Here is a 115,343-nt window from a genome sequence, read left to right as displayed (position 1 = left end):
CTTTCCCTGACTGCTCTTTCGTCATTCGTCTTTCGTCATTCGTCTTTCGACTTACTTCTTACACTCCTGCTGCACCATCAACGCGCGGTCCTTACCCCATTGTGGCGCATACGGCGTCGCGGGCTTGAACTTCTCGAACAATCCGATCGAACGGTCGACTTCGGCGCACATCGGCTTGATGTCGCCGCCAAAAAACTTCGCGCCGCCCATTTCATATTCGGCACGGCCAAACACCGCACGCGGATTCTCGGGTGCAATCTTGAGCGCCTGGTCGTACAATTCCATGACTTTGGCCGAGAGCTTCATACCGTTGGTCATTGGGTCGAAGGCCACCCAACCTGTATAAATCAAGGCCTGCATGACCAGGATTTCGTCGTTTTCGGGGTTCTTGACCATTTCGAGGTCGAGCGCCGCCTGCGCCTTGTTCAAAAGCGCGCTCACTTTTTCCTTGTCCTGCGATTGGAACGATTCGGTGGTGTTGACCAGCGCCACGTAATAATTCGGGAGCCAGTTGTCTTTCTCGGCCGACGCGATGCGCTCGAACAAGGCCGATGCTTCGGCGCTGTTGCCCTGTCCCCACAGCTCAAAAGCCTTGGACATACCTTTTTCGTAGGCGGTTTGCGACCATCCGATAAAACCGGTCAAGAGCGCCAATGCAAATAGTATCTTTTTCATGGTGTTCGTATTTTGATTAATAATTGAGTTTGATGTTGACCTTGGCGTTCTTGGCTACCGCAAATTTGGCGTCTTCGTACTTGGGCGGTCCCATAAAACCTTTGGCGTCGTTGGACGTTCCGTAGCCCTCGGTCGGGATGTGGAACGTATTCTTATCCATTTTGCCGTTGTTGTTTTCGTCGTGGTATACCGATACCGCATAAGTCCCTTTGGGCAAATCCTTGAACGTCACCGACGCTGTCCCGTTCTTGATGTCGACCACCGCGTTCTTGAAAACTTTCCTGAGAAAATCGTCCTCGTTGTTGTACAATCCTACTTTGACGTTGCCCGCGTCGGTGCGAAACCCGGTCATCTTGACTTCGAGGCTGATGGTTTGCGCCTGCATCCACCCGCCGATTAAAAATACTAAAACTAAAATGGCTTTTTTCATAATGTATTGATTTTGATGATGCTGATTGTTGGATCAAAAGTAACTTCGATTGTTCACATTAAAAACCGAAAGCTACCGAATTGTCGAATTTGACGGATGAACTGAACGCATTGCTTGTTGCTATTCCTATTACAGGTTGTCCAACTGGTTGCTCTTTTTGTCCTGGCTGATGGTCCAAAAGAACCCGACAAAAAAGAACCGGTCTGCCGTGGGCGTAATCTCGCGACGCTGGTACACCCCATTGGCGTCTGGGTTGCGCGTGTATTCATACCCAAACACGTTTTGCGTACCCAGTACATTCGACACCGAAAAATACAAGATTTTTTGTTGACTGAGCAAATACGCCCAGCTCAAACTCAAACTGTTGTACCCCTTGGTCTTGCCTGCCATGAACCGCACATCGTTGGGGTTCTCGTATGGACGGCCCGTCATGAACGTATTGGTCACGCCAAGCTGCGAGCGCCACTCCTCGATCCAATACTTGCCCACCACCGACAAATTGTGGTCGGCCACAAAGTTGGGCGTCACCGCATACGGATAATTGCGGTAATTGCGCTCGGTATCGATGTACGAATAAGACACCCAGTATTCAAGGTTCTTGAACGTACGGCCGTCGCGCCAAAACACGTCCAATCCTGCGGCGTAACCCGACCCCGAATTGTCGTACACCGTGCGGAACAAAGGCGCCGCTACAGAATCGAACTTGACCAGGTTGTCGTATTTTTTGTAATACGTCTCGGCACGAAACGTTTGACGGTCCCTCGCATACTGGAAATTGAGGATGTAATGCGACGCGCGTTCGCTTTCGAAATCGTGAAAATACTTAAGATAGTCTTGCTTGGGCGCTTGCGTGAATTCGCCGTAGGCCAAAGAAAACTGGCTGAACTTGGCCACTTTGTAGGCCACCGATGCCCTTGGCGCAACCACGGTCTCGTTCAGCAAATTGTTGTTCGAAACGCGCGCGCCCAATTTGGCGGCAAATTTCTTCGAGAAAAAAATATCGGCTTCGGTATAGGCCGCCGCAATGTTGGCATTGTAGCCGCTTTGCCCCGATTGGCCGATGACCGGCAGGTAATCCTCGACAAAATCGGTCACGAAATAATCGGCGCCGAACGACAACTTGAACCGGTCCGAAAAACTTTTGCGCAACTTGAATTTGAGCTGGGCCGCGTGTTCTACGTTCTCGATGTCGTTCAAATTGTAGCCGATCTTGTTTTGTCCGTAGCCATACCCCAACCCCGTGGTGAGTTGCCAGCCCACGCCAAAATTGCCTTTATAGGACGTGTTCAGGTAAAAATTGTTGTTGATGAGTTCTACGCGGTCCTTGACAAACGGACGGTTGACGTTCTCCTGGTTCATGTCGAAACGCGACGCGTCGAAGGCTGCATACATCTTAAACATGCCGTTGTTGAACCCGTAACGGTACACGGCTTCGCCCGAAAGGCCTTGGTACGGACGGTTCCAGTCTAGGTTTTGCGGGATCGCTTTCTGGTACGGCGCCAAATCGATATAAGCCGTGTTGATGCTCAGCGCGCTCTTGGCCCATTTTTGCGTATGTCCGAGTCCGAGCCCGACGGTCATCAGCGAAATGTCGGTCTTGTTCTGATCGGGTTCGTCTTGGGTATTCAAAAGCAGGACGCTCGACAGCGCTTCGCCGTATTCGGCCGAATAGCCGCCTGTAGAGAACGAAATCCCGCTGAACAAAAACGGCGAGAACCTACCCCGTGTCGGCAAATTGTTGGTGGTAGACCCGTACGGTTGCGCCACGCGGATGCCGTCTACAAAAGTCTGGGTTTCATCGGCTTCGCCCCCACGCACAAACAATCGACCGCTTTCGCCCACGGTTTGCGTTCCGGGCAGGGTTTGCAGCGCCGCAACAATATCGCCCGCAGAACCCGCCGTGGTCACAATGTCGAGCGGCTTGAGCACCGAAACCCGCGCCTTGTCGCCTGCCTCGAAAGTCCCTGCGGTCACAATCACGGCATCGAGCGCGTTGACGCTTTCGCGCATTTTGACGGTTTGCCCTTGGTAATTGGCCACGTCGATCAGGATTTTTTGTGTTTCAAACGTGAGCACGCTAATCACGAGCATTTGGTTGCCCGAGGTGTCGGTCGAAAAACTAAAAGTGCCTTGGTCGTCGCTCGATCCGCCGTCGTACGTGCCTTCGATAAAGACGTTGGCACCCGGAACGGGCTTTCCTTTGGGATCGACAATTTTCCCCGAGATCGTATGTTGCCCAAAAGCGGTGACCGAAAATAAAAACAACAGTGCGGTAAGTAGTTTCATGACGATGGTTTTGATACCGCAAAAGTGCGACGGCACACAAAGCTATGAAACTAATCGTAACCGAATTGTCGATTTTTTGGGATGGATTGTATTTTTTTATCGGCAGCAGAAACTGCAAAAGTTTGCCTATTTTTGGGCTACATCCAACCTACCATGAACCGCTTCGACCGCATCACCGCCATCTTGATCCAGCTCCAATCGAAAAAAATCGTTAAGGCGCAAGACCTCGCCGACCGTTTCGAGATCAGCCTGCGCACGGTATACCGCGACATCCGTTCGCTTGAAGAAGCGGGCGTTCCGTTGTATGGCGAGGCGGGCGTGGGCTATTCGCTCGTAGACGGCTACCGGTTGCCACCCATCATGTTTACCCGAGAAGAGGCGATGACGTTCGTGACGGCCGAGAAATTCATGGCGCAATTTACCGATGCCGCCACGCGGTCGAGCTACCAATCGGCCATGTACAAGATGAAAGCCGTGTTGCGCGGCGACGAGAAGGACCTGGTCGAAAACATCGAAGACCGCATCTTGGTCCGCAAAAGATTTCAGCCACAACAATCGGCGCCCGAAAACGCGCTCGATTGCATCCTGCAATGTATCGCCGAACAGCGCGCGGCGCGGCTGCACTATGAAACCTTCGACGCCCAGCAACGCACCGAGCGCACGATAGAACCCATCGGCATCTTTCACGAAAACCAATTTTGGTATGTGGTCGCGTGGTGTCATTTGCGGGGCGATTACCGTCAATTCCGCACCGATCGAATGACGCAGATTTGCGCCACCGATACGCCGTTCCACAAAAAGCATCCTGACTTTAAGGAATACCTCGAACAATCCGAGAAAAACCATGCGGTGGAAACCGTCGTGATCCGCGTCCCGAAAAAAATCGTGGCCTATATGCAAGGCCAAAGGCATTACTTTGGGTTTGCGGCCGAAACCGATTTGGGTACGCATGTCGAAATGACGTTCCACACCCTTTACATGGAGGGTTTTGCGCGTTGGCTGCTGATGTTCGCCGACCATGCCGAAATTGTACAGCCCACGCACCTAAAGACCCAACTACGCGACTTGGTGGCACAAATCAGCCAGAACCTGTAGATTTTTCCAGCGGATCAAAAGTTGTTGACACACGGTTGTCAGTAGGTGGCTGTTTTTTTGTCGTAAAACACCGTCATGTATCTATCCATCCCAAAAAACATTGAAACCCGACGCGATCGGCAGGTTTCGCTAGACCACATCCACATTTTCAAGACCAACATCGGCCAGGCAGATTTGGCCCTGGTCAAAAAACTGTTCAACCCGTACCGAACGATCCTCTCGTGGAGTGTCGATACCGAAGATTGCGATTTGGTGCTGCGCGTGGTATCGGTGGCCTACTCCGAATCGCAGGTCAGGGCGTTGGTATTGCAAAACGGTTTCGAGTGCGAGGTCCTTTCATAAAAAAACCTCCGTTTGGAGGTTGTTACACGAAAATGGTTTCGAGCCCAATGTGTTCGGTGTTCTTTTTTTGCCAGAGGTAGGACAAGAACATCTTGCTGTTGCGCAACGTCTCGACCGCTTTTCTGGTGATCAGCTCTTTGTGTTTGAGGTAGTTTCGGCCTTCGGCTTCGTTCAAACACAGGTTGATGTCTACGATGGTGGCAAATTCGGTTGAGTCGTCTTTTTCGCCCGAATGGTCGTCGAGCTCGGTAAAAAACTCATTTACCTGTGTGAGTTGGGCGTTGCCTGCGAGAAAATTGCTCGTGATTTGCTCCGAAAGGAGTTTTTGCGCCTGGGCCGAATCGGGGTCCATTTTTCCAATGCCGATGTTGCCCGGCAGGACGAATTGTGCGGTGAACGTTCTCATTGTTGGTCTTGGTTTAGTATCCCAAATGTAACGAACGTTGCAGCGTGCCGATTATGGTTTAACAGAACTTTGTTATATTATTTCAATTTTTACTATCAGTTATTCAATGTTTTACATCAAAACCAGCGTTTCTTCTTAAAAAACACGACCATGCCCACCACCAGGAAAAACATCACGGCCAGCACCGTAAAATAACCGTACGGGTGGCGCAATTCGGGCATGTAGTCGAAGTTCATTCCATACACCCCCACGATAAAAGTCAGCGGCATGAAAATAACCGACACCCCGGTGAGCACCTTCATGATTTCGTTCATACGGCGGCTTTGCGACGCAAAATAAAAATTGGCGGCGCTGTCGAGCGAATTCATATCATACTCGATTTGTTCGAGCAACTCGAGGCTTTTTTGGTTGAGCCTTGCAAAAAATGCGTAATTGCTTTTGTCGATCCCGTTGAATTCGTCTTCTTCGCGTATGCTCTTGAGCAAATACAGCGCATCGTGCAGGGGCTGGATCGATCGTTTGAGCACGCCGAACCGCGAACGGATCCGTTGGATTTCCTCGTGGATTTCGCGACGGTCGCTCACTTTGGCAGCGGCCATGACATCATCTATGCGGTCTTCGTAAAATTCGATCGTGATGTAAAAATTCTCCATGACCGATTCGAGCAGCAAATACAGCAAATAGTCGTTTTTCTTTTTGCGTACGATGCCCGCGTGGGTTTTGATGCGCTCGCGGATGTGGATAAAAAAGTCGCTCTTCTTTTCCTGGAACGACACGAGCAATTTGTCCTTGAGTACAAAACTCAGCTGTTCGACGCGTTCTTCCTGCCCATCGGCCGAAGGCAACACCGATTTGATGCTAAAGAACAACACATTGTCGAGTTCCTCCAATTTGGGGCGTTTGACCACATTCAGGATGTCGCTGATGATAAACGGTTCCAGGTCGAGCATCTCCCCGAGCGCTCGGATCCGGGCCGTGTCGTGCAGCCCGTGCACGTTGAGCCATTTGACGTCTTTGTGTTGGGCAGGATCGTCGCACTCGGCCTTGATCTTCTCGATCGAAACGTGTTGGTATTCCTCATAGCCCGAATCGTCGTACACAAACAACTGCATGTCGACGGGTTCGGTTTTATGGTGGCCGGTATACTCGTAATAATTGGGCTGGATGTTGCGCGATTTCTTGTATTTGATGCGTTCCACGGCAATAATTTGTCCTAAAGATAGGAGTTTTTGAAATGCCTTGCTACTTTTACAAAAAAATCCGATGCAGACGCTTTTTACGAACATCAAGGAATTGTTACAGGTACGCGAAACCCCGACCGACAAGGTTTCGGGTGCACAAATGGCGACACTTCCGACCATCAAAAATGCCTTTTTACTGATCGAAAACGATACGATCAAAGCGTTCGGCCCCATGACCGATTGCCCTAAAATTGACGGACAAACCATCGATGCTGCGGGTAAAATTGTCCTGCCTACTTGGTGCGACAGCCATACGCACATTGTTTATGCGGGCAACCGCGAACAGGAATTCGTAGACCGCATCAACGGATTGAGCTACGAAGAAATCGCCAACCGCGGCGGCGGCATACTCAATTCGGCGCAAAAACTGCACGATGCGACCGAAGAAGAGATCTACGAGCAATCCAAAAAAAGATTGGAAGAAGTCATGCGTTTGGGAACGGGCGCGGTCGAGATCAAATCGGGTTACGGGCTGTCGGTAGAAGACGAAATTAAGATGCTACGTGTGATCGGTCGGCTCAAGGCCGATTATCCGATTGCCATCAAGGCGACCTTTTTGGGCGCGCACGCTTTTCCGGCACACTACAAACAAAACCAGGACGGCTACATCGATTTGATCGTTAACGAGATGATTCCTGCCATCGCGCGCGAACAACTGGCCGAATACATCGATGTGTTTTGCGAAACCGGCTATTTTTCGGTCGCGCAAACCGAGCGCATCCTCGAAGCGGGACACAAACATGGCTTGGTCGCAAAGATCCACGTCAACCAATTCACCGCCATTGGCGGTGTTGCGGCCGGCGTCAAACACGGTGCGCTTTCGGTAGACCACCTCGAAATTATGACCCCGCAAGACATCGACATCCTTAAAAATACCACAACCATGCCCGTGGCGCTGCCGTCTTGCTCCTACTTTTTGAGCATCCCGTACACGCCGGCCCGCGAAATGATCGCCGCAGGTTTACCGCTTGCGCTGGCCACCGACTTCAACCCGGGGTCTACGCCATCGGGCAACATGAATTTTGTAGTGGCCACGGCCTGCATCAAGATGAAGATGACACCCGAAGAAGCGATCAACGCCGCCACGATCAACGGGGCTTACGCCATGGGACTTTCGAAAACGCACGGCAGCATTACCGCGGGCAAGAAAGCCAACTTCATCGTCACCCAACCCATCACTTCATTTTACCAACTGCCGTACGCATTTGGCAGCAACCTGATCGAACAGGTGTGGCTGGACGGCAAAAAATGGGCATAAAAAAACTCCCATGTTACAACGGCATGGGAGTTCAGTTTTATAAATTTTGTTGATTACTTCAAGGTGAAGCTGGCTTTTGAAACGAGCTCTGCCTTGTCGAATACATTGACGAAATACGTTCCTTTTTCGAAGTTTTCGCCCGGTAAATCTTGCGTTACCTGTACCGGCTTGTTTTCGTAGTTGATGGTGGTCAAGAAACTGTACGTAAGCGATTTGTCGCCGAAAGCTTCGGTCTTTTTCTCGCCCAATACATTGTTCTTGCTGTCGATCACCTGTACATAATAGGTTCGTTCACCTGGCTTGGCCACCGCGTTTTCGTTGATCACGAAGCTGATTTTCAACACATCGGCACGTCTGGCGCGCTCGGTCTCGACTTGCTTGCCTGAACTTCTGAGTTTGTAGGCCGCCGTTTGCAGGTTGGTGATGTTAAGCTTAGAGGCTTTCTCTACCGTTCTCGACAACTCTTCGTTTTGGCCTACCAATACTTCGTTGTATTTCTGGGCCTCGCCGAGTACCATCACGGTGCTGTCGCGTTGCGTGGTAAGTACCTGGTTGTCTTTCTTGAGTTGGTCGTTTTCGGCCACGAGCGCCTTCATTTTAGACTCCAACGCAAAATACTGTGAGCGGTATTTTCTGAGTGAAGCCGCATCGCCTTTCGACTTTTCGAGCTCCTTCATGAGGTTGACGACTTTCTCTCTTTCGGCAATCAATTCGTCCGACATCGATGTATTTTCGGCAATGGCAGCGTCGTAGGTAGCCTTGAGTTCCTCGAGGTCTTTCATGACCGATGCCTTGTCTGTTTTGGTGGTGGTTAGTTCTGTTTGAAGCGCTTTCGCGTCTGAGGTCATTTTAAAGATGTAAACCAAACTTCCGACGAGTAGGACCGCCAAGATGGCGATGATTGCTTTAAGATTTGAATTATTTTTTTGATTTTCCATAAACAAATAATTAAGTTTTAACGAATTAGAAAGTTTTTATTTTACAACTTAACAAAGTTATGTTAATTCTAATTTACAACAAATCTGTTAACGAAATTTTGTGCAAAAAATTATATTTTTGATTTCCTAAACGATACGTATGGATAAGCTTGTCCCGTTTTCAATTACCGATTTGGCCAAGGTCACCAACCACCGCAGCGGCGAAATCAAGTTTGGCGAAAAAATGCAGACGGTGCCCAAAGGCATCGACATTGCTGGCTTTTTGCGGGAATCTACGGCGCGTTACGTACTGCTCGGTATACCCGAAGACATTGGCGTACGTGCCAATTTTGGGCGTCCGGGCGCGGCGTCGGCGTGGGACAGCGCCATTCGCAGCATCGCCAACATCCAGCACAACCGTTTTTGCAAAGGCAGCCAGTTGCTCGTTTTGGGAACCATAGACGTGGCCGCCGAAATGAAAATGGCGCAAAAACTCGACTTTCACAACATCGACCACCGCAAACAATTCAACCACCTGGTCGAGAGCATCGACAAAGAAGTCGCGCACATCGTTTCGATCATTGTCCGCGCGGGAAAAGTCCCGATCGTGATTGGCGGCGGGCACAACAACGCCTACGGCAACATCAAGGGCACGGCGCTCGCGCACGGCAAGGCCATCAACGCGGTCAATTTCGACGCCCATTCCGATTTTCGCATCCTCGAAGGACGCCACAGCGGCAATGGATTTTCGTATGCCTACGACCAGGGCTTCCTCAAAAAGTATTTCATTTTTGGGTTGCACGAGAACTATACCTCAAAAAATGTACTCGACATCATCAAGAAAATAGACGACCGCGTGCGCTACAATACGTATGACGAAATCGCGATCAGACGCGAGAAATACTTTACCACCGAAATGGAAGGCGCGCTGCATTTCATCAAATCAGACCGCTACGGCATCGAGATCGACCTCGACGCCATCCCCAACATCGCGAGCAGCGCCATGACGCTCAGCGGGTTCTCGATCGAGGAACTTCGGCAGTTTGTCAGTTTTTTTGGCAAGAACGAGAACGCCGCCTACCTGCACATTTGCGAAGGCGCGCCCGATTTGGGCGAAGACAAGAACAACCACCTCATCGGCAAGCTCATTGGCTACCTGGTCACCGATTTCATCAAAGCCCATTCGACGCAGTCATGAAAAAAATCATCGCCATCCTGCTCGCCCTTTTAACGTTTGCCGCGCACGCCCAAAACGCGCAATCGCTGGCTGGCCAATGGAGAATCCACCAGGTGGTCAGCATAGACGGCCTATCGAAAGCCAAACTCAAAGACGCCAAGCAAGCGCTCGAAAGCAATGTCATCCTGACGTTCAACCCAGACGGCACCTTTAAATCTACCGCCGATCCCAAACGCACCGTCACGAACTGGACCTACAAGAAAAAGACAAAAACCATTCTGCTTACCGGCAAAAGCCAAAGACTCAAGATCAAGGTCCTCAAGTTCAAGCAAACCAGCATGCGGGTCAAAATGCAGCTTTCTAAATCTATTTTGGGGGAGTTTGTTTTGGTAAAGGAGTGATTTTTTGGGAGCTGTTTCCCGCTGTACGTTGCAATCTTTTTGCGCTTTGTAAGCGCAAAAAGGATTTCCACTGCCATCGGGGCTAGGGGTTGACTACGTTGCTCGGACTATCTTCAAAACCGCACGTTTTGGAATTCTAAGGTGTTTTCGCTACCGCGGGTCTACTTTTGGCTCGCCGCAAAAGTAGCAAAACGGCGTAGGCGCAGACCTTTCGGCGACCAGCCATGTTCTCGATGGCTAAATTAAAAGAACTCGGGTTAGAAAAAATACCTGAAGTCCACTGGACTTCCTCCTCTTAATATCAAATGGCTCAGACAGCTTTTAATTTTGCACCATCTTCGAACGGCCGGTGCCCGCCTGCAAGGTCGATGCGCCAGCCTCACGAAGAAAGTTTGTCGTAAGTATAAAATACGTCCCTCGCTTTGTGCGTTCGTCCAACGCGCAGGGAAATATGTCGTGGCCGGAAGATTTTTCCCCGCGGAGGACGTCCCACGACGAACGTCGTAAGCGAAACGATTCATTCAACTTTAAACGAAGCTCCTCGTACGGATTTTTGGCGCCGCGGGCAAGCCAAAAATAAAATAGACACTTTCCTTGAGCGCCAGCGGCCATCAAATAACAGGCGTAAAAAACAAGATTTGAAATTAAAAGGAGGAAGCCCACTGGGCTTCAGGTAGATTATTAAACCCAAAACTGCGTAGAGCCGAGTCGCTGCGATCAGCAAGCGACGAGCGGTTAGCGGTTTGGAACGAGAACCGACGTAGTTTTTGAGCCTGGGATTTGTAGGCCTTGTCCCGACGCTTCGGGATTGTTTCTTTTGCGTCAAGGCAAAAGAAAGCCTGCGGCAGCATAGCCCCGATTGAAACGAAAATCCTTTTTGCGGCGCAACGCAGTGGAGCCGCAAAAAGATTGCAGTGGAAAGCGGGAAACAGCTCCAAAAATAAAACACTATCTTTGCCCCCAAATTGCCCTAAAGCAATTCCCATCCTATGTTATTCGAAGATTTATCGCTTTCCAAAAGCATCCAAAAAGCCGTCGAAGAAGAAGGCTATACCCACCCCACCCCTATCCAGCAGCAGGCCATTCCGTTCGTTTTGGACGGCCGAGATTTGGTAGGGTGCGCGCAAACCGGTACCGGTAAGACCGCCGCGTTTGCCATTCCAATCATCCATAATTTGCACCGCATTGTGGGTTCATCGAACAAAACCAAGAAAATCCGTACGCTTGTGGTGACGCCTACGCGCGAGCTCGCGATCCAGATTGGTGAGAGTTTTGACACCTATGGCAAGTATACAAACTTGCGTCAGATTACTATTTTTGGCGGGGTTTCGCAGGTGCCGCAGGTCGATCAGTTGCGCCGCGGCGTCGATATTTTGATTGCCACGCCGGGCCGTTTGCTCGATTTGCACAAACAAGGTTTTATCGATCTCGACCATTTGCACACGCTGGTTTTGGACGAAGCCGACCAGATGCTCGACATGGGCTTTGTAAACGACGTCAAGAAAATCGTCAAACTCACGCCCGACAACCGTCAGACGTTGTTGTTCTCGGCAACCATGCCGATTGCGATTCGTGAATTGGCCGAAATGTTCCTTAAAAATCCAGCGTCGGTGACGGTAACACCGGTTTCGTCGACGGCCGAGAAAGTCGAGCAACGCATCTACTTTGTCGAAAAAGGCGAAAAGAGAAATTTGCTTTATCATTTGATCCGGAACGAAAAACTCTCGGACGTGTTGGTGTTTTCAAGAACAAAACATGGCGCCGACAACATCGTGCGCGCCTTGCGCAAAAAAGGCGTTCCGGCCGAGGCCATCCACGGCGACAAATCGCAAAACGCCCGTCAGCGTGTGCTCGATGCGTTCAAGGCCAAGGAAGTCGGCGTGCTCGTGGCCACCGATATCGCGGCGCGTGGCATCGACATCGAACAATTGCCGTATGTGATCAACTTTGATTTGCCGAACGTACCCGAAACCTATGTGCACCGCATTGGGCGCACCGGACGCGCGCAACAAAGCGGTATCGCGATCTCTTTTTGCGGCAAGGACGAACATCCGTATTGGAAAGACATTTTGAAACTGATCAAAGTGGATGTTTCGGTGATTGAAGACCATCCGTATCCGTGGCACGAAGGCAGCCCGAGTGAAATCGTTGTTCCGGCCGCGCCCGAAAAAAACTCGAACCGCAGCGGCGGACACCACAAAAACAAATCAAGAAAGTCGCAAGGCTCGAAGAACAATAAGAAGCGTTGGTATTAAAAAGACCGCTACGCTGCCAGAATCAAGACCGTTTCACTGCAAGAGCCAAGACCGCGAAAGAACTTAAATTTTCGACGTCTTGGCTCTTGATTCTTGACTCTTGATTCTTGACTCTTGACTCCAAAACCTCACCCGTTGGCGTTTCGTCTTTTAATAATCTGGCTGTTGATGATCTGAAACAATTTAACGGGCTCGAACGGCTTGATGATGATGTCGTTCATCCCGGCCGACATGGCTTCTTCGGTGATTTCGCCTTTGTCGAACGCCGTGAGCGCCACGATGGGCGCCGTTACGCCTTGGGCGCGCATGCGTCGGGTGGTTTCGAATCCGTTGATGACGGGCATGTTGATGTCCATCAGGATGATATCGTACTGGTTGCGCTCGGTCAGGGCGATGGCCGACAAACCGTCTTCGACGATGTCGCACTTGAAATTGTTCTTCTCGATGATTTTTTTGGTGACCATTTGGTTGATCTTGTTGTCCTCGACCACCAGCACGCGCAGGATTTGGCTCGACGTCAAATCGACCTCGATGTTGTTGATGATTTCGCGCGTCTTGATCGCATCGGATTCGAAAACGATCGTAAACGTAAAGGTGGTGCCTTGGCCCAATTCGCTTTTCAGGTAAATTTCGCTCTGGAACAATTCGATCAACCGCTTGACGATCGATAGCCCGAGTCCTGTGCCCTGGTAATCGTCGTCTTTTCGGCCAATCTGCACAAATTTGTCGTAAATCTTGGCCTGGTCTTCGGGTGCAATCCCCACGCCGTTGTCGATCACCTTGAATTCGATGTGGTGCTTTTTGCCGTCGACCTTGACTTGTTTGGCCGCGATGGTCACCTCGCCTTTTTTGGTAAACTTGAGCGCGTTGCTCGTGAGGTTCATCAAAATTTGCGAAAAGCGCAGTTTGTCGCCGATCAAAAATTCAGGAATGGCGGGATCTACGTCGATATGCACCTTGTTCTCGTTCTTGTTGGCGATGAATTCGAGCGAATTCGTGATCACCTGGATCTCATCGGCTACATTAAAGGTAAGCGTTTCCAATACGATGCGCTTTTCCTCGATCTTGTTGATCTGCAAAATATCGTTGACCAGCGACAGCAGGTAACGCGCCGAAAACTTGAGCGAATTCAGGTGCGGGCTGTCGGCCAGTTCCTTGTGTTCGTCGAGGATCATGTTGGTGATGCCCACCACGCCGTACAGTGGCGTACGCAACTCGTGGCTGATGGTCGAGACGAATTGGGTCTTGAGCAACGAGGCTTCTTCGGCTTTTTGGTTGGCGACGATGAGTTCTTCGTTGGCCAGCGTGAGATCGGCATTGGCCTTTTTGCGAAAAATATTGCTCTTGTACAACGTATAAAGCAACAGCAGCAGCACGATGAGGATCACAAAAAACAGCACGGCGATGATTTGCGACTTCTTGAGGTTGAGCGCCTGCATTTCCTTTTCGGATTCGACCTTGCCTATTTCGCGTTTGTATTCGTCGAGCTCGAGGTTGATGCCCGCCATGTCGGCCTTTTTGAGCTTTTGCAGATCGTAGAGCTGGTCGCTGATTTTTTTGAACAACGCCAGATGCTCGTAAGCCTCTTTGTAACGACCGTTCTTGAGCAGGTATTTGGAATACTCTTCGTGCGAATACGACAAATCGAATTTTTCTTTCCCTTCGGTGCCCAGTTTGATCGCCGTCAAGAAATACTGTTCGGCCTTGCGGTCGTTCAAATGGCTGTAGTGCATGCCGTTGAGCATGTTGAGCGCCACAATGGTCGTCTCGTCGCCAAACTTTTGGTGGTAGCGGTTGATGTACGCCAAATAAGGGGCGCCTTTGTCGAATTGCCCGATGTCGAAATAACCCCAGCAAATGTTGAGTTTGGTGAACACCAATTGTGTCGTATCGGCGGTCTTTTCGCTGTATTCGATCGACTTTTTGTAGTAGGCGATGCCTTTTTCGTACTCTTTCTTCTCGAAAAAATACATGTTGCCGAGGTTGTTGTTGAGCCAGTTCTTGAGCGTGTCGTTCTGGGTTTTGTTGGCGTGCTCGAGTCCTTTGTTGTAAAAAAAGATCGCTTTGTCGGGCTCGGACAATTCATCGAAATTGCCTGCAATCGTGTTGTAGTTGGTCGCGATGAGATAATCGTCGCCTATTTCGACCGCGTACCGCAAAGCCAAACGCGACGCGTCCAGCGATTTCTCAAACTGCGCATGGGTCAGGTAGGCAGACGCTTGATCGGAAAGCTTGGTGATTTCTTTCTTTGAAGGCGTTGCCGTTTGCGAAAACCCTTGAAAAGCCAGAAAAACCATGCAAAACCACAAGCCTAGGATTCGGGGATAGGGCATGCTGCATATAAATATCTGGCCAAATATACAGTTATTAGTCAAAAAAAATCCCGCCAACCGACGGGATTTTTGTTAAAGATTAATTTCGAATGAGTTTTCGGTATTTGATGCGTTTTGGCGTCACGTCGGTACCCAGGCGTTTCTTGCGGTTTTCCTCGTAATCAGAGAAACCGCCTTCAAAGAAATACACATCGGAGTTGCCCTCGAACGCCAAAATGTGCGTACAAATACGGTCGAGGAACCAACGGTCGTGCGAAATGACCACCGCGCATCCTGCGAAGTTTTCGAGCCCTTCCTCGAGCGCACGCAGCGTGTTGATGTCGAGGTCGTTCGTAGGCTCGTCGAGCAACAGCACGTTGCCTTCTTCCTTGAGCGTCATGGCCAGGTGCAATCTATTTCTCTCACCGCCCGACAGCATCGATACTTTTTTGTTTTGGTCCGATCCGCCAAAGTTAAAACGGCTCAGGTAGGCGCGTGAGTTGACCTGACGGCCGCCCATCATGATGAGTTCCTGTCCGTCGCAAAAGTTTTCCCAAATCGATTTCTCTGGGTCGATGTTGGCATGCGATTGGTCTACGTAGGCAATCTTGACGGTATCACCCGTGACAAACGTACCCGCATCGGGTTGTTCCTCGCCCATGATCATCCTGAAAATGGTGGTCTTACCCGCACCGTTTGGCCCGATGATGCCCACGATTCCCGCCTGCGGCAACGTAAAATTGAGGTTGTCGTACAGCAATTTTTCGCCGTAGCCCTTGGCCACATTTTTGGCCTCGATGACATTGGTTCCCAAACGCGGACCGTTCGGGATGTAGAGCTCGAGTTTTTCGTCGAGTTGTTTTTGGTCTTCGTTGAGCAATTTATCGTAGTTCTGCAAACGCGCCTTTTGCTTGGTTTGACGACCTTTGGCGCCTTGACGCACCCATTCGAGCTCGCGCTCCAACGTCTTGCGGCGTTTTGAGGCAACCTTCTCCTCCTGCTCCATGCGCTTGGACTTTTGGTCGAGCCAAGACGAATAATTGCCTTTCCACGGAATGCCTTCGCCACGGTCGAGTTCCAGGATCCAACCTGCGACATTGTCGAGGAAGTAACGGTCGTGCGTCACGGCGATGACCGTTCCGGCGTACTGCGCCAAGTGCTGTTCGAGCCAGAGAACGCTCTCGGCATCGAGGTGGTTGGTAGGTTCGTCCAAAAGCAAGACATCGGGTTGTTGCAACAACAGACGGCAAAGCGCCACACGACGGCGCTCCCCGCCCGACAAAACCTTGATCGGCGTATCGGCTTCGGGTGTGCGCAACGCATCCATCGCGATTTCGAGCTTGGTGTCGATTTCCCAGGCGCCTGCCGCATCGATCTTGTCTTGCAGTTCGGCCTGGCGGTCCATAAGTTTTTGCATCTTATCGGCGTCTTCGTACACTTCGGGAAGCCCGAACATGTCGTTGATCTTGTTGAACTCATCGAGCAAAGTCATGGTCTCGGCCACGCCTTCGCGTACGATTTCGATGACGGTCTTGTTCTCGTCGAGTTGCGGCTCCTGCTCGAGGTAGCCAACGGTGTAGCCCGGCGCGAACACCACATCGCCTTGGTAATTCTTGTCGACACCCGCGATGATGCGCAAGAGCGAGGATTTACCCGATCCGTTGAGACCAAGGATACCTATTTTGGCGCCGTAAAAGAAACTCAAATAAATGTCCTTTAGGACTTGTTTGTTGCTGGATGAATACGTCTTGTTGACGCGCGACATCGAGAATATGACTTTTTTATCGTCTGACATGGAAAATTGAATTATGTTATTGTTTTTGTTCTTATGTCCAAGCCCTTGCCTTTCATCTAGGCCACCCTGGTGGCGTTGCCTTTTAGTGCGCCTGCGAACTTGAACTTTTTTTGTCTTGAAAGTAATGATTTATGGTATATGCAAAGAGAAAAATCAACAACGGTCGAACCGGAAACATGTAGCGTTGTTCTGAATGAAAAATGAAAACGTAGAGCAAACTCCATCCCCAAAGAAAAAGTGATGGGAAAAATAATCTATACTTTCTGTTCTTCGCCAAAAGATACATGCCGATCAGCGCAAAAAGAATCAAGACATAATTGATAAGATTGATATACCCGTGTACGCCATACTTGATCAAATTGCTCTTGTTTGATTTCATCAAGGGAGAAATGATGAAGCTCTGCGATTGGAAAAATTTCAAGAAATACTGGCGCAGCGTGAGGCCCGGGTTTTGGATGATGTCGTCCTTGACCCAATTCAAATAATATTGGGTTTTGTCGAAGTTGTTTTGGTCGCAAATGGAGTCCAGTTCGGCCCTTTTCTTGAGGTTGTTCAAGTAGTCGGACGAGGCAAATTGGTCTTGTCCGTGCTGCGGTAGCCAATTAAACGGTTCGTCCCGCAATTCGAATCGGGACCACAGGATTTGATTTCTAAAAACGATGCTCTTGAAGTTTTCATCGACCCGACTCACCTTGCCTTCAAAGAAACCCAACAAAAACAAGGGAATCACAACAAGCGCAATAACAGCAATTTTACGATTCCAATCAAACTTTAAAACCAGGAAATACAGCAAAAAGACAATCAGAAAAGGAAGCAGGTTGGGCCGCGTTCCCACCAGCATCAACAGCGCAAAGGACAGCGCGACAAAATGCCGCCGCGAACCCGACTTTTCATTGATCCTCACCCACGAATAGACAAAAAGCGTGATGGCAAAAAAAGCGGCAGTTTCGGCCAAAATTCCCATCGCATAATATACATGGATTGGAAACAGGCATAAAATGATCAGCGCACAGGCCTTCACTTTATTCGAAAAACCCAACAAGTCAAGTGTTTTGAACAAATAAAAAATGCCGGCACAAACTACGATCGAATTGAACGCAATCCCAAACAAATAAAATACCGCGTCGCTGTGAAAGGCATAAGCCAAACTGTACGGCGTAAGATAGTAAAACAGCGTAAACATGCCTTTGTCTACGCGAATGTTTCCTTGAAATCCGTTCAGGATGTATTCGACCAGTTGGATGGTTCCTTCGTGGTACTCGCCGTCACCAAAAGGCTTGGGTTTGAACGGCAGCAAGAAATGGAATACGATACAAATCAACGCCGTAATGGCCACCGGGTACTTTGCGACAAAGTCGATTATTCTCTTCATTTGATGAATTTATCTTTGATGATGTAAAGCGGCCGTTTCCGGGTTTCATCGTACGTCCTCCAAACGTATTCCCCAATAATGCCCAGCATGAGCATTATCAATCCGCCAATGATCAAGATAGTGATCATGATGGGTGCCCAGCCAGTAAATGGTGTGTTGTGTATGAATCTGTTGTAAGCGATAACAAGGGCATACAGAAACCCGAAAACGGAAAAACAGATCCCCAGCAAAGACATCAATCTGATGGGAATGTAGGAGGTGTTCAACAAGCCATCGATAAAGTATTTTAGTTTTTTAGACAATGTCCATTGCGATCTTCCGATGGTTCTTTTTAGCCTGGTGTAGGGAATAAAGGCCGTGTTGAATCCGAGCCACAAAATATCGCCTTGAAAAAAACGGTTTCTCTCGTCGATTTGATTCAAAACATCGAGCGCCTTCCTATCGATAAGCATGAAATCGAAACCGCCTTTGGGCATTTTAGGATTCACGTACTTCATCAATTTATAAAAAATGACAGATGCCGTATTGGCCACAAAACCATCTTCCCTGTCAATGCGGTGCCCGATTACAATTTCGTTGCCCTCCTTCCACTTGGCGATCATGTCGGCGATGAGTTCTACAGGCTCCTGCAAATCGGCCGACATGATGGTCACCGCATCGGCATTTGCTTCCTTGAGACCCGCGACTACAGCGGCAACTTGGCCAAAATTTCTGGAAAACGAAATTATCTTTACCGCCGAATCCCGGTCTTGCAACGCGATCAACTCTTGAAGTGAATTGTCGTCCGATCCATCGTTTACAAAAACGAATTCATATTGCAGTTGCAATTGGTGTATGAGTGATAACAGTTTTTCATAGGTCGGATGTATCGAACCTTCATTCCTAAAAACCGGTATCACAAAAGATAGTTTCATTGTTACTCTAAATTATCGATCAAGATTCTACTTTTTTGGGCGGGCGTCCACAGCGATCTGCCGACCCAATTGCCCCGAGTTCAAAAGCCTCTATTCCAAAATAAAACTTCCCATCGGAGAGAAGTCGCCATTTATAGTCAAATTGTGCAAAACGATTATACCCGTCCTTTGAGCGAATTGAACACCCAAGCATTGGCCAAAAAACCAACACCCACGGCGCCAAAGCCCCAGCCCGCTACGTCGTCGTAACGGAACGCACCCAAACCAATGAGCACCAATCCCATGATCACCATGATCAGGGTGGCCCAGCCGAGCACGGTATTTTTATTCATCATTCCCATATGGTGGTATTTGTAAATTCAAGGGAGACAAATATCGGTAAAAAATCGACGCCACAAAAAAAATCCCGCACTAGGGAGTACGGGACTTTTCAAATATATAAGTCTGTTTTGTTTAGAGGTTGGCGTAGCTGAACGTCGCGAAGTTTTGTTCGTTGTCGTCGCTGTCGATCACATAACCCTCGGCGTCGAAGGTGTTGTTCATGATCATCGGCCCATTGTGCGCACCCGCAAAATGCTTGAACGGACGGAATCCGCCGAAAGCGCAAGAGTACAAAGCTTGCTTTTTACATGCGATGGCCAGCTGCACGGTCACGCGGTTGGCGTTGAAAAGCGGGCCTTTTTGCATGTCGTCGTAATAGTAGATCTTGCCGTCGATGAAGTTGCCTTGGTTACCGAACGATTGCACTTCTTTCAAATCGGCATCGCCGTTGAGGAAATACGTGACCTTGGCCAATGATTCGGCCGTGTCGCGCACTTCGTAGGCTTTTTGAACCGGATCATAGGTGATCACCTTGGCCACACCGTTGACGGTTACCCCGGCGATCATGTTCCCTGAATAGGTAAAATCGACGTCGAACGCCTGGTCTTCCATTTCACCCGAAACGTTGCTGATACGGCCGTTTTCGTAAGACAACAAATAATAGCCGTTATCAGAAATGGCGCTGTCGAGCGTATGATCGGGATTGTAAGTAAGCGCAAAAGTCTGGTTGGTGAAGTTGACCTCTTGGGCCAATTTGGCGGTTTCGACCCGTTTGACGTTGTCGGCAGGCGCCGGTCTGTCTGGATCGGTCGAACAAGACACGAAAAAAGGCAAGATTGCCAAAGCGGTTAAGGTAATATTTTTCATTTGGGGTGAATTTTAATTACACGACAAAGTAAAAGCGGTTTGCGGCAACCAACCTACAAAAGTCGTTCAACGGCCAGAAAACTCTTTGAACGGCATTTTTTGACGAACGTAAGCGTCATTTTTTGTCAAATTCTGTAGGCCGATGCGCAACCACTTGCCTATGTCTGAAAACATTATACATTTGTGACGGACGCGCCGTTTGTAGACGTATCGGATTTGTCAAACGGGCTGTACTATGTAGAGCTACGATCGGGCGACCGCAAACAGACCGCCAAATTCATCAAGAAATAAAGCCCAGGGGAATCGAAAGGTTTCCCTTTTTTATTGGAATATTTTGACGAGCATCTCCTTGAGCAGGTCGCCGTCGGGAATGTTGTTGGCGCCCACACCTTTGCTCTTGAGGTCGATGTCACGCAGCGCGGCCACAATTTGGCTGACTTTTTTCATCGGATAATTCTTGAGCGCCACGTCGTAGTCTTTCAAAAAATAAGGATTCACCTTGAGCACGGCCGCGACATTTTTGGGGTTTTTGTCCTTGAGCCCGTGGTACTGCAGCACGCCCACAAAAAAACTGAACACAAGCCCGTTGGTCATCACCAGCGGATTGTCTTTGGGGTTGTCGGCAAAATACTGCGCGATTTGGTAAGACTTGAGTTGGTTGCGTTCGGCAAGTGCGCGTCGCAATTCGAACACATTGTAGTCTTTGCTGAAACCGATGTTCTCCTCGATGTGCTTGGCCGTGATGGTCGTGCCTTTGGGCAAGATGATTTGCAATTTCTCGAGTTCGTTGTTGATCTTGCTCAAATCGGTGCCCAGGAATTCGACAAGCATGGCGTTGGCCTTGGGTTCGATACCATAGCCCTTGCCCTGCAACACACGCGAGATCCATTGTCCGACCTGGTTGTCGTACAATTTCTTGCTTTCGTACACCAGTCCGTTTTTTTCGAATTGCTTGGTGACTTTTTTGCGTTTGTCGAGTGTTTTGTATTTGTAGCACAACACGAGCACGGTGGTTGGCGTCGGATTTTCGGCATACGATTCGAACTTTTCTATCGTACGCGACAAATCCTGCGCTTCCTTGACGATTACCACCTGGCGCTCGGCCATCATGGGGTAGCGTTTGCAGGTCGAAACTACATCTTCTACCGACACGTCGCGCCCGTACAAAACGGTTTGGTTGAATCCTTTTTCGTCTTCGGACAGTACATTTTCTTCGATGTAATCGGATAGCTTGTCGATGTAATACGGCTCCTCGCCCATCAAAAAGTAAATGGGTTTGATGCGTTCGGCCTTGATGTCGTTGACTATTTTGAGGATGTCGTCCATGGAATTGCTTGCGGTTTTCAAAAGTAGTTCTTAATGGGCAAAACGGCAAGTGTTTTTGAATGAAGATGACGTGTTCGACTGGGTAGTCAAATGATGAATGTCGATTGACGAAAGTCGAATAACGAATGAAGCCCGTCCCAACAACAAAGGGCCAGTAAAAACCGGCCCCTTGCTCACTAACCAAGTAACCAATCAATCATGAAAATCATGCATGCATGAAAATGTAACGATTGTACGTGATTAAGTATGGAATAAAATTACGCCGACAGGCGGTGTTTTTTATTACACAATTCCGTCGATTATTTCTAAAAATCCTACTTTTTACCGCGGCGTAAAATCTTGCAAGAAATCTTCAGAATCCTGTAAGGTTTACGCCGCACAATAACCCGACCTTTACCGTAACAAATCGAAACATCATGAACATCAAAAGAATCTTTGGCACGACGCTCACCGTACTCGGCATCATCGGGCTGATTTATACGGCCTATGTGTTTTCTAATACGGGCGGCGCCACACGCGATATCAAATCGATTGTTATCTTTGGCGTACTTGGCTTCACCTTTTTTCTTTCGGGCATCAACTTGGTCGAAAATACCAAGGATGAGGCCTAACACCAATCCATTATGACAAAACACCTCTTGTTGTGGGCCGTATTGTTTTTGCTTGGATGTAAGAAAAACGATGCGCAACTGTCGACCGACCGCGAAGACCGTATTGCGCTCGACAGCACCCATGTCGAAACTTTTCTGGCGGGCCATCCCGAGTTCAAAAACTACAAAAGCGATTTTACCGAACTGTACCGCAAACACGGCTACCATTATATCTGGTACGACCAAAACGGACGCATCGATTTTGCCGAAGCGCTCTACAACCGCGTCAACCAGATCGGTGCCGATGGCGTGCTGACCAAGATCCCGTACAAGGCCGAAATCGAAGCCGTATTCGCCGAGGACGGCAAAGCCAAACCGCAAGACGAATTGCTCCTGAGCGCCATGTACTTTTTTTATGCGCAAAAGGTGGTCGCGGGTGTCGATGCCCAAAAGAGCAAATCGACGGGTTGGTTCCTGCCGCGCGACAAAATCGACTACGTATCCTACCTGGACACGTTGCTGCTCGAACCCGCCAAGATCGAGGAAGACGACACCGAAAACATCGCGCAGTACTACCATCTTCGCAAAGCACTGCAACGCTACCGCGACATTCGCGACCAAGGCGGATGGGGCGCAATCGCTTTTCCCGATTCGAAGAAAGTACTGCAACCCGGCGACAACGACCCGGCCGTGGCCCAAGCACGCAAACGATTGGCCGCCACGGGCGAAATCGCTACCGACAACGGCAGCACCACCTACGATGCCGAACTCGAGACCGCCATCGCGGCGTATCGGAAACGCAACAACATTTTGGGTGCACACCTCACGCCCATGCTCGCCAATCATTTGAATGTACCCGTCGAGAAACGCATCAAGACGCTTGTCGTGAACATGGAACGTTGCCGTTGGTTGTCGCCCGATATCGCCCAATCGAAAGAACTGATTGCCGTGAACATTCCCGCGTTCCAATTGCATTATTTCAAGAATGGCAAACCTGTCTTGCAATCGAATGTCGTCGTGGGTAAAGAAGCCAACAAAACGGTCATCTTTAGCGGGCAAATCAGCTATCTGGTGTTCAGCCCTTATTGGAACATCCCGAACAGCATCCTAAAAAAAGAAATCAAACCTGCCATGGCCAAAGACCCGAATTATCTGGCCAAACACCACATGGAATGGCACGGCAACAATTTGCGACAAAAACCCGGCGACCACAATTCGCTGGGGCTGGTCAAGTTCATGTTCCCGAATTCGAACAACATCTATCTGCACGATTCGCCTGCGAAAAATGTTTTTGGGATGGACGATCGCGCCCGAAGCCACGGATGCGTGCGCGTCGAGAAAGCGCGTGAACTCGCGATCAAAATCCTCGAAGACGACCGCAATTGGAATCCGCAAAAAATCGACAAGGCCATGCACAGCGGCCGAGAACGACAGTACACGCTCGACAGAAAGATACCCGTTTACCTCGCCTACTTTACCGCATGGGCCAACCAAGACGGCGTGGCGGCGTTTTTTGACGACGTCTACGAACGTGACGACCGTCTGGCGCAATTGCTCTACAAATAATCTTTTTTATACGGCCGCGCAATGAAACTTGGGCAAAGTTCGCCGTAAAATTGAAAAAACGACACCTTGCGGTTCCTGCGGTTTTTTGTTTCTTTGCACCATGCAGCGACTCAATTTTAACGCCTATCCGCTTCGGTTCAAACAAACGGGCGAAAAGATTTCGGTTTTCGATGAAATCCGCAAGAAGTTCATCGTCCTGACACCCGAAGAATGGGTGCGCCAACACGTCGTGCATTTTTTGCTGACCGAGAAAAAAACACCCAAGTCGCTGCTCAATGTAGAAAAACTATTGCTCGTCAACGGACTGGCCAAACGGTACGATGTGGTGGTGTACAACCCCGACGGATCGATCCAAATATTGGTGGAATGTAAGGCGCCGCACGTCAAGATTTCGCAATCGGTTTTCGACCAGATCGCGCGGTACAACCTGTCGATGCAGTCGCAGTTCCTGATGGTCACCAACGGGCTCGACCACTACTTTTGCCGCATGGACTACGAAAACCAGCAATACGTCTTTCTGCCCGCACTACCCGATTACGAACCTACAACCGTTCGCTCGTGAAAATCGCCGTTGTCATCCTCAATTGGAACGGCGCGGGTTTGTTGCGCCGATTCTTGCCGTCGGTGGTGGCCCATTCGCCGCAGGCCGCTATCTATGTGGCCGACAATGCGTCGACCGACGATTCGATTGCGGTATTGGAAGCCGAATTCCCGTCGGTACGCATCATCAAAAACGACAAAAACTACGGGTTCGCAGGCGGCTACAACGAGGCGCTCAAGAAAGTCGACGCCCAGGTGTTTGCGCTCGTCAACTCAGACATCGAGGTCACCGAAAACTGGCTCGCTCCGATTGTTTCGGCCTTTGAAAACGACTCTGCATTGGCCATCGTGCAACCCAAAATACTGGACTACAAAAACAAGGACTACTTTGAATATGCGGGCGCGGCAGGCGGCTTTATCGACAAGTATGGCTATCCGTTTTGCCGTGGGCGTTTGTTCGATACGCTCGAGAAAGACCACGCACAGTACAACGACGACGTAGCTATTTTTTGGGCGTCGGGCGCATGCATGTTCATCCGAAGCGACGTGTACCGCAAACTGGGCGGCTTTGACGGCGACTTTTTTGCGCACCAGGAAGAAATCGATTTGTGCTGGCGCGCGTTCAACTTAAACCACAAAGCGCGTTACATCGCACAATCTGTGGTGTACCACGTTGGCGGCGCGACGTTGCAGCAAGGCAGCCCGCGCAAAACATTTTTGAACTTTCGCAACTCGCTGTTGATGCTGCTCAAGAATTTGCCGTTTTCCAGACTGCTGCCTATAATTTTTGCGCGTTTGTGTCTGGACGGCGTGGCGGGCATCCAGTTTGCGTGGCAAGGAAAAATCACGCATACGATGGCGATCGTCAACGCACATTTTTCGTTTTACGGCGCGCTTTCGAAAACCTACCGCAAACGCGGCGACCGCCAAGTGGGCGAATATTATAAGGTAAACGGCATTGTGTATAACTATTTCGTCAAAAAACGCCGTAAGTTTACCGAGTTGTTTTAACAATAGTTTATGCCATCGGGCATTTTGTCAAGACAGATAAATGTTAAATTTGTACAACCGAAAAAATTCAATTATGAGAAAAGTAATCTTAGCCTTATCGGTTGTTGCGGCACTTGCGACAACATCGTGTGGAACCAAAAAGAAGCTGGCCGCGTGCGAAGCCAAGAACAAGGAAATCCAGGATTTGCTTAACACGGCAACCGTCAAACTCAATACTTGTTTGTCCGAAAAAGAAGCGCTCAACAGCCAAATCGATTACCTCAAAAAGAACAACAACGATTTGATCAACAACATGGGCAACATGACCACGCTCACCACGCAGGGCGCGCAAAACATCGAAAAAGCCCTCGAATCGATGAAGGAAAAAGACCTGAAGATCAGCCGCCTGCAAGACGCCCTGACCAAGAAAGACAGTGTCACGCTTGCGCTCGTCACGAGCCTCAAGAAAGAAGTCGGCATCTCAGACCCCGATATCCAGGTCAACGTAGAAAAAGGCGTCGTGTTCATCTCGATTGCCGATAAATTGCTCTTCAAAAGCGGCAGCTACCTCGTGAGCGACCGCGCCAAAGAAGTGCTCGGCAAAGTGGCCAAGGTGGTCAACAGCAAACCTACATTTGAATGTATGGTCGAAGGCCACACCGACAACGTCCCTTACAAATCAAACGGCATCTTGCTCGACAACTGGGATTTGTCTGTAAAACGCGCGACTTCGATTGTTCGCGTGCTCACCGAACTGGGCGTACAGCCTAAGCAACTGATTGCGGCCGGCCGTGGCGAGTTCATCCCGTTGGTAGACAACCTTACCTCGGACAACCGCCAAACCAACCGTCGTACGCGTATTGTGGTGATGCCAAAAATCGACGAGTTTTATGAAATGATCGAAAAGGAAATGAAAACCCTTTCGCAGAAATAATTATTTGTCGAAGGTCTAAAGTCGAAAGTCGAAGGACAAGAAGGCACTGAAAAAAAAGAAATCCTGGTTTGCGCCGGGATTTTTTGTTTAACAGGTTGATGTTTTAGTCGATGATCGAAGGATCGCCTTTGCCTTCCCTGACCAAAACCGGTTCGCTTCCCGACAAGTCGATGATGGTCGATGCCTCGTTGTCGCCATAACCGCCGTCGATGACCACGTCTACGAGGTTTTGCCATTTCTCGAAAATCAGTTCGGGATCGGTGGAATATTCCAGTACCTCATCGTCGTCGTGGATGGACGTCGAAACGATCGGGTTGCCCAATTTCTCGACCAACGCACGCGCGATGTTGTTGTCGGGCACACGGATCCCCACCGTTGTTTTCTTCTTGAACTCCTTGGGCAGGTTGTTGTTGCCCGGCAAAATAAACGTGTAAGGCCCGGGCAGCGAACGCTTGAGCAGCTTGAACGTGGCCGTGTCGATTTGCTTGACGTAGTCGGACAGGTTGCTCAAATCGTAGCACACAAACGAAAAATTCGCCTTCTCTAACTTGACCCCCTTGAGCTTGGCGATTTTCTCAAGCGCGCGCGAGTTGGTGATGTCGCAACCCAAACCATAAACGGTATCGGTCGGGTAAATCACGAGCCCACCGTCGCGCAACACCTTGACGACTTTGTCGATCGCGGCTTCGTTGGGTTTGTCGTTGTATATTTTGATGAATTGGGCCATACTTGAAATTATAAATGTTGAACTATAAGTGTTAAATGAAGTTACTCAAAATTAACTGGGAACATTTGTATAATTCAGATTTTTTTTTGGGAGCATATTCCTGTTTTCCGCTGCAATCGGAGCTAGGATTGGTCAATTAATTGAAATAATCAATAATCAATAATCAATAATCAATAATCAATAATCAATAATCAATAATCAATAATCAATAATCAATAATCAATAATCAATAATCAATAATCAATCACCCTATCACATCCAACTTTGCGAACCGCAACAACAACTTCTTGATCCCGCCCACCTCAAACCTGATCTCGGCTTTCTTATCGGCACCTGCGCCCTCGAGGTTGATGATCTCGCCCTTACCGAAACGTTCGTGCATGACCACGCTGCCCACGGTGAGTTTGTCGTCGAACAAATTGGAATTGCCGCCGGACGATCCGTTCGATGCGACGGGCTTGAGCTTTCGGATGTTGGCCGTTGGTTTGGGTTCGTTGTCGGTAAGCCACTTGGGCGGTGTACCCGCGGTGGGTTTGACCGTGCGCAGTTTCGATTTGTCGACATCGCCAAAAATATCGGCATCGATCATCGGCTTGTAGCGGTAATTCGATTCCTCGGCGGTCAAGTATTCCAAAAACTGCCCGTCGATCTCGTTGATGAACCGCGACGGATCGCTGTCGGTGAGCTTGCCCCAGCGGTAACGCGATTGCGCATAGGTCAGGTAAGCCTGGTGCTCGGCACGTGTCAAGGCAACATAAAACAAACGGCGTTCTTCTTCGAGTTCGCTGCGCGTGTTCATGCTCATCGCGCTCGGGAACAGGTCTTCCTCCATCCCGACGACAAAAACGTACGGAAATTCGAGCCCTTTGGCCAGGTGGATCGTCATGAGTGCCACGCGGTCGTCGTCGCCGGTGTCTTTGTCGAGATCGGTCGCCAGGGCCACGTCTTCGAGGAATTCGGCCAATGCACCGCGCGCGCCGTCGACTTCTTTTTGGCCTTCGGTAAAATCCTTGATACCGTTCAGGAGTTCTTCGATGTTCTCGATGCGCTGGATGCCCTCGGGCGTAGCGTCTTTCTTGAGTTCCTGCACCAATCCGGTTTTTTTGGCCACGTGATCGGTGATGTAAAACGCGTCGTGCTGTTTCTCGATGATCTGGAAACTCTTGATCATGTTGACAAAATCGGTCAGTTTGTTCCGGGTGCCCGCATTGAGCTTGAGGTCGATCTTGTCGATGTTTTCCATGACCTCGAACATCGAGCGTTTGTAATGGTTGGCCGCGATGGTGATTTTTTCTACGGTTGTATCGCCGATACCGCGCGCGGGATAATTGATCACGCGAACAAGCGCTTCTTCATCCTTGGGATTGATGACCAGCCGCAGGTAGCAAAGCACATCTTTGATTTCCTTGCGCTGGTAGAACGACAGGCCGCCGTAAATGCGGTACGGGATGTCGCGTTTGCGCAGCGCATCCTCCATGGCGCGCGACTGCGCATTGGTGCGGTACAAGATCGCGAACTGGCCGTTGTTCATTTGCCTGTTCATCTTTTGCTCCCAAATCTCGCCAGCCACAAAACGGCCTTCCTCGGCATCGGTGATGCTGCGGTGCACCTTGATCTTCGGGCCGTCGTCGTTGGCCGTCCAAACCACTTTGTCGAGCTTGGTCTTGTTCTTGTCGATGATGGTGTTGGCCGCCTCGACAATGTTGCGCGTCGAACGGTAATTTTGCTCCAGACGATAGGTCTTGACGCCGTCGTAGTCCTTTTGGAAATTGAGGATGTTGTTGATGTTGGCCCCGCGAAACGCGTAGATACTCTGCGCGTCGTCGCCCACCACGCAAATGTTCTGGAAGCGATCCGACAATGCGCGCACGATAAGGTACTGCGAATGGTTCGTGTCCTGGTACTCGTCCACCAAAATATAGCGGAAACGGTTCTGGTATTTGGACAACACATCGGGAAAACGCGCGAGCAATTCATTGGTCTTGAGCAACAAATCGTCGAAATCCATCGCACCGGCCTTGAAGCACCGGTCTACATAGTGTTGGTAAATTTCGCCCAGCCGCGGTTTTTTGGACATCGCATCGGCTTCGACCAATTCGGGGTTGTTGAAATAGGCCTTGACCGTGATCAAACTGTTTTTGTAGGATGAGATCCTGCCGTACACCTGCTTGGGTTTGTAGACGTCCTTGTCGAGCTGCATTTCCTTGATGATGGCCGAGATGAGCCGAACCGAATCCTGCGTATCGTAAATTGTAAAATTCGACGGATAGCCCAGCTTGTCGGCCTCGGCGCGCAATATCCGCGCGAACACCGAGTGGAACGTACCCATCCATAAATGCTTGGCTTCGGCCGATCCGACGATGCCTGCGATACGGTTCTTCATCTCGCGCGCGGCCTTGTTGGTAAAGGTCAGCGCGAGGATGTTGAACGCATCGACACCCTGGCTCATCAAATAAGCGATACGGATCGTGAGTACGCGGGTCTTGCCCGAACCCGCGCCCGCGATGATGATCATGGGGCCGTCTTTGTGGAGTACGGGTTCGCGTTGGGCCTCATTGAGCTGGTCAATGTATTTTTGCATGGTCAAATCAAAAGGCCAAAAATAAGGATTTTGAAGGGAATTCGACTACGGATTTTGTGTTAATCCCGAACTATTTACGAACAAAAATGCCGCTTTTCAAGTGCATAAATTTAGTTCGGTTTTAACAAAAAGTACAGATTTTCTGTAGCCAAGTTTCACCGGAATTTGTTAGGGGTAAACCTCACGCCCCCTCCCCTCACGGAGAAAAAATACAAAATTTTTCAATACCTGACCTGTAGAAAATCTGCAACTGAAAAAATGCGCCACTGTGGCAAAAAACAGTTTCGGATTTAACAAAATACACAGATTTTCTGTAGCCCAGTTTCACCGGAATTTGTTAGGGGTAAACCTCACGCCCCCTCCCCTCACGGAGAAAAAATACAAAAAATTTCAATGCCTAACCTGCAGAAAATCTGTAGTTGATGAAACACGCTGCCGTGACAAAAAATAGTTTCAGATTTAACAAAATACACAGATTTTCTGTAGCCCAGTTTCATCCGGATTTGTTAGGGGTAAACCTCACGCCCCCTTCCCTCACGGAGAAAAAATACAAAAAATTTCAATACCCAACCTGCAAAAAATCTGTACATTTTATTGCCAAATTTGTTTATCAAAAACAAGCCAACCGCTCACACAATCGACCGTACCAATCCACCCTCCACCCGAATCGCCGCACCATTGGTCGCCGACGCCAACGGACTCACATAGTACGCCACCGTATTGGCAATTTCCTCCACCGACGCAAACCGCTGGATCAACGACCCCGGACGCATCTTACTAAAGAAATCGGCCTCAACCTCTGCCACAGATTTGCTATCGGCCGCAGCCAAATCCTCCAAAAATTGCCCCACGCCACGCGACTTGGTCGGGCCGGGCAAAATTGAATTGACCGTGACATTCGTTCCTTTGGTCAGTTGGGCGAGTCCGCTCGAAACGGCCAGTTGCGCACTTTTGGTCATTCCGTAATGGATCATTTCATCCGGAATCATGATCCCCGATTCGCTCGAGATGAAAATGATGCGGCCCCAATTCCTGGCCACCATTTTCGGAAAGAAATGCCGCGACAAACGCACGCCGCTCATGACGTTGATGTCAAAAAACCGGAACCAGTCCTCATCGGGGATTTCGGCGAATGGTTTGGGCTCGAAAATGCCGGTATTGTTCACCAGAATGTCGATGTCTGGCAATTGCGCGATCAGTTTGCTGATGTCTTCGACGCTCGAAAAATCGGCGACGATGCCTGAAACATTTGGGTTTCCCGTTTCAGATTGGAGTTGTTTTACGGCCTGGTCGACACTTTGTTGCGTACGGCCGTTGATGATCACGGTGGCGCCTTCTGCGGCCAATCGTTTGGCGGTGGCGAGCCCGATTCCGGCGGTAGAGCCAGAGATGAAGGCGGTTTTATTGTTGAGTTGTAAATCCATGATTTATTATTTATTGTTATTATTTATTTTTTATTGGTCAATAATTGAAGGATTTCTTCGCCGACGCTTTTGGCCGATTGCGGGTTTTGCCCGGTGACCACGCGCTGGTCGGCCACCACGTGGTTTTGCCACAATCCCGACTTTTCGAATTTCGCACCGCGTTCGATCATTTTCGATTCGAGCAGGAACGGAACCACTTTCGTGAGCCCGACGGCTTCCTCCTCTTCATTGGTAAAGGTGTTGATTTTCTTGCCGTCGACGAGGTATTTGCCGTTCGATAATTTGATGTTGACCAATCCCGCCGGGCCGTGGCAAACCGCGCCGACGATGCCATTGGCCTCATAGATTTTCGCAGCGATTTGCGCCAATTCTACATTGTCGGCAAAATCCCACATCGCACCGTGTCCGCCTGCGTAATAAATGACGGCATAATCGTTTGGATTGACCTCGGATGGTTTCATCGTGTGCTCGACTTTGTGGCGGTATTGGGCGTCGTTCCAGAATTTGCGGTTGGTCGCATCGTCAAGGTTGAAACCGTCGACGGGTGCCTTGCCACCTCTCGGGCTCACAAAGTCGATTTCGTAACCCGCGTCGTGCAAAACTTCCCACGGATGCGACACTTCGCCCAGATAATAACCCGTCGGTTCGCCCGTGCTTCCTTTTTGGTCGTGGCTCGTGACCACGAATAACACTTTCTTCATTTTGGTTGATTTTTGAATTGGCGCCTGCGCTTGACTATTGAAAATGGTGGCGGCGATGACCATCAATGTAACGATTCTCTTCATCGGATTTGTTGCTGATTGTTGGATACAAAGTTCCGATGAAACGCACCGCTACACCAATGATGTAAGTCAAGAATTTGGTGTGATGTAGGTCACACTTTTAGGAAAGTCGGCTCAAGGTTTCGCGCGAAACGCCCAAGTAGGCAGCGATTAACGTTTTGGGAACGCGTTGGAACAGCATCGGATACTGGGCGAGCAATTGTTCGTAGCGCTCCTTGGCGTTGTTGTTCAACAGCGACAGTACGCGGCGTTGCATCGCGATGTACCCGCCGTTGGATTTGCGTCGGAAGAAATGTTCGATCTTGTGCAATTCCGAGCACAATTTGTCGCGGTTCTGCAACGACAAACACAACACCTCGACATCTTCGATGCAGTCGATGGCGAGCGTCGCATTCGTTTGGTTAAAATACGCCTGGTAATCGCAAATCCACCAATCTTCCATAGCGAATTGCAGGATGTGCTCCTTGCCCTCGGCGTCGGTGTGGTAGAGTTTGAGCAATCCGCTGAGGACGAAGAAATCGTTGCGGACGGGATCGTCCACTTGCAGCAAGAATTGGTGCTTCTTGTATTTCCTCGGCGTAAAATGCGACAGGATGTAGTCGAATTCGGCGTCGGAAAGCGGCGTGATTTGTTCGATGTGTTGGCGAAGTTTGTGGCCCATGGCACAAAGTTATACGAATTGTCCGAGTGACATACAACAAACTTCGTGATTAAGACTCTTAAAGTACAATTGTTCTTTTCCCAAAATCTCCCCATTTCTTCGAAGTATGCCGATATAGGCTAAAATATGCTCCTATAATTTCTATACTATTTCCACAGGTGTGACATAATGATATTTTATGTGAAAATGTCACAACTTTTTGTGTGACATAATAGCATTTATTGTCAAAATGTCACAGCTTTTTGTGTGACAAAAAAATATTTTATACCAAAATATCACTGAGCCATACAAACTTTTTGAAATTGAAATCACACAAAAGGCTTTGAAAATCAACCGCCAACACCCAGATAATTCGTGCAACCGCAGTTTCAAGACATCGCGGGGTTTCGGCAGTTGGAAGTTATGGTATCTTCGGCAGACAGCACCCGGCCCACTTTGATCGGCAATGCGTGAAGTGGCCTAACGTTAACGATTACTTTCCGATGAAAACATCATAACCGAATCGGATTAAAGTACCGACGACGACCAACAAAAAGAACACGCGGATGAATTTGTTCCCGCGGCTGATGGCCAATTTTGCGCCGATGAAACCGCCAAGCGCATTGCAAAACGCCATCGGGATCGCCACCGCCCACAGGATTTTTCCCTTGAGCGCAAACAGGCAAATCGACCCGAAATTGGTCGCCAGGTTGACCATCTTCGCATTGGCCGACGCGTGCAAAAAATCGAATCCGAGCAACGCAATGAACCCGACAACCAAAAAACTACCCGTGCCCGGCCCGATAAATCCGTCGTAGAAGCCGACGACCATACTGAGCATGACGGCGTATAAAAGTTGCTGGAAATTTGAATGTGATTTGTCGGTGTGTTGACCGAAATTCTTCTTGGCGAACGTGTAAATGGCGAGCAAGGACAGCACGACAAGCAAAATCGGTTTCATGAAATCGTTGGGCATGTGCGTGAGCGCAATCGATCCGACGTAGGCCGACGGCACCGCGAGCACCATCATCGTCACGAGCAATTTCCAATCGAGCTTCACGTTCTTCAAGTACTGCCTGGCCGCAAACGATGTCCCGCTAAAAGCCGGAATCTTGAGTGTCCCGATAATGTTGGCCACGGGCACATTGGGCAGCACGACCAGCGCGACCGGCGTTTGGATGAGTCCGCCGCCACCCACGATCGCATCGACCAAACCAGCGAAGAACGAGGCGATGCACAACAGCACGATGACATAGGTTTCCAAGCGAAAAGTTTTGCCAAAGATAGCCAATTAAATTCGCGTTAAATTGGTTTTTTGTAGCCGTAATATTTTACTTTTGCTAGCGTTACCAACTAAAAACAAACCATGACCGACAAAATCCTTGAACTGTTGTTTTATTGCATTCCCGCCGCAATCACGGGCGCTGTGGCGTATTATTTTTTCCAGATGCATTTTGCCAACGAGCGCAACACGCGCAAATTCGTGTTGATGCGCGAAAACCAGAAAGCCGCATTGCCGTTGCGTTTGCAGGCCTACGAGCGCATGGCTTTGCTCATGGAACGCATCGATCCGGCCAAGGCGCTGATCCGCATCCAGCCGATTTCTGAAGACAAGGCCGATTACGCGAATTTTGTGGTTGCACAAATCGAACAGGAATACGAACACAACCTCACGCAACAAATTTACCTTTCAGACGAATGTTGGGGCATCATCACGACGGCCAAGAACGCCACCATCCAGCTGTTGCGCAAAACGGCCAACGACGCTTCGGTCAAGGACGCGAACCATTTGCGCGAAACCATTTTGGGCGAGATGTTCGACAAGGCCACGCCGAGCAGTACGGCATTGGCGTTTATTAAGAATGAGGTGAAGGAGTTTTTATAAACAAAAAACCCTCCCGGTATCAGGGAAGGTTTTTCTCACAGCAATTTATTCCCAATTTTATTAATTAAACCCAATTTAATTACAACTATGGGGCGCTACGGATGCCGTAGTTAATAGAATAACAATCGCCGCGCGAAAAACCCTACTTCTAAAACAGTTTTATTTGTTTTCGCTCATCAGTTCGCTTTTGTTTTGCGCATATTCGTAGCCTTCGTGCCACCATTGTTTCATTTTTTCCTTGTTGAAGATCAAGGCGTTGGTGGTTAATGACGTGGGGGTGTAGTACAAATTGAGCTTGACGTTTTTGTTCTTGGCCGCAAGCTTGCCTATGGTGATGTCGTGCTTTTCGACCTGGTCGAGCAACGTACCGAACAAATCCACCATCAGCGAAAATGGGTTCTTGCCGATGACCTTTGGCGTACGGTTGGTTTCCATCTCGAGCACCACGACGTCTATTTCGGTCGCGCCGCGCTGGATGGCCTCGCGTATAGGCACGAGGTTCGAGAATCCGCCGTCGCCGTACAGACTGCCGTTGCGTTCCACCAAACTCATAAACGGTACATAGTTGCACGAAATCCAGATCCAGTCGCAAAATTCCTCGTATTCGAAATCGCGTATGCATTTGTACTCGACCTCGTTGCGCGAAATGTTGGTCACCGTCACGACAATGTTGCATTGCGACGATTTGAGCGCGGCAAACTCCTCTTTCGTAAAACTTTCCCTGATGTAACGCCGCAGCTGCTTGCTCTCGCCAAAGGTTCGTTTCTTCTTGAAAAACTGACGCAACACGTTCATGTGGTTGATGGTCACGATCTCGACACCGTTGCGTACCTTGACCACAAACGGGTTGACGTTAAAGATCTTGTGTTCATCTACGCTGGTGTAGATGTCGTAAATCTTGTTGACCTTGCCCAGCGCAAGGTGCGGGATGAGCAAACTGCCCGTAGACGTACCCAACAGCAAATCGTATTGGTATTGGTGCTGTTCGATCAAATATTGCGCGACACCGCCCGCAAAGGCGCCCTTACTGCCGCCGCCAGAAATCACGAGTGCTCTCATAGTTATTCTTCAAGCAACCGTTGGAGTTGCGTTTTTTCGCGGATCGGAAGCTTTGCGCGGATCTTGATAAACACGTCGCGGTGCTTTTTCTCCTTGAGCAAGATACGGATATTGTCTTTACAAAATTTGACGAACTGCCAACGGTGGTTGCCCAGACCATACGCCAAACTACGTAACACGTCCTCGGTCTTGAGGTCAAGGCTGATGAGTTTCTCGAGCGCATTTTGTTGCATACCCGAATCGTAATTGGTACCCGTGTAGGCGAGCAACTCACGGTACATCGAGAATTTCTCGGCTTTGTCCTCGGTGGTCGCATAGGCCAACGAAAGGTGCAGCAACCGCAGGTTCTTGTCCTGGAACCCGACCCAATTTTTGGACAATTCCAAGTAGCGTTTGCGCTCGTCGGGAAAAATGCGCCACAGGTTGAACAGCGCTATCTCCTGGGTTTCGTATGATTTGTCGTTTAGTAACGTTTCGTATTCTGCCCGAAAACCCTCTGGAATGGTCTCGACCGTAGATGCCACCGCTTGCCGAACGCGCCAGTCACCGGTTTTGAGCGCGGCCGAGAGCATCGGTTGCTTGACCTCAAACGGCTGTTCGAGCAGCTGGTACAACAGCAATTCCTTGATGGGGTAATGCACACGGCCGCGGATCAGCTTGAGCATCTCGTCGCGGTCTTTTTCGGGCGACAGCTTGTGGTCGCGCAACTGCACATATTGTTTGGCGAGCGCGCTTTCATCGACGAGCATCGCCTCGGCTTCGGCCAGCGGGAAACCCGGTGCTTCCAGCCAGGTTTTCTTGAACGCGTCGGTATCGAATTTGGCCACGGCGGTCACTTCGGCCAGGAAATCGTCGGTGGTCACATTCTTAAAAGCATACTTCTCGAGGTAATTCTTGACCGCCTTGTTGAACTTCTCGCGCCCTATTCTATGCCGGATGGCATGCAACGCCCAAGCCCCTTTTTGGTAAAAAGTAAGCGAACTGGCCTTGGGGTTCCACAACGGCACCGAATCGGTTTTGGCCGCGGCCTTGAGTTGTTGCGCGGTCTTGAGCAGTTGCCAGTAAAAATCATCGTCGCCGAGCACCTTGCGTTCGGCCAGCAACGCATAATAAGTCGCAAAACCTTCCTGCAGCCAATGGTCCTTGCCCGATGTGGCGGTCACCAAATCGCCAAACCACTGGTGCGCGAGTTCATGCGCGTTCACGTTCAGGTAATTGCGGTCGTTGTAAGCGATGCTGTCGACCACCAGATCGCGCGAAAAAATCGTGGCCGAGGTGTTTTCCATGCCCGCATACAAAAAATCGCGCACCGGTACTTGTCGGTACACTTCCCACGGATACGGATACCCGATCTCTTCTTCGAGAAAATCGAAAACTTCTTTGCTGTAACGGTACGTGGGTTCGTAGCGGCGCTTGTCCTCGTCTTCATAATAAAAATACAACGGAATCCCCGATGTCGAATGGGTCATCTTTTTTTCGTAATGCCCTATGGCGATGGCTACCAGGTAACTGCTCATCGGGTCCTTCATACGGTACTGCCACACAAAATTATCGCCCGACGGATTGCGCGAAACGAGCTGCCCGTTGGCCACGACCTCAAAGCTCTTCTGGAACGTGATGTCGAGGTTGAACACGGCTTTTTCGTTCACGTCGTCAAAACTCGGCAACCAATGGCTGGTGTATTTGCCTTGGCCCTGCGTCCAGATTTGGCCTGAGAGTTCTTCGGGATTGAGCACATCGGCGGTGAAATCCCAGTTGACGAAATACATGGTTTGGGTCGGGAAAGCTTCGTAGTGGAACGTTAGCGTGTTCTCGCCTTTTTTGAAACCGTCGTACAACAACAGCTGTTTTTGGTTGTTCTTGAATTTGACGTCGCGCCCGTTGATCCTGACCTGCGTGAATTCCATTTTTTGCGCGTCGATGCGGATGGTATCGATTTTTTTGTCGATGACGTCAAAGGTGTAACTCCCGGTCCCGGCCACGTTGCGTTTGACGGGATTGATTTCGATGGCGGCAAAGATGGTCTTGAAGTCTACACGTGGTTTTTGGGCCAAAAGCGCGGTCGGAAGCAACAAAAAAAGCAAGGCGAATCTCATGTGGTATGTTTAGGTATTGGTAAAGTTAGTGGATTTGGGGCGAATTGCGAAACACGTTTAAGGGAAGTTTGGGAAGATTGGGGGTGGGGATTTGTGGATTTTCTGTAGTGGGGTTGGGTTGGGATTGGGTAAATTTGTGCTGGGTGGGCGTAGCTATTGCCGATCAAATTGTTTGCGATAGATTTTCTGTTTCTTGATTTTTCAAATAACCTTTATCTTCGCAAATGTCGATTAACGAGAAGACCAACAAATTTTGAACAACCTGCTCGACACACCCATCGAATACCTCAAAAACGTCGGCCCGAACCGCGGGGCGTTGTTGCGCAAGGAACTCGGGATCCATACCTATGGCGACCTGGTCAATCTTTACCCCAACCGCTACATCGACCGTACGCGGTATTACAAGGTCAACGAATTGCGCGACAACCCCGCCGAGGTGCAACTCATCGGCAAAATCATCCACCTCAAGACCGTCGAGGCCAAACGCGGCAAACGGCTTGTGGCCACGTTCACCGACGAGACCGGCACCATGGAACTCGTTTGGTTCCAGGGTCACAAATGGGTCCGCGAAAGCCTGCAATTGGGTGTGCCCGTCGTGGTGTTCGGCAAGGCGTCGTCGTTCAATGGCATGTTCAACATGCCGCATCCCGAAATCGAATTGCTCAAGGACCACGAACAAAACCTGCGGTCGGCGCTACAACCCGTCTACCCGTCTACCGAAACACTCACCAGCAAAGGCATCTCCAATCGCGTGGTCAACAAAATGATGCAGCAATTGTTTCTCGAAACGCAGGCGATGTTTGCCGAAACATTCCCCGCATGGCTGATGGACGAACTCAAGCTCATCCCCAAAAACGCCGCGCTGTTTAACATCCATTTCCCAAAAAGTGCCGATTTGCTGGCCAAGGCGCAATTCAGGCTCAAATTCGAGGAACTGTTTTTTATCCAGTTGCAGCTCATCACCAAAAACCTCATCCGGAAACACAAAATCAAAGGGCATCCGTTTACGAAAGTAGGCGACCATTTCAACAACTTCTTCAACCACCGTCTGCCGTTTGCGCTCACCGATGCGCAAAAACGCGTGGTCAAGGAAATCCGCAACGACATGGGCAGCCCCGCACAAATGAACCGTCTGTTGCAGGGCGATGTGGGTTCGGGCAAGACCATCGTCGCGCTCATGAGCATGCTGATCGCGCTCGACAACGGTTTCCAAAGCTGCCTGATGGCGCCCACCGAAATCCTCGCCAACCAGCATTTCAATGGGCTTTCTGAATTGGCCGAAGGACTGGGCATCAACATCAAGATTTTGACCGGGTCTACCAAGACCGCCGAGCGTAAAATCATCCACGAAGAACTCGAAAACGGCACGCTGCACATTTTGATCGGGACGCATGCGCTGCTCGAAGACAAGGTGCAATTCCACAACCTCGGACTCGCGGTGATTGATGAGCAACACCGATTCGGTGTCGAACAACGGTCTAAACTCTGGAAAAAGAACGACATCCCGCCGCACGTTTTGGTCATGACGGCCACGCCCATCCCGCGTACGCTTGCGATGAGTTTGTACGGCGATTTGGATATTTCGGTGATCGACGAGCTGCCGCCAGGGCGCAAACCCATCCAAACCGTACACCGTTTCGACAACAACCGACTAAAGGTCTGGAAGTTCCTCAAGGACGAAATCGCCAAAGGCCGACAGGTCTATATTGTGTACCCGCTCATCGAAGAATCGTCCAAGATGGATTTCAAGGATTTGATGGACGGCTACGAAAGCATTTCACGCGATTTTCCGCTGCCGCAGTATTCGGTATCGATCGTACACGGCAAGATGAAACCCGCCGAAAAAGAAGCCGAGATGCAGCGTTTCGCCCAAGGAAAGACCAACATCATGGTGGCCACCACCGTCATCGAAGTGGGCGTCAATGTCCCCAACGCATCGGTGATGATCATTGAATCGGCGGAACGTTTCGGGCTTTCACAATTGCACCAGCTGCGCGGACGCGTGGGTCGTGGCGCCGAACAAAGCTATTGCATTTTGATGACGGGCCACAAACTATCATCAGACACCAAAACGCGGCTCGAAACCATGGTACGCACCAACGACGGTTTCGAAATCGCCGAAGTCGACCTTAAGTTGCGCGGGCCCGGCGATTTGATGGGCACGCAACAAAGCGGTGTGTTGAACCTTCAAATTGCCGACATCGTACGGGACAAAGATATTTTGCAGCTCGCCAGACAGTATGCGCTTAAAATTCTCAAGGACGATGCGCCCATGCAAAAACCCGAGCACGCCGTACTGCGGTCGACGTTTATCGCGTTGTCGAAAAAGAAAAACTTGTGGAACTACATCAGTTAAAATAGTTGTCTATACAAGTGTTAAATAAATTTTAACTCCCCAACCATTTCGCGCCAGAACAATTAGCTTTGCCTGTACCCAATTTTAGTGGCGGCGGCCACCCTAACAGCATATGAAAGTCAAACACATTGTCTATGCGATCCTGATCGTCGGCGTCGGCGCACTCATCGCCTATCGGATTACCGAAAACAAAACCGAAAAAAATGCCGCGGCCGACAAGGGTGGCAAAAAACCGACCGCCGTTTCGGGCATGGTGCTGCAACCACAGGTATTCGCCGACAATTTGTCGTTGTCGGGCTCGCTCGAAGCCAACGAACAAATAGAAATCCGCAGCGAAGTATCGGGTGTGGTCGAGAGCATCAATTTTGCCGAAGGCGCCACGGTTTCGAAAGGACAAGTGCTTTTCAAGGTAAACGACATCGAACTGCGCGCGCAACTGGCCAAGGCAAAAACGGCGCAGTCATTGGCTTCAGAAAACGAACGACGCGCCAAATTGTTGTTGCAAAAAGAAGCGATCAGCCAGGAGGAATACGACATCGCCAGCGCCGACTTCCAATCGGCCAAAGCCGAAAGCCAGCTCATCGGGGCGCAATTGGCCAAGACCACGGTACGCGCACCGTTTTCGGGTAAAATCGGTTTGCGCTACATCTCGAAAGGAACCTATGTGACGCCCACGACGCCCATCGCCAACCTGGTCAACACCGCGCAACTCAAAATCACGTTCTCGATCCCCGAAAAATACGCGCCGCTCATGAAAACGGGCAGCCAGCTTTCGTTTACGACTTCGGAATCCAAAGACAAATACTTCGCAAAAGTATACGCCATCGAACCCGGCGTAGAAGTGGCCACGCGTACGCTCAAGATGCGCGCCATTGCCGAAAACCCCAACGGCAAACTGTTGCCGGGTACTTTCGCCAACGTATCGTTACCGCTCGACAAGATCAACGATGCCCTACTCGTCCCTACCGAAGCGCTCATCCCGATACAAGGCGGCAAGAAGATATTCGTAGCCCTCGACGGAAAGGCCAAAGAAGTCATCGTCGAAACAGGCGCACGTACCGACAAAAGCGTCCGGATCACCTCGGGGCTCAAAGCCGGCGACACCGTACTCACCTCGGGCGTGATGTCGCTCAAGGAAGGCAGCCCGGTTCAAGTTAAAATCGTGCAGCCATGAGTTTGTCGACGCTCAGCATCAAAAGGCCGGTACTCACGATCGTGATGAACCTGGCCATCATCCTGTTTGGCATCATCGGCTATACCTATTTGGGCGTGCGTGAATTCCCATCGATCGATCCCGCGCAAATTTCGGTCAGGACGAGCTATTCTGGCGCGAACGCCGACATCATCGAATCGCAAATTACCGAGCCGCTAGAGAAGGCCATCAACTCTATCGACGGCATCCGCAACATCACCTCGTCGAGCAACCAGGGATCGAGCAACATCACCGTCGAATTCAACCTCGACAAAAACCTCGAGGAAGCCGCCAACGACGTGCGCGACAAGGTTTCTCAGGCCGTGCGCTCGTTGCCGCAGGACATCGATGCGCCGCCTGTTGTTTCTAAATCTGATGCCGATTCGGAACCCATCATCACGATGACGGTACAGTCCGATACCAAGAACGTGCTCGAACTTTCGGACTATGCCGACAATGTGATCGCGCAACGCCTGCAAACAATCCCGGGCGTGTCGAGCGTACAAATCTGGGGGCAACGCAAATACGCGATGCGTTTGTGGATCGACCCCGTGCGGATGACGTCTTATGGCGTGACGGTGGCCGATGTGCGCAACGCGCTCGATGCGCAAAACGTCGAGCTGCCGTCGGGTAAACTTACGGGCGCGAACACCGAGCTTACGGTCAAGACCGTCGGCAACCTGTCGACCGAAGAAGAGTTCAACAACATCATCATCATGGCCGACGGCGAGAAAATCATCCGTCTGAGCGACATCGGCAAGGCCGCGCTCGAAGCCGAAAACCTCGAGACCAAGCTTTCCGATTCGGGCCAACCGATGGTGGGCATGGCGATCATTCCGCAGCCGGGCACGAATTACCTCGACATCGCCGAAGCATTTTACAAACAATACGACCAGCTCAAAAAAGACCTGCCCGAAGGTTTCAAGCTCAACATCGCCATCGACAACACCACGTTTGTCAAGAAAGCGGTGGTCGAGGTCGCCGAAACCTTACTGATATCGATCATTCTGGTCATCTTGATTATCTATCTGTTTTTCAGGGATTGGGCCATTGCGTTCCGTCCGTTGATCGACATCCCGGTTTCGCTTATCGCGACGTTTTTTATCATGTGGCTGTTCGGGTTTTCGATCAATGTACTCACGCTGCTCGCGATCGTATTGGCCACCGGACTGGTCGTAGACGACGGGATCGTGGTCACCGAAAACATCTTCAAGAAAGTCGAAGAGGGCATGACACCTATCGAGGCTGCAATCAAAGGCTCGAACGAGATTTTCTTTGCCGTGATCTCGATCTCGATTACGCTCGCCGCGGTGTTCTTGCCCGTGATTTTCCTCGAAGGTTTTGTGGGCAGGCTGTTCCGCGAATTTGGGGTCGTGATTGGTGCGGCCGTGCTTGTGTCGGCGTTCGTATCGCTTACCTTGACGCCTATGCTCAATGCCTATTTGATGAAAGGCGGCGTCCAGAAAAAATCGAAGTTCTACGAAATGACAGAGCCTTATTTCGAAAAAATGAACCAGGGCTATGCCGAATCGTTGGGTAAATTCATGAAACGCAAGTGGCTGAGTTTCCCTATCTTAGCAATTTGCATCGGTTTGATCGTTTTGTTTTATACGACGCTTCAAAAAGAAACCGCACCGTACGACGACCGCAGTTTCGTGAGCATGAACATCACGGCGCCCGAAGGGGCTTCGTACGACTACATGGACCGCTTCATGAACGAAATCACTGATTTGATCAACGACTCGATTCCCGAAAAGAAAGTGAGCTTGATCATCACGTCGCCGGGCTGGGGCGCCTCTTCGGTGAACGCGGGAAGGGCGCGCATCGCACTGGTGCAACCCGACCAGCGCGATCGTTCGCAAAAAGAAATCGCCGAAAAACTGACACAACTCACGCGCAAGTATTCCGAGGCCAAAACCAACGTGTCCGAAAGCCCGACCATTGCCGTGAACCGTCGCGGTGGGTTGCCGATCCAGTATGTGATCCAGGCGCAGAATTTCAAAAAACTCGAGGAGAAAATCCCACAATTCATGGAGGCGGTGGCGCAAGACCCTACGTTTTCGACCACCGATGTAAACCTCAAATTCAACAAGCCCGAGATTTACGTGACCATCGACCGTGAAAAGGCGCAAAGTTTGGGCGTATCGGTGCTGGACGTCGCGCAAACGCTGCAACTCTCGCTCGCCGGACAACGTTTTGGGTATTACATGATGAACGGCAAGCAATACCAGGTCATGGGCCAGTTCGACAAAAAAGACCGCGACGCGCCCATGGATTTGACATCGATGTTTGTCAAGAACGACAAGGGCGAACTGATCCAATTAGACAATGTGGTGACCACCGAAGAAATGAGCAGCCCGCCGCAGTTGTACCACAACAACCGGTACATGTCGGCGACGGTTTCGGCAGGACTCGCGCCGGGCAAAAGTATGGGCGAAGGCATCGAAGCCATGGACGCGATCAAGGAAAAAGTGCTAGACGATACATTTACCACCGACCTGCAGGGCGAATCGCGCGATTTTGTCGAGAGCTCGTCGAACACGGCTTTTGCGTTCGGACTCGCGCTGTTGCTGATTTACCTGATCCTGGCCGCACAGTTCGAGAGTTTCGTCGACCCGTTGATCATCATCCTGACGGTGCCTATGGCCGTGGCGGGCGCGTTGTTTTCGCTGTGGCTGTTCGACCAAACGTGGAACATTTTTAGCCAGATCGGTACGGTGATGCTCATAGGGCTTGTCACCAAGAACGGCATCCTGATTGTCGAATTCGCGAACCAGTTGCGCGAACAGGGCAAGGAAAAATTCGAAGCCATCATGGAAGCGTCCGAATCGCGTTTGCGTCCTATTTTGATGACGAGTTTGGCCATCGCACTGGGCGCATTGCCGATTGCATTGTCGCTGGGCGCAGCCTCTACGAGCCGCATCGGGATGGGGGTCGTGATTGTGGGCGGCACCTTGTTTTCTTTAATTTTGACGTTGTTCGTCATTCCGGCGATTTACCTGATGTGGTCGCGCGAAAAGAAGCATCGTCCTGAATTCGACCGCATCGAAGAACTAGAAAAAGCGTAACATGAAATTCAAAATATTCGTATCGGTCCTTGCCCTGGGCTTTTCCTTTTTGGCCGATGCGCAGGAAATCCTGACGATAGAAGACGCGGTCAAAATCGCGCTCGAAAACAACTACGACATCCGTATCTCGGCCAACGAACTCAAGGTCGACCAAACCAATGCAACCATCGGCAACGCGGGGATGCTTCCGCAACTCGCGGCAAATGTCGTCGACAACAACGGCATCCAATACAGCTCGCAAACACGCAACGACGGCACCGTCAACCGATTGGACAACGCGCGCAACAACTCGTTGAGCTATGGCGTGGGGCTGAACTGGACCATTTTTGACGGCTTTGGCATGTTTGCGCGTTACAACCAACTCAAGGAAATCGAAAAGTTGGGCGAAACCGAATACCGCCTGATGGTGCAAACCCGTGTGGGCGACGTGATGACGGCCTACTATGACCTGGTACAGCAACAACAGCAGCTCAAGGCGCTCGACACCACGCTCATCATCTCGCGCGAACGCGTCGAACTCGCGCAAAACCGCTTTACGATCGGTAAGGCGTCGAAGCTCGAAGTGCTCAATGCGCAGGTCGATTTGAACACCGACGAGACGAATCTCGTACGCCAGAAAGAATTGTACGCCAACACCAAGACACGGCTCAACGAGCTGCTCGCGCGCGACACCGCGCTCAATTTCACGGTCAGCGAATCGGTGGCGGTAGACGACAAACTGCAGTTGGGCGAACTCACCGCACTCGCCGAAAAGCAAAACCCCGAACTGCAGGCGCAGCTCATCAACAAGCGCATCGCCGAACTCAGTCTCAAGAACACGCGTGCAACGCGGTACCCGACCATAGGCGTGAGCACGGGGTACAACATTGTCGAGTCGGAGTCGAGTTTGGGTTTTACGTCGCAAGCCTATTCGCGCGGCTGGACGTATGGTTTTAATGCCACGATCAACCTGTTCGACGGGCTCAACCAAAACCGATTGGAAAAAGTCGCCAAATTGCAGGTCGAAAACCAGGATTATCTGATCGCGCAACAAAACCTGACGCTCAAATCGCAACTCACGACGGCCTATCAAACGTACCTGACCAACATCGAACTCACCAAACTCGAAGGCAAGAACGAGGAAATCGCCGAACAAAATTTGCAGATTACACTCGATAAATTCCGTATCGGCACCATCACCACGCTCGAATTCAGGGCCGCGCAACTCAACTACATCAACGCCAAGGTGCGCAACAGCAATGCGCAGTTCCAGGCCAAATTATCGGAAGTCGCGTTAAAACAATTGGCCGGTAATTTGAGTTTTTGATTATTTTTGGTCCATTGAAAAGAATTTGAAACGCTAAACCTCAAACTTTTAATGGTCTCGTACAATCCCAAAGACTGGTTCACCTTTATCTTCCGGTTTCACAAAGCCGATACGTTCCGGCTGTTGATGCCGATCATGTTGGCCATTGGCGCGTACTCGGCAATCATCGGGTGGCTCGAGGTCGAACACTGGCAACTGACCGAAAGCAGTTACATCAAGAACATCACGCTCATGCACAACATGCTGGGTTTTGTGATTTCGTTGCTCTTGGTTTTCAGGACCAACACGGCGTATGACCGCTGGTGGGAAGGCCGAAAAATGTGGGGCGCGCTGGTGAACAACAGCCGTAATTTTGCGATCAAACTTTCGGTGATGCTGACCGACGAACACGACCGCGCATTTTTTAGACGGATGATCCCGGGTTATGCATCGATCCTGCACAAGCACCTCAACAACAGCGAAACCGGCCAGCAATTGTTTGACGATACCGAGCTCGAAATCAACAAAAACCGCCACCAACCCAACCATGTCGCGCAAATGATGGTGCAAAAGATCCACGATTTGTACATGTCGAAAAAAATAACGGGCGACCAGTTGATTGTGCTCAACGCCGAGATCCAATCGTTTACCGACATCTGCGGTGCGTGCGAACGCATCAAGAACACGCCCATTCCCTACTCTTACAGCGCGTTCATCAAAAAATTTATTTTCTTTTATGTGATGACTTTGCCGTTGGGTTACTCGTTCAGTCTTGGTTATTTTGTGGCACCCGTGGTGGTGTTTATCTTCTATGTTTTGGCGAGTTTGGAGCTGATTGCCGAGGAAATCGAGGATCCGTTCGGCGACGACGAAAACGACTTACCTACCGAAAAAATCGCTTCGAACATCAAGAAGCACGTCGAAGAAATCCTGTAATTCTAACATCGTGGGCAAACTGACGTATGCTTTTGCAGGGCCTTTGTGGCGACATGGATCGGGATGGCAATTCATCTCGGTTCCGGCCCAAATGTCGGCCGAAATCAGAAGGTTGTTGCAAAACGAAGAAGAAGGCTGGGGACGGCTCAAGGCGGTTGCCCAAATTGGCGACACCAGTTGGAAAACTGCCATTTGGTTCGACACCAAACAGCAGACATACCTACTTCCGGTCAAGAAAGAAATCCGCGAAAAAAACAAAATCGAAAACGGGCAAACCGTAAGCGTTTCTCTGTTCCTGTAAAATGTTGGTATTTTTGATTTTGGGTGTTAAAAATTACCTTTCACGAAATCGTATTCGCTTGGTTTTGCTTATATTTAAGGCTTATAACCCGACCACATGTTTCCGCAAAAAGCACTCCTCACACCGCCACGGCTTTCGAACGAAAAATCGCTCAAGACGCTCGTCGAGAACCGCACCGTCTATAGCCTGAACCATTGCGAACTCAACTTGTTCGAGACCTACCAGGCTTCGGAATTGGTGCCGCTCAAATTCAACGACCTGGTCGTGACAAGCATGCTGCGCGGCAAGAAAGTGATGCATTTGTTCGACGATCCTGAGTTCGACTATTTGCCGGGCGAGACGGTCGTGATCCCGTCGAATGTAGAGATGAAAATCGATTTTCCCGAGGCCACGACCCACAATCCTACGCAATGTCTTGCGCTGGCCATCGACCAAAAGAAAATTGCCGATACGTTGCATTTTCTCAACGAACGGTACCCCAAGGAGGGCAACTTTTGGCACCTCGATTACCAGAATTATTTTTTCTACAACAACGTCGATTTGGCCGCGACGATCAACAAACTGATCAAGGAATGTATGAGCAGCGCGCTCACCAAGGACGCGCTGGCCGATTTGACGCTACAGGAATTGCTGATCCGGATCATCCAAACCCAAACGGTGAAGTCGATAGACCAGGACGCGCCCGACCAAAACAACGCCATCGCGCAAGTGGTCGAGTACATCCGCAAAAACCTTCGCGAGAACATCAGCCTCAAGGGTTTGAGCGACAAGGCGTGCATGAGCACCACTTCGTTCTATCGCTTTTTTAAACGCGAACTGGGCATGAGTCCTATCGAATTTGTGCTCAGCGAAAAAATCAAGTGCGCCAAAAAATTGCTCAAGGATCCTAGCCTGCAAATCAACGAAGTGTGCTTCTTATCGGGATTCGAAGATTGCAATTACTTCATCCGGTTGTTCAAGAAGTACGAAGGCATTACCCCAAAGCAGTACCAGTTGCTGCACATCAATTGATTTTTTTGGGCGCCACGGGCAGGCTGTACGCTAAACCCGAGCGAAGCGAACTGACCGAACACCAATTAAAAATATTAAATTGGTGAGGTAATCTTTTGCGCAATCGGTCTAATCTTCGACGAATCTCAAAGGTTGTAAATCTGCAGCTTCTTCGGGCGTAAACAACCGCGATTGCGTCAAAAACCGTTTACCCATCGGTATCTCGAGCGAAAAACTCGACCCGCGGCCATCCATCACATCGATGGTTAAATGGGTGTGTTTCCAGTATTCGAACTGGTCTTTGCTCATCCAAAATTCACAATCTTCGATTGCGCCGAGACATACGTCGCTTTGGCCGAGTCTGAAATCGCCTTTTTCAAAGCACATGGGTTGCGAACCGTCGCAACAGCCACCGCTTTGGTGGAACATCAAATCGCCGAATTTAGACTTGAGCGTTGCGATCAACGCCGCGGCTTTTGGCGTTACGGAAACCCTTGGGAACATAGCGGTAAATTTAGGTGGAACTTTTGTGGTATTTTTACAGGAAATCTTTAGCTGCGGTATTTTTGTTTTTTGTAGGGACGTCCATAGTCCCCCTCCCCCGCCCATACTGACAATTTACAAAATCAAACCGACACTTTTCGGCAGAAAATCTTTAACAAAGTTATCTTTCTTTTTCGTAGGGAACGCCTATAGTCCCCCTCCCCCGCCCATACTGACAATTTACAAAATAAAATCGACGTCCGGCTACAGGAAATATACGACGAACTTGTCTTTCTTTTTCGTAAGGAACCCTTTTGGTCTGATAAAAACGGTATAAACTCCGCGAAGCAAAAAACAAAACCCGACAGTTTCCCGCCGGGTTCCAACAATTTAAATATTAAAAGAATCCCAGTTTGTTCTTGTCATACGAAATCAGCATATTTTTCGTCTGACGGTAATGGTCGAGCATCATCTTGTGGTTCTCACGCCCGAAGCCCGATTTTTTGTATCCGCCAAACGGTGCGTGTGCCGGATAGGCGTGGTAATTGTTGACCCAGACACGTCCTGCCTTGATCGCGCGCGGCACTTGGTACAGCTCGTGTGCGTCGCGCGTCCAGACACCTGCGCCCAGCCCGTACATCGTATCGTTGGCAATCGCGATGGCTTCGTCTACGGTCTTGAAAGTTGTCACGCAGGTCACCGGTCCGAAAATTTCTTCCTGAAAAATGCGCATTTTGTTGTGTCCCTTAAAAATCGTCGGTTGGATGTAGTAGCCGCCCGAAAGCTCTCCGTCTAAGGCGTTGACCGCGCCACCGGTCAAAACTTCGGCACCTTCTTCGCGCCCGATCTTGAGGTACGATTGGATTTTCTCGTACTGGTCGTTCGAGGCCTGTGCCCCCATCATCACGCTGCCGTCAAGCGGATGCCCGGTCTTGATGGCCTTGGTCCTTGCGATCACACGCTCCATGAATTTGTCGTAAATGTCTTCCTGCACCAAGATCCGCGATGGGCACGTACATACTTCGCCCTGGTTCAGCGCAAACAGCACCGCCCCTTCAATCGCCTTGTCAAAAAACGCATCGTCTGCATCGGCCACCGACGAGAAGAAAATGTTCGGCGATTTGCCGCCCAATTCCATGGTTACCGGAATCAAATTCTCGGACGCATATTGCATGATGAGTCGGCCCGTGGTCGTTTCGCCTGTAAACGAAACCTTGGCGATACGATCCGACTGCGCGAGCGGTTTGCCCGCTTCAGGACCGAATCCGGTTACGATGTTGAGCACCCCGGGCGGAACGATGTCCTGCAACAATTCCATCAAAACCATGATGGACGTCGGGGTTTGTTCGGCGGGCTTGACCACGCAACAATTCCCTGCCGCGAGCGCCGGCGCAATTTTCCAGGTGGCCATCAGCAAAGGAAAGTTCCACGGAATGATTTGTCCTACCACGCCAATGGGTTCGTACATGCAAATCGAAACCGTGTTTTCATCGTGTTCCGAGATCGACCCTTCCTCGGCGCGGATCACGCCTGCAAAATAGCGAAAGTGGTCAATCACCAACGGCAAGTCGGCGGCGCGTGTTTCGCGGATGGCTTTACCGTTGTCGATGGCTTCTACAACGGCCAGGTATTCGAGGTTGGCTTCGATGGTATCGGCAATTTTGTTGAGGATGCCGCTTCTATAGGCCGCCGAACTTTTCCCCCAGCTCTTGAACGCTTCATGCGCGGCATCGAGCGCGGCGTCAATATCGGCCTTGTACGAACGCGCGGCCTGCGTAAAGACCTTGCCATCGATGGGCGAAATGTTGTCGAAATATTCCCCCGAAGACGGGGCGACGAATTTTCCGCCGATAAAGTTGTCGTATTTGGCCTTGAATGATGGCCTTTGTGCTATGCTCATAATTTTAGATTTTTGGTTTTCTCAAATGTAGACCGACCAAAAACAAAACGATAGCACATTTTGTGCAGTTTATAGCACGATGTTTTCAACCCCGTAATTTTAACGCCAATTTATTACGGGATGCTAAAAAAAAGTGAACGAAATATTAAAAATACTCAACGATCGCCATCGGGTGCTTTCGCTTGCCCGTCCGATGTAGATTCGGTATTGGCTTGCGATCCGGCATGCACGAAATTCGAAACGGTCAAAGAAAAATCGGCTTTGGAGCTGTCGTGGAACGCCTTGTCGCCCGTGTCGTATTGTTGCCCGGGAATGTCTTCGGCGGTCTTGTGCGTCATGGCATGCGGGTTTTCGGCAAACGATTCGTTGCCCGGCACCATGTCTATCTTGTTGGGCTGGTTGCCATCGCCCGGGACTTTGTACCCATCGGTGTTTTTGTTGCGCTGGCCTTTGTAGTTAGGATAGTCCATAATCTTGAATTTAAAGATTAAAAATTTGAAAGATTGCAAGATGATTGCCCATAAAATTAAAGATTTAAGCGCGTCGTCGGCTTACAACATTCGCATGCGATTTTACAGCTTAAAAACACCCAAAAAGCCGCTAATTTATATTGAGTCGTTTCGGTACAATTGCTATCTTTGCGACCGTTAAAAAAAATTGGAATGAAAATCTCGTACAACTGGCTCAAACAATTCATCAAAATCGACTGGAAATCCGAAGACACGGCGGCATTGCTGACCGATTTGGGTCTTGAGGTCGAAGTAGTCGACGCCTACCAATCGGTCAAAGGCGGACTTGAAGGAATTGTCGTGGGCCATGTGCTCACGTGCGCGTCACACCCCAACGCCGATCGTTTGAAAGTCACGACCGTAGATGTGGGCGAAGGCACGCCGTTGCAAATCGTTTGCGGCGCGTCGAATGTGGCCGTAGGACAAAAAGTTCCGGTGGCAACCATTGGCGCTGTCTTGTACGACGCCGACGGCAACGCTTTTACGATCAAAAAAGGCAAGATCCGCGATGTGGAAAGCCACGGTATGATTTGCGCCGAAGACGAAATCGGGCTCGGCACCAGCCATGACGGGATCATGGTCTTGAAAAACGACCTTAAACCGGGCACGTCCGTCGCCAAGGTTTTCAAAATAGAAAACGACGAAATATTCGAGATCGGGCTCACGCCCAACCGCGCCGATGCGATGAGCCATTTGGGCGTTGCGCGTGACTTGCGCGCCGGCATGCTGCAAAAAGGCACGCAGGTCGAGCTGATCACACCATCGGTAAGCACGTTCCGCGTAGACAAACGCGTCCTCAAGATCGACGTGGATGTCAAAGACAACAAGCTCGCGCCACGTTATTGCGGCGTTACCATTTCGGGCATTACGGTCAAGCCGTCGCCCGAATGGTTGCAAAACAGGCTCAAATCGATCGGATTGAACCCAAAGAACAACGTGGTGGACGTGACCAACTATGTGTTGCACGAACTCGGTCAGCCGTTGCACGCCTTCGACGCGGCCAAAATCACCGGAAAAGTTCAGGTCAAGACCTTGCCTGCGGGCACTAAATTCACGACGCTCGACGACATCGAACGCAGCCTGCACGAAGAAGATTTGATGATTTGCGACGACAAAGGCCCGATGTGTATCGCGGGCGTATTCGGCGGCAAGAACTCGGGCGTAACCGAAACCACGAATACCATTTTCCTTGAAAGCGCCTACTTCAATCCGGTAAGCATCCGCAAAACCGCCAAGCGCCATGGGCTTTCGACCGATGCGTCGTTCCGTTTCGAGCGCGGCATCGACCCGACCATCACGGAGTATGCGCTCAAGCGGGCGGCCTTGTTGATCCAGGAAGTCGCGGGCGGCGAAATCACATCGGATGTCATCGACGTATATCCGAAGAAACTCGAAGATTTTCCGGTGTTCCTCAACTTTGCAAAAGCCGCGAAACTGATCGGCCAGGAATTGCCCAAGGAAACCATCAAGAAAATCCTGGCGTCGCTCGACATCAAGGTCAACAGCGTGACCGATGCGGGGCTCGGGCTTACGATTCCGGCGTACCGTGTCGATGTGCAGCGCGAAATAGACGTGATCGAGGAAATCCTGCGCGTATACGGCTACAACAACATCAACTTCACCAAAAAGATCAACGCGACGGTGTTCAATGCGCCGCGCACCGAAGACTATAAATTGCAAAACATCGTGGCCGGCCAGCTCAATGCGGTAGGGTTCCACGAGATGATGGCCAACTCGCTGACAACCCCTGATTATGTGGACTTGAGCGATCAATTGTTGGCCAATCAGAACGTGGCGATGCTCAATCCGTTGTCGAGCGAACTTTCGGTGATGCGCCAATCGCTTTTGTTTTCGGGGCTCGAGGCCGTGTCCTACAACATCAACCGTAAAAACGCCGATTTGAAACTGTTCGAGTTCGGGAAAACCTACCACAAATTGCCTGGCGGCAACGACGAGCGCAAACATTTGACGTTGTTTGTCTCGGGCAACCGCGCGACGCAAAACTGGACCAACACCCCCAAAGCATCGGACTTCTTTTTGTTCAAGGGTTATGTCAATTTGATCTTGTCGCGTCTGGGCATCGAAAAGACGCAAACCCAGCCGCTGGTTTCTGACGTGTTTGCCGAAGGCCTGGCGATTGCAGTAGGCCCGACCGTTTTGGTTGAATTCGGGACGGTCAAAAAAGCGGTGCTCAAGCATTTCGACATCAAGCAGGAAGTTTTATTCGCCGATTTCAATTGGGACCAGGTGCTGAAAATCGTCTCGAACAAAATCAAATTTACCGACATCCCGAAATACCCCGAAGTGCGCCGTGACCTTGCGTTGCTCGTAGACCAGGCCGTTTCGTTCGAATCGATCTACAAGATTGCACGCCAATCCGAAAAATCGCTGCTCAAGGACATCAGCCTGTTCGACGTATACGAAGGCAACAACTTGCCCGAAGGCAAAAAATCGTATGCGGTGGGCTTCGTGATCCAGGACCACACCAAAACCTTGACCGACGAACAGGTCGAGAAAGTGATGGGCAAGCTGCAGCAGAACTTCGAGAAAGAACTGGGCGCGGTGCTTCGGTAAACAATTGTTTATTAATTATTTATATTACTTATTCCCTGTCTGTGCGACGGGGATTTTTTTTTGAACATTCTGTTAAAACGAGCGGGGCGTTTTTAAAAAATGACTAGCTTTAGGTTCCTTAACGACCAAAAACGGCGATGGGTTCTGACGGCGGATCGTTCAGGGCAAATCGCTTTAACTTCTCAATACAACTAAAAACAACACGTATGAAAACCAATTTTTTTGCAATTGTCGCCTTGTTGCTTTTCGCAGGGGCGGCGTCGGCGCAATCGATGGACAAATGGCCCGCGCTCAAAGACCTGCACACCGTAATGTCGCAAACCTTCCATCCGGCCGAGGAAGGCAACCTAGAGCCGATCAAGACCCGGTCGGAAGAATTGATGCACAAGTCGGCCGCGTTGCTCAAATCGGACGTTCCCGCCGACTTCAGGACCAATGCGATCCTCAATTCGGCCGAAAAACTGCAACTCAAGACCAAGGCCATCCACAAACTGGTGACCAGCAAGGCCTCGGACGCCGAAATCACCAAGGCGCTCAGCCAGGCACACGACATCTTCCATGAAATCGTCGGGCTGTGCACCGGAGAAAAACATTGACCGAAAGCCCAACCATCGGTTGTTTTTTTTGATGACGTATCGGGGTTAACTAAATCATAAAATTGGCGATAGCGGCTGGGGTTCGCGAATCGTTTGCGTATTTTTGCAGCCGAATTCCAATCCAATTTGATGGCTTACCGGAAACAGATTGTGGGTAAATTGGCCGTCGCGTCGCTGCTGATCGGCTATTTGTCGGCGTTGCTGGCGCTCGCGCTCAAACACCTGACCGAACACTACGAAGACATCTTGTTCGCGCTCACCGAGACCAACCGATTCTATTTGTTGCTGTTCCCGGTCTTGGGATTATCGACCATTTATTTTCTCAGGACTTACCTGTTCAAGGGAAAAGCCAACAAGGGCATCCGCGAGATTTATGACAGCATCCGAACGGGCAGGAACATGCCTGCCTACAAAGTCCCGTCGCATTTTGTAAACGGATTCTTGACCGTTATTTTTGGCGGCTCTACGGGCATCGAGGTATCGACGGTGGTGGCCTCGGCGGCCATAGGTTCGGTCGCACAACAAAAACAAAGCATTTTTCGGCTTTACAAAACCGAGCTGATTTCAGCAGGTGTGGCCGCAGGTGTCGCGGCGCTGTTCAACAGTCCGGCGGCCGGATTGCTTTTTGCGCTTGAAGTGATCGCCAAGAAGCCTTCAAAATTGTTCTTTCTGACGACGCTCTTGGCCGTAGCGGTGGCTTTCGGCATGACGTGGTTGTTGCAGGAAACACCTTTGTTTGCGCTCGACATTTCAATATGGCATTGGCATGCGGTACCATGGTTTTTGGTGCTGGGTGTGCTGGCCGCGCTGCACTCGGTTTATTTGACCAAAAGCGTGTTGTTTTTGAAATCGACCTTCGCGAAAATCCCAACGCAAACCCTGCGCGTTTTGCTTGGCGCCGGTTTGCTGAGTGCTGCTCTGTTATTGTTGCCGCAGCTGTACGGCGACGGATACCATGCGGTCACTGCCCTGCTGTTCCCCGAGAAACCGATTGCGTGGACACCAACGTTGGCGCTGGCTACCGTTGCGGTGATTGTACTGAAACCTTTGCTGACGTCGGTAACTTTGGCCGCAGGTGGCGATGGTGGCGTGTTTGCGCCCAGCTTGTTCCTTGGCGCATTCCTCGGATTTGGACTGGCCACGGTGCTCAATACATTTTTGGACGCCCATGTAATTCCGTTGAACTTTATGGTCATAGGCATGGCCGCCGTGCTTAGCGCGAGCATCCACGCGCCTTTTACGGCCTTGTTCTTGGTGTGCGGATTGACCAACGACTACACGCTGTTTTTTCCTATCTTGACGATTTGTTTGGTTTCGAAATTCGTCGCCAAGTGGATTTTTCCTTTTACCGTATACAGCATCCCGCAAACCATTAGATAATGCCAGTCGAAAAAATCAAACGCAGCTACCGCAAAACCCGCTACATCCTTTACCGGGAGACGTTGGTCGATTTTACCGAGAATTTTTGGGCGTTCGTGGGTTCATTTGTCGGCATCGGGATCATTGCCTATTTGCAGTCGCGTCAATTGCCACATTCGGATGTGGTATTTTTGATCGGGTCGTTTGGCGCGTCGAGCGTGCTCGTATATGGTGTGATCCAGAGTCCGCTCGCGCAACCGCGCAACTTGATCGGCGGCCACTTGGTGTCGGCCCTGGCGGGCGTTACCGTGTTGCAACTGGTTCCCGATGTGGTTTGGCTTACCGCACCGCTGGCCGTTTCGTCGTCCATCGTGCTGATGCAAATCACCAAGACGTTGCATCCGCCGGGTGGCGCGACGGCGTTGATTGCGGTGACCGGATCGGCCGAAATCAAAAACTTGGGCTATTGGTATGTGTTTTCGCCGGTGCTTACAGGCTGTTTGATTTTGCTGGCCGTAGCCCTAGTGTTCAACAACCTGACAACCAAACGCCATTATCCGAACCACAAAAAATACCACAAGATCCGGAACCGTATCCATGGCTATTTTAAATCGGGAACTCCTGTGGATTGAAACAAGTTCGCAAAGTCGAATCCATCCGCAAACCTTTCATGGCTGAAGATTTAACAAAATGTACAGTATTTCTGTATCGAAATCCCGTGGCGATTTCTTAGAGGGAAACCTTCATGCCCCCTCCCCTTCACGGCTACCAAAATACGGTTTTGGCCGATACCCCCAGTGCAGAAAAACTGCCTTTTTGCGGGCCCAGAAGCAGAATTCGGCCGATGACAAAAATTACCGTCGTGAAAAGCAATATTGTTGATTTCTTTTTGCGCGCAAAACCGATATTAATTTTACCTTTGCAATCCACAAAATAATACGGTCATGATTTACAAATTCAGGGTGATTCTCGACACCGAAGACGATGTTTTTAGGGACATCGCCATCCAGGAAGACGATTCTTTGGAGGATTTTCACAACACCATCGTCAACGCGTTCGGTTTTGACGGTAGCGAACTTGCATCGTTCTATACCTGCGACGACAAATGGAACCAGGACGAAGAGATTTCGTTGTTTGATACGGGCGACAATCCGGGCGAGCAAAAAATCATGGCCGACTACCAACTATCGGAACTGCTCGATCAGGACAACACCAAGATCATCTATGTGTACGATTTCATGAACATGTGGACGTTTTTGGTCGAACTGGCCGCGATCGAAGAACCCGAAGCCGGACAAAGCTATCCCGATTTGCTCTTCAGCCACGGACAAATGCCAGCGCATGCGGGCGATAAATCGTTTGAATCGGAGGAAATGCGCGACGACATTTACGGTGAATTCGAAGACGACCTTGATGAAGACGACCTTGACATGTTTGACGAAGGCGGAGAGAATTTCGAGGATTACGGGTTTGAGGAGAACTGGAACTGATTTATTGATTATTTTTTATTGTCATTATTTATTGGCTTGGGCCGACCACCTACTATATGATTAATTTATACAACACCCACATCGAAACGCTCTCCATCCACCGCGTGGGGAACAAAAGCCGCAACGAAGCCATTTTCCTTTCGGGGCAACCGTTCAGCATGAACGACGAGATTGCGCCGCTGATCAAGGAGTTTTTCCTCAAACCGTTCCGCGAAAAAGAAGAGAACTACTACCAGTTTGCGCACGAAGTCGATTTGGAATACAACGAAATGTACAACCTGGCGACCGAGATTTTCACGAATCCTTCGAACAGCCATGAGGTGTCGAAAAAAATCACCAAGCACCTGTTCGAGCAGTCGAACCATCCGCACATCAAGAACGGCGAGGTGTATGTGGCCTATCTGACCAACCTTAACATCGACAACCAGGTGGTCGACGCGGTAGGTATTTTCAAAAGCGAACTTCAATCCGACTTTTTGCAGTTTGAAGAACGCGGCACGACACTCGAGATGATCCTGCAGCACGGCATCAACCTCAACAAACTGGACAAGGGCTGTTTGATTTTCAACCACAAAAAAGAAGAAGGTTATAAAATTTTGACCGTAGACAGCAACCGGTACGATGCAAGATACTGGCTCGAGCATTTCTTGTCGGTCGATGCGTTTGAGGACGAGAATTTCATCACCAAAAAATACCTCAAATTCTGCCAAGGATTCGCGAAAGACGTGGTGTTGCCCGCCGAAGACAAAAAAGAAGAAGTGATGTTCATGAACCGTTCGGTGAATTATTTTGCCAAGAACGACCAGTTCGAGGAGACGAATTTCCTCAACGAAGTGCTGGACAACCCCGACCTGATTCCCGAGTTCAAGAACTACAAAGTCGACAAGGGACAAAAATACAGCATCGAAGACGTGACCACATTCCCGATTGCGAATGCCGCGGTGACCGATGCGCGCAAATCGATCCGCAATGTGATCAACCTTGATACGAACATCCAGATCAAGATGGATTTCATCAACCCCGAAAGCGCCGAGAAATTTGTCGAGAAAGGCTGGGACGAGGAAAAGCAGATGTATTACTACCTGGTCTACTTCAACAAGGAGCAGAAATCATAACCCATTAAGCACCAAAGAAAAGCTTCTCAATCGAGAGGCTTTTTTTGTATGTATAAACTTATTTTTTTGACTAAAAAGTGTATTTCATCGACTATTTTGGTTGTACAGCGATAAAATTACATACGTTTGTTACCGAGGCCATAGGCCCAACTGAACGCAGTTAAATCCAAATCACATGAAATCAGTCATCTACAAAGAAAACTCGTTGCGCGGCCGATTGTTATGTTCACTTTTTGGACACAAGTTCGTGACCACCAAAACCATCACCGAGCATTTTAAGGAATTCGAATGTACCTGTTGCCACATGCAGGTCACCAACGACCTTCACGGACACAAAATTTCGTTGACGCAGGAACACCGCGAGATCAACGAGGCGCTCGTAAGCCTTTACCAGCGCAGGCATTCGCACGTTTGACTTTTTTTGAAAATTGCCGTAACAATTCCTTACCTTGTTCGTTTAAAACCGAAATCAAAACGAACGGGATTTGGAAACCATACTTTCTATCAGCAACCTCAACAAGCGATTCGGCCCGTTGCACGCGGTCAAGAATGTATCGCTTGAGATCAAAAAAGGCAATGTTTACGGGCTTTTGGGACCCAATGGCAGCGGCAAATCGACTACGTTGGGCATCATCCTGAACGTGGTCAACAAGACCTCGGGCGATTATGCGTGGTTCGGCGGCAAACTCGAAACGCACGAAGCCCTTAAGAAAGTGGGCGCCATCATCGAACGGCCGAACTTTTACCCTTACATGACGGCCGAGGAAAACCTCAGGCTGGTGTGCAAAATCAAAGGAACCCCTTATTCAAAAGTAACCGAAAAACTAGAACTCGTAGGGCTTTACGACCGCCGGAACAGCAAATTCCGCACCTTTTCGCTCGGGATGAAACAGCGGCTCGCGATCGCTTCGGCGCTGCTCAACGACCCCGAAATCCTGATCCTTGACGAACCCACGAACGGGCTTGACCCGCAAGGCATCCACCAAATACGCGACATCATCAAACAAATCGCCGCGCAGGGCACGACCATCTTGCTGGCCTCGCACCTGCTCGACGAGGTCGAAAAAGTATGTTCGCACGTGATGGTTTTGCGCAAGGGCGAGGTGTTGTACAGCGGCGCGGTAGACGGGATGTCGTCTAAACAAGGTTTCTTTGAACTGCAATCGGACGATTTGCAACGATTGGTCACGGTATTGCAACAGCACCGTTCGGTAGAGAAAACCCAGCTCGAAAACGGCAAAGTACTCGTTTATCTCAAGGCACCGCTCGAAGCCCACGAACTCAACCGCTGGCTGTTCGAGCAACAAATTGTGCTTTCGCATTTGAATTTCAGACGCAACAGCCTCGAAGAGCAATTCCTTGAAATCACCAAAACGCTCGCCTGATGAAAAGACTACTCGCCATTGAATTGCAAAAAGCCTGGAAAAATAAAGCCAGCCGCGTGCTCACGATCAGTTACTTTGTACTGTTGTCGTTTTTGGCGCTGATTGCGTCGATCAAATTCGACGTCCTTGGCATCCAGATCCGCATCGCCGACCAAGGCATCTTCAACTTTCCGTACATCTGGCATTTCAACACCTGGCTCGCCGATTGGGCCAAGCTGTTTCTGGCGATTGTTGTCGTGTCGATGGTCTCGAACGAATACAGCTACGGGACGCTCAAGCAAAACCTCATCGACGGGCTCAGCAAGAAAGAATTTTTGCAATCTAAATTCCTTACCGTCATTGTCTTCTCGCTCGTTTCGACGGTTTTTGTGTTCGCGCTTTCGTTGGTGTTGGGGCTTTGTTTTTCGTCGTACAACGAGCCGGGCATCATTTTCTCGGACCTCGATTATCTTATCGCCTATTTTGTCAAACATGTGTGTTTTTTCTCGTTTTGCATTTTTCTGGCGATCCTGGTCAAACGGTCGGCTTTTGCGCTCGGTTTTTTGTTCATCTGGTGGGTTTTCGAAGGGATGCTGCAACATTTGATTTTACCCAAAATCATCGGCAGCACTGAAGTTTCGGCGCGTATCGTCGACTTTTTTCCACTCGAATCGATGGCCAATTTGATCAAGGAACCCATCACGAAATTCCAGGCGTACAAGGCCATCGAAAACCAGGTCAACGCGGGTGCCGCCCCAAAAGATTACAGCGTGCACTGGTACGAAATTTCTGTCGTTGTCATTTGGACGGTTTTTTTCTTCATCACATCGTTTAAATTATTACAGAAAAGGGATTTATAGTATCTTCGCCGATGCTATGAATACACTCAGGACCACCCTTTTCTCACTCGTATTAACCTGCGTTTCGTTGGGCGCCAAAGCCCAATACATCCAGGTTGATGACACCTACACCGCCGCGCAGCTCGTTTCTACCTTGCTCAGTGGCGACCCATGTTCCAATGCGGCCAACATGACCGTCAGCGGCGATACATTCAGCGCCGGACAACAAAGTTTTGGGTACTTCAGCGCCGGCACGAGCAGCTTTCCGTTTGCCAACGGTATTGTGCTTGCCACCTCGCGCGCCACAAGGACCGAAGGCCCAAACAACAACCTCATCGACGAAGGATCGAATTCGTGGGGCGGCGACACCGATTTGGAACAGGCGCTTGGCATCAACAATACGGTCAATGCTACGGTTCTCGAGTTTGATTTCATTCCGTATTCAAGCCACATCAGTTTCGACTACATTTTTTCGTCCGAAGAATACCATGGCACCGCAACGTGTACCTATTCTGACGGGTTTGCGTTTTTGCTCAAGGAAGCAGGCAGCCCGGGACCTTACCAAAATTTGGCGTTGATCCCCAATACGACTACTCCGGTGCTGGTGACGTCGGTACACCCTGAAATCCCTGGTTCTGGTGGATGTCCGGCGCAGAATGAACTGTATTTCGACGCGTTCAACGGCACCAACCACCCGACCAATTTCAATGGACAAACCGTGCCGATGACCGCACAGGCGACCGTCGTTCCCGGCAACAGCTACCACATCAAAATTGTCATCGCCGATCATGAAAACATCCGTTACGATTCGGCGATATTCCTTTCGGGCGGCAGTTTTCAAGCCGATGTCGACCTGGGTCCGGACCTCTTGCTTGCCACAGACAATGCGGTTTGTGCAGGCGGTACTTTTACTTTGACCGCCAATGAGCCTGGAACAAACACCTACAAATGGTTCCGTAACAATGTACAGGTGCCGGGTGCGTTCAGTTCGGTTTTTGTCGGGAATACGCCGGGCGATTACCGTGTCGAAATTACCATGGGTTCAACAAGTTGCGTTATCACAGGTGAAGTGACCGTCGAATACGCGCCGCTACCCACACCCGCGCCTGCCACGTTGGTACAATGCGACGAAGACGACAACGGCAACACGTTTTTCAACCTGGAGCGCGCAATCGATTTGCTGACCGGCGGCGACCCTGATCTGGTTAACGTTACTTTTTATGAAACCAACGGCGATGCGCAATTGGGCGTCAATTGGATCACCAACGCGACCAACTACCTCAGCATCCCCAAAACCATTTATGCGCGCGTGGTGAGCATCTACGGCTGTGTTGGCGTGACAACCGTAACGCTTCAAATAAGCGGGCATTCGGTGTACAACTATCCGTTGCTCGAAACGTGCGACCATGATCCCGATCCCGTACAGGACGGCTTTTATCATTTCACGCTCAGCGATGCCGACCCGCAGGTGCTCGACGGTTTGCCGCCGGGATTGGTGGTCGAATATTACGAAACCGTCCAGGACGCGTTGCTGCATCCCGAAAATGTGTTGCCCAATGTATACTACAATACGGTCCAGAACGACCAGACCATTTTTGCCAAAATCATCAACGGCCCCGATTGCCATGACATCATCGCGGTCGAACTCGTGGTCAACACGCTCGCACCACCCGATTTTGAAGATGCACACATTTCTATTTGCGCGGGCGAATCGGTCAAGCTCGATGTGAACGACATCTATGAATCCTACACCTGGAGCAATGGCGGGACCACCGCATCGACAACAGTAACCGAAGCGGGCATCTACACGATCACGGTCATGGAAAACGATTGTACGGCCACCAAGACGTTCATCGTCACGGTTCCCGACGCGCCCCTGATTACCAACGTCGAGATCGAGGACATGACCCCTGGCGACAACACGGTTTTGATCCAGTATACGGGTACGGGCAATTACGAATTTTCGCTCGACGGCGTACATTTTCAAGACAGCCCTTATTTTTCGGGTGTCGCGGCGGGAGAATACACCGTCGTGGTGCGCGATAAATTCGGATGTGGCGCGACGAGCAAGAAAATCAGCGTGTTCAATTTCCCTCGGTTTTTTACGCCCAATGGCGACGGTATCAACGATTTTTGGACCGTGTCGAGCTTGAGAACGCAACCCAACACCACCGTCAGCATCTTCGACCGGTATGGTAAATTGATCACGCGTTTTAACGGCGATGCCAGAGGCTGGGACGGCAAATTCCACTCAAAAGACTTGCCTTCAAGCGATTACTGGTTTGTCATCACGCTCGAAAACGGTCGGAACGTCAAAGGACATTTTTCGCTCGTGCGGTAGTTATTGTGATTTATTCCCTACTTTTAACCGATGAAAAGACTTACCCTGTTGTGTTTCTTGCTCGTTTTTGTCACTGGTTCGGCGCAATTCAGCAAGACACACTATATCCCTCCGGTATCAGGGTCGGACAATCCCGCTTCGAGGGCGCAAGAGCAATTCTTGTACATCTCGACACCCAACGTCAATCCGGTCAATTTCAAGATCATTCAGTTGGGCGGCACCACCATTTTGGGAACGGTATCCAAAAGCACGCCTTATGTCCACAACATCGGTTCGGGCACAGGAACACAGTTACACACCAGCAGAACCCAGGTCAGCAGCATCCGATCGGACAAAGGGTATATTGTCGAAGCCGAAGACATGGTCTATGTATCGGTCAGGCTGATTGCAGGAAACGGCAACCATGCCGGCGGTTTGGTATCGAAAGGATTGGCCGCTTTGGGTACGACGTTCCGCATCGGCAGTTTGAACAACATCGATGTCGATTTCGCTTCGTATGGTACCAACCACTATACCTTTGTATCGGTTTTGGCGACCGAGAACAACACCCTTGTTCAGTTTGAGAACATCGGCCCCGGCGTAGAGCTCATCAACAACGCGGCCGCCGGAAGCACGCCTTCCTGGGTCACGCTCAATGCGGGCGAAAGTTTTGTGATGGCTGTAGAAGGACCGCTCGATGCCAACCGCGACGGGCTCATCGGATCGATGGTCGTTTCAGACAAACCGATTGCCGTCAATTGCGGATCGTTTGCCGGGAGCAACGCCAACACCAACCTCGATTTGGGTTTCGATCAAATCGTATCGGTCGAACGAACGGGCACCGAATACATTTTCATCAAAAGTACTGGGCAACCGGTCACCGAACGCATCCTGCTTGTGGCGCATGAGGACAACACCGAGGTGTTTCTCAACGGGATTCCCTCGCCCATGTATATGCTCAACGCAGGCGAGTACATCCAGCTCGACGGCGTCGACTACAATGCCAACGGCAACCTGTACATCCAAACTTCGAAAAAGGTATTTGCCTACCAATCGGTTGGCGACAATTCCAGACCCGATTTTGCCAACCAGAAAATGTTCTTCGTTCCGCCGCTCAATTGCGAAACCCCGCATGTGATCGACAACATCCCGCTGATCGACAAAATCGGCACGCGAACATTCATCGGCCGGGTCACGCTCGTGACCGAGGTGGGCGCAACACTTACCTTTAACATCAACGGCATCGATTACTCGTTGCTTGCGCTCAATTTCCTGCCCGGTGTGTTTGTGGATGGACCAACCAGCGTGGTAGGCAACCCCGATTACGAAACCTACACCATCACAGGGCTTACGGGCAATGTGGGTGTCTATTCTACAGGGCAGTTGTATTTGGCTTCGTACGGATCGGACGATGCGGCCACGTTTGGCGGATTCTATTCAGGTTTTGCCTACAAGCCCGAAATCTCGTTTGTTCCGGTAGACCTTACCCAACAAAGCTGCATCCCGAATGTGTCGCTTTCGGTCAATACGCTGACGGCCTTTGACGTATTCCAGTGGTATTTTAACGGCGCCGAGATTCCAGGCGCTACTGCCGGGAACTACAACCCCACGCAACCCGGTTATTACTACGTCAAGGCCACGATAGCCGCGTGTGGGACTACGCTCATTTCGGACGAAATACCCATCAGTTCGTGTCCGACCGACATTGATGGCGATGGCGTAAACGACAACATAGACCGCGACAACGACAACGATGGCATCGCCAACTGCACCGAATCGCATGGCGACGTATGGGTTGATCTGAGCCCAGCGAGCACACCCATTGCCGTGGGAACCTATAACAATTCGCACACGCAAACCGTGACTTTTGCAGGCTTGGACCAAACCAACCACGCGTTTGCAGGAAGTGATTCGGAATTGGGTAAATTCTCTTCTACCGTAACGGCGGGCAAGGGTAACTCGGTCACCACACAGATCAATTTTTCGCAACCGGTATCACTGGCGCTCGAGTATGTCATGACCGGAACGCCTGGCTTTGAACTGAGCTCAGATTCCGAATTCGTCCTCAAAACCACACCCGATAAAACCATCACGGTGGTCAATCCGGGCGACCAACTGCTCATCGACACCAATTATGACGGCATTTACGAGAGCGGCATCACCAAGTATTCGTCGTTCGAGATCCGCTTTAGATTGAACCAATCGCTTTTGCCGTTTGGCATCGGCAATTTTGGTTTCCATGTATACCGCACGACCGCGCTCACCTATGTCCACAAGAACCTTTCCGATTTGGTACCGGTAAACGCTACCTTTGCACTTAAGGCCAAATGCGTTCCCAAGGACAGCGACGGCGACACGACGCCCGACCAACTCGACGGCGATAGCGACAACGATGGTATTCTCGACAATGTAGAGGCGCAAGGAACCACTTTCATAACACCCACCACTACCGACGCCAACCAGGACGGTTTGGCCGATGTGTATGGCGGCGGCTTGACCCCTATCGATACCGACGGCGACGGCGTTTTCGACTATCTCGACCTCGACAGCGACAACGACGGTATTTATGATTTGATAGAATCCGGTAGCGGTGCTCCCGACACCAATGGTTCGGGTACCGTGGACGGATCGCACAGCAACAACGGGATTCCCGACAACATAGAAACATTCCCCGACTCGGGCATTTTGACCTATTCGATCGTGGATACCGATGGCGACAACCGCAACGACTACATTGAACAAGACAGCGATGCCGACGGTTGCTTCGACGTCACCGAGGCCGGATTCCAAGACCCTGACGCCGACGGTATTCTGGGCGTCGGTACGCCGCTGGTGAACAGCCGCGGATTGGTGACCGGTGTGGGCAATTATTTACCGCCGATCAACAACAACTACATCGTATCGGCACCGTTGTCGATTGCCACGCAACCGCTTTCGACGGCAACTTGTGATACAGGCGATGCTACGATGGCTGTGGTTCCGAATCCAGATCCGGTGGACAGTTACCAATGGCAAACCCTGCAAGGCGGTATTTGGGTCAATCTCATTGATAATACCACATATTCGGGCGCCACTTCGGCCACGCTCCAAATCAACGACGCAACCGCAGCCATGGAAGCGTCGCGGTACCGCGTTCGTCTGGACCGCATCGGGAACGGCTGCGGATTGTTTAGCGACGAAGCCGTGCTCACGGTAAACCCACTGCCGGTAATCAACTCGCCCATTGACCTGGTACAGTGTGACGAAGACGGCGTATCCAATGCCATCACCGATGTCAACTTGCGTCAACAGGAGTCGTTCATCTCGGCCGACGCCGCGAACTTGACTTTTCGCTATTACACCAGCGAAACAGGTGCTTCGAACGCCAACGCCTTGGAACAAATAACTTCGCCGACGGCCTACAACACAAGCGATACCTCGGTATGGGTGCGCGTCGAAACGGTTCACGGATGCTATCGCGTGGCGCGCCTGAACATCCGCGTCACGGCCACCAACATTACGGGATTGAACAGAATCTTCCGTACATGCGACGATTTTCTGGACACCAACGGCAACGACACCGCCAATAACAACGACCGCGACGGGATTGCTTCGTTCGATTTTAGTTCGGTGACCGCAGACATTCTTGCGCTGTTGCCTTCATCTTCGGGATACAGCATCAAATACTACCGGAACGGCGCCGATGCCGCGGCCGAAACCGACCCGTCGGGCAATTCGCTTGAAATCAACAATTTAACAAATTACCGCAACATCGGATACCCCGATACCCAGCAAATCTGGGTACGTATCGAAAGCGACATCGACAATGCGTGTTTTGGATTGGGCCCGTACATCACCTTGGTCGTAGAACCGCTTCCGGATATTCGTTTGACCGACGAGCGCATGATTTGCTTGAACCTCAACGAAGAATTCATCACACTCGACTCGGGCCTGCCACAGGAAGCCGATCTTACGACGTTCACCTACCTGTGGACGTTTGCGGGCAATCCGGTACCGGGCGGAACTACACCTACCCTCGCGGTCAACGCCCCGGGCATTTACACGGTCAAGGTAACGAGTTTGTTTGGTTGTCACCGTACGCAAACCATCACGGTTACCTCCTCGGATTTGGCGCAGGTCGATGACATCGAGGTGGTCGATCTGGCCGATATCAATTCGATTTCGATTTATGTAAGCGGCACGGGCGATTATGTCTTTGCACTGGACCATGCTGATACTTTCCAGGTCTCACCATTTTTCAACGACGTTTTGCCGGGCATCCATGACGTGTACATCAAGGACCTCAAGGGTTGTGGCATTGTGGGGCCGATCCAAGTAAACGTGTTGGGCATCCCGAAATATTTCACGCCCAACGGCGACGGCTACAACGATACCTGGAACTTGCGCGGCGCCGATGCCTCCCGCGAACGCAATGCGATCATTCACATTTTTGACCGTTACGGGAAATTGATCAAGCAAATCAGCCCTATCGGCGACGGATGGGACGGTACTTACAACCAAAAACCGATGGCATCCGACGATTACTGGTACACGATTGAACTCGAAAACGGACGTGTGGCCAAAGGACATTTCTCCCTAAAACGATAACACCAACATGGGCCATTTCTCTGGCGCGGTCGCGCTTGTGCTTTTTTTGTTGTTCGCGCCATTTGCACGCGCGCAAAACGATTGTACCGACGCGATTGTCGTATGCGGGAATACCGGGTTCCAGGGACTTACCGTTTCGGGAATCGGAAACCAGGAAATCGACTTCCTCAACACCTGCGGCAGCCAGGAAAACAACAGCATTTGGCTCAAATTACCCGTGGCCACAACGGGTACGCTCGCTTTTACGCTTACGCCTGGCACCATGGATCTCGAGGAGGATTTTGACTTTTTCATCTTCGGCCCCAACGTCACGTGCGACGATTTGGGCATGGCGATCCGTTGCTCTACGACCAATCCGCTTATGGCGGGCCAGTTCGACAACCTGACGGGCATGAACAGCGCCGAAACCGATACGTCTGAAGGTCCGGGCGAGTTGGGCAACAGTTTCGTACAGGCGCTGGACGTGGTGGCCGGCGAGACCTATTTTATAGTCGTCGACCGCCCGATCGGCAATGCCAATTTCTCGATCCAATGGGATGGTTCGGCTACTTTCGAGATGCAACCCAACATCGCTGCCCCGCCAAACAATTTACAAACTTGCGTGCCTAGCGGGAATACGGGCGTATTCAATTTGAACGAGAACTTTAATGTGATTGTTGGCGGACAACCCAATGTGCATCTCACCTACCACACCAACGCCAACGACGCGATCACGGGTTCGAACCAAATCTTCGCTCCGACGATTTTTAACAACACCAACAATCCGCAAACCATCTACGCGCGGTTGACCAACACCACAAGCGGTTGTTTTTCGTTGACCGATTTTACACTCACCGTAACCAACGGCGCAGCGCTTTCGGCCGATAGTTTTTCGCTGTGCGACGACGCGGCCGATGGCGACGGCACCAACGCCCAAACGGTATTCGACTTGGACGTGGTTACACAAACCTTGCTGTCGGGACAAAATACGGCCGGGCTCAATGTGGCGTATTTCGGTTCGGCATTGGCGGCCCAAAGCAATACGGGCGCCTTGGGGACGACGTTCTACAATACCATCCCGAACCAACAAGACATTTACGTTCGTATAAGCAACACCACGGGCTGTGTATTGGTAGAACCGGTACACCTGCGCGTTTGGCCGCGTCCGGCGGTAGTACATACCACGCTCGCGCACTGCGACACCGGCTTGGTGCCCGACGGCCTCACGCAATTTGACCTAAGCCAAGCCATTGGCGCTTTGACAGGTGGAAACAGCAATCTCGAAGTCGCGTTTTTCGAAGCCGGAAGTACTACCCCTATAACCGCGTCGTTGTACGATAATTTAAGTAACCCACAGACGTTGCAGGCGCGTATCCGAAATTCGGCGACGGGCTGCCAGAGCTGGGGTTCGGTGACGCTTGTTGGAAACATCGTTCCGCCGCCGACCATTTCGATCGCGCCCGAATGTGACGTCCTTGGTGTCGAAAACGGCTTGGCGACGTTCGATTTGACCACGACCAATATTGTATTGACGGCTACGCAGTCGGTGGCTTTTTACGCAACGGAACAAGATGCGTTGCTCGCCCAAAATCCGATCGGTAATCCTTCGATGCATCAAAACATAGTGCCCTACAACGATGTGGTGTATGTACGTATCGACGACAGCGGCCAATGCGCATCGATCAGTACGCTCGCGCTCAAGGTCAATCGGTTGCCGGATGTCGAACGACTGGCGTCGGGCGGCTACGTATGCAACGACAACCCCGATTTGACCGTCACGCTCGACGCGGGCATTTTGTCGGGAACACCATCGGACTACACCTACCGTTGGTTCAGGAATGGCCAGGATTTGGGCCAAACCAGCTACACGATAACGGTGAACCAGGCGGGCGACTATACGGTCGAAGTGACGCGATTGGGGTGTACGGTGACGCGAACCGTTACGGTTTTGGAATCGGCGCCTGCCTACATCGAATCGGTAATCATAGACGATTTGGATACCGATTATCCTATGGTGACAGTAAATATATCGACGGTGAGCCTGGGCGATTATGTATTCGCGCTCGATACCCCGCAAGGGCCATTTCAAAGTTCACCGGTATTCGCCAACGTCGATCCGGGCATCCATGACTTGTACATCAAAGACTTGCTCGCTTGCGGCGTCCTTGGACCCATTCAGGTCAATGTGTTGGGCGTACCGCACTATTTTACGCCCAATGGCGACGGTTTTAACGACACCTGGAACATCAAGGGCGTCGATGGGAACCATTATTCGAAAACAATCATCCGGATTTTTGACCGCAACGGCAAATTGATCAAACACATCAGTCCTTTGAGCGCCGGATGGGACGGCAACTACCAAGGCCAGCCGTTGCCCGCCGACGACTATTGGTACATCATGGAACTCGAGGATGCCCGTACGGCCAAAGGCCATTTCAGCTTGAAACGATGAAAAAAGCAATCCTATTCCTTTGTTTTTCTATGGCGATGCAGGCGCAGGACATCAAAGTGGTGTCGGGCCGTTTGGAAAGACATCCCGAATTCAAATCGCAGTATGTGGCGGCGCGCGACGTGGCAGTTTGGCTGCCCGACGGCTATTCGCAAAAAGAAACCTATGACGTGTTGTACATGCACGACGGCCAGGCGTTGTTTGACGCCAACACCAACTGGAACAAACAGGAATGGCGTGTAGACGACGTGGCGGGCCAACTGATCGCCGGCAAAAAAACGCGCCCGTTTATCGTGGTGGCCATCTGGAACAGCGGCGCAACACGGCACAGCGACTACTTTCCGCAAAAACCGTTCGAATCGTTGACGCAAAAACAAAAGGACTCGCTGTATGCGTTGGGTGGCGCCCAACCGCTTTTTGCCGCGAAGGTCGGCTCGGACAATTATTTGAAATTCATCGTCAAGGAGCTGATGCCGTTTGTCGAACACACCTACTCGGTCAAGAAAGGCAAGGAACACACTTTTGTGGCGGGTTCGAGCATGGGCGGGCTGATTTCGATGTATGCGTTGTGCGAGTACCCCGATGTGTTTGGTGGCGCGGCCTGTTTGTCGACGCATTGGATCGGGACGTTCGAGACCAAAGACAACCCGATCCCGAAGGCGTTCCAAAACTACCTCAAACGCAATTTGCCGTCGCCGATGACGCACAAGATTTACTTTGACTATGGCGACCAAACGCTCGACGCGGTCTATGAACCCTACCAAAAAGAAGTCGATTTGATTTTGATGGCTAAAGGGTATGATGCGCGCAATTGGACCACCCAAAAATTCCCCGGCGCGGAACATGCCGAACATTCGTGGGCCGAAAGACTCGACATCCCGCTTATGTTTCTGCTCGGACGATAGTTTGCGTTAGGGATTGAAGCGGAAATCCTTTTTGCGTCGCAGCGAAGCGAAGACGCGAAAAGATTGCAGCGGAAAGCCCGGCCGCGAAAAAAATTTCAACAAACCGATGACGTCGATCGCGGCAACGCCCATAAAAAAAGCCACTCTCGCGGAATGGCTTTCTTTATTGTGATAATTTTATTAGTCTTTCGAAAAACGCTTGCGGTCGTTTTCATTGAGGTAAATCTTGCGCAAACGCAACGATTTTGGCGTCACCTCGACATACTCGTCTTTTTGGATGTATTCGAGCGCTTCCTCGAGCGAGAACTTGATGGCCGGCGTGATGCGCGTCTTGTCGTCGGCACCCGCAGAACGGAAGTTCGTGAGCTGCTTGGTTTTGGTGATGTTGATGACCATATCGTCTGAACGCGAGTTTTCGCCCACAACCTGGCCTTCGTATACATCTTCGTTCGGATCGACAAAGAATTTACCGCGGTCCTGCAATTTGTTGATCGAGTAAGGAATCGCCTTGCCGTTTTCCATCGAGATCAATGAACCATTGATACGGCCCGCGATTTCGCCTTTGTACGGTTCGTAGCCGATGAAACGGTGCGCCATGATGGCCTCGCCTGCCGTAGCGGTCAGGAGCATGTTTCTCAGGCCGATGATGCCGCGCGACGGGATGTTGAATTTGATGATCATGCGGTCGCCCTTGGTTTCCATCGACAGCATCTCGCCTTTGCGGACGGTGACGAATTCGACGGCACGACCCGACAAATGTTCTGGCAAGTCGATGGTGAGTTCTTCGATCGGTTCGCATTTTTGCCCGTCGATTTCCTTGATGATGACCTGCGGCTGCCCGATTTGGAGTTCGTAGCCTTCGCGACGCATGGTTTCGATCAAGACCGACAAGTGCAAAACGCCGCGTCCGAAAACCATGAACTTATCGGCAGAATCGGTGTCGGCCACGCGCAGTGCGAGGTTTTTTTCGAGTTCTTTGGCCAAACGGTCCTTGATGTGGCGCGAGGTGACGAATTTGCCCTCTTTTCCGAAAAACGGTGAATCGTTGATGGTAAAGAGCATGCTCATCGTAGGTTCGTCGATGGCGATGGTTTGCAACGCTTCGGGGTTTTCGAAATCGGCTACGGTATCGCCAATCTCGAATCCTTCGATCCCGACGATGGCGCAGATATCGCCTGCGATGACTTGCTCTACTTTCTTACGGCCAAGCCCTTCGAAAGTGTGCAATTCCTTGATTCTGGATTTGATGATTTTGCCGTCTCTTTTGACGAGTGAAATCGGCATGTTTTCTTTCAGGACGCCACGTTCCAAACGACCGATCGCGATACGCCCCGTAAACGACGAAAAGTCGAGCGAGGTGATGAGCATTTGCGGCGTACCTTCGGACACTTTGGGTGCCGGTACGTGCTGCACGACCATATCGAGAAGCGGTTCGATGTTCTCGGTTTGGTTTTTCCAGTCTTCGCTCATCCAGTTGTTTTTGGCCGATCCGTAAACGGTCGGGAAGTCGAGTTGCCATTCTTCGGCGCCGAGTTCGAACATGAGGTCGAATACTTTTTCGTGTACTTCTTCTGGCGTACAGTTTTCTTTGTCGACTTTATTGATCACCACACAAGGCTTGAGGCCAAGGTCGATGGCTTTTTGCAATACGAAACGGGTTTGCGGCATGGGGCCTTCGAACGCATCGACCAAAAGGCAAACGCCGTCGGCCATGTTCAAAACGCGCTCTACCTCGCCACCAAAATCGGCGTGGCCCGGGGTATCGATGATGTTGATCTTGGTGCCTTTGTACACCACAGAAACATTCTTGGACGTGATCGTGATACCACGCTCGCGCTCAAGATCGTTGTTGTCGAGGATCAAATCGCCGGTGTTCTCGTTTTCGCGGAACAGTTGACAATGGTACATGATTTTGTCGACGAGTGTGGTCTTGCCGTGGTCGACGTGCGCGATGATTGCAATGTTTCTGATAGATTCCATCTTCTGGTTTTAATGGGCGCAAAGGTACACTTTATTTTGAGAAAAAAAACGCCAGACCAAGACTTTGCCGTTTGTTAACTTTTTAGCCGTTAATTTGTTAAAAACTCGGTTTAGACTTTACCATTCCATCGGCCAATCGAACAATAAAATAATTATATTTGGGGAAATGAAAAACAAGGTCAGTAAAATATCTTTACTTTTTATCCTCTTTTTGATGTTTTTGGCTTTCGTAAGCCACAAGCTGCTGACCCACTTCACTTCAGATAATAATTCGGGAACTTTTCATTTGATCATCACGCTGGCCATCATCATGATTTCGGGCATCATCTTCAATTATACGATTTCGAAAAACAACCAGCGCAACAACAAGATCTTCGACAAGCTCAAACGCAACAACGACGAGATCCGCGAGTCGAACGAACGCTACGACATTGTGGCCAAGGCAACCAGCGATACGATCTGGGACTGGAAAATACAGGAAGACCATTTTATTTGGAACAAAGGAATCCAGGGGATTTTTGGTTACAAGAAGGAAGACGTGGGCAACACCTCCAAATGGTGGTTCGACCGTATCCATCCCGAGGATTCGATCAAGATGTCGATCAAACTCTACTCGTTCATCGAACAAAAAACCGAACGCTGGCACGACGAATACCGCTTTAAATGCGCCGACGGTTCCTACAAATACGTGTTCGACCGGGGCTTTTTGGTCAAGGACGAAAACGGTACGGCCATCCGGATGATCGGAGCCATTCAGGACATCACCAAACAAAAAGAAGAAGAGCAACGACTCAAACTGCTCGAGACCGTGATCACGCAAACCAAGGATTCGGTCATCATCACCGAATCGGAAAAAGCCAACAAAGGCATCCCGAAGATTGTTTTCGTGAACCCCGCGTTTACAGAGATGACGGGTTATCAATCGGGCGAAGTGGTCGGGAAATCGCCTACGGTGTTCATGGGCAGGCAGTCGGTCAAGAACGACATGCAGCGGCTTTCGCAGGCGTTGCGCAAAAAAGAAGAATTCAAGTTCGAGACGATCAACCACAAAAAGAACGGCGACGAATATTGGATCAGCTTTTCGATGATCCCGATCACCAACAGCGAAGGCGAACATTCGCATTGGATTTCGATGCAACGCGACATCACCGAGGAAAAACACCGTGAAAAGGAGCGCGAGCAGCTCATCCGCGAACTGACGCAGAACAACAAGGATTTAAAACAGTTCTCCTACATCACCTCGCACAACCTGCGCGCACCGTTGTCGAACCTTACGGGTTTGCTCAATTTGATGCAGGACATTCCGGTAGAAAACCTCGAACTCAAGGAAATCCTGAACGGTTTTTCGACGTCGACGCATTTGCTCAACGAAACCATCAACGATTTGGTCAAGGTGGTCATCATCAAAGACAATCCGTCGATCCAAAAAGAAGAAGTGCTCATCAAGGATGTGTTCGAGAACGTGTTCAACCAGCTCAGTTTCCTGATCAGCCTGCACAAACCGATTTTGAAAATCGAACTCGAAAAAGTGACGATCCTCAACATCAACAAAGCGTATCTTGAGAGTATTTTGCTCAATCTATTTACAAATGCGATTAAATACCGCTCTCCTAAGCGCACTTTGCGTATTTTTGTATCCTCTAAAGAAGTCGACGACGAAATCACTTTGATTTTCAAGGACAATGGCATCGGCATCGACATGGAACGCAACCGGGACAAGATTTTCGGACTGTACCAGCGCTTTCACAACTACCCCGACAGCAAGGGCCTCGGACTTTATCTGGTCAAATCCCAGGTAGAAACCATGGGCGGCTCGATCCAGGTAGAAAGCGAAGTAGACAAGGGCACCACATTTACGTTAACCTTTAAAAAATAGAATACCTAATGCTAGATTTAATCCTTTGTGTAGATGACGACCCGATCACGCTGATGCTGTGCAAAATGGTCATCGCCAAATCATCTTTTGCCCAAGAGGTGGTTACTGCACAGCACGGCGAGGAAGCACTCGCCTATTTTGACGATTTAAAACTGAACAACCTCGGCAACGACATCGCACGTTACCCAAAGTTGATTTTTCTCGATTTGAACATGCCCGTCATGGGCGGATGGGAATTCCTCGACGAATTCGCCAAACCCGAATACGCCGATGTGTTTAAGGAAACACGTGTGATTGTGTTGTCGTCTACGATCGATCCGCGCGACATCAACAAATCAAAAACCTATCCGATGGTCATCGACTTCATGTCTAAGCCGATCACCAAGGAAATGCTCGAGGATTTGAAGAAAATCTTTTAGCAAAAACAAACCCATAAAAAAAGGCGCTCATTGAGCGCCTTTTCCAATATATAACTTAGAGCCAATTACAATTTTGCAATGTGCTTGGTCAATTTCGATTTCAGGTTGGCCGCCTTGTTGTCGTGGATGATGTTTTTCTTGGCCAATTTGTCGATCATAGAAATAACAGTAGACAATTTTGCAGAAGCTTCTGATTTGTCGGTAGCCAAACGCAACGCCTTGATTGCATTACGCGTGGTTTTGTGTTGGTATCTGTTCAACACTCTTTTCTTTTCGTTGCTTCTGATTCTTTTTAAAGCTGACTTATGATTTGCCATTTTGTTTTGTAATGTATTTTTTGATTGTAGTCCGTAGGGGAATCGAACCCCTGTTACCAGGATGAAAACCTGGCGTCCTAACCCCTAGACGAACGGACCATTATTCCTCTAGTTCGGTTTAATTTTCCAACTTCAATTTGGTAGAGAACTTTTGTAGCCCGTGGGGGAATCGAACCCCCCTTACCAGGATGAAAACCTGGCGTCCTAACCGATAGACGAACGGGCCAACTGCTGTAATGCGGATGCAAAGATACAGCTATTTTTTATTCGCGCAAGAACCCACGCAATTTTTTTTCTATTTTTTTAATACGCCTTGGCAAACAGCACGCGTCCGGCAGATGGTTTGCCCGTGAGCACACATCTTCCGGCCTCTTCTTTGCGGTCGAGCGGGATGCAACGGATGGTGGCCTTGGTGAGGTCTTTGATCTTTTCTTCGGTCTCAGACGTACCATCCCAGTGCGCCGACACGAATCCACCCTTGTTTTCCAAAACGTCTTTGAACTCGTCAAAGTTGGACACCTCGGTGATGTGGCTGTTTCGGTATTCGAATGCCTTGTCGAACAACTCATCCTGGATTTGCTCCAGCAAAAGTTCGATGTGTTTGACGACGGCGTCCTTTGCAACCACTTCTTTGGTCAGCGTGTCACGACGGGCCACCTCGAACGTACCGTTCTCTAAATCGTTTGGCCCGATGGCGATACGAACCGGAACACCTTTCAGCTCATACTCGTTGAATTTGAATCCTGGTTTGAGTGTGGTGCGGTTGTCGTACTTGACCGATATTTTCAGTTTTCTGAACTGCGCGACCAAATCGTTGGCAACAGCGTCGATGGCCTCGAGTTGTTCGTCGGTCTTGTGAATCGGAACAATCACCACCTGTGTAGGCGCAAGGTTTGGTGGCAGTACCAGCCCTTTGTCATCGGAATGGGTCATGATAAGCGCCCCCATAAGCCTGGTCGAAACACCCCATGACGTACCCCAAACGTGCTCGAGTTTGCCCTCGGCATTGGCGAATTTGACATCGAATGCCTTGGCGAAGTTTTGTCCCAAAAAGTGCGACGTACCTGCCTGGAGCGCCTTCCCGTCCTGCATCAATGCTTCGATACAATAGGTTTCCTCGGCGCCTGCGAAACGCTCGTTGGCCGTCTTGATACCTTTGACCACTGGAATCGCCATGAAGTTCTCGGCGAATTCGGCGTATACGTTCATCATTTTTTCGGTTTCTTCGATGGCTTCGGTACGCGTAGCGTGCGCGGTGTGCCCTTCCTGCCAGAGGAACTCGGCGGTACGCAAAAACAAACGCGTACGCATTTCCCAACGAACTACATTGGCCCATTGGTTGATGAGCAGCGGCAAATCGCGGTGCGACTGTATCCATTTTTTATAGGTCGACCAAATGATGGCCTCGCTCGTCGGACGAACAACCAATTCCTCTTCGAGTTTGGCGTTCGGATCTACGCGCAACTTACCCGGTTTATCGGGATCATTTTGCAGGCGGTAGTGCGTAACCACGGCACATTCTTTGGCAAAACCTTCGGCGTTTTTCTCTTCGGCCTCGAACATGCTTTTGGGCACGAACAACGGGAAATAGGCATTGCTGTGTCCAGTTTCCTTGAACATACGGTCCAATTCGGCCTGTATCTTCTCCCAAATGGCGTAGCCGTATGGCTTGATGACCATACAGCCTTTCACACCAGAATTCTCTGCGAGATCGGCCTTGACCACCAGTTCGTTATACCATTTTGAATAATCCTCTGCTCTTGTCGTCAGGTTCTTGCTCATAGCGTTTGTTTTGGCACAAAAATTGTTTGATTTTCTTTAACTAAATAGTTCGGCAAAACTAACTATTTTTGTATAGTCCAACAATAAAATTGCCACAGATTATGAAAACCAATTTTTCTACACTTCGCACTTCTGTCTATTCTACGTTGGGGCTTTTTAGCATCCTGCTTACTTCTTGTGGCACTTCACAAAGCACCACGTACAATGACCGCGACGGCATTTACGGCGCTACGGCCAACACCGAGCCCGCCAGAGCCGCATCGCAAGGGGACCAATACAAAGAGTACTTCGGGTCGTTACAGGAAAACAATGAGCCCGATCAAATTTTTACCGACGTCGAAAACTACCGTTCAGACGATTACGAAAATGCCCAAACCACCAACGAAAATTACGACGCCGGCTATGGCGCTTGGGGCAGCAACCCTGAGAATGTCACGGTCAATGTCTACGACAACAGCTGGGGTTGGGGCGGCTGGGGCTGGAACAACTATTGGTATTCGGGTTATTGGGGATGGAACCTCGGATGGGGATGGAACTCCTGGTACGGCCCTGCCTACTACGGATGGGGCTTCTCTCCTTACGCCTACTCCGGATGGGGTTACGGCGGATGGTACAATTACTACCCCTACGGTTACGGACACGGTTACTACAACAATGGCTATGCCTACAACGGGCGCAGGTCTTCGGGTTATAGAAATGTCGTGACCACCGGAGGCAGAAACAGTTACTACAGCGGCACCCGAGCGCGCAGCAACAACTGGAACAACGCCACAAGAACCAGGACCGGAACGCGCTACAGTACCTACAACACGCCGCGCAACAATACCTCGGTACGCACACCGTCGAACAGCAATTCGCGCGATTACGGCACACCGAGAAACAATACCCGTACGCAATCACAGTACAATACCCCGCGCAACAACAGCGCTACACGCAACTACGGCAATTCGACGCGCAACAACAGCTATACACCATCGAGTTCTCCTTCCCGCTCCTATTCAGGCTCAGGTGGTGGAAACTACGGTGGCGGCGGAAGATCCGGCGGCGGCGGCGGCGGAAGAAGATAATCCAAAACAAGCCCATACCTATGTATTGACCCTGGTCGAGCCATAGGTATTTTTTTGAAAAAATTGAAACCTATGAAAAAACAACTTCTCCTACTTTTTGGAGCGATGGCTTTTGGCTCGGTGCAGGCACAAGATGTAGCCGATGCGTTGCGGTATGCCCAAGACAACATCAACGGTACGGCGCGTTTCCGTGCCATGAGCGGCGCATTTGGTGCGATTGGCGGCGATCTTTCGGCCATCAATGTCAACCCGGCAGGTTCTGCGGTTTTCGCCAACAGTCAAGTGGGCGCCTCATTGAGCAGCTACAATACAAAAAACAAATCGAGTTATTTTGGAACAAAGACTTCCGACTCGGACAATGCCTTCGATTTGAACCAGGCCGGTGTGGTATTCGTCCTGAATAACCCGATGCAAAATACAGGCTGGAAAAAACTGGCGCTTTCGGTCAATTATGACAGCGCCAACCGTTTCGACAACGCCTTTTTTACGGCGGGCGTGAACACCAACCACTCGGTGGCCGACTATTTCGTGCACCATGCCAACCAACTCGGGCTTCCGGCCAATTTTTACGGTAACGCCTATTTTGACCAACTCTCGTTGCGCGAGCGCCAGGCTTTTATGGGTTACAATGCTTACATCATCGATCCGCTCGGGGGTGATCCGAACAGCAACCAGTTCATTTCGAACGTTCCCAACGGAAGCTATGCGCAGGATAATTTTACCGAAACCACAGGCTACAACGGCAAGGTGACACTCAATGCGTCATCGTCTTACAACGACCGTTTTTATTTTGGGATTAACCTGAACGCCTATTTCAGCGAGTATACCAAGTATTCTAGTTTTTACGAGCAAAACGACAACGATCCGCTGATGGGCCGCCCGAGCGTCAACAGCATTTCATTCGACCAGCAAACGTATACCTACGGCAACGGATTTTCGTTCCAGTTGGGTGCCATCGCCAAGATAACACAGGCGTTCCGCGCCGGATTGTCGTATGAGTCGCCTACGTGGTATGAGTTCAGCGACGAGGTGTGGCAAATCGTATACAGCACCGGGCAAAACTATGGCAACGGCAGCAATTCGGCGCAAACCGACTCCAACATGCTGATCTTGTACGAACCGTACAACCTGCGTACGCCGGGTAAATTCACCGGAAGTTTGGGCTATGTGTTTGGCAAGACCGCCATTTTGAGCGCCGATTATTCGGTCAAAGATTACAGCAATACACGGTTCCGTTCGGGCGGCGATTACTTCAGGCCCGTCAACGCGGCAATGTCCAACCAATTGGGCATGGCGGGCGAATTGCGTATCGGCGCCGAGGTACGGGCCAAGGCATGGAGTTTCCGCGGCGGGTTCCGCTACGAGGAAAGCCCGTATGAAAACGTCGACACCATAGGCGATTTGACAAGTTTTTCGGCAGGTTTCGGTTATCAGTTTCCGCGTACGCGACTCGACTTGTCCTATACGTTCATCCAACGCGAAACCCAGCAAGGACTGTTCGCGCAAGGCCTTACGGATCCCGTCATCAACGATGCCACGAACAACAATGTGACGCTGAGCTTGATTTTCGAACTGTAACTATAAACATCCAAAATAATACAAAGCCGTTACCGACGGCTTTTTTTGCATCATAAATTTTCCCAAATGCTTGAACCGAAACAAATAAAAACCGTACTTTTGCCCGCTCAAATCCAACAGGTTACTAAATTAAGTCGATGAGAACCAAATCTTTAAAAAAGAACAAGATCAATGTCATCACGCTGGGCTGCTCGAAGAACGTGTACGACAGCGAAGTGCTGATGGGCCAACTCAAGGCCAGCGGCAAAGACGTCGCGCACGAAGCACCCGAAAAAGAAGAAGGCAACATCATCGTCATCAACACCTGCGGTTTCATCGACAACGCCAAGGCCGAATCGGTCAACATGATCCTCGAATATGCCGACAAAAAAGAACGCGGTATGGTCGACAAGGTGTTTGTAACCGGATGTTTGTCGGAACGTTACAAACCCGATCTGGAAAAGGAAATCCCGAACGTCGATCAATTTTTTGGCACCACCGAACTGCCGTTGCTGCTCAAAGCGCTCGGCGCCGATTACAAACACGAATTGCTGGGCGAACGCTTGACGACCACGCCCAAAAACTACGCCTATCTCAAGATTGCCGAGGGTTGTGACCGTCCGTGCAGCTTTTGTGCCATCCCGCTTATGCGCGGCAAACACGTCTCGCAACCGATCGAAAAATTGGTAAAGGAAGCGCAAGGTTTGGCGCGCGACGGCGTCAAGGAGCTGATCCTGATCGCACAGGATTTGACGTACTACGGGCTCGATTTGTACAAAAAACGAAACCTGGCCGAATTGCTCGAAGCGTTGGCCGCCGTCGAAGGCATCGAATGGATCCGTCTGCACTACGCATTCCCGACGGGTTTCCCGATGGACGTGCTCGAGCTCATGAAACGCGAACCCAAGATTTGCAGCTACCTCGACATTCCGTTGCAACACATTTCGGATAAAATCCTCAAATCGATGCGTCGTGGCACCACGCAGGAAAAAACAACCAAACTGTTGAAGGATTTCCGCGAGGCCGTTCCGGGGATGACCATCCGCACGACGTTGATTGTGGGTTATCCGGGCGAAACCGAAGAAGATTTTCAGATCCTCAAGAATTGGGTCGAGGAAATGCGTTTTGAAAGATTGGGCTGTTTTGCCTACTCGCATGAAGAAAACACGCACGCCTACCTGCTCGAAGACGATGTCCCGGCCGAAGTCAAACAACAGCGCGCCAACGAAATCATGGAAATCCAGTCGCAGATTTCATGGGAATTGAACCAGGAAAAAATCGGACAGACTTTCAGGTGTATCATCGACCGCAAGGAAGGCAACCATTTTGTCGGACGCACCGAATTCGACAGCCCGGACGTAGACAACGAAGTGCTCATCGACGCGACACAACATTACGTCAAGACGGGTGATTTTTTCAACGTCAAGATTACCGACGCCACCGAATTTGACCTGTACGGCGAACCGGTCTGATCACTGCTGAATTTCAAAAAATAAAAAAACTCCGATGGAAACATCGGAGTTTTTTACTTAACCCTATAACTAACTATTAAATCACAGTTCCTTTGATGGTCAACGTCTTGGGCGTTTCCTCGGCATTGGTTGTTACGGTCACGGTTTTGGTGAACGCGCCTTTGTTGGCCGCATTGTAGGTTGCCGTTACCTTGCCGCTTTGGCCAGGTTTGATTGGCGTTTTGGTGTAATCGGTGGCGGTGCATCCGCAAGAAGCCTTGACATTGGTGATGATGACATCGGTCTTGCCCGTGTTCTTGAATTCGAAATCGACCGATTTGGGCGTGCCTTGCGGGATGTTCCCGATTTCGATGGTTTCGCTTTTCCAGGCTACGGCCGACGCGGTTTTGGTTTTAACAATCGGGTCGTTGTGTGTAGGAAGCGTCGCAAAAGACATCAGACCCAACGCAGCGGCAAAAATTGAAATTTTAAGTGTTTTCATGGTTTAACGATTTAGTGATTAATGGATTGTTTGAACATTCCAAAAGTAGCGCGGCCTGTCGATGCACCGTGTTAAGCGGTTTCAAATGTTTGTTAACGAGTTGTTAACCGAAAAATCGCGCCGTTTTTTTGAGTAATATTGTGTGGTCCATCGGCCGATTCGTTTGCCCGGGACCTATACGCCATCCCATGAAGATCAACAAGCTCAACATCGCCATCCTGCTTGGCCTGGCCGCCATCATCGGCATCCTGGTCGTCCAGCTGCTTTGGACGCGCGAAGCCTTCAATCTGGAGGAGAAGAAGTTCAGCCAAAAAGTACACATCGCGCTTTTGGAGGTCGCCAAAAAATTGTACGAAGGCACCAACCATGAACTGCCCGCCGAAAGCCCGGTGCAAAAAGTGTCGAACGACTACTACATCGTGAACATCGACAACGACTTCGAGCCCGAAATTCTCGAATACTATTTGCGCCACGAATTCGACAAAATCAACCTGCAGACCGATTTTGAATATGCAATGTACAATTGCCATTCAGACGAAATGGTGTACGGGAACTACGTACCGTTTGACGAAAAAGCCAAGGCCAAACACACCGTTTACTTTCCCAAACACCAAAACCTGGTGTACTATTTTGCGATCCGGTTCCCCGGCGAGACCAATTATTTGTTCAGCTCGCTGCGGTTTTGGTTCATTTTGTCGTTTGCGCTGATGGTGGTGCTGATTGTCTATGTGTATTCGATTTTTACGATCCTGCAGCAACGCAAATATTCCGAACTGCAACGCGATTTTGTAAACAACATGACGCACGAATTCAAGACGCCGCTGTCTTCTATTTTGCTCGCGTCGAACTTCCTCAAAAAGCATCCGGCCATTCAAGCCGACGACAAACTCGAAAAATACACCGACATCATCATCGACCAAAGCGACAAGCTCAACGACCACATCGGCAAGATCCTGCACACGGCCAAAAGCGACAGCGCGCCGCTCGAGCTCGAACGCATCGACTTGCGTCTGGTACCGGTCATTGAAGACATCATCGACAACATCAAGGTCAAGCACCCGACCTTGTTGGCCAAGGTCAAATCGAGCCACGAGTATGTGGTCTCGGCCGATCCGTTCCATTTCTCGAACCTGGTGTACAACCTCATCGACAATTCGATCAAATATTGCGATACCGAACCCGACATCACCGTCCGGATGACGCACCAAAACAAAACGCTCCACCTTTCGTTTATCGACAACGGCATCGGGATTCCGCCGGGCAAGGTGGCTTATATTTTTGATCGGTTTACGCGCATCCCGTCGGCCAAGAGCAACGAAGTCAACGGATTTGGGCTTGGTTTGTATTACGTCAAAAAAATCTGCACCTTGCACCGTTGGAAGATCAGCGCGCGCAACAATCCCGATCGCGGCATCACCATCACCATCCTAATCCCGCTACAGCAATGACCCAGGCCAAGATACTATATGCCGAAGACGACCAAACGCTCGCTTTCCTGACGCGCGACAACCTCGAGCAGCACGGGTATGAGGTCGTGCATTGCGCCGACGGCAAGCTGTGTCTTGACACTTTTGCGCGCGAAAACTTTGACCTGTGCATCCTGGACATCATGTTGCCCAAGAAGGACGGTTTCGAAATCGCATCAGAAATTAGAAAGGCCAACACCGACATACCGATCATTTTCCTGTCGGCCAAAACGCTCAAGGAAGACCGGCTTAAGGGGCTGCGGTTGGGTGCCGACGACTACCTGGTCAAACCGTTCAGCATCGAGGAATTGTTGCTCAAGATCGAGATTTTCCTCAAACGCTCGCAAAAGACAAAACCTGCCGATTTGGGGTATACCGTAGGCCGGTACCGGTTCGACCCGGGCAACTACACCGTGTCCGACGGCAGGCAGACGGTGACGCTTACCCAACGCGAGGCCGAACTGCTTAAGTTGTTCCTCGACAACAAGAACAAAGTACTTAAACGCGAAGAGATCCTCAAGGCATTGTGGGGCGACGACGATTACTTCATGGGTCGCAGCCTGGACGTGTTCATTTCGCGGCTGCGCAAGATCTTGACGGGCGAACCCGGCATTTCGATCGAAAACCTGCACGGGATTGGGTTCAGGTTTGTCGACCAGCGCTGATTCGGACGAATCCTAACCCAAACCGCACGAATTCTCGACGGCCGTTTTTTTGCGGTACACTTCGGCTATATTTGTACCGATAACCAATCGATATGTCGAAACAGTACTTTCTCGCGATCTTGTTTTTTGCCGTAGGATGGTCCGCCTGGTCGCAACAAACCGAAGTGGACAGCCTCAAACGCGTACTGGCCGTTACCCGGATCGATACGGCCAAAGTGAACCTGTACAACGCATTGGCGTATCAGTTCCGCGAAACCAACGTCGATTCAGCGCAAACCTATGCCGGTAAAGCATTGGCCCTGGCCCAACAAAAAAAATACTTCTTGGGTATCGCGCACGCCCACCTCAATCTGGGCAACGCACACATCATCCTGAGCGATTACCCGACGGCTTTGCGCTATTTTCTGTCGGCACAAAAACAATTCGAATCGGCGATGGAAACTACGGGCAACCCAAGCGTCGTCAAAGGCGGGATGGCACGTGCCCTGGCCAGCGCCGGGGTGGTATATTCTGAGCAAAACAACTATCCGAAAGCGCTCGAACAATACTTCAAGGCGCTCAAAATGTACCAGGAAATCGGGCAAAAGCAAGGCGTTTCAAAGGCCTACAACAACATCGCGGTGGTGTACAAATCGGAAGGGCATTTGCAGCAAGCGCTTTCCTATCTGGAGAAAGCCTATGCGATACAAACCCAAATCGGTGAGCAAAGTGCGCCGGTTACGTTGACCAACATCGGTGCCATCCATTTCGAAATCGGGAACGATGTCAGGGCGCTCGAATACTACCGAAAAGCCGAAAAGCAATTTGCGTCGAACGCCAACAAACGCGGCGAGGCGCTGCTCCACTCCTACCTGGGCGACTACTACCGCAAACAAAAAGATGTCGAAAAGGCGCTGGTGCATTACGACCATTCGCAAAAAATGTACACAGCGCTGGGGAACCAATTCGGGACGGCGCTCGTACAATACCAAGTGGGATTGTTGCACTACCAGCATAACCGATGGGCCGATGCGCTTTTGGCGGCCACGCAATCGCTTGACTTGGCACGACAAATGGGAACGCTCGACCAAATCAAGGAGTCCGAGAAATTGCTCAGCGACATCTACACCCAAACGGGCGACCAAACCCGGGCGTTTGCCCATTACAAACAATACATCGCGGTAAAGGACAGTCTGGAAAACAATGAAAACGCCAAGAAATTCGTGCGCGCCGAAATGGACTTCGAATACGACAAAAAGGAAGCGCTGCTGCGCGAGCAAACCAAACGCCATCAGCAGTTCTTGCTGTTCTTGATCATCGGCGGATTGTTGCTGCTCACGTTGGTGTTCGTGACCTACAACCGGCTGCAAATCAAGCGACGGCTGACGTTGCAAAAAGAGGTGGCCGAATACGAGCAAAAGGCGTTGCACCTGCAGATGAATCCGCATTTTGTGTTCAATTGCCTGGGGTCGATTTCGAGTTTCATCGTACAGAACGGTACCGATTCGGCCATCAAATACCTGTCGAAATTTTCTAAACTGATGCGACTGACGCTCGAGTATTCGAAAGGTTCGCTGATTCCGATCGACAAGGAAATCGAAGCCTTGCAAAACTACCTCGAACTCGAACAGCTGCGTTTCAACAAAAAATTCGACTTTACGATCACGGCCAGCCCCGACATCGAAGACGACATGGCGCTGCCGCCGCTTTTGATCCAGCCGTTTGTAGAAAATGCAATCCTGCACGGCATGGTGCCCAAAGAAGGCAACGGCTCAATCGACGTGCGGTTCGACGTGCGCAACAACCAGCTCGTTTGCACGATCACCGACGATGGCATCGGCTACCAGACTTCGAAGACGTTAAAGGAAAATTCGGTCACGGCGCACCAATCGATGGCGCTCGACATCACCAAAAAACGTCTGGAAATGATGGAAGCCACAACATCGCAATCGGCGCAGGTTACCATCGAAGAAATCAAGAATGCCGACAACCAAACATCGGGCACCAAGGCCGTGATCCTTTTGCCCATCCAATACACCGCAGACACCAAACCCAGGATATGATAACCGCATTACTCATCGACGACGACAAACATTTGCGCAAAGGCATGAAAAGCCTGTTGGAACGCTATGCCCTTGAAATGGCGATCATTGGCGAGGCCGAAAGCGTCAAGACCGGCATCGTTGCGTTCGAAAAATACAAGCCACAAGTGGTGTTTCTCGACATCCACCTTAGCGACGGCACCGGATTCGACATGCTCGAAGAAATCTCGAACCGGCATGGCAAGATCAACGCCCATGTGGTGTTCATCACTGCGCACGAACAATACGCGCTCAAGGCGTTCCGGTTTAGCGCGCTCGATTTTTTGCTCAAGCCCGTCGATCCCGAGGAATTGCAGAAATGCATCGGCAAAATCAAGGTGACGCTTGAGAAACAACATTCGTTTGAGCACATCGATTTGCTTTTGGAAAACATCCGCAAAAAAGTAGACCATTTCAAGCGCATCGCGTTGTCGACTTCGGACGGCATCCATTTGTTTGAGATTGCCGACATCATCCGTTGCGAGGCGCGCGACAATTACACGCAATTCTTTATCAAGAACCACAAGCCGCTTTTGATTTCAAAAACCTTGAAAGAATACGAAGAATTACTGGGCGAACATGGCTTTGAGCGTATCCATCAGTCGCATTTGATCAACCTGGCCTACCTCAAATCGTACATCAAGAACGACGGCGGTTATGTGATTATGGCCGACAACACCAACCTTCCTATTTCGCAACGCAAAAAAGAACGGTTGCAGGATTTGATCCGTTCGCTTTGATAAAACCGACCATTACAAAACAAACCCGATGAAAAAAATACTATTCTTTTTGTTGTTTTCGATCGCCGCGCAGGCGCAAATCATCAACATTCCCGATCCGGTGTTCAAGGCACTTTTGCTGGCGGCGAATCCGTCGTTGAACATCGCCAAGAATGTGGCCAACCCGTTAGCGAATAATGTCTATTGTACGATAGACACCAACGCCAACGGAGAAATCGAAGTGGCCGAAGCCGCGGTGATCACAGCGCTGTATATCGCACATCTGAATATCGAAGACCTGACCGGTATCGAATACTTTACTGGGCTCAAGATACTGCACGCCCAAGACAACAACTTCCCGTATCTGGACGTAACGACCATGCCACAGTTGATAACGCTTATGTGTTCGCACAACGCCATCACAAACCCGATGGATTTGAGCCAGTGTCCCAATTTGCGGTATGCTTCGATCTATAACAACCCCATCCCATCTGTAAACGTATCGGGGTTGACACAGTTGACCAACCTCGACATTGAAGTGACGCAAATCACATCGGTCGACTTGTCGGACTTGACGGCCCTGGAACGGTTCAACGGAAGTTTTACGCCGCTCGGCACATTGGATTTCAGCAACAATCCGGCGGTAGAAAACATCCAGTGCCAGCAGTGCAGCCTGACGTCGATTAACGTGGCCAATACGCCGGCGCTCGACTATTTGCGGGTACCGATCAATTCGTTGACGTCGATTGATGTTTCGGGCAGTCCTGCCTTGACGACTTTACATGTAGGCTCGAATCAGATCTCGAGCATCGACGTTACGATGCTGCCTTTGCTGACTACCTTGGGTTGCAGTTCGAATCCGATCACAAGCGTTGATGTCTCGAACCAATCGTTGCTTACCTCATTGAGCTGTGGCGGCCCGCAACTGACGACGCTGTTCATGAAAAATGGTGCCAACGAAACGCTGACGCTGACCAATGCCACAGCGCTTGAATTCATTTGCGCAGACGAAACGCAATTGGCGCCCGTACAAGCCGAAGCCAACGCCGACGCCAACCCGAATGTGGTGGTTACCTCCTACTGCTCGTTTACGCCCGGCGGCGATTACAATACGATCACGGGCCACATCAGCTATGATTCGGACAACGACGGCTGCGACGCACAGGACATCAAAGCCGACTATTTGCGCGTGAATTTGTCGGGGGCGGCATCGGGGGCGACATACATCAACGGGGCGGGCAACTATTCCTTTTATGTGGGCGCGGGCAACCATACCGTGACGCCGCAAATGGAACATCCCGATTATTTTCACATCACCCCAGTTTCACAAACGGCCGATTTCCCTTTGCTGGACAACACGACGCTGGTTCGCGATTTTTGCCTTACCGCCAACGGCTTTCATCCCGATATGGAAATTGTGCTTTTGCCACTCGTTGGCGCGCGGGCGGGATTTGACGCGCACTACCAACTCGTGTTCCGCAACAAGGGCAACCAAACCATGACGGGACAAATTACCGTGGCCTTCGAAGGCGACAGGCTCGACTTTGTTTCGGCGAGCGCGCCTACCGCTTCGCAAACCGACAACCTGCTGATGTGGGATTACAACAACTTGTTGCCGTTTGAGACGCGTGCGATTAACTTTTGGCTGGCCGTCAACGGACCTACCGATGAACCGCCCGTGAACGATGGCGATGTCCTTTCGTTTACGGCCGGGATGAATTTCCTGTCGGACGACCCGACGCCGTACGACAACTATTTTGATTTCGACCAAATGGTGGTCAATTCGCTCGATCCGAACACCAAAACCTGTCTCGAAGGCGATACGGTAACGACCGAATTGATCGGCGAATACCTGCATTACAACATCAACTTTGAGAACATCGGCACCGCCGACGCGGTCAATGTGGTGGTCAAGGACGTCATCGATACGACGCAGTTCGATTTGGCCACTTTGCAAATCATGTATGCGTCGCATGCTGTATACACGCGCCTCAACGGCAACATCGTCGAGTTCATTTTCGAAGGCATCAACCTGCCACCCAGCATCGTCAATCCTATCGGCGGGCACGGCAACGTACTGTTCAAGATCAAGACCTTGCCGACACTGCAGGCGGGCGATCAGGTGAGCAATACGGCCAATATTTATTTCGATTACAACCATCCGATCGAGACCAACGAAGCGCGCACGACATTCCAAACACTCAGGCGCAGCGAATTCAAAACCGATGCGAGCGTGAAGGTCTATCCGAATCCGGCCAGACGGTCCGTTTGGGTAAAGGCAAAAAGCAACATCCAGAGCATTGCTGTTTTTGATGTGCAGGGGCGCATTTTACAAACCTCCATCGAAAATAAAAACACAGCCACATTGGATATTTCAGCCCGATCCAGTGGCATTTATTTCCTCAAGATTACGACTGCAGACGGAATCAAGGTGGAGCAAATCATAAAGGAATAAGTCAAGACCACAATTAACCCACCGAAACGCAATGCCCTTTTTGGGAATTTGTGGGACGGAAAAAACCAATCCAAATGAAAAAGATAGTGCTTTTATTGCTGCTGGTGGCCGGGCCGGTCAACGCGCAAATAGTCAATATCCCCGATCCGGCGTTCAAATCTGCCGTACTCGCCGCCAGTGCATCGGATGATCAGTATGAAGCTGTTGCCATCGGTTTTGACTACCTGCCGATGACCGTCGATGCCAATGCCAGCGGCGAGATCGAACAGAGCGAAGCCGATGCGGTATACACGCTCAACCTGAAAATGCGTGGCATCAGCGACTTGCAGGGCATACAAAACTTTACCAATATGCGCAGCTTGAATGCCAACACCAACAACCTGACGGCAATCAATGTGGGCGGCCTGCAGTTCCTGCGCTATCTGAACGTCAACGGCAACGCCTTGACCGCGCTCGATGTGACAGCCTTGCCCGCGCTCGACTGGCTCGAATGCGGCAACAATCAACTGACGGCGCTGGATGTTTCCCAGAATGTGCTCATGAATGGAATCAATTGTTTCGGCAACCAGATCAGTGCGCTCGATGTCACGAATCTTCCCAATTTGGGCAGGCTGAGTTGCCGGGGCAATGCATTGACTGCGTTAGACCTGACCGGCTCGACCGCGTTGTACTATCTCGACTGCGGAATCAACACCATTGGGCTGCTCGATTTCTCGAATTGTCCGTTGCTCCGCGAACTCGACACCACGGGCAATCCGGTTGGCGTGATGGACGTAACGATGCTCACCCAGCTCGAAAAGTTCAGGGCAGGCTGGAACAACCTTGGTACGATCGACGTATCCACGTTGACCAATCTCAAATTGCTATACCTGCCCGGCAATAACCTGACGACACTGGATTGCAGCAACAATCCGTTGCTGGTCGATTTGTATACGTTTTCGAACGGCATGCAAACGCTGTACATTAAAAACGGGGCGATCGAAAACAATATTGACCAAGGGCATATCTTTACGGGCAATTCGCTGCAATACATTTGCGCCGACGACGTGCAAATCGATGCGATTGCGGCGTCTTTGGCCGATGCCGGGCTGGCTACGACCGTGGTCAATTCGTATTGTACGTTCACCCCGGGTGGCGATTACAACACGATTTCAGGAACCATTACGTTCGACGCAGACGACAATGGCTGTGATGCTTCGGATGCGCACCAGTCCTTCATCAAGATCGCAATCGATGACGGCGATCAAACCGGTGCCACGTTTACCAACAGCGCTGGAAATTATTCGTTTCTGACCCAAGCCGGAACCTTTACTTTGGCGCCCGATGTAGAAAATGCGGCCTTTTTCAACTTCACGCCGGCCAACGCCACGATCCATTTCCCTTTGGTTGACAACAGCGTCTCGGTACAGGATTTCTGTATCTCGGCCAACGGCGTACACCCGGATCTGGAAATCGCCATTGCGGCACTCGGCCAACCCAGACCAGGGTTCGAAACGCGCTACAAGATCATCTACAAGAACAAGGGCAACCAAACATTGTCGGGATTGGCGTCATTCCAGTTCAGCCATCCGGAACTGCAATACATCAGTTCGACTGTGGCACCCGATACGCAATTGCCCAATTCGCTTGGCTTTAACTTTACGAACATCATGCCTTTTGAAAGCCGTGAGATCATCGTGACGCTGCGCACCAATACTCCTGCCGACACGCCTCCGGTAAATGCCGGCGATGTATTGGATTTTGTTGCGCAGGTGGTAGCCACGCCAGGTCTCGATGAGTCACCGTTGGACAACATCTGCAACCTCGAGCAGGAAGTGGTCAATTCTTATGACCCGAACGACAAGACCTGTCTCGAAGGCGATTATATGGACGTGGCCGAAATCGGGAACTATCTGCGCTACAACATCAATTTCGAGAATACCGGGACTTCTGATGCGATCAATGTGGTGGTCGAGGATGTGATCGACCCGGAAATGTTCGACCTTAGTTCGCTGCAAGTACTCAACAGCTCGCATCCGGTGCAGATCATCTTACGTGGCAACATTGTCGAGTTCATCTTCGAAAACATCAATTTGCCACCGTCTGCTACCAATGCCATAGGCGGTCATGGCAATGTGCTGTTCAAGATCAAGACGTTGCAAACGTTGCAGGTTGGCGACATGGTGACCAACACGGCCAACATTTATTTCGATTACAACCATCCGATCGAGACCAACGAGGCCAGGACAACTTTTGCGTTGTTAAGCCGTCATGGGTTTGCGGTTGATGATAGCGTTTTGGTTTATCCGAATCCTACACGGGAATGGGCCGATCTCAAGGCCGATTCCACCATCGAATCCATCGAATTGTTTGACGTTCAGGGGCGTATTCTTCAATATAAAGGAGGCGACGGCAAAACCAGCCGCATCGATCTCTCGCAGCGCGCGGCCGGCATCTACTTGATTCGCGTGACAACACAAAAAGGAAGTGCAGTGGTAAAATTGGTCAAAGAATAAATCACAAAGCTTCTGCTACCCAAAGCGTCGGTCGAGAGGTCGGCGTTTTTTTTTGCGGGAAATACAGCCGATAAAATTTTGTGGTTTACAGTTTTTCTGCAGGTGCTGTATCGAAAAAAATCGTATTTTTTCACTATAGGGAAGGGGCATAGGGTTTATCCCTAAGCAATAGTCCTGGCACTTTGGTACAGATAATCTGCCGATTTTGTTAAAGTTTAGTGGAACCGCGACGTCCAAATCTTAACTCAGGCGCGAACCCAGACAACCGTTGACACCAACGCATACTCCTAAAGCACCAGCAAACCTGATTCGCGCAAAGTCTGCATCGGTTTGGAAAACCAAAACAGCTCGAAATCGTCCAGCGTTTGTTCAAAATCGGACTTAATTTGTTGGAACGTCTGCACCTTGGCGTTGGCCACAGAAAGCCCTTTGAGCATTTGAAGTAACCACTCGCCTTCTTGTTGGCCGACTTGGATCGTGAATGTTTCGCGCTTGTCGTGAAACGTCAGCGCCAGCATCTCCCAACTGTTGCCTTTTTTGGTTTTCGTAAAAGTTTCGACCGATGGGTTACCGCCAAGCCAGATGATTTTTGCCGTCGGCTTGACCAACAGGTCAGTATCGGCATGCAGGGCGTCGGCAATAAAATCGGGACTGATCTTGGTTTTCGGAATCTTGAAATCGAACCAATCCTGCAACGCAAAATCGAAACAAATACCATGCATGTAATTGAACAGCGATTTCTTGAGCCCAAAACTAAAGCGGTCATGGTCGATACCCGTTTTGTCCTTGAATGCGATGTCGTTGTTGGCGAACGACCCAATGATATCCGAATCCTTGACCACGCCGAATTTCTCGGGTTCCAACCCCACCGGGCTGTGCGCCGTAAGCGCGAACTGGTGCCAAAACCCCGATTGCAGGATGCCGGCTTCGAACATCTGCCGCACCATCTCGAGGCTGTCGACGGTTTCCTGTACCGTCTGCGTCGGATAGCCGTACATCAGGTAGGCATGCACCATGATGCCCGATTCGGTAAAATTGCGGGTTACACGCGCCACTTGTTCCACCGTCACGCCTTTGTCGATGAGCGCGAGTAAACGGTCCGACGCCACTTCCAATCCACCTGAAACCGCAATGCAGCCCGACGCCTTGAGCAACAGGCATAAATCGCGTGAAAAACTCTTCTCGAACCGAATGTTGGTCCACCACGTCACGGTGAGTTTGCGTTTGAGGATTTCGAGCGCCAACGCGCGCATCAATGCAGGCGGTGCGGCTTCGTCGACAAAGTGGAATCCGTTCTGGCCGGTTTGCGCGATCAGTTCCTCCATGCGGTCGCACAACAGGTTGGCAGCCACCGGTTCGTAAATTTTGATATAGTCGAGCGAGATGTCGCAAAACGTACATTTACCCCAATAACAGCCGTGCGCCATCGTCAGTTTGTTCCAGCGGCCGTCGCTCCACATGCGGTGCATCGGGTTGACGATTTCGATGACCGAAATGTATTGGTCGAGTGGCAAATCGGAATAATCGGGTGTGCCGACTTCGCTTTGTTTATAATCTTTGCACTGCGCGTTGTTTGTGTACACCACCTGGCCGTCGATCAGTGCAAATGTGCGTTTGAGCGCGGTGACGTCACGTTGCCCTTCGAGGTGTTCGATCAAAAGCTCCACGGGCGCTTCGCCGTCATCGAGCGTAATAAAATCGAAAAACGCAAACACGCGGGCATCGGAAAGCGAACGCAACTCGGTATTGGGAAAACCGCCGCCCATGGTCACTTTTATTTTCGGGTCACGTTGTTTGGTACGCTGCGCACAACGGAACGCCGCATACAAATTGCCCGGGAACGGCACCGAGACCAACACCAAATCGGGCGCGACCCGATCGAGACGGGCATCCAATATTTTGAAAAGAATCTCGTCGATATAGGTCGCGGGCTGTTGCAATGCCTCGTACAATTCATCGAACGAATTCGCACTGCGCCCCAATCGCTCGGCATAACGGCTGAACCCGAAATGGTCGTCTACACATTCAACGATCAAATCTGAAAGATCTTCCAAATACAGCGTCGCCAAATGTTTGGCCTTGTCATGCGTTCCCATCGCGCCGAACGCCCAGTCCAGTTCTTCGAGTTGCGCAAAACGTGAAGCTTCGGGCAGGAAATCTTCTTGGCAAATCTGTAAGGCCAAGGTCGGGTTCTTGCCTTGTAAAAAGGCGATGACCGAATCGATGGTCGCAATATAGTGCGACTGCAACGCAAGGATGCGCTGTGCATTGGCCGACCACAACTCTTGTTTCGCTTCGATATGTGCAAACAAATCGATCAAACCCTGTTTCGAGAACACCGCGAGAATGACTTCGATCCCTAAATCGGCTTGCACCGATGCAATCCCTTTGGTGTTCAGGAAGCCTTTCAGATAGGCCGTTGCCGGATACGGCGTATTGAGCTGCGTAAACGGTGGCGTGATCAGTAATGCTTTGGTTCGGGTTGGTTGCATGGGGCAAAAGTAATCATATTCATCCACAACGCCGAAAATGCCAAGCCTTTGTTAAACCCGCTACAGCTGGGGTAATTTTTGTAAATTTACACGAACTTTCAACTGCCAAACATGCCAACCGACTGTATCAGCTACCAGGAATCGGGTTACTTTACGCCCATCATCAACGATTACCTGGACCGCCAACCGCAATTGGCCCCCTTTTACAATCGCTTTCCGACACTTGAAAATTTTGGCGCGCAAATCGAAGAGAAGAAACCAAATTTTAATCCGGCGCACCGAATTGTTTTGGTTGAAAGTCTACATAATCAATACAAGAATTTCACCGTAAGCGCCAAGACAAAGACCCACATCGACGCGTTGGCGCAGGAAAACACATTCACCGTCACGACGGGTCATCAATTGAACCTGTTTACGGGGCCGCTGTATTTTTTGTACAAAATCGTTTCGGCCATCAACCTGGCCAAACAACTCCAGTTGGCCTATCCTGATTGTCATTTTGTACCCGTGTATTGGATGGCCACCGAGGACCACGATTTTGAGGAGATCAACTATTTTAACTGCAACGGCAAGAAATTCCGTTGGAACCGCGAATCGACCGGCCCCGTAGGGCGTTTGAACCTCGATGGATTACAGGATGTTTACGAGGTTTTTGCGCACGAACTCGGTCTGGGTAAAAATGCCGATACATTGCGCCAATGGTTCAGCGATGCCTATCTGTCGCACGACAACCTGGCCGATGCGACGCGCCATTTGGCCAACCGATTGTTCGGCGAGCAAGGATTGGTGATTGTCGACGGCGACGATCCTGCGCTCAAACAGTTGTTCGCGCCTTATGTCAAAACCGAACTGCTGGAGCAAAGGTCATTCGCGAAAGTATCGGAAACCATCGACGATTTGAAGGATTATGCGATACAGGTCAACCCGCGTGAGATCAACCTTTTTTACATTGGCGACAACTTGCGCGAAAGGATTGTTTTTGAAGCAAACGGCTACCGTGTCAACAATACTTCGATCCGATGGACCCGCGACGAAATACTGGCCGAATTGGATGCCAAGCCCGAGAATTTTAGCCCCAATGTGATCCTGCGCCCGTTGTACCAGGAAGTCATTTTACCCAACCTGTGTTACATTGGCGGCGGCGGCGAGCTCGCGTATTGGTTCGAACTCCAATCGTTTTTCAAATCGGTCGACGTGACGTTTCCAATTTTGTTATTGCGCAATTCGGTACTGCTGGCGACGCAAAAACAAGCCGACAAAGCCAACCGACTGGGTTTGACCTGGCAGGATTTGTTTCGCAAACCATCGGAACTGGCAAACCAAAAAATCAACGAACTTTCTAAGTTTCCGATCGATTTGACGGCACACAAAACGGCGCTCGAAAAACAGTTCGACGATTTGTACCGCATCGCCGAACAAACCGACCGTTCTTTCTCGGGCGCGGTCAAGGCGCAGCAGGCCAAGCAAACCAAAGGTCTCGAGAATTTAGAGAAACGTTTGCTCAAGGCCCAGAAACGAAAGCATGCCGACGAGCTCGAACGCATCGCATTGCTACAGGAGTCACTTTTTCCTGGCGGCGGACTGCAAGAACGCAAGGTCAACTTCGCGGAATTTTATGCGCAATCGGGCGACGCGCTGATCCAAAATCTGCTTGCTGCGCTCGATCCGCTCGAAAACCGATTCGACGTGTTGGTGTTGTAACGCATCGGTCTAAAATTGACGTTAATTTCATTTCCATATTCGGTTTATTCGCCGTACTTTTGCACTCGAAATTTAAAAAGCAAAAAATGGCAACGAACAGAACATTCACCATGATCAAACCCGATGCGGTAGAAGCCGGTCACATTGGAGGCATCATCAACATGATTACCGAAGCGGGCTTTAAGATCGTTTCGATGAAATTGACGCAATTGACCGTCGCAGACGCGCAAAAATTTTATGAAGTGCACGCGGCACGTCCGTTCTACGGCGAACTCGTCGAGTTCATGTCACGTGGCCCAATCGTTGCCGCCATCCTCGAGAAAGAAAACGCGATCGAAGCGTTCCGTACGCTCATCGGTGCGACCAACCCTGCCGACGCGGCCGAAGGAACCATCCGTAAGAAATATGCCAAATCGATTGGTGAAAACGCGGTTCACGGCTCTGACAGCGACGAGAATGCAGCCATCGAAGGCGCTTTCCACTTTGCCGGAAGAGAGCAGTTTTAATATTGCAATAGGCTTTAAGCCATTCAACGTATAAAAAATCCCGTTTCATCCGAACCGGGATTTTTTTATTTCCGAAATCTTCCTAAACTTACGGCTTAAAGCCTAAAGCTATCTGAGAATTACTTCCTTCACCACTTCCCTACCCAATTCTTCGTTGATCATGGCGATGATTTTTTGCTTGCCGTAACTCAGCTCCTCGCGCAAAACCGCCGAGGTAAGCTCGACATACAACGTATTTCCTTTCAGCGCCACGGCACGGGTGTAGGTGTTGACGCCATTGCCCATGAGGTTCTTCCAGGCATCGGCCACGGCCACGCGGTCCATACCGGGCTGGAGCTTGTTCTGGACGATGATGGCCTTGAGCACATCTGAAATAGGGCTGTCGTTAGGGAGTTTTTTGGACATGGGTCAAATCGAGTGCGGCTGTTTTCTTATAGTGGTATTCTTTTTCTTCTTCGTTGGCGACAACCATGGTCGAATCGGTGAGCGACACCAGTTCTTCTTGCCACTTGGCGTAGGGCGTGGTATAAGCCAAGTAAATTTTCTGGCCCTTGGCCACGACCTTGACCGCTTCCGACAAATCGTTGACGAGGTATTTTCCGTTGAATTGCGGCATGACTTTCTTGCGGATGCCGCGACCATCTTTGATTTCGAAATAATCGAAAACGGGGTTGATCTTGTAGTCTTTCTCGCTGCCATCGGGCAAGACCACTTTTTGGATCTCCCAATAGCCGTTCATCTTGGGCACATCGGCCATTTCGACTTTTTTGCCGCACGAACCCAGCACGCCGACAACACACAAAAACAACCATTTCTTCATGTTGCAAAATTAGCCATTTTGCCGACGACCTGCCAACCCATCGGTACTATTTTTAGCGTCGGTTAAACTATTGCGTATCTTTAGGCTCTAACGCGCAAAAAATCCCGCCATGAAACGTTTGCTTGTATTGATCGCCGTGTCGATGTTGGGCTGTTCTTCTTCATCAGATGCCCCGACAACGCCAACCACACCTACAGAAACCGATTATTTCCCGCCGCTTTCGGGCAACACCTGGGAAACCCGATCGCTCGATGCGCTGCAGTGGAACAACCAAGCCAAACAACCTTTGCTCGACTACCTGGAATCGAAACACACCAAAAGTTTTATGGTGCTCGTAAACGGGCGTATCGTCATCGAGCATTATTTTGGCGACCACACGGCAAGTTCGCCATGGTATTGGGCCAGCGCGGGAAAAACGTTGACCGCCACCGTCACGGGCATCGCGCAACAACAAGGCTTTTTGTCGGTAGACGACCCTGTAAACGCCTATTTGGGCAACGGATGGACAAGCGCAACCACCGAACAGGAAAACCAGATCAAGATCAAGCATTTGTTGTCGATGACCTCGGGGCTACAGGACGCGGGCAACGACGATTGCGTTTCGCCCGACTGTTTGACGTTTGCCGCGGCTGCGGGAACGCGCTGGGCCTACGACAACGTCTATGTGAAACTACAGGATGTGGTGGCCGAAGCCACCGGACAAACCTGGGACAGCTACTTCAGCACGCAACTCAAGAACAAAATAGGCATGACGGGCGCCTGGATCCAAACCGGCGATTTGAGCATATACTGGAGCACCGCGCGCAGCATGGCACGCTTCGGGTTGCTCGCGCTGCACAACGGGCAATGGGAAGGGCAACAAATCGTAAACGCCAGCTTCTTTGAAACGGCCACGCATCCAACGCAAGACATCAATGAATCGTACGGGTATTTGTGGTGGATCAACGGCGAGTCGAGTTTTCGTTTGCCGCAATCGCAGTTGGAATTCCCCGGCAGCATTATCCCTTCGGGGCCGGGCGACATGTACATGGCTTTGGGCATGAACGACCAAAAGATCTACGTGGTGCCGTCGCGAAAAATGATCGTGATCCGGATGGGCGATGCCGCCGACGATCAGAATCCGGCGATTTCGGATTTTGACGAGGTGTTGTGGCAAAAAATAAATGCGCTGTACCAATAGCGCATCTATTATTCTCTATTATTTATTGCTATTTTTTATTTAAAGAAGGAGTCGACGAATTCGTATTTGTTGAACACCTGCAAATCGTTGATGCCTTCGCCCACGCCAATGTATTTGACGGGAATCTGGAATTGGTCGGAGATGCCGATGACCACACCGCCTTTGGCCGTACCGTCGAGTTTGGTGACGGCAAGCGCCGATACTTCGGTGGCCGCGGTAAACTGTTTGGCCTGTTCGAACGCGTTTTGGCCGGTGGATCCGTCGAGCACCAACATCACATCGTGCGGCGCATCGGCCACGACTTTTTGCATGACACGTTTGACCTTGGTGAGCTCGTTCATGAGGTTGACTTTGTTGTGCAAACGACCCGCGGTGTCTATGATGACCACATCGGCGTTTTGTGACACGGCCGATTGCAAGGTATCGAATGCGACCGAGGCGGGATCGCTGCCCATTTGTTGCTTGACTATGGGAACGCCCACGCGGTCGGCCCAGATTTGCAACTGGTCGATGGCCGCAGCACGAAACGTATCGGCGGCACCGAGCACGACCGAATAGCCGGCTTTCTTGAACTGGTTGGCGAGTTTGCCGATGGTGGTGGTTTTGCCGACGCCATTGACACCGACCACCATGATCACATACGGTTTTTTGTCGGCGGGAATGGTGAATTCTGACGCGACATGGGTGTTGGTCTCAGAGAGCAGGGCCGCAATCTCGTCGCGCAGGATGCGGTTGAGTTCGTCGGTGCCGAGGTATTTGTCTTCGGCCACGCGTTTTTCGATGCGCTGGATGATCTTGAGCGTGGTTTCTACGCCCACGTCGGACGAGACGAGTACTTCCTCGAGGTTGTCGAGTACGTCGTCGTCGACCTTTGATTTTCCGGCGACGGCCTTGGTGAGCTTGGTAAAAAAACTCGTCTTGGTTTGCTCGAGGCCTTTGTCGAGCGTTTCGCGTGCTTCTTCGGTGAAGTTGGCTTCTTTTTTATCGGAGGAGAATAGTCTTTTGAAAAATGACATGAATTTGGAAATTTGAAAATTTGAAAATTTGAAAATTGGATTTTCAATCATTTGAAAATGTTCCCTAAGAACGAGTTCATTTTCAAATTTTCAAATTTCCAAATTTTCAAATTCTAGCCCGGATGGCAGCGCAAAGCCCGCAGTTTTGAAGGCTTGCTTTTTGAAGATTGCCGCGGCGACCAACGGAAGCCAGCGGGAATATTACAAAAAGCGCCTGAAAAGCGAGGACTTGCAGCGTACAGCCGGAACAGCTACAAATATAAGTATATAAAACAAAAAAGCTACCCTCTATCGAAAGTAGCTTTTGTTGTATGATAAGCCTGAATTATTTGGTTTTCTTCAGGAATTCGTCTGCCAATTCTGGAGCCATGATACCTTCTACGAAAGTGTAGGCGCCGGTTTTTGGTGATTTCACCATCTTGATCACTTTAGACAATCTTTTAGATGATGTCTGGAGGGTTGCTACGGTTTTCTTTGCCATGACTTAATTATTTAATCTCTTTGTGAACGGTTACCCTTTTCAAGATTGGGTTGAATTTTTTGATCTCCATACGGTCTGGAGTGTTCTTTTTGTTTTTGGTCGTGATGTAACGAGAAGTTCCTGGAAGACCAGTCCCTTTGTGCTCTGTGCACTCCAAAATCACCTGGATTCTATTGCCTTTCTTTGCCATTTTGTAATATAATTAGACGGATTATTTCAAAGAGATAAACCCTTCTTGCTCGGCTTTTTTCAAGACAGCAGAAATCCCGTTCTTGTTGATCGTTTTAATTGTAGAAGCGGCCACACGCAAGGTTACCCATCTGCCTTCTTCAGGAAGATAGAAACGCTTTTTAACCAAATTCACAGAGAATTTTCTCTTGGTTTTATTCATCGCGTGGGAAACATTGTTTCCGGTCATCGCTCTTTTGCCTGTAAGGTCACAAACTCTTGACATTGTGCTTTTCTTTTATCGTTATTCAAAATCAGGGTGCAAAGAAAAGAAAAATAAACCTTACTGCAAAAAATATTTTGGATTTTTTTTGTCGGATTTGAAAAGACGAAAGACGAAAGACGAAAGACCGAAGGACCGCCCAAACAACCCACTATATTTCAGCCGATTTCGATTTCGCACCTCCGAACTTTTCGAGTTATTGAAAACTGACTGAGGTTAGCCGTTCAATCTTTTGTTCCTCCCTTTATTTCTTGTCCTTTGTCCTTTGTCTTTCGTCTTTAGTCTTTCGTCTTTAGTCTTTCAACTTCAACACTTCTTTCTGCAACATCTCAAAACTTTTCGAAACCGCGCGATCGATGACCTTCTCGCGCGGCTGGCCAAAGTTGAAGCGCTCTACAACGGTTTCATGCGGCGTGGCCAACGCGATGTAGACCACCCCGATTTCTTCGGGCGTGTCGTCGGTCGTGGGGCCGGCGTTGCCCGTGACACCGATGCCATAGTCGGTGTTGAGTATTTTTTTTACGTTTTGCGCCATTTCTATTGCAACCTGGGCCGAGACCACCGAGTGTTGCGCGATCGTTTCTGGCCGAACGCCCAACATCTCGGTCTTGATTTGCTTGTGGTAGGCGACGATACTGCCTTTGTAGTATTTGGACGAACCCGGTACCGAAGTGAGCACTTGTGCGATCTTGCCGCCTGTACAACTTTCGGCTGTGGCGATGGTTTTGCCTTTTTGCGTGAGTTGTTTGCCGAGCATCACTTCGATGGTTTCTGAATCGTCAAACCCGACGATGATGTCGCCGATGATCGCCGTGAGATCGTGTACTTTTTGTTCGATCGTTTTTTCAATCAGGGCTTTGTCCATGCCGCGCGCCGACAACCGCAAACGCACCCGTCCGGGGCTTGGCAAGTAGGCGAGTTTGATGAATTCGGGAAGGTTGTTTTCCCAACCGGCAATTTTATCGGCCAGCAGGCTTTCGCCCATGCCGTAGGTCAAAATGGTTTTATGGACAATGTATGGCCGTTTGTATTCGCGCGCGATCTTGGGGATGATTTCCTGGTCGATGAGCCCTTTCATTTCGTACGGTACGCCCGGAAGCGACATGAAAACGGTATTGTCTTTTTGCATCCAAAGTCCCGGCGCGGTGCCAAAATGGTTGAACAAAACGGTCGCCTTGGACGGCACCAGCGCCTGATCGATATTGGTTTGCAGCAACGGCTGGCGCTTGCCCGTGAACTTTTCGAACAAATCTTCTACGTGCGCCAAAACCTTTGGGTCGCTGACGAGTTCATCGTCGAAATAGTCGCAGAACGTTTTTTTGGTGACGTCGTCCTTGGTGGGGCCGAGCCCGCCGGTGACGATGACCAAATCGACTTGGTCCTGAAACTTTGAAAAAGTATTTAAAATATGCGTTTTATCGTCCGAAATCGAAACCATTTCTACGGTTTGTACGCCTATCTTGTCCAACGCCTTGGCGATGTAACCCGAGTTGGTGTCTAGGATTTGGCCGATGAGGATTTCGTCGCCGATGGTAATGATGGCTGCGCGCACAATATTATTGTTTATTATTTATTGTTATTTTTTATTGTGGTAAAATTAGGGAATTGCCGTTTAATCGGCGTTCGTATTGCGGCGAAATTTGGCGTGATCTTGGATTTGGTATGCAGCAGATCCGAAGCGCGAAAACTTTAACAATTTCGGCAGATTTTGTGTACCTAAGTATCGATTTTATTTCGTTGGGGTATACTTCCAATGCCCCCTTCCCTGGCACCAAGTTACCACTTTTAAAAATACATCTGTTGCAGACCCCAGCCCGAAGGGCGAACTGTACGAAGTAAAAAACCGTAAAAACAAAAACCGCCTTCAACCCCACCTCTCAAAAAGTGAAACCGAAGACGATTTTATAATATTTAAAGCTGGAAAGGCTGCAAAAACAAGCCCCTACCCCGCACTATTGTAAATTGAAATCTTTTTTGATCTCCTTGACCGCTTTTTCAACCGCCGATTCGACGCTGTCAAACGTATCATTGATTTCCTTGCGTTTGCCTTCGCGCTTGGTCCAGGCCTCGATTTGCAGGATTTCCTCGAACGCGTTGTTCATTCCCAACAAATCGAGCGTGGGTTTAATTTTATGGGCATAGGCATAAGCCAATTTATGGTCTTTGGTCTTGATGCCGAGCTTCACCTGAAGCAGGTCGAGCGGCACTTCGGTCACAAACAAGGAGATGATTTGGTTCACGAACTCGGGATCATTGTCCGAAAGCGCGTAAACCTTGGCAAGGTTATAATTTAAGGCCATTATTTTACTGTAATTGTAAAAAGTTTGTAATTCTCTAAATATCCCTCCAGGACGTCGTTCGGGGCTACTGGCGATACCCCCTGCGGCGTTCCGGTAAAAATAATGTCCCCGGTTTTCAGCGTGAAATACTGCGAAACATGCGAAATAAGTTCGTCTATGCTCCACAACATCTGGGCAGAATTACCTTTTTGAACTGTGGTATTATTTTTTCGAAGTTCAAAATTAACACTTTCTACCGAACTAAAAACTTTTTTCGATATAAAGTCGCCAATCACCGCCGAACCGTCAAAAGCCTTGGCTTTTTCCCACGGCAAGCCTTTGTCTTTGAGCTTTTGTTGCAGGTCGCGCGCGGTAAAATCAATGCCCACCGAAATCTCGTCCCAGTATTTGTGCGCAAACTTTTGGTCGATGTATTTGCCCACGCGGTTGATCTTGACAATAAGCTCCAGTTCGTGGTGTACGTCCTGCGAAAACTCAGGGATCACAAACGGCGATTCCTTGAGCATGGCCGTATCGGGTTTGAGGAACACGACCGGTTCGTCGGGGCGCTGGTTTTTGAGTTCGTCGATGTGGGCGGCGTAGTTGCGGCCGATGCAGATGATTTTCATTTTAGTCGAAAGTCGAAAGTCAAAAGTCGAACGAGTTTTAGGAGCCGGGAACCTGCTATTCGTTGCAATCTTTTTGTTCCGCTACGCTACACAAAAAGGATTTCCACTGCTATCAGGGCTAGGGCTTTGTCGTTCTAAGAAAATTTATTGTTCAATTTGCGCAATTTGATCGCCGTCAACACCTTCTTGGTATACAACGGAAAGTCGGCGTTCTGGATCCAACCAAAATAACCCGGTTCGGTTTCGAGTACGGTTTCTACCTTGGCGCCCTTGTGTTTGCCGAACGTAAATATTTCCACACCGTCTTTGTCATAGGCGATGAATCCTGCAAAATCGACCGATTTCTTGCGCGTCGTGAATTCAGACAACGCCTTCATGTCGTTCTCTAGATCGGGATAACGGTCGAGCTGCGCCTTCAAAATTTCATAAGTCGCCATCGTATCGGCTTCGGCCGAATGCGCGTTGTCGAGCGACTTGCCGCAGTAAAACTTGAGCGCGGCACCCAGTGTACGTTCTTCCATCTTGTGAAAAATCGTCTGTACATCTACCGAAACGCGGCTCTTCATGTCAAAATCGACGCCCGCGCGCAACAATTCCTCGGCCAACAGCGGAATGTCGAAACGATCCGAATTGAAACCAGCCAAATCGGCGTCCTTGATCATGTTGTAAACGTTCGTCGCCAGTTCCTTGAACGTGGGTTCGCCGGCCACTTTTTCGTTGCTGATGCCGTGAACGGCCGTCGCGGTTTCGGGAATCGGCATTTCGGGATTCACGAGCCAGGTCTTGCTCTCTTTGTTGCCGTTGGGGAAAACCTTAAGGATCGAAATCTCGACGATACGGTCCTTAGAAATATCGATGCCTGTGGTTTCGAGATCGAAAAAACAGATGGGTTTGTTGAGTTTGAGTTCCATGATATGCCGTTAGAAAGACAAAGGTAGGCTAATTCGCCGTAAAAAGAAATCTACGGCCAAACCTTACGTCATAATCTTTCAAACTACTTCACCATTTTGAAAACGTACTGCTGGTTTTCGTCCGAAATCCGCAGCAAATAAGTTCCTTTTGGCAGCGATTCGACGGGCAATCGCAAAGTTTCTCCATCAAGTGCAACCGACTGGGAAATGGCCGCCACTTTTCGACCGGAAAGATCGAACAATTCGGCCGACATGTTTCGACCCCAACCAGAACGAATGTCGATGTGGTCTACAAACGGATTCGGGGTGGCCGAAAAACCGCCCTGTACAAACGACTTGCTTCCGAGCGCCGTGGATTGCAAGCGCCAAAGTCCGATTTTGTTTTTGTTGTCGATGTCTTTGTAACGTCCGCCGATGACCAATTCCCCATCAGGTTGCACTGCAAAATCCCATGTAGCCACCTCGTTATTGATTCCCGGCAAAACAGGCCAGTACAGCCCGTTGGACGCAAAAGACTCATCTACCGTACCGTCGTGGTTGAGTTGCAACAGGATCGAATGGGTGGTCGATTGCCCACCCGAAAGCGGCGTGTCTTGGTTGTTTCCGACGCCTACCATCAGGAGTTTTCCGTCTTCGCGCGCCACCGAATTGAACACCGCAAATTTGGGATAGGTCATCCCGTTGTCGAAAAAAGTTACTCCTTGGTTGCCATAGGCGGCGTCTGGCGTACCATCCGATAAATAGCGCGCCGTGGCCACACCATAATAGTAGTCGTTCGCGCTGGTGGTCATTCCTGTGATGGTCACCGTTTGGTTTGCACCGATCTCCAGGCTGCGTAAAATATGTCCCGTGCCGTCGTCGGCAAATTGGGTCATCACCCTGCCATCCGACCCGAACGAGGTATCCAAAGCACCATCGGGCGTTAACTTGACGACCACAAATTTGCTCGTGGGTTGCGCATCGGGCTCGGTTTGGGTCACGTCGCCTGCGGCAAAAATAGACCCGTCTGGCGCCAACTTGAGCACATCGATTTCATCATAGGTTTCCTCGAACGGATTCGTATCGCGCCCCCAATTGATCGAAAAAAGTCCGTTCGCGCCAAAAGTAAGATCGGGCGTACCGTCGGGGTGCAAGCGGTAAACCGCCAAGTCGTGCACCTGCAGGCTTCCGGTGTATCCGCCGACGAGTATTTTGCCGTCGGGTTGTATTTCCAGACCTGTGGCCATGCTCGAAGCCGCAGGATCGATGTCGAGTATGCCGTTTATGCCAAAACTCGCGTCGGGACTGCCATCGGGATGGAGCCGTACAAGCGCGGTATGCGTCAAGAACACGTTGGGCTCATAGCGTTTGTAGCACAACAGCAGGATTTTGCCGTTGTCGAGGATCTTGACCGCCACGGGCGACATTTCTTCGTTGGCCAAAAATGGGATGCGCTTTTTGCCATCGACGCCAAAGCTGTGGTCGAAACTGCCGTCGGGATGTACGCGCGAGAGCGCTATTTCCACGGTATTCTGCACACTGCCCGGCGCGCGGAAAATGTACTCGCCGCACGCCACGATCTTGCCGTCGGGCTGGATCGCGACACGGCGCAAATTGTGGTTTTGCGTACCGAACGAACAACTCACCAATCCGTTTTGCCCGAACATGGTGTCTGAAAAAAGTGTTTGCGCGTTGATTTGCGTTCCAAAGAACGACAATGCCCCCAAGAATACCCCTATCCTTTTCATTGTGACCGAAATAAGACAGGGAAATTAATCCGATAAATTGGTTTGAAATAATTTTGACGATGTGTGACAAAAGTATCCGATGAATGGTGGATGGACCACCGTCGGCACAAAAAAAGCCCCTCTTTTCAGAGCGGCTTTATCGTTTGTTCAAGTCGATTAGTCTTCGCGGCTTCCGTCGTCGGCCATCCTCACCAGTTTGGGCGTAAACTTCGCGACCACATCCACCAACTCCTTTTGCGATTCCATCACAAGATTGATGTCTTTGTAAGCCATAGGCGCCTCGTCTTTTCCGGCACCAATAAGTGTCACGCCATGGTCTTTCAACACGTCTCGCATCTCGTTTTTGGTGATGGTTTTGATCGCCTGCGTTCGACTCATTTGACGACCTGCACCATGCGATGCCGAGTTGATCGCTCCTTCGTCGCCTTTTCCGCGAACCAAGAATCCGGGCGCGGTCATCGATCCGGGAATGATTCCCATCACGCCTTTTCCGGCTGGTGTAGCACCCTTTCGGTGTACAACGACTTCCTGCCCGTTCCAGATTTCCTTCCAGGCAAAATTGTGGTGGTTCTCGACTTTGGCGAGCAATTGCGCACCCACCGCCTTGGTCAGTTTGTTGTGGATGACTTCATGACACGCCGAGGCATAATCGCCGGCTAGATTCATCGCAATCCAATACTCCTGGCCTTGTTGCGAATTCAAGTCGAGGTAGGCCAAGTTCGCGGCTTCCCTCGGCAATTTGGTTTTCTCTTTGGCCAATTTGGTGTAATGTCCGGCGATTGTAGCACCGAATCCGCGCGAACCCGAGTGCGTCAAAAGCGCCACATACTTTCCTTTCTCGATGTTCAGTATCTCGTCTTTCTGTTCGAATTCAATGATCCCGAATTCGACGAAATGGTTTCCGCCACCCGAAGTCCCAAGCTGCGACCAAGCCTTGTCTTGCAAATGCTTGACAAACGGCGACAGGTTGAATTCGCTTCGGTCCAAGACCGCGTGATTGGCTTTGTATTGTCCGTGGAAACCGTGGCCAGCGCCGAACTTGGTGTGCGCGATCAATTCGCGTTGGTATTTGGCACGGTTCATCTCAAAATGTTCTGCCGGAATGTCAAAAACCGACAACGCCATCCTGCAACCGATGTCGACGCCCACTCCATAAGGAATGATGGCGTTTTTGGTTGCCAATACGCCGCCAATCGGCAGGCCGTAGCCTTGGTGCGCATCGGGCATTAACGCGCCGGCAACCGTAACGGGCAATTTCATCGCGATGTCCATTTGGTTTTTGGCGCCTTGCTCGATGTGCTCGGCACCATAAACGACATAATCTTTCGCTTTTTCGTTCAACGGAATGGTTTCGTCCTTGGGCGCGTTGGCCGCTTCGATCATCGCCGTGGCCATACTTCCCAAGATTTCATCGTCGAGGAAATTCTCAGGATACGCTTTGACTTTTTTGAATAGCGCGATCGTTTCTTGGGTTGACAATTCAAGAAAATTTGAATTGGCCAATTGTAAGGCGATGCCTAATATTTCGTTTTGCTGGTATCCGACTGTTAACAAATCGGTTCCTGTAATCATTGTGTTCATATCTTAAATGTAGTTATTTTTAAGAATAGCCGGCTTTCGCCTGCCCTGCCGAACATCCGATATCGACAGGGCGCGCTATTCCTTTCTATTTGACAAATATTTGTTTGAGCTGGTCGACCAATTGGCCGCTGCCCGACACCGAGATCGTGTTGATTTTCTCGGCAATTTTCTCGACGTATTCCATTTCTTTCAATTTGAAAAGCATGGCGTTGTCTTCCATCAACTTGGCCGTGTTGAGCAAGCTTCGGGTAGACGCCGTTTCCTCACGCCGCATGATGCTGTTGGCCTGCGCCTTCTTTTCGGCAACCAACACCTGGTTCATGATGTCCTTCATGTCGCCCGGCAAGATGACGTCGCGGATGCCGGCTTCAGACAATTCGATGCCCATCGCTTTGGCTTTTGCGACGGTTCCCTCGAGAATTTCCTTGCCAAGCGACTCTTTTTTGGACAACAATTCGTCGAGCGCGAGCGCGCCCGTGCTTTCACGCAGGGCCAATTGCATGAGGACGTACAATTGTTTTTCGTAGTCCTTGTTTTGCGTGATGGCTTTGACGAAATCTACGACGGTAAACCAAACGTAGAAGCTGATCCTGAGCGCGGCCTTGTCTTTGGTCAGCAATTCCTGGCCTGTGATTTCAAGTTGTTGCTTGCGCAAATCGGCGGTCTTGACCTCGATCGTGGTGCTGTTGTTCCAGAATTGCCAGGTTCCGGCGGCGAGTTGTCTCGTGAACTTGCCATCGACGAACAACAGGCCGGTTTCGTTGGCGGCGATGTTGAATCGCCTTGTGAACGCGCGAACTTTCTGGAATTCCAGCAAGGTCTTCGGAATGTTGTCGGCTATGTTGATGTCCGACAAATCGGCGGTAACAAATTGGTATGCCATGACATCTTTCCAGAAAACGTATCGGCCGGCCGTCAAAACTTCACTGAAGTTGCCATTGACGTATTGGAACACAAGCTCGTTGTCGGACACATTGACCACTTGTACCCTGCTGGCGAAATCTGCATTGGCCAACAAAATATTGAGCTCGATCGGACTTTGGAACGGTTGTGTTTTGTCAAAAACAATGACGCTTTCTGATCCCCATGTCCAGTGTTTGCCTTGGTCGATTACCCGTACCAAGCTGCCGTTCTTGAAAACCAATCCGGCTTGGTGTGCTTTGATTTTGATGTTTTGTATCATGACCTTAGTTATTAGTTATTGTTATTTTTTATTTTTTATTGTTGTTTGATTTAAAGAAAACGCTCTGCCTTTGCCACCTTGTGCGGGCGGAAACCGAAGTCGGCTTTGTTGTTTTCGAATGGTTGTTCCAACGCCTTTAATTCCAAAAGGATTACGTTTGTTGGTCGAAGCATCCGATCGTGCAGCGCCGGGATTCCGGTTGCTGGCCTTTACCCGGTTGCGCTTGGTTGCAGGCAACTTTTGCACGGGCAAAGACAGTTGGTCTTCTAACGGTACTCTGTTTTAGGAGTCGAGCGCCTCCGACTACATCCAAAATGTAGGGCTCCAGCCATTGAGCATCCGCACGAATGCGGGAAGGATTCGAACCTTCATGGTTTCTATTGTTCTAACCTAACTGAACTATTCCGGTTGCCCGAAAGCGGGATTCGAACCCGCGACCCATAGATTGGTGGACACTTTTATTTGGAAAAAATCCCCAAAAAACCTCCAGCTGGTTGCACGACAAGACTTGATACCTTTGGCAAAGTATGTCGCAATGGTGCCTTTTGAAACACGCAACGAGACCGGGCTGATATTTTTGATATGGCAATGAACGTTTGTCTTATCCTGACAAGGCAAAGATGCACGGGTAAGTGCGCAGCAGTTTTGCGCAGTAAAAATAAAATTGCAATTATTTTAGCCAAGCCTTTATTTACAATACCTCCGACAGAAAAATATTTCTTATTTCCTTGAGATTGACTTGAAGTGCGCAAATAGATTGCGCAGTAAAATGGATTTTTGTTACATTTGAAAAGATCCAAACATCAAGTTTTGGTGGATTTTGGATTTCACGACCGCGTGAGTGATAGAGGCAAGCACCGCGTGCAGCCGATAGCACGACAGCAGCAAAACGCACCAGCTTTTTGCGGTGGCACGCCCAAAAAACAAACATTATGGCTACCAACAAACTCGCACTGATCCGCTACAAAACAATCGACAACTGCCTCAAGAACCGTTTCCGGAAATGGACGCTCGAGGATTTGATGGAGAAGGTTTCGGACGCGCTGTATGAATACGAGGGGATTTCGAGCGGCGTGAGCAAGCGCACCGTGCAAGGCGACATTCAGATGATGCGCAGCGACAAGCTCGGCTACAACGCGCCTATCGTGATTGTCGATCGCAAGTTTTACAGTTATGAAGACAAGGATTTTTCGATCACCAATTCGCCGATCAATACCGCCGATATGGAGAAGATGAAGGAAATCGTGAGCGTTTTGAAACACCTCAACGGCTTTAGCTATTTTGACGAGATGAGCGACATGATCGCCAAGCTCGAGAACAACTTATACAAATCAAGCGACAAGAAAAAGAATTACATCCAGTTTGAAGGCAACACGAGGCTCAAGGGTTTGGAGCACATCAATCCGTTGTACCAGGCAATTTTGAACAAGATTCCATTGCTGATCGAATACCAGTCGTTCAAGGCATTGCAGTCGCGGCAGCAAATTTACTTTCCGTATTTACTAAAGGAGTACCGAAACCGCTGGTTTTTGCTCGCCAAGCCACAAAAAGGCATGCTGTTGACGTTGGCTTTGGACCGAATCGTTGGCTTTCACCAGTTACAGAAGGACATTTTTGTCGAATATGACGGGGTAGATTTCGAACGGTATTTTGACGACCTGCTTGGCGTAACCAAATCGGAACGCGACCGCGCGCACAAGGTGATTTTACAATTCGACAAACAGAATGCGCCCTATGTATTGACCAAGCCGCTGCACCATTCGCAGACGCTATTAAAGCAGGATGAAAATGGCATTATCATCCGCATAGATGTGGTGCTCAATTTTGAATTGGAAAAGGAAATCCTGGGTTTTGGCGAATGCGTGAAAGTTTTGGGGCCGCGGCAGTTGGTGGGTTGGATTAAGAAACGTACGGCCAAAGCGGCTGCGCAATATACAGAAGAAAAAAGCCTCCCAAAATAGGAGGCTTTTTATTTTTTAGAAGGTCCGGTTCTCATCAAACGCCTCCATATATTCCGCGACGCGTTTCACAAAGCTTCCGCCCAACGCGCCATCGACAACACGGTGGTCGTAACTGTGCGACAGGAACATTTTTTTGCGGATGCCGATGAAGTCACCTTCTGGCGTTTCGATTACGGCAGGCACTTTACGGATGGCACCGAGCGCGAGGATGCCCACTTGCGGCTGGTTGATGATTGGCGTACCAAACACAGAGCCGAACGTGCCGACGTTGGTTACCGTATACGTTCCGCCTTGCGTATCGTCTGGTTTGAGTTTGCCCGCTTTGGCGCGGTTGCCCAAATCATTGACGGCTTTGGCCATCCCGAGCAGGTTGAGTTGGTCGGCGTTCTTGATGACCGGCACGATCAGGTTACCGTTCGGCAAAGCGGCTGCCATCCCGAGGTTGATGTTTTTCTTTTTGATGATGTAATCGCCTTCGACCGAGATGTTCATGAGCGGGAAATCCTTCAACGCTTTCGCGATGAGTTCCATGAAGATCGGCGTGAACGTAAGCTTTTCGCCTTCGCGTTTTTCGAATGCATTTTTGTTCTTTTCGCGCCAATCCCAAATCGCAGTGACGTCGACTTCGATGAACGACTGCACGTGCGCCGAGGTTTGTACCGATTGCACCATGTATTGCGAAATGAGCTTGCGCATACGGTCCATTTCGACGATTTCGTCTTGTCCGTTGACCGAAACCGGCATTGCTTTTGGCGCGGCTGGTTCGGCTTTTGGCGCCGCAGGCTGCTCTTGACTTTGGACCGGGGCTGGCGCCGATGTCACGACAGGCGCTTCGGCAGGAGCCTGGGCTACTGGAGTAGCGGCTGGAGCCACCTGGCCCGATTTGCGTTTTTCGACATAGTCCAAAATATCGTTCTTGGTCACACGCCCTTCGGCCCCGGTGCCTTGAATGGCATCGAGTTCGGCCATCGAAACACCTTCTTCCTTGGCGATGTTTTTGACCAGCGGCGAGTAGAATTTATCGGAATTGTGGTATTCTTCACGGGTTGGCGCGGCGGCTGGAGCGGCTACATATTGCTGCGCCGATTCGACCGTTTTCTGAATTTCCTGTGCGGCGGCAACCACTTCAGCGGGCGCGTCCTGAACGGGAGCAGCGGCTGGAGCAGCTTCTACGGCGGCGATTGGTGCGGCGGCAACACTTCCTGCTTCGGTTTCGATGATGGCGATGGTTTGGCCCACCTGGACCAGATCGTCCTTTTGGAACAATTGCTCGACAAGTGTTCCCGATACTTCGCTAGGCACTTCGCTGTCGACCTTGTCGGTGGCGATTTCGAGGACGGCTTCATCGGCTTCGATGGTGTCGCCCACGTTCTTTAACCAGTTGGTGATGGTCGCTTCTGCAACGCTTTCCCCCATTTTCGGGAGCTTGAGTTCGTATCTTGCCATGTCGTAAACCTAAGATTGGGTATTTATGTCTGCGAAATTAATAAAAATTTATTCGGTTTCAATCGTTGTCGTACACATTTTAGACCAACAGGCGCCCGTTACCGATAATCTGTCAATAAAATGACTTCGCCCCTGTCGTTACTCGAATTGCTGCCGATGAGAAAACCCGATTTTTTGTGCGCTATCTTAAACGTCATCCCTTTTTCTTTGAGCATCTCCATCCGCGAAATTATCTGCCTGAAAGTCAGATGGTCTGCGTCAAAAATCATTTCGGTATTCGAAAGCAGCGTCGTTTCTTCCTGTGCGGTCTCGGCCTGAAAATCGATGTTTTTACCAGTGACGGATGCTATTTTGGCCAAAAGCGTTTCATCGTCCGAAACCAAACGGTATTGCGCGACGCGCTTGGCTTCGACCACTTTGTTCTTCTTGGCCAACGTGAAAACAAACGCGCCCGTTTGCATGAAAACATCAAACAAAAAGTTGACGCGAAAGTGCTTGCGGTAAAAAAAATCCATCGCCTCGCGAAAGCGTTTCATATACAACCCGTCGCGCACGGTGCTTTCGCCTTTGTAATGGATGACGGATGTTTCGTGAAAATAGTAATTGGATTTGCCGGTTTTCAATACCATGTAACTCAAATCGATGTCGTCGCTGTACATAAAGCAATCTTCGTCAAATCCGCCGACTGACGTGTAGGTTTCACGTGTCATGACCATGAACGCACCTACAAGGATTTCGACTTTTCCGGTTTGGTTTTCCTGCAAATGCGATGCGTAATATTTGCCGAACGCATCTGATAATTTGTACAAGCCCGTGACTTTGGTGAACGCGACCCACGGCGTCGGGATGCCGCGTTTGGATTCGGGTAAAAAATGCCCCGTGCCGTCGATGAGTTTGCAGCCTACGATGCCCAAATCTTTTTTGGATTCGGCGAAGGCCAGGACTTTTTCGAACGTATCTTCGGCCACGACGGTATCGGGATTGAGGATGCAAATGTATTTTCCTTTGGCGCGCGCCACGCCGATGTTGTTGCCTTTTGGGAACCCCGAATTCTCTTTGTTTTCGATCAAAACAACATTGGGAAACATTGCTTTGATCATCGGGCAGCTGTCGTCGGGGGAATTGTTGTCGACGACGATGATTTCTGCATCGAGGTTTTGGATGGCCTTTTGGACCGATTCGACACATTGTTCGAGAAAAAATCGGACGTTGTAATTGAGGATGACGACGGACAATTGCATCTTGCAAATGTAAAAGTTTAAAATGTAAAGTTCAACGCCGCGCCAACTTTAAACGTAAACCGTAAACAAAAAAGCGCCCTTTCTAGGACGCTTACATTGTTTTTTGGAACAATTACATAATCTCGATGAGTCGCTTGGGTTTGGGTAACGCCTCTTCGCGTTTCGGCAAGCTGATCTTGAGGATGCCGTTTTCATAATTGGCTTTAATGTCGTCGTCTTTAACCGTTTCGGGCAAAGTAAACGAGCGGCGGAACGACGAATACGAAAATTCGCGTCGGGTGAATTTGCCTTCCTCGGTCGTACTTTCCGATTTGTATTCGGAAGAAATGGTCAGCAGCTCGTTTTCTACCTCGATGTTGAAATCGTCCTTGCTCTTTCCCGGGGCCGAGAGTTCTACTTCAAACGAAGTATCGGTTTCACGGATGTTGACCGGCGGAACGCTGATTGTGTTCAGATTTTGACTGCCGCCCATCCAATCCGGTCGGAATAATTCTTCCATGATCGAAGGAAAGAAATTCGAATTACTGTTGTTACGCTTGACTAAGTTCATTTTTAATAAATTTTAAAGTTAAACTTTGATTAAACATTACGGCATCGGTTTTTCAAGATTTGTACCAAATAAAAAAATCGTACAAATCGACAGGATTCAAAAGACAAATTGACATTTTACCCTGTATTTTTGACAGTACAGTAGTGTGCGCGAGGGATAGCAGCGGCATCCTTTTGCGGCGTTTACAAAGCAAAAGATAAAGCGGATAGCCCGACGGCGGCCAACAGACTGGTTTAGAAAACGAATGTTCGACCGCCGGCGCGCCCCGATCGACAACGCCTTTATGACTTTATGACTTTTGACTTTCGACTAATAACCCTACTTTTGCCGCATGAATTACCTATCTGTAGAAAACATCTCCAAATCCTACGGCGAGCGCACGCTGTTCGACAACCTTTCGTTTGGCATCAATAAGGACCAGAAAATTGCGTTTATCGCCAAGAACGGGACGGGCAAGACGACCATCATGAACATTTTGAACGGGCTCGACCAGCCCGATACCGGACAGGTTGTGGTACGCAAGGACATTAAGATGGCGTTTTTGTCGCAGGTGCCGAATTTGCAGGACGAACTGACGATCGAGGAATCGATTTTTGCATCGGACAACGAGGTTTTGAAGGTAATCGAGGCGTATGAAACGGCGCTCGAAAACCCCGAGGATGAAGAAGCTTACCAAAAGGCGTTCGACAACATGGACCGTTTTAACGCGTGGGATTTCGAGACGCAATTCAAGCAGATTTTATTCAAGTTAAAGCTCGAGGATTTGAAACTCAAGGTCAAGAATTTGTCGGGCGGACAAAAGAAACGTTTGTCGCTCGCGATCATTTTGATCAACCGTCCGGATTTGTTGGTCCTCGACGAGCCGACGAACCACCTCGATTTGGAAATGATCGAATGGCTTGAGGATTATTTCGCCAAGGCGCCGATCACATTGTTTATGGTCACGCACGACCGGTTTTTTTTGGAGCGCGTGTGCAACGAAATCATCGAACTCGAAAACGGCAAATTGTACCAATACAAAGGCAACTACTCCTATTATCTGGAGAAGAAAGACCAACGCATCGCGTCTGAAAATGCGAGTTTGGACAAGGCGCAGAACTTGTATGTGAAGGAACTCGAATGGATGCGCCGTCAACCCAAGGCGCGTACGACCAAATCCAAATCGCGTCAGGATGATTTTTACGTGATCCAGGAAAAAGCGCGCTCACGCCGCCGCGAGCAACAGGTCGAGCTCGAGATCAACATGGAGCGCATGGGCAGCAAGATCATCGAGATGCACAAATTGCACAAGAAATTTGGCGAGCGTGTGATTTTGCAGAATTTCAGTTATGATTTTCAGCGCGGCGACCGTGTGGGCGTCATCGGGAAAAACGGCACGGGAAAATCGACGTTTTTGAATATCCTGACTGGCGTGATTCCGCCCGATCAGGGCAAGGTGGTCACAGGCGACACGATCAAAATCGGGTATTACACGCAAAGCGGCATCAACCCCAAACCGGGGCAGAAAGTCATCGATGTGATCAAGGAATTCGGCGAGTACATTCCGCTGATGAAAGGCAGGACGATATCGGCCGGGCAATTGCTCGAACGGTTTTTGTTCGACCGCAAAAAACAGCACGATTATGTCGAGAAGCTGTCGGGTGGCGAGTTGAAGCGTTTGTATTTGTGTACCGTTTTGATCCAAAATCCGAACTTTTTGATCCTCGATGAGCCGACGAACGACCTGGACATCGTGACCTTGAACGTACTCGAAAACTTCTTGATGGATTATCCGGGTTGTTTGATCGTGGTGTCGCACGACCGTTATTTCATGGACAAAATCGTCGACCACTTGTTTGTGTTTCGCGGACAGGGCGAGATTGAGGATTTTCCGGGGAATTATTCGGATTTTAGGGCGTATGAAGATTCGGCCGAGCCTGCCAAAAAGGAATTGAATTCGGTGTCGACCGAGAAGAACAACTGGAAACAGCAGCAAAAATCCGACGGGTTGACGTTCAACGAGCAAAAGGAATTCCAGAAAATCGAACGTGAAATCAAGGATTTGGAATACGAGAAAAAGCAGATTGAGCAGTTGTTTGCTGAGGGAGGTGTTGCCGATGCGGATATTGAGAAGAAGGCGAATGAGTTGCAAGCGGTGATTCAAAAAATCGAGGCGAAAGAAGAACGTTGGTTTGCGTTGAGTTCAAAAATGGAAGGCTAGTTTTCAACCACAAAGGTCGCAGAGGTATCGCAAAGTGAAGAAGATAAGCTTCGTGAGTAACTTTGCGCGCTTTGCGAAAAACTTTGCGCTCTTTGCGGTAAATTGCGGCAAATGCTAGTTTTCAACCACAAAGATCGCAGAGGTATCGCAAAGTGAAGAAGATAAGCTTCGTGAGTAACTTTGCGCGCTTTGCGAAAAACTTTGCGCTCTTTGCGGTAAATCATGAAAGGCTAGTTTTCAACCACAAAGTCCGCAGAGGTATCGTAAAGTGAAGAAGATAAGCTTCGTGAGAAACTTTGCGCTCTTTGCGGTAAATTGCGGCAAATGCTAGTTTTCAACCACAAAGATCGCAGAGGTATCGCAAAGTGAAGAAGAT

General features: G+C 50.2%; 97 protein-coding genes and 2 tRNA genes. 49 read left to right on the top strand and 50 right to left on the bottom strand.

Features of this window, described 5'->3' with window-relative positions; genetic code table 11:
* Window positions 1-51 precede the first annotated feature (51 nt).
* From BLP55_RS00770 to BLP55_RS00760, 3 genes are all read right to left on the bottom strand, one after another.
* On the bottom strand, window positions 52-675 hold the full coding sequence (locus tag BLP55_RS00770; RefSeq protein WP_091140160.1) for a tetratricopeptide repeat protein: 624 nt from the start codon (window positions 673-675) through the stop codon (window positions 52-54).
* A 16-nt stretch (window positions 676-691) separates the two neighbouring features.
* A complete protein-coding gene (locus BLP55_RS00765) occupies window positions 692-1,105 on the bottom strand; it encodes a DUF2141 domain-containing protein (RefSeq protein WP_091140158.1) in 414 nt (137 codons plus the stop codon).
* A gap of 129 nt (window positions 1,106-1,234) precedes the next feature.
* Window positions 1,235-3,391 (bottom strand): TonB-dependent receptor, encoded by a 2,157-nt coding sequence (locus BLP55_RS00760; protein ID WP_091140156.1) that lies wholly within the window; start codon window positions 3,389-3,391, stop codon window positions 1,235-1,237.
* Window positions 3,392-3,544: 153 nt separating this feature from the next.
* On the opposite strand from BLP55_RS00760, the gene BLP55_RS00755 reads away from it, so the two are divergent.
* Together BLP55_RS00755 and BLP55_RS00750 are read left to right on the top strand one after the other, a co-directional pair.
* A complete protein-coding gene (locus tag BLP55_RS00755) occupies window positions 3,545-4,486 on the top strand; it encodes a helix-turn-helix transcriptional regulator (RefSeq protein WP_091140704.1) in 942 nt (313 codons plus the stop codon).
* A gap of 75 nt (window positions 4,487-4,561) precedes the next feature.
* A complete protein-coding gene (locus tag BLP55_RS00750) occupies window positions 4,562-4,828 on the top strand; it encodes a hypothetical protein (protein WP_091140153.1) in 267 nt (88 codons plus the stop codon).
* A gap of 22 nt (window positions 4,829-4,850) precedes the next feature.
* Here the strand turns inward: BLP55_RS00750 and BLP55_RS00745 are convergent, their stop codons facing one another.
* Both BLP55_RS00745 and corA read right to left on the bottom strand, forming a co-directional pair.
* Window positions 4,851-5,234, bottom strand: a complete 384-nt coding sequence (locus tag BLP55_RS00745; RefSeq protein WP_091140151.1) for a hypothetical protein — start codon at window positions 5,232-5,234, stop codon at window positions 4,851-4,853.
* A 116-nt stretch (window positions 5,235-5,350) separates the two neighbouring features.
* On the bottom strand, window positions 5,351-6,433 hold the full coding sequence (corA, locus tag BLP55_RS00740; protein WP_091140703.1) for a magnesium/cobalt transporter CorA: 1,083 nt from the start codon (window positions 6,431-6,433) through the stop codon (window positions 5,351-5,353).
* 64 nt (window positions 6,434-6,497) lie between these two features.
* On the opposite strand from corA, the gene hutI reads away from it, so the two are divergent.
* Entirely contained in the window at window positions 6,498-7,733 is a 1,236-nt protein-coding gene (gene hutI / locus BLP55_RS00735) for an imidazolonepropionase (RefSeq protein WP_091140148.1), read from the top strand.
* Between the two features lie 53 nt (window positions 7,734-7,786).
* Here hutI and BLP55_RS00730 read toward each other — a convergent pair whose 3' ends face one another.
* Window positions 7,787-8,671 carry a hypothetical protein gene (locus tag BLP55_RS00730; protein ID WP_091140146.1) on the bottom strand — a complete coding sequence of 295 codons (885 nt, stop codon included), beginning with the start codon at window positions 8,669-8,671 and terminating at the stop codon, window positions 7,787-7,789.
* Between the two features lie 139 nt (window positions 8,672-8,810).
* Here BLP55_RS00730 and BLP55_RS00725 point away from each other — a divergent pair, with 139 nt between their 5' ends.
* Both BLP55_RS00725 and BLP55_RS00720 read left to right on the top strand, forming a co-directional pair.
* Window positions 8,811-9,848: a formimidoylglutamase gene (locus BLP55_RS00725; protein ID WP_091140144.1), complete on the top strand. Its 1,038-nt coding sequence runs from the start codon at window positions 8,811-8,813 to the stop codon at window positions 9,846-9,848.
* The gene (locus tag BLP55_RS00720) at window positions 9,845-10,228 is read left to right on the top strand and encodes a hypothetical protein (protein ID WP_091140142.1); all 384 of its coding nucleotides are present in this window, start codon (window positions 9,845-9,847) and stop codon (window positions 10,226-10,228) included. The genes BLP55_RS00725 and BLP55_RS00720 overlap by 4 nt, the downstream gene beginning before the upstream one ends.
* 644 nt (window positions 10,229-10,872) lie before the next feature.
* On the opposite strand, the gene BLP55_RS00710 is transcribed toward BLP55_RS00720, so the two are convergent.
* Window positions 10,873-11,214 (bottom strand): hypothetical protein, encoded by a 342-nt coding sequence (locus tag BLP55_RS00710; protein ID WP_091140138.1) that lies wholly within the window; start codon window positions 11,212-11,214, stop codon window positions 10,873-10,875.
* Between the two features lie 3 nt (window positions 11,215-11,217).
* On the opposite strand from BLP55_RS00710, the gene BLP55_RS00705 reads away from it, so the two are divergent.
* Window positions 11,218-12,483 carry a DEAD/DEAH box helicase gene (locus tag BLP55_RS00705; protein WP_091140136.1) on the top strand — a complete coding sequence of 422 codons (1,266 nt, stop codon included), beginning with the start codon at window positions 11,218-11,220 and terminating at the stop codon, window positions 12,481-12,483.
* 128 nt (window positions 12,484-12,611) lie between these two features.
* Here the strand turns inward: BLP55_RS00705 and BLP55_RS00700 are convergent, their stop codons facing one another.
* The 6 genes from BLP55_RS00700 to BLP55_RS00675 all read right to left on the bottom strand — a co-directional run bounded on the left by BLP55_RS00700 (window position 12,612) and on the right by BLP55_RS00675 (window position 20,064).
* The gene (locus tag BLP55_RS00700; protein ID WP_091140134.1) at window positions 12,612-14,816 is read right to left on the bottom strand and encodes a response regulator; all 2,205 of its coding nucleotides are present in this window, start codon (window positions 14,814-14,816) and stop codon (window positions 12,612-12,614) included.
* Window positions 14,817-14,895: 79 nt separating this feature from the next.
* Window positions 14,896-16,590 (bottom strand): energy-dependent translational throttle protein EttA, encoded by a 1,695-nt coding sequence (gene ettA / locus BLP55_RS00695; protein WP_091140131.1) that lies wholly within the window; start codon window positions 16,588-16,590, stop codon window positions 14,896-14,898.
* Between the two features lie 82 nt (window positions 16,591-16,672).
* Window positions 16,673-17,962 (bottom strand): hypothetical protein, encoded by a 1,290-nt coding sequence (locus tag BLP55_RS00690; RefSeq protein ID WP_091140128.1) that lies wholly within the window; start codon window positions 17,960-17,962, stop codon window positions 16,673-16,675.
* On the bottom strand, window positions 17,959-18,876 hold the full coding sequence (locus tag BLP55_RS00685) for a glycosyltransferase family 2 protein (protein ID WP_091140126.1): 918 nt from the start codon (window positions 18,874-18,876) through the stop codon (window positions 17,959-17,961). Before BLP55_RS00685 ends, BLP55_RS00690 begins: the two co-directional genes overlap by 4 nt.
* A 155-nt stretch (window positions 18,877-19,031) precedes the next feature.
* Window positions 19,032-19,208: a CAL67264 family membrane protein gene (locus tag BLP55_RS00680; protein ID WP_244503397.1), complete on the bottom strand. Its 177-nt coding sequence runs from the start codon at window positions 19,206-19,208 to the stop codon at window positions 19,032-19,034.
* Between the two features lie 121 nt (window positions 19,209-19,329).
* A complete protein-coding gene (locus BLP55_RS00675; RefSeq protein ID WP_091140121.1) occupies window positions 19,330-20,064 on the bottom strand; it encodes a hypothetical protein in 735 nt (244 codons plus the stop codon).
* Window positions 20,065-20,247: 183 nt separating this feature from the next.
* Here BLP55_RS00675 and BLP55_RS00670 point away from each other — a divergent pair, with 183 nt between their 5' ends.
* Window positions 20,248-20,355 carry a T9SS type A sorting domain-containing protein gene (locus BLP55_RS00670; RefSeq protein WP_091140118.1) on the top strand — a complete coding sequence of 36 codons (108 nt, stop codon included), beginning with the start codon at window positions 20,248-20,250 and terminating at the stop codon, window positions 20,353-20,355.
* A gap of 30 nt (window positions 20,356-20,385) precedes the next feature.
* Here BLP55_RS00670 and holA read toward each other — a convergent pair whose 3' ends face one another.
* Window positions 20,386-21,390: a DNA polymerase III subunit delta gene (holA, locus tag BLP55_RS00665; RefSeq protein WP_091140702.1), complete on the bottom strand. Its 1,005-nt coding sequence runs from the start codon at window positions 21,388-21,390 to the stop codon at window positions 20,386-20,388.
* A 416-nt stretch (window positions 21,391-21,806) separates the two neighbouring features.
* Between holA and BLP55_RS00660 the strand changes: the two genes are divergently transcribed.
* The 5 genes from BLP55_RS00660 to BLP55_RS00640 all read left to right on the top strand — a co-directional run bounded on the left by BLP55_RS00660 (window position 21,807) and on the right by BLP55_RS00640 (window position 26,010).
* Window positions 21,807-22,001, top strand: coding sequence for a hypothetical protein (locus BLP55_RS00660; RefSeq protein WP_091140115.1), 195 nt, complete (start codon window positions 21,807-21,809; stop codon window positions 21,999-22,001).
* A 12-nt stretch (window positions 22,002-22,013) separates the two neighbouring features.
* Entirely contained in the window at window positions 22,014-23,546 is a 1,533-nt protein-coding gene (locus BLP55_RS00655) for a L,D-transpeptidase family protein (RefSeq protein ID WP_091140112.1), read from the top strand.
* A 100-nt stretch (window positions 23,547-23,646) separates the two neighbouring features.
* Window positions 23,647-24,108 carry a type I restriction enzyme HsdR N-terminal domain-containing protein gene (locus tag BLP55_RS00650; RefSeq protein ID WP_091140109.1) on the top strand — a complete coding sequence of 154 codons (462 nt, stop codon included), beginning with the start codon at window positions 23,647-23,649 and terminating at the stop codon, window positions 24,106-24,108.
* Window positions 24,105-25,097, top strand: coding sequence for a glycosyltransferase family 2 protein (locus tag BLP55_RS00645; RefSeq protein ID WP_091140107.1), 993 nt, complete (start codon window positions 24,105-24,107; stop codon window positions 25,095-25,097). Before BLP55_RS00650 ends, BLP55_RS00645 begins: the two co-directional genes overlap by 4 nt.
* 73 nt (window positions 25,098-25,170) lie before the next feature.
* A complete protein-coding gene (locus BLP55_RS00640) occupies window positions 25,171-26,010 on the top strand; it encodes an OmpA/MotB family protein (protein ID WP_091140104.1) in 840 nt (279 codons plus the stop codon).
* A 103-nt stretch (window positions 26,011-26,113) separates the two neighbouring features.
* Here BLP55_RS00640 and BLP55_RS00635 read toward each other — a convergent pair whose 3' ends face one another.
* The 6 genes from BLP55_RS00635 to BLP55_RS00610 form a co-directional block, all read right to left on the bottom strand.
* A complete protein-coding gene (locus tag BLP55_RS00635) occupies window positions 26,114-26,737 on the bottom strand; it encodes an L-threonylcarbamoyladenylate synthase (protein ID WP_091140101.1) in 624 nt (207 codons plus the stop codon).
* 244 nt (window positions 26,738-26,981) lie between these two features.
* Window positions 26,982-29,318 carry an ATP-dependent helicase gene (locus tag BLP55_RS00630; protein WP_091140099.1) on the bottom strand — a complete coding sequence of 779 codons (2,337 nt, stop codon included), beginning with the start codon at window positions 29,316-29,318 and terminating at the stop codon, window positions 26,982-26,984.
* 629 nt (window positions 29,319-29,947) lie between these two features.
* Window positions 29,948-30,742, bottom strand: coding sequence for an SDR family NAD(P)-dependent oxidoreductase (locus tag BLP55_RS00625; RefSeq protein WP_091140096.1), 795 nt, complete (start codon window positions 30,740-30,742; stop codon window positions 29,948-29,950).
* A gap of 23 nt (window positions 30,743-30,765) precedes the next feature.
* A complete protein-coding gene (locus tag BLP55_RS00620; protein WP_091140701.1) occupies window positions 30,766-31,443 on the bottom strand; it encodes a type 1 glutamine amidotransferase domain-containing protein in 678 nt (225 codons plus the stop codon).
* Window positions 31,444-31,624: 181 nt separating this feature from the next.
* Window positions 31,625-32,185: a Crp/Fnr family transcriptional regulator gene (locus BLP55_RS00615; RefSeq protein ID WP_091140093.1), complete on the bottom strand. Its 561-nt coding sequence runs from the start codon at window positions 32,183-32,185 to the stop codon at window positions 31,625-31,627.
* A gap of 472 nt (window positions 32,186-32,657) precedes the next feature.
* On the bottom strand, window positions 32,658-33,428 hold the full coding sequence (locus tag BLP55_RS00610; protein WP_091140091.1) for a sulfite exporter TauE/SafE family protein: 771 nt from the start codon (window positions 33,426-33,428) through the stop codon (window positions 32,658-32,660).
* 102 nt (window positions 33,429-33,530) lie between these two features.
* Here BLP55_RS00610 and BLP55_RS00605 point away from each other — a divergent pair, with 102 nt between their 5' ends.
* Window positions 33,531-34,049, top strand: coding sequence for a DUF7935 family protein (locus tag BLP55_RS00605; protein ID WP_091140088.1), 519 nt, complete (start codon window positions 33,531-33,533; stop codon window positions 34,047-34,049).
* A 159-nt stretch (window positions 34,050-34,208) separates the two neighbouring features.
* On the opposite strand, the gene BLP55_RS00600 is transcribed toward BLP55_RS00605, so the two are convergent.
* Entirely contained in the window at window positions 34,209-35,108 is a 900-nt protein-coding gene (locus BLP55_RS00600) for a patatin-like phospholipase family protein (RefSeq protein WP_091140086.1), read from the bottom strand.
* Between the two features lie 2 nt (window positions 35,109-35,110).
* On the bottom strand, window positions 35,111-37,204 hold the full coding sequence (locus tag BLP55_RS00595; protein WP_091140084.1) for a M1 family metallopeptidase: 2,094 nt from the start codon (window positions 37,202-37,204) through the stop codon (window positions 35,111-35,113).
* Between the two features lie 250 nt (window positions 37,205-37,454).
* On the opposite strand from BLP55_RS00595, the gene recG reads away from it, so the two are divergent.
* The 7 genes from recG (at window position 37,455) to BLP55_RS00560 (ending at window position 47,353) form a co-directional block, all read left to right on the top strand.
* Window positions 37,455-39,560 (top strand): ATP-dependent DNA helicase RecG, encoded by a 2,106-nt coding sequence (recG, locus tag BLP55_RS00590; RefSeq protein WP_170826769.1) that lies wholly within the window; start codon window positions 37,455-37,457, stop codon window positions 39,558-39,560.
* Between the two features lie 112 nt (window positions 39,561-39,672).
* On the top strand, window positions 39,673-40,734 hold the full coding sequence (locus BLP55_RS00585) for an efflux RND transporter periplasmic adaptor subunit (RefSeq protein WP_091140079.1): 1,062 nt from the start codon (window positions 39,673-39,675) through the stop codon (window positions 40,732-40,734).
* Complete coding sequence (locus BLP55_RS00580; protein WP_091140075.1) at window positions 40,731-43,820, top strand: efflux RND transporter permease subunit; 3,090 nt, start codon at window positions 40,731-40,733, stop codon at window positions 43,818-43,820. The genes BLP55_RS00585 and BLP55_RS00580 overlap by 4 nt, the downstream gene beginning before the upstream one ends.
* A gap of 1 nt (window position 43,821) precedes the next feature.
* Window positions 43,822-45,126 (top strand): TolC family protein, encoded by a 1,305-nt coding sequence (locus BLP55_RS00575; protein WP_091140072.1) that lies wholly within the window; start codon window positions 43,822-43,824, stop codon window positions 45,124-45,126.
* Window positions 45,127-45,177: 51 nt separating this feature from the next.
* Window positions 45,178-46,041, top strand: coding sequence for a bestrophin family protein (locus BLP55_RS00570; RefSeq protein ID WP_091140070.1), 864 nt, complete (start codon window positions 45,178-45,180; stop codon window positions 46,039-46,041).
* A gap of 10 nt (window positions 46,042-46,051) precedes the next feature.
* A complete protein-coding gene (locus tag BLP55_RS00565) occupies window positions 46,052-46,342 on the top strand; it encodes a DUF1905 domain-containing protein (protein ID WP_244503384.1) in 291 nt (96 codons plus the stop codon).
* A gap of 96 nt (window positions 46,343-46,438) precedes the next feature.
* Window positions 46,439-47,353 (top strand): AraC family transcriptional regulator, encoded by a 915-nt coding sequence (locus BLP55_RS00560; protein WP_091140065.1) that lies wholly within the window; start codon window positions 46,439-46,441, stop codon window positions 47,351-47,353.
* A 108-nt stretch (window positions 47,354-47,461) separates the two neighbouring features.
* Here BLP55_RS00560 and BLP55_RS00555 read toward each other — a convergent pair whose 3' ends face one another.
* The 3 genes from BLP55_RS00555 to BLP55_RS00545 all read right to left on the bottom strand — a co-directional run bounded on the left by BLP55_RS00555 (window position 47,462) and on the right by BLP55_RS00545 (window position 50,185).
* On the bottom strand, window positions 47,462-47,836 hold the full coding sequence (locus tag BLP55_RS00555) for a DUF779 domain-containing protein (protein ID WP_091140063.1): 375 nt from the start codon (window positions 47,834-47,836) through the stop codon (window positions 47,462-47,464).
* Window positions 47,837-48,212: 376 nt separating this feature from the next.
* Complete coding sequence (locus tag BLP55_RS00550) at window positions 48,213-49,715, bottom strand: aldehyde dehydrogenase family protein (RefSeq protein WP_091140061.1); 1,503 nt, start codon at window positions 49,713-49,715, stop codon at window positions 48,213-48,215.
* A 155-nt stretch (window positions 49,716-49,870) separates the two neighbouring features.
* Window positions 49,871-50,185 carry a hypothetical protein gene (locus tag BLP55_RS00545; protein ID WP_091140058.1) on the bottom strand — a complete coding sequence of 105 codons (315 nt, stop codon included), beginning with the start codon at window positions 50,183-50,185 and terminating at the stop codon, window positions 49,871-49,873.
* Between the two features lie 192 nt (window positions 50,186-50,377).
* Here BLP55_RS00545 and pheT point away from each other — a divergent pair, with 192 nt between their 5' ends.
* The 13 genes from pheT (at window position 50,378) to BLP55_RS00480 (ending at window position 69,801) form a co-directional block, all read left to right on the top strand.
* Window positions 50,378-52,798 carry a phenylalanine--tRNA ligase subunit beta gene (gene pheT / locus BLP55_RS00540; protein WP_091140056.1) on the top strand — a complete coding sequence of 807 codons (2,421 nt, stop codon included), beginning with the start codon at window positions 50,378-50,380 and terminating at the stop codon, window positions 52,796-52,798.
* 206 nt (window positions 52,799-53,004) lie between these two features.
* Window positions 53,005-53,394 (top strand): hypothetical protein, encoded by a 390-nt coding sequence (locus tag BLP55_RS00535; protein WP_091140053.1) that lies wholly within the window; start codon window positions 53,005-53,007, stop codon window positions 53,392-53,394.
* A 129-nt stretch (window positions 53,395-53,523) separates the two neighbouring features.
* Window positions 53,524-54,774 (top strand): chloride channel protein, encoded by a 1,251-nt coding sequence (locus BLP55_RS00530; RefSeq protein WP_091140051.1) that lies wholly within the window; start codon window positions 53,524-53,526, stop codon window positions 54,772-54,774.
* Window positions 54,774-55,385 carry an HPP family protein gene (locus BLP55_RS00525; protein WP_091140048.1) on the top strand — a complete coding sequence of 204 codons (612 nt, stop codon included), beginning with the start codon at window positions 54,774-54,776 and terminating at the stop codon, window positions 55,383-55,385. The genes BLP55_RS00530 and BLP55_RS00525 overlap by 1 nt, the downstream gene beginning before the upstream one ends.
* 312 nt (window positions 55,386-55,697) lie before the next feature.
* Complete coding sequence (locus BLP55_RS00520; protein WP_091140046.1) at window positions 55,698-56,243, top strand: IS1096 element passenger TnpR family protein; 546 nt, start codon at window positions 55,698-55,700, stop codon at window positions 56,241-56,243.
* 56 nt (window positions 56,244-56,299) lie between these two features.
* On the top strand, window positions 56,300-57,358 hold the full coding sequence (locus tag BLP55_RS00515; protein ID WP_091140043.1) for a nucleoid-associated protein: 1,059 nt from the start codon (window positions 56,300-56,302) through the stop codon (window positions 57,356-57,358).
* 175 nt (window positions 57,359-57,533) lie between these two features.
* Window positions 57,534-57,773: a hypothetical protein gene (locus BLP55_RS00510; RefSeq protein WP_091140041.1), complete on the top strand. Its 240-nt coding sequence runs from the start codon at window positions 57,534-57,536 to the stop codon at window positions 57,771-57,773.
* Window positions 57,774-57,843: 70 nt separating this feature from the next.
* Window positions 57,844-58,743 (top strand): ABC transporter ATP-binding protein, encoded by a 900-nt coding sequence (locus BLP55_RS00505; protein ID WP_091140038.1) that lies wholly within the window; start codon window positions 57,844-57,846, stop codon window positions 58,741-58,743.
* Window positions 58,743-59,582 carry an ABC transporter permease gene (locus tag BLP55_RS00500; protein ID WP_091140035.1) on the top strand — a complete coding sequence of 280 codons (840 nt, stop codon included), beginning with the start codon at window positions 58,743-58,745 and terminating at the stop codon, window positions 59,580-59,582. Before BLP55_RS00505 ends, BLP55_RS00500 begins: the two co-directional genes overlap by 1 nt.
* 67 nt (window positions 59,583-59,649) lie before the next feature.
* The gene (locus BLP55_RS00495) at window positions 59,650-61,902 is read left to right on the top strand and encodes a T9SS type B sorting domain-containing protein (protein WP_211516797.1); all 2,253 of its coding nucleotides are present in this window, start codon (window positions 59,650-59,652) and stop codon (window positions 61,900-61,902) included.
* A 30-nt stretch (window positions 61,903-61,932) separates the two neighbouring features.
* Window positions 61,933-66,468 carry a T9SS type B sorting domain-containing protein gene (locus BLP55_RS00490; RefSeq protein ID WP_091140030.1) on the top strand — a complete coding sequence of 1,512 codons (4,536 nt, stop codon included), beginning with the start codon at window positions 61,933-61,935 and terminating at the stop codon, window positions 66,466-66,468.
* A 7-nt stretch (window positions 66,469-66,475) separates the two neighbouring features.
* Window positions 66,476-68,899, top strand: a complete 2,424-nt coding sequence (locus BLP55_RS00485; RefSeq protein ID WP_091140028.1) for a T9SS type B sorting domain-containing protein — start codon at window positions 66,476-66,478, stop codon at window positions 68,897-68,899.
* On the top strand, window positions 68,896-69,801 hold the full coding sequence (locus BLP55_RS00480; RefSeq protein ID WP_091140026.1) for an alpha/beta hydrolase: 906 nt from the start codon (window positions 68,896-68,898) through the stop codon (window positions 69,799-69,801). The genes BLP55_RS00485 and BLP55_RS00480 overlap by 4 nt, the downstream gene beginning before the upstream one ends.
* Before the next feature lie 180 nt (window positions 69,802-69,981).
* Here BLP55_RS00480 and typA read toward each other — a convergent pair whose 3' ends face one another.
* Complete coding sequence (gene typA, locus BLP55_RS00475; RefSeq protein WP_091140022.1) at window positions 69,982-71,781, bottom strand: translational GTPase TypA; 1,800 nt, start codon at window positions 71,779-71,781, stop codon at window positions 69,982-69,984.
* A gap of 166 nt (window positions 71,782-71,947) precedes the next feature.
* Here typA and BLP55_RS00470 point away from each other — a divergent pair, with 166 nt between their 5' ends.
* Window positions 71,948-73,657 (top strand): PAS domain-containing sensor histidine kinase, encoded by a 1,710-nt coding sequence (locus tag BLP55_RS00470; protein ID WP_091140018.1) that lies wholly within the window; start codon window positions 71,948-71,950, stop codon window positions 73,655-73,657.
* 8 nt (window positions 73,658-73,665) lie between these two features.
* On the top strand, window positions 73,666-74,076 hold the full coding sequence (locus tag BLP55_RS00465) for a response regulator (protein WP_091140015.1): 411 nt from the start codon (window positions 73,666-73,668) through the stop codon (window positions 74,074-74,076).
* A gap of 65 nt (window positions 74,077-74,141) precedes the next feature.
* On the opposite strand, the gene rpsT is transcribed toward BLP55_RS00465, so the two are convergent.
* The 4 genes from rpsT to proS all read right to left on the bottom strand — a co-directional run bounded on the left by rpsT (window position 74,142) and on the right by proS (window position 76,175).
* Window positions 74,142-74,393: a 30S ribosomal protein S20 gene (rpsT, locus tag BLP55_RS00460; protein ID WP_091140011.1), complete on the bottom strand. Its 252-nt coding sequence runs from the start codon at window positions 74,391-74,393 to the stop codon at window positions 74,142-74,144.
* Window positions 74,394-74,420: 27 nt separating this feature from the next.
* Window positions 74,421-74,492, bottom strand: a tRNA-Glu gene (locus BLP55_RS00455).
* Window positions 74,493-74,547: 55 nt separating this feature from the next.
* Window positions 74,548-74,619, bottom strand: a tRNA-Glu gene (locus BLP55_RS00450).
* Between the two features lie 77 nt (window positions 74,620-74,696).
* Complete coding sequence (gene proS / locus BLP55_RS00445; RefSeq protein ID WP_091140007.1) at window positions 74,697-76,175, bottom strand: proline--tRNA ligase; 1,479 nt, start codon at window positions 76,173-76,175, stop codon at window positions 74,697-74,699.
* A 101-nt stretch (window positions 76,176-76,276) separates the two neighbouring features.
* On the opposite strand from proS, the gene BLP55_RS00440 reads away from it, so the two are divergent.
* The 3 genes from BLP55_RS00440 to rimO all read left to right on the top strand — a co-directional run bounded on the left by BLP55_RS00440 (window position 76,277) and on the right by rimO (window position 80,271).
* Window positions 76,277-77,242: a hypothetical protein gene (locus BLP55_RS00440; RefSeq protein ID WP_091140003.1), complete on the top strand. Its 966-nt coding sequence runs from the start codon at window positions 76,277-76,279 to the stop codon at window positions 77,240-77,242.
* 72 nt (window positions 77,243-77,314) lie between these two features.
* Complete coding sequence (locus BLP55_RS00435; protein WP_091140002.1) at window positions 77,315-78,820, top strand: OmpP1/FadL family transporter; 1,506 nt, start codon at window positions 77,315-77,317, stop codon at window positions 78,818-78,820.
* A gap of 137 nt (window positions 78,821-78,957) precedes the next feature.
* Window positions 78,958-80,271 carry a 30S ribosomal protein S12 methylthiotransferase RimO gene (rimO, locus tag BLP55_RS00430; protein WP_091140000.1) on the top strand — a complete coding sequence of 438 codons (1,314 nt, stop codon included), beginning with the start codon at window positions 78,958-78,960 and terminating at the stop codon, window positions 80,269-80,271.
* A 76-nt stretch (window positions 80,272-80,347) separates the two neighbouring features.
* Here rimO and BLP55_RS00425 read toward each other — a convergent pair whose 3' ends face one another.
* Window positions 80,348-80,752 carry a DUF1573 domain-containing protein gene (locus tag BLP55_RS00425; RefSeq protein ID WP_091139998.1) on the bottom strand — a complete coding sequence of 135 codons (405 nt, stop codon included), beginning with the start codon at window positions 80,750-80,752 and terminating at the stop codon, window positions 80,348-80,350.
* Between the two features lie 188 nt (window positions 80,753-80,940).
* Between BLP55_RS00425 and BLP55_RS00420 the strand changes: the two genes are divergently transcribed.
* The 6 genes from BLP55_RS00420 (at window position 80,941) to BLP55_RS00395 (ending at window position 90,612) form a co-directional block, all read left to right on the top strand.
* Window positions 80,941-82,200, top strand: coding sequence for a sensor histidine kinase (locus BLP55_RS00420; protein ID WP_091139994.1), 1,260 nt, complete (start codon window positions 80,941-80,943; stop codon window positions 82,198-82,200).
* Window positions 82,197-82,883 carry a response regulator transcription factor gene (locus BLP55_RS00415; protein WP_091139992.1) on the top strand — a complete coding sequence of 229 codons (687 nt, stop codon included), beginning with the start codon at window positions 82,197-82,199 and terminating at the stop codon, window positions 82,881-82,883. Before BLP55_RS00420 ends, BLP55_RS00415 begins: the two co-directional genes overlap by 4 nt.
* Window positions 82,884-82,975: 92 nt before the next feature.
* Entirely contained in the window at window positions 82,976-84,925 is a 1,950-nt protein-coding gene (locus BLP55_RS00410; RefSeq protein WP_091139989.1) for a tetratricopeptide repeat-containing sensor histidine kinase, read from the top strand.
* Complete coding sequence (locus BLP55_RS00405; protein ID WP_091139986.1) at window positions 84,922-85,683, top strand: LytR/AlgR family response regulator transcription factor; 762 nt, start codon at window positions 84,922-84,924, stop codon at window positions 85,681-85,683. The genes BLP55_RS00410 and BLP55_RS00405 overlap by 4 nt, the downstream gene beginning before the upstream one ends.
* Before the next feature lie 28 nt (window positions 85,684-85,711).
* Complete coding sequence (locus BLP55_RS00400) at window positions 85,712-88,117, top strand: DUF7619 domain-containing protein (protein WP_091139983.1); 2,406 nt, start codon at window positions 85,712-85,714, stop codon at window positions 88,115-88,117.
* A 74-nt stretch (window positions 88,118-88,191) separates the two neighbouring features.
* Window positions 88,192-90,612 carry a DUF7619 domain-containing protein gene (locus BLP55_RS00395; RefSeq protein ID WP_091139980.1) on the top strand — a complete coding sequence of 807 codons (2,421 nt, stop codon included), beginning with the start codon at window positions 88,192-88,194 and terminating at the stop codon, window positions 90,610-90,612.
* A gap of 287 nt (window positions 90,613-90,899) precedes the next feature.
* On the opposite strand, the gene BLP55_RS00390 is transcribed toward BLP55_RS00395, so the two are convergent.
* Window positions 90,900-93,104 (bottom strand): B12-binding domain-containing radical SAM protein, encoded by a 2,205-nt coding sequence (locus BLP55_RS00390; RefSeq protein WP_091139977.1) that lies wholly within the window; start codon window positions 93,102-93,104, stop codon window positions 90,900-90,902.
* A 111-nt stretch (window positions 93,105-93,215) separates the two neighbouring features.
* Here BLP55_RS00390 and bshC point away from each other — a divergent pair, with 111 nt between their 5' ends.
* Both bshC and BLP55_RS00380 read left to right on the top strand, forming a co-directional pair.
* Window positions 93,216-94,805 carry a bacillithiol biosynthesis cysteine-adding enzyme BshC gene (gene bshC, locus BLP55_RS00385; RefSeq protein ID WP_091139974.1) on the top strand — a complete coding sequence of 530 codons (1,590 nt, stop codon included), beginning with the start codon at window positions 93,216-93,218 and terminating at the stop codon, window positions 94,803-94,805.
* 86 nt (window positions 94,806-94,891) lie between these two features.
* Window positions 94,892-95,311, top strand: coding sequence for a nucleoside-diphosphate kinase (locus BLP55_RS00380; protein ID WP_091139970.1), 420 nt, complete (start codon window positions 94,892-94,894; stop codon window positions 95,309-95,311).
* A 108-nt stretch (window positions 95,312-95,419) separates the two neighbouring features.
* Here the strand turns inward: BLP55_RS00380 and BLP55_RS00375 are convergent, their stop codons facing one another.
* Together BLP55_RS00375 and BLP55_RS00370 are read right to left on the bottom strand one after the other, a co-directional pair.
* Window positions 95,420-95,716, bottom strand: a complete 297-nt coding sequence (locus BLP55_RS00375; protein WP_091139966.1) for a DciA family protein — start codon at window positions 95,714-95,716, stop codon at window positions 95,420-95,422.
* Complete coding sequence (locus BLP55_RS00370; RefSeq protein WP_091139963.1) at window positions 95,697-96,131, bottom strand: lipocalin family protein; 435 nt, start codon at window positions 96,129-96,131, stop codon at window positions 95,697-95,699. The genes BLP55_RS00375 and BLP55_RS00370 overlap by 20 nt, the downstream gene beginning before the upstream one ends.
* Window positions 96,132-96,240: 109 nt before the next feature.
* On the opposite strand from BLP55_RS00370, the gene BLP55_RS00365 reads away from it, so the two are divergent.
* A complete protein-coding gene (locus tag BLP55_RS00365) occupies window positions 96,241-97,311 on the top strand; it encodes a serine hydrolase domain-containing protein (RefSeq protein ID WP_091139961.1) in 1,071 nt (356 codons plus the stop codon).
* A 35-nt stretch (window positions 97,312-97,346) separates the two neighbouring features.
* Here the strand turns inward: BLP55_RS00365 and ftsY are convergent, their stop codons facing one another.
* From ftsY to BLP55_RS16670, 13 genes are all read right to left on the bottom strand, one after another.
* Window positions 97,347-98,327, bottom strand: coding sequence for a signal recognition particle-docking protein FtsY (gene ftsY / locus BLP55_RS00360; RefSeq protein WP_091140700.1), 981 nt, complete (start codon window positions 98,325-98,327; stop codon window positions 97,347-97,349).
* A 325-nt stretch (window positions 98,328-98,652) separates the two neighbouring features.
* On the bottom strand, window positions 98,653-98,808 hold the full coding sequence (locus BLP55_RS00355) for a DUF4295 domain-containing protein (RefSeq protein ID WP_091139957.1): 156 nt from the start codon (window positions 98,806-98,808) through the stop codon (window positions 98,653-98,655).
* A gap of 7 nt (window positions 98,809-98,815) precedes the next feature.
* The gene (gene rpmG / locus BLP55_RS00350) at window positions 98,816-98,998 is read right to left on the bottom strand and encodes a 50S ribosomal protein L33 (RefSeq protein ID WP_091139954.1); all 183 of its coding nucleotides are present in this window, start codon (window positions 98,996-98,998) and stop codon (window positions 98,816-98,818) included.
* A 21-nt stretch (window positions 98,999-99,019) separates the two neighbouring features.
* A complete protein-coding gene (gene rpmB, locus BLP55_RS00345) occupies window positions 99,020-99,262 on the bottom strand; it encodes a 50S ribosomal protein L28 (protein WP_091139951.1) in 243 nt (80 codons plus the stop codon).
* A 289-nt stretch (window positions 99,263-99,551) separates the two neighbouring features.
* On the bottom strand, window positions 99,552-100,811 hold the full coding sequence (locus BLP55_RS00340) for a CinA family nicotinamide mononucleotide deamidase-related protein (protein ID WP_091139947.1): 1,260 nt from the start codon (window positions 100,809-100,811) through the stop codon (window positions 99,552-99,554).
* Between the two features lie 400 nt (window positions 100,812-101,211).
* Window positions 101,212-101,559, bottom strand: coding sequence for an Hpt domain-containing protein (locus tag BLP55_RS00335; protein WP_091139944.1), 348 nt, complete (start codon window positions 101,557-101,559; stop codon window positions 101,212-101,214).
* On the bottom strand, window positions 101,559-102,167 hold the full coding sequence (locus tag BLP55_RS00330) for a fumarylacetoacetate hydrolase family protein (RefSeq protein WP_091139940.1): 609 nt from the start codon (window positions 102,165-102,167) through the stop codon (window positions 101,559-101,561). Before BLP55_RS00330 ends, BLP55_RS00335 begins: the two co-directional genes overlap by 1 nt.
* A 134-nt stretch (window positions 102,168-102,301) precedes the next feature.
* Window positions 102,302-103,078 (bottom strand): 3'-5' exonuclease, encoded by a 777-nt coding sequence (locus BLP55_RS00325; protein ID WP_091139939.1) that lies wholly within the window; start codon window positions 103,076-103,078, stop codon window positions 102,302-102,304.
* Window positions 103,079-103,161: 83 nt separating this feature from the next.
* The gene (locus tag BLP55_RS00320) at window positions 103,162-104,805 is read right to left on the bottom strand and encodes a T9SS type A sorting domain-containing protein (protein WP_091139935.1); all 1,644 of its coding nucleotides are present in this window, start codon (window positions 104,803-104,805) and stop codon (window positions 103,162-103,164) included.
* A gap of 156 nt (window positions 104,806-104,961) precedes the next feature.
* Complete coding sequence (locus tag BLP55_RS00315; RefSeq protein ID WP_091139932.1) at window positions 104,962-106,386, bottom strand: RtcB family protein; 1,425 nt, start codon at window positions 106,384-106,386, stop codon at window positions 104,962-104,964.
* Window positions 106,387-106,471: 85 nt separating this feature from the next.
* Complete coding sequence (locus tag BLP55_RS00310; RefSeq protein ID WP_091139928.1) at window positions 106,472-107,569, bottom strand: slipin family protein; 1,098 nt, start codon at window positions 107,567-107,569, stop codon at window positions 106,472-106,474.
* Window positions 107,570-107,590: 21 nt separating this feature from the next.
* Window positions 107,591-107,815: a hypothetical protein gene (locus BLP55_RS17135; RefSeq protein ID WP_211516796.1), complete on the bottom strand. Its 225-nt coding sequence runs from the start codon at window positions 107,813-107,815 to the stop codon at window positions 107,591-107,593.
* Between the two features lie 212 nt (window positions 107,816-108,027).
* Window positions 108,028-108,369 carry a hypothetical protein gene (locus BLP55_RS16670; protein WP_139149551.1) on the bottom strand — a complete coding sequence of 114 codons (342 nt, stop codon included), beginning with the start codon at window positions 108,367-108,369 and terminating at the stop codon, window positions 108,028-108,030.
* Window positions 108,370-108,501: 132 nt separating this feature from the next.
* Here BLP55_RS16670 and BLP55_RS00300 point away from each other — a divergent pair, with 132 nt between their 5' ends.
* On the top strand, window positions 108,502-109,530 hold the full coding sequence (locus BLP55_RS00300; RefSeq protein WP_091139922.1) for a helix-turn-helix transcriptional regulator: 1,029 nt from the start codon (window positions 108,502-108,504) through the stop codon (window positions 109,528-109,530).
* A 15-nt stretch (window positions 109,531-109,545) separates the two neighbouring features.
* On the opposite strand, the gene BLP55_RS00295 is transcribed toward BLP55_RS00300, so the two are convergent.
* The 3 genes from BLP55_RS00295 to BLP55_RS00285 form a co-directional block, all read right to left on the bottom strand.
* The gene (locus tag BLP55_RS00295; protein WP_091139918.1) at window positions 109,546-110,976 is read right to left on the bottom strand and encodes a dihydrolipoamide acetyltransferase family protein; all 1,431 of its coding nucleotides are present in this window, start codon (window positions 110,974-110,976) and stop codon (window positions 109,546-109,548) included.
* A 98-nt stretch (window positions 110,977-111,074) separates the two neighbouring features.
* A complete protein-coding gene (locus BLP55_RS00290) occupies window positions 111,075-112,217 on the bottom strand; it encodes a glycosyltransferase family 2 protein (RefSeq protein ID WP_091139915.1) in 1,143 nt (380 codons plus the stop codon).
* A 112-nt stretch (window positions 112,218-112,329) separates the two neighbouring features.
* Window positions 112,330-112,767, bottom strand: coding sequence for an Hsp20/alpha crystallin family protein (locus BLP55_RS00285; RefSeq protein WP_091139912.1), 438 nt, complete (start codon window positions 112,765-112,767; stop codon window positions 112,330-112,332).
* Between the two features lie 331 nt (window positions 112,768-113,098).
* Between BLP55_RS00285 and BLP55_RS00280 the strand changes: the two genes are divergently transcribed.
* Window positions 113,099-114,967 carry an ABC-F family ATP-binding cassette domain-containing protein gene (locus BLP55_RS00280; protein ID WP_091139909.1) on the top strand — a complete coding sequence of 623 codons (1,869 nt, stop codon included), beginning with the start codon at window positions 113,099-113,101 and terminating at the stop codon, window positions 114,965-114,967.
* The last annotated feature ends 376 nt before the right edge of the window (window positions 114,968-115,343 follow it).

It is taken from the genome of Flavobacterium caeni (assembly GCF_900101895.1).
Taxonomy (GTDB): Bacteria; Bacteroidota; Bacteroidia; order Flavobacteriales; family Flavobacteriaceae; genus Flavobacterium; species Flavobacterium caeni.
This window is presented reverse-complemented; position numbering and strand designations above follow the sequence as displayed.

What these genes read in the sequence shown, in the direction of transcription:
- BLP55_RS00555 (WP_091140063.1), bottom strand. Translation starts at nt 47,836, where the DNA reads ATGTTCCCAAGGGTTTCCGTAACGCCAAAAGCCGCGGCGTTGATCGCA.
- BLP55_RS00280 (WP_091139909.1), top strand. Translation starts at nt 113,099, where the DNA reads ATGAATTACCTATCTGTAGAAAACATCTCCAAATCCTACGGCGAGCGC.
- BLP55_RS00770 (WP_091140160.1), bottom strand. Translation starts at nt 675, where the DNA reads ATGAAAAAGATACTATTTGCATTGGCGCTCTTGACCGGTTTTATCGGA.
- BLP55_RS00640 (WP_091140104.1), top strand. Translation starts at nt 25,171, where the DNA reads ATGAGAAAAGTAATCTTAGCCTTATCGGTTGTTGCGGCACTTGCGACA.
- hutI (WP_091140148.1), top strand. Translation starts at nt 6,498, where the DNA reads ATGCAGACGCTTTTTACGAACATCAAGGAATTGTTACAGGTACGCGAA.
- BLP55_RS00370 (WP_091139963.1), bottom strand. Translation starts at nt 96,131, where the DNA reads ATGAAGAAATGGTTGTTTTTGTGTGTTGTCGGCGTGCTGGGTTCGTGC.
- bshC (WP_091139974.1), top strand. Translation starts at nt 93,216, where the DNA reads ATGCCAACCGACTGTATCAGCTACCAGGAATCGGGTTACTTTACGCCC.
- BLP55_RS00750 (WP_091140153.1), top strand. Translation starts at nt 4,562, where the DNA reads ATGTATCTATCCATCCCAAAAAACATTGAAACCCGACGCGATCGGCAG.
- BLP55_RS00325 (WP_091139939.1), bottom strand. Translation starts at nt 103,078, where the DNA reads ATGGAACTCAAACTCAACAAACCCATCTGTTTTTTCGATCTCGAAACC.
- BLP55_RS00335 (WP_091139944.1), bottom strand. Translation starts at nt 101,559, where the DNA reads ATGGCCTTAAATTATAACCTTGCCAAGGTTTACGCGCTTTCGGACAAT.
- holA (WP_091140702.1), bottom strand. Translation starts at nt 21,390, where the DNA reads ATGGACGACATCCTCAAAATAGTCAACGACATCAAGGCCGAACGCATC.
- BLP55_RS00405 (WP_091139986.1), top strand. Translation starts at nt 84,922, where the DNA reads ATGATAACCGCATTACTCATCGACGACGACAAACATTTGCGCAAAGGC.
- BLP55_RS00480 (WP_091140026.1), top strand. Translation starts at nt 68,896, where the DNA reads ATGAAAAAAGCAATCCTATTCCTTTGTTTTTCTATGGCGATGCAGGCG.
- BLP55_RS00650 (WP_091140109.1), top strand. Translation starts at nt 23,647, where the DNA reads ATGCAGCGACTCAATTTTAACGCCTATCCGCTTCGGTTCAAACAAACG.
- BLP55_RS00510 (WP_091140041.1), top strand. Translation starts at nt 57,534, where the DNA reads ATGAAATCAGTCATCTACAAAGAAAACTCGTTGCGCGGCCGATTGTTA.
- BLP55_RS00690 (WP_091140128.1), bottom strand. Translation starts at nt 17,962, where the DNA reads ATGAAGAGAATAATCGACTTTGTCGCAAAGTACCCGGTGGCCATTACG.
- BLP55_RS00375 (WP_091139966.1), bottom strand. Translation starts at nt 95,716, where the DNA reads ATGTCCAAAAAACTCCCTAACGACAGCCCTATTTCAGATGTGCTCAAG.
- rpmB (WP_091139951.1), bottom strand. Translation starts at nt 99,262, where the DNA reads ATGTCAAGAGTTTGTGACCTTACAGGCAAAAGAGCGATGACCGGAAAC.
- BLP55_RS00485 (WP_091140028.1), top strand. Translation starts at nt 66,476, where the DNA reads ATGGGCCATTTCTCTGGCGCGGTCGCGCTTGTGCTTTTTTTGTTGTTC.
- BLP55_RS00710 (WP_091140138.1), bottom strand. Translation starts at nt 11,214, where the DNA reads ATGGGAATTGCTTTAGGGCAATTTGGGGGCAAAGATAGTGTTTTATTT.
- BLP55_RS00545 (WP_091140058.1), bottom strand. Translation starts at nt 50,185, where the DNA reads ATGGACTATCCTAACTACAAAGGCCAGCGCAACAAAAACACCGATGGG.
- pheT (WP_091140056.1), top strand. Translation starts at nt 50,378, where the DNA reads ATGAAAATCTCGTACAACTGGCTCAAACAATTCATCAAAATCGACTGG.
- BLP55_RS00500 (WP_091140035.1), top strand. Translation starts at nt 58,743, where the DNA reads ATGAAAAGACTACTCGCCATTGAATTGCAAAAAGCCTGGAAAAATAAA.
- BLP55_RS00390 (WP_091139977.1), bottom strand. Translation starts at nt 93,104, where the DNA reads ATGCAACCAACCCGAACCAAAGCATTACTGATCACGCCACCGTTTACG.
- BLP55_RS00620 (WP_091140701.1), bottom strand. Translation starts at nt 31,443, where the DNA reads ATGAAGAAAGTGTTATTCGTGGTCACGAGCCACGACCAAAAAGGAAGC.
- BLP55_RS00435 (WP_091140002.1), top strand. Translation starts at nt 77,315, where the DNA reads ATGAAAAAACAACTTCTCCTACTTTTTGGAGCGATGGCTTTTGGCTCG.
- BLP55_RS00655 (WP_091140112.1), top strand. Translation starts at nt 22,014, where the DNA reads ATGACAAAACACCTCTTGTTGTGGGCCGTATTGTTTTTGCTTGGATGT.
- BLP55_RS00530 (WP_091140051.1), top strand. Translation starts at nt 53,524, where the DNA reads ATGGCTTACCGGAAACAGATTGTGGGTAAATTGGCCGTCGCGTCGCTG.
- BLP55_RS00490 (WP_091140030.1), top strand. Translation starts at nt 61,933, where the DNA reads ATGAAAAGACTTACCCTGTTGTGTTTCTTGCTCGTTTTTGTCACTGGT.
- BLP55_RS00755 (WP_091140704.1), top strand. Translation starts at nt 3,545, where the DNA reads ATGAACCGCTTCGACCGCATCACCGCCATCTTGATCCAGCTCCAATCG.
- BLP55_RS00535 (WP_091140053.1), top strand. Translation starts at nt 53,005, where the DNA reads ATGAAAACCAATTTTTTTGCAATTGTCGCCTTGTTGCTTTTCGCAGGG.
- BLP55_RS00440 (WP_091140003.1), top strand. Translation starts at nt 76,277, where the DNA reads ATGAAAACCAATTTTTCTACACTTCGCACTTCTGTCTATTCTACGTTG.
- BLP55_RS00760 (WP_091140156.1), bottom strand. Translation starts at nt 3,391, where the DNA reads ATGAAACTACTTACCGCACTGTTGTTTTTATTTTCGGTCACCGCTTTT.
- BLP55_RS00705 (WP_091140136.1), top strand. Translation starts at nt 11,218, where the DNA reads ATGTTATTCGAAGATTTATCGCTTTCCAAAAGCATCCAAAAAGCCGTC.
- BLP55_RS00355 (WP_091139957.1), bottom strand. Translation starts at nt 98,808, where the DNA reads ATGGCAAAGAAAACCGTAGCAACCCTCCAGACATCATCTAAAAGATTG.
- BLP55_RS00685 (WP_091140126.1), bottom strand. Translation starts at nt 18,876, where the DNA reads ATGAAACTATCTTTTGTGATACCGGTTTTTAGGAATGAAGGTTCGATA.
- BLP55_RS00660 (WP_091140115.1), top strand. Translation starts at nt 21,807, where the DNA reads ATGAACATCAAAAGAATCTTTGGCACGACGCTCACCGTACTCGGCATC.
- ftsY (WP_091140700.1), bottom strand. Translation starts at nt 98,327, where the DNA reads ATGTCATTTTTCAAAAGACTATTCTCCTCCGATAAAAAAGAAGCCAAC.
- BLP55_RS00580 (WP_091140075.1), top strand. Translation starts at nt 40,731, where the DNA reads ATGAGTTTGTCGACGCTCAGCATCAAAAGGCCGGTACTCACGATCGTG.
- BLP55_RS00700 (WP_091140134.1), bottom strand. Translation starts at nt 14,816, where the DNA reads ATGCCCTATCCCCGAATCCTAGGCTTGTGGTTTTGCATGGTTTTTCTG.
- BLP55_RS00615 (WP_091140093.1), bottom strand. Translation starts at nt 32,185, where the DNA reads ATGGGCCACAAACTTCGCCAACACATCGAACAAATCACGCCGCTTTCC.
- BLP55_RS00575 (WP_091140072.1), top strand. Translation starts at nt 43,822, where the DNA reads ATGAAATTCAAAATATTCGTATCGGTCCTTGCCCTGGGCTTTTCCTTT.
- ettA (WP_091140131.1), bottom strand. Translation starts at nt 16,590, where the DNA reads ATGTCAGACGATAAAAAAGTCATATTCTCGATGTCGCGCGTCAACAAG.
- BLP55_RS00635 (WP_091140101.1), bottom strand. Translation starts at nt 26,737, where the DNA reads ATGGCCCAATTCATCAAAATATACAACGACAAACCCAACGAAGCCGCG.
- BLP55_RS00630 (WP_091140099.1), bottom strand. Translation starts at nt 29,318, where the DNA reads ATGCAAAAATACATTGACCAGCTCAATGAGGCCCAACGCGAACCCGTA.
- rpsT (WP_091140011.1), bottom strand. Translation starts at nt 74,393, where the DNA reads ATGGCAAATCATAAGTCAGCTTTAAAAAGAATCAGAAGCAACGAAAAG.
- typA (WP_091140022.1), bottom strand. Translation starts at nt 71,781, where the DNA reads ATGGAATCTATCAGAAACATTGCAATCATCGCGCACGTCGACCACGGC.
- BLP55_RS00570 (WP_091140070.1), top strand. Translation starts at nt 45,178, where the DNA reads ATGGTCTCGTACAATCCCAAAGACTGGTTCACCTTTATCTTCCGGTTT.
- BLP55_RS00625 (WP_091140096.1), bottom strand. Translation starts at nt 30,742, where the DNA reads ATGGATTTACAACTCAACAATAAAACCGCCTTCATCTCTGGCTCTACC.
- BLP55_RS00730 (WP_091140146.1), bottom strand. Translation starts at nt 8,671, where the DNA reads ATGGAAAATCAAAAAAATAATTCAAATCTTAAAGCAATCATCGCCATC.
- BLP55_RS00330 (WP_091139940.1), bottom strand. Translation starts at nt 102,167, where the DNA reads ATGAAAATCATCTGCATCGGCCGCAACTACGCCGCCCACATCGACGAA.
- BLP55_RS00300 (WP_091139922.1), top strand. Translation starts at nt 108,502, where the DNA reads ATGGCTACCAACAAACTCGCACTGATCCGCTACAAAACAATCGACAAC.
- BLP55_RS00295 (WP_091139918.1), bottom strand. Translation starts at nt 110,976, where the DNA reads ATGGCAAGATACGAACTCAAGCTCCCGAAAATGGGGGAAAGCGTTGCA.
- BLP55_RS00380 (WP_091139970.1), top strand. Translation starts at nt 94,892, where the DNA reads ATGGCAACGAACAGAACATTCACCATGATCAAACCCGATGCGGTAGAA.
- rimO (WP_091140000.1), top strand. Translation starts at nt 78,958, where the DNA reads ATGAGAACCAAATCTTTAAAAAAGAACAAGATCAATGTCATCACGCTG.
- BLP55_RS00550 (WP_091140061.1), bottom strand. Translation starts at nt 49,715, where the DNA reads ATGAGCATAGCACAAAGGCCATCATTCAAGGCCAAATACGACAACTTT.
- BLP55_RS00560 (WP_091140065.1), top strand. Translation starts at nt 46,439, where the DNA reads ATGTTTCCGCAAAAAGCACTCCTCACACCGCCACGGCTTTCGAACGAA.
- BLP55_RS00515 (WP_091140043.1), top strand. Translation starts at nt 56,300, where the DNA reads ATGATTAATTTATACAACACCCACATCGAAACGCTCTCCATCCACCGC.
- BLP55_RS00680 (WP_244503397.1), bottom strand. Translation starts at nt 19,208, where the DNA reads ATGAATAAAAATACCGTGCTCGGCTGGGCCACCCTGATCATGGTGATC.
- BLP55_RS00410 (WP_091139989.1), top strand. Translation starts at nt 82,976, where the DNA reads ATGTCGAAACAGTACTTTCTCGCGATCTTGTTTTTTGCCGTAGGATGG.
- proS (WP_091140007.1), bottom strand. Translation starts at nt 76,175, where the DNA reads ATGAGCAAGAACCTGACGACAAGAGCAGAGGATTATTCAAAATGGTAT.
- BLP55_RS00720 (WP_091140142.1), top strand. Translation starts at nt 9,845, where the DNA reads ATGAAAAAAATCATCGCCATCCTGCTCGCCCTTTTAACGTTTGCCGCG.
- BLP55_RS00315 (WP_091139932.1), bottom strand. Translation starts at nt 106,386, where the DNA reads ATGAACACAATGATTACAGGAACCGATTTGTTAACAGTCGGATACCAG.
- BLP55_RS00595 (WP_091140084.1), bottom strand. Translation starts at nt 37,204, where the DNA reads ATGAGATTCGCCTTGCTTTTTTTGTTGCTTCCGACCGCGCTTTTGGCC.
- BLP55_RS00470 (WP_091140018.1), top strand. Translation starts at nt 71,948, where the DNA reads ATGAAAAACAAGGTCAGTAAAATATCTTTACTTTTTATCCTCTTTTTG.
- BLP55_RS00525 (WP_091140048.1), top strand. Translation starts at nt 54,774, where the DNA reads ATGCCAGTCGAAAAAATCAAACGCAGCTACCGCAAAACCCGCTACATC.
- BLP55_RS00725 (WP_091140144.1), top strand. Translation starts at nt 8,811, where the DNA reads ATGGATAAGCTTGTCCCGTTTTCAATTACCGATTTGGCCAAGGTCACC.
- BLP55_RS00425 (WP_091139998.1), bottom strand. Translation starts at nt 80,752, where the DNA reads ATGAAAACACTTAAAATTTCAATTTTTGCCGCTGCGTTGGGTCTGATG.
- BLP55_RS00285 (WP_091139912.1), bottom strand. Translation starts at nt 112,767, where the DNA reads ATGAACTTAGTCAAGCGTAACAACAGTAATTCGAATTTCTTTCCTTCG.
- BLP55_RS00415 (WP_091139992.1), top strand. Translation starts at nt 82,197, where the DNA reads ATGACCCAGGCCAAGATACTATATGCCGAAGACGACCAAACGCTCGCT.
- BLP55_RS00395 (WP_091139980.1), top strand. Translation starts at nt 88,192, where the DNA reads ATGAAAAAGATAGTGCTTTTATTGCTGCTGGTGGCCGGGCCGGTCAAC.
- BLP55_RS00310 (WP_091139928.1), bottom strand. Translation starts at nt 107,569, where the DNA reads ATGATACAAAACATCAAAATCAAAGCACACCAAGCCGGATTGGTTTTC.
- BLP55_RS00320 (WP_091139935.1), bottom strand. Translation starts at nt 104,805, where the DNA reads ATGAAAAGGATAGGGGTATTCTTGGGGGCATTGTCGTTCTTTGGAACG.
- BLP55_RS00765 (WP_091140158.1), bottom strand. Translation starts at nt 1,105, where the DNA reads ATGAAAAAAGCCATTTTAGTTTTAGTATTTTTAATCGGCGGGTGGATG.
- BLP55_RS00290 (WP_091139915.1), bottom strand. Translation starts at nt 112,217, where the DNA reads ATGCAATTGTCCGTCGTCATCCTCAATTACAACGTCCGATTTTTTCTC.
- BLP55_RS00745 (WP_091140151.1), bottom strand. Translation starts at nt 5,234, where the DNA reads ATGAGAACGTTCACCGCACAATTCGTCCTGCCGGGCAACATCGGCATT.
- BLP55_RS00605 (WP_091140088.1), top strand. Translation starts at nt 33,531, where the DNA reads ATGACCGACAAAATCCTTGAACTGTTGTTTTATTGCATTCCCGCCGCA.
- BLP55_RS00520 (WP_091140046.1), top strand. Translation starts at nt 55,698, where the DNA reads ATGATTTACAAATTCAGGGTGATTCTCGACACCGAAGACGATGTTTTT.
- BLP55_RS00465 (WP_091140015.1), top strand. Translation starts at nt 73,666, where the DNA reads ATGCTAGATTTAATCCTTTGTGTAGATGACGACCCGATCACGCTGATG.
- BLP55_RS00400 (WP_091139983.1), top strand. Translation starts at nt 85,712, where the DNA reads ATGAAAAAAATACTATTCTTTTTGTTGTTTTCGATCGCCGCGCAGGCG.
- BLP55_RS00420 (WP_091139994.1), top strand. Translation starts at nt 80,941, where the DNA reads ATGAAGATCAACAAGCTCAACATCGCCATCCTGCTTGGCCTGGCCGCC.
- rpmG (WP_091139954.1), bottom strand. Translation starts at nt 98,998, where the DNA reads ATGGCAAAGAAAGGCAATAGAATCCAGGTGATTTTGGAGTGCACAGAG.
- BLP55_RS00585 (WP_091140079.1), top strand. Translation starts at nt 39,673, where the DNA reads ATGAAAGTCAAACACATTGTCTATGCGATCCTGATCGTCGGCGTCGGC.
- BLP55_RS00675 (WP_091140121.1), bottom strand. Translation starts at nt 20,064, where the DNA reads ATGAAAAATATTACCTTAACCGCTTTGGCAATCTTGCCTTTTTTCGTG.
- BLP55_RS00600 (WP_091140086.1), bottom strand. Translation starts at nt 35,108, where the DNA reads ATGAGAGCACTCGTGATTTCTGGCGGCGGCAGTAAGGGCGCCTTTGCG.
- BLP55_RS00365 (WP_091139961.1), top strand. Translation starts at nt 96,241, where the DNA reads ATGAAACGTTTGCTTGTATTGATCGCCGTGTCGATGTTGGGCTGTTCT.